The following is a 95280-nucleotide window of genomic DNA, read 5'->3' on the forward strand; positions in this document are numbered from 1 at the left end:
AGGCACAAGTCCACAGGGGCGTGTCATAGCCAAAGGCTTCGGGGGTCGTCTCCAGAACAGATCAATCAACTTGCCCCATCTCCGCCCGCACACAGCGCAGTACCCCATAGTCATACTCGCCGTTCAGGGCATCGAAGGCCGGTTTCAGGGCCGTCGGCGAGTCGAGCGGGGTCTGTTCGAGGGCATCGCGTATGGTTTTCAGCTCATCCTCGGAAAGGAAGACGACATCACGCAGGGCCAGCGCGCCGACCTCGATGCAGCGCGCAAGGTGGGTATAGATCGTGGTCGGCTTGAGCCCGCGCTGGCGGGCGATGTCATTGATGCCGAGACCAGCGCAGGAAAGCGCCAAGGTTTCGCGGACGGTCTCGCTGAGGCCGCCGCTCTGCCAGCTGCGACCGCTGAATGCTGTGGTGGGTGCACCGGTGGGTGCGCCGGTGGTGTCGCGCCCACGCTCACGACCGTGCACACGCTCGCGCTCAAGCTCAGGTTCTGCACGCAGCTTCTCGGGCGGCAGCGGGGGCAACCCCTCGGGACGACCATGCTCGCCCTCATGCGCCTGCAGCTCGGCGAGGAAGGCCTCGCCATAGCGCTCGAGCTTGACGACGCCGACGCCGCTGATGCGCGCCAGCTCATCGTGGCTGCGTGGTCGGTAGCGGACCAGCTCGCGCAGGGTGCTGTCCGGGAAGATCGCGAAGGGGGGCACGCCTTGGGTCTCGGCGAGCGCGCGACGGCGGGTGCGCAGGCGCTCCCAGAGCGCATTGCTCTCTGGATCAGCCGGGGCGGCGGCTGGCGCTCGGCGCTCGGCGCGCGAGCGCTTGCGATCGGGATCGCGGCGTAGGTCGAGCCGCTGCTCCCCACGCAGGATCGGACGACAGGCCTCGCGGTTGAGCCGCAGCCCGCCATGGCCCTCGATATCGACCTGAGCGAGTCCCGCCGCGACCAACTGCCGATAGACCGAGCGCCATTGCTCGGCGTTCAGCTCGGTGCCAATGCCGAAGGTGCTGACGCGATCATGGCCGAAGCGGCGCATGCGCGCATCGGCCTTGCCGAGCAGGACGTTGGTGAGATAGCTGGCGCCAAAACGCTCACCGGTGCGATGGATGCAGGACAGCGCCTTCTGCGCGATGACGGTGCCGTCGTAGCACTCGACCGGGGTCAGGCAGGTATCACAGTTGCCGCAGGCGGGGCTGCCGGTCTCGCCGAAGTAGTCGAGCAGCACCTGGCGCCGGCAGCGGGTGGTTTCGCACAGGCCGAGCAGGGCGTTGAGCTTGTGCAATTCGACCAACTTGAAGCGCTCCTCGGCCTCGGAGCTTTCGATGATGCGCCGCAGCGTGGCGACATCGCTGAGGCCGTAGGTGAGCCAGGCGTCAGCCGGCAGCCCATCACGGCCGGCGCGGCCGGTCTCCTGGTAATAGGCCTCGATACTCTTCGGCAGATCGAGATGAGCGACGAAGCGCACATCGGGCTTGTTGATACCCATCCCGAAGGCGATGGTGGCGCAGATGATCACACCCTCGCGGCGCAGGAATTCGGCCTGATGGATCTGGCGAACACGGGTCTCGAGTCCCGCGTGATAGGGTAGAGCCGTGAAGCCCTGAGCGGCGAGAAAGTCAGCCGTCTCCTCGACCCGCTTGCGCGACAGGCAATAGACGATGCCGGCATCGCGCGGGTGCTCCTCGCGCAGGAAACGCAACAACTGCTGGCGCGGTTGCTGCTTCTCGACGATGCGGTAGCGGATGTTCGGCCGATCGAAGCTGGAGACGAAGCAGCCGGCCTGCTCGAGATTGAGGCGGGCGATGATCTCGTTGCGGGTTGGCGTATCGGCGGTGGCGGTGAGCGCGATGCGTGGAATCGTCGGCCAGCGCTCGTGCAGGATGTTGAGCTGCACATACTCGGGGCGGAAATCATGCCCCCATTGGGAGACGCAGTGCGCCTCGTCGATGGCGAACAGGGCAATGGCAGACTGATCGAGCAGGCTGAGGAAGCGCTCAGTCAGCAGGCGCTCAGGCGCGACATAGAGCAGATCCAGTTCGCCGGCGCGCAGGGCCTGCTCGACGCGGCGTTGCTGGTCGACATCCAACGAGGAGTTGAGGAAGGCCGCGCGCAGGCCGAGCTGGCGCAGGGCATCGACCTGATCCTGCATCAGCGCGATCAGCGGCGAGACGACGATCCCAGTGCCCTCGCGCAATAGCGCTGGGATCTGGTAGCACAGCGACTTACCGCCGCCGGTCGGCATCAGCACCAGCGCATCGCCACCGCCGGCAACATGCGCGATGATCTGCTCCTGCGCGCCAATAAAGTGGGCGTAGCCGAAGGTGCGGCTGAGGATCTCGAGCGCGGCGGGTGGGGTGCCTTGGCCCACATCGCTGTGGCGCCAGCGACTGCAATTGGCCTCATCGCGAGGTTCAGCGCGCACGGGGTTGGATGACATCAAGACCTCGCCGGGGTTTCGTTGACTGACTGCACACCGCATTCTATAGCCTTGGTCGGATCGCCTCGGGCTCGCGATGAGGCTGCCCGCAAGCCCGAGATTGAGCCATGCCGCATGATGCCTTTCGACAGGAGAAGATGTGATGACCCATGCACAGCAAGCCTTCACCCAGCTCGCCCGGCAACCCGATGACAAGATCGATCTGGCCGCCGGGGCGTTGGCGGTCAGTGGCCTGTTCCAACAGGAGTTGGCGAACGACGCGCCCCTGGCCGCGCTCGAACGGTTGGCGAGCGAGGCGGGCAACCGCGTGCTCCCGCACGCTGATGTGTTCGACAAGGTGCGGGCGTTGAACGATTTCCTGTTCGAGGAGCACGGCTTCGCCGGCAATCAGGACGATTTCTACGATCCGCGCAATAGCTTCCTGGATCAGGTGCTGAGCCGTCGGCTCGGGATTCCGATCACGCTTGCGGTGCTCTATGTCGAGATCGCCGGCCGTCTCGGCCTGCCGGCCTACGGGGTTGGCTTTCCGGGGCATTTCCTGGTCCGCATCGGGCGTGGCGACACGGCCTTGATGCTGGATGTCTATGCCGGCGGCGTCGCGCTGCCGGAATCCGAGCTGGATCAGCGTCTGGCCGATCTCTATGGTCAGGGCACCCTGAGGATTCAAAGCCATCCGGCGTTGCTGCGCCCGGCCACCAAGCGCGAGATCCTGGTGCGTATGCTGCGCAATCTCACCGGCATCTATCGCGACTGCGGCGAGCGCATCAATCAGCTTGCGGCCCTGACCGCCTCGTTGACGCTGGCGCCCAACCTGCCCGATGAACTGCGCGAGCGCGGGCTGCTGTATCGCGATCTCGACTACGCGCCGGCGGCACTCAGCGATCTGCGCCGCTTCATCGAGGTCTCCGACGATGCCGAGCAAATCGCCGCCGTGACGCAGATCATCGACGAGCTTGGCGGTCAGCCGATGCGGTTGCACTAAGGCTGGGAGAGGCTGGCGCGGCGGAACGTCCGTCGCGCCCTGACCGAAGCGTCTCAAGCGACTGGAGCAGGACACGAGGTCGATATGCTGCGAACGATTGCCAACATGATGACCAGCGCCCTGGGACGGGGCGACGCTGGCCGCGTCCAGGCCAACCGCAGAAGACGCCATAGCGAGCTGGCTGCCATGCGCCGGGAAAACGAGAAAACAATCGAGCACGCTCGTGATTTGATGCGTTATGTCGTCGAACACAGCAATAGCGAGATCGCGATCTTCGATCGTCATTTGAACTTCATTTACGTCAGCAAGCGCTTTTTGAGCGATTACGGTATCAGAGAGACGAATGTCATCGGCCGCCACCATTATGACATCTTTCCCGAGATTCCGCAGAAGTGGAGGGATGTTCACCAGCGGGCATTAAAAGGCGAGGTGGTGAGAAACGACGAAGATTGCTTTGAAAGGCCGGATGGAAGCATTGACTGGACGAGATGGGAATGTCGGCCCTGGTACAATGAAGAACATGCGATCGGAGGCATGATCATTTATACCGAAGTGATCACTGAACGCAAACGAAAAGAGGACGAATTGCGGGCCTTCCGCAGCATGTCGGATCAAGCCAATGTTGGTATCGCCATTGGAAATCTTGACTGCACGTTGCGGTATGTGAATGAAGAATTCGCGCGCATGCACGGCTGGACGGCCGAAGAGCTTGTTGGCCAACATCTCTCGATCCTGCATAACGAGCAACAACAACCGCGAATGCAGCAGCTATTAGACCTGCTCAATACCCAGGGCGGATGTGTTGCCGAGGAAGTCTGGCATGCTCGCAAGGACGGTTCGGTTTTTCCCTCGGAGATGAATCTCAAGCTGATCGTCGATCACAACGGGCAACCCCAGTTTACCACCGCTTCAGTGGTCGATATTACGCAGCAGAAACAGGCCGAGGAAGCGCTGAGAGCAAGCGAGCGGCGCTTCCATGGGATTCTGAAGAATGTGGCCACGGTGGCGGTGCAGGGCTATCTCAAGGACGGCACCATCACTTACTGGAACCAGGCCTCCGAAGCCTTCTATGGCTATACCGAGGAAGAAGCGCTCGACCGCAATCTGCTTGATCTGATCATCCCGCCCGCCCGGCGCACCCAGGTCCGGGTCGAGATGCGCCAGATGGCCGAAACCGGCGAACCGATCCCCGCTGCCGAAATGGCCATGAGGCGCAAGGACGGCACATCGATGCTGGTGTATTCGTCCCACACCCTGGTGCAGGTTCCGGGAAAGGAACCTGAGATTTTCTGCATCGACACCGACCTCAGCAAGCTCAAACAGATGGAGCAGGCCACTCAGGCCAAGAGCGCCTTCCTAGCCAACATGAGCCACGAGATCCGCACGCCACTGAACGCTATCATCGGCTTGACGCACCTGATGCGCAAGGCGGGCATGACGGCGGAACAGGCCGAGCGTTTGGATAAGATGGAGAGCGCTGGCAGACACCTGTTGTCGTTGATCAACGACATCCTGGATCTGTCGAAGATCGAGGCCGGCCGGGTGCAGCTCGAGGCGATCGACTTCGATCTGTCCAGCCTCATCGACCGCGTCGTCTCGTTCGTGGGCGCCTCGGCCGAGGCCAAGGGGCTTGCCATCGACGTCGATCTGGGGCAAGTGCCGCGCACGCTCTGCGGTGATCCGACCCGGTTGCGCCAGGCCCTGCTCAATTATGCGAGCAATGCTGTCAAGTTCACCGAGGCCGGCCGCATTCGCATTCGCACGCGCTTGCTGGAGGATCGGGGCGAGACGCTGCACATCCGCTTCGAGGTCGAGGACACCGGCATCGGCATCGCCCCCGAGACCTGCGCGCGGTTGTTCCAATCCTTTGAACAGGCGGATGCCTCGACCTCGCGTCGGTATGGCGGCAGCGGTCTTGGCCTCGCGCTGGCCCGGCGTCTGGCGACGCTGATGGGCGGCGAGGCGGGGGTCGAGAGCACGCTTGGAAAGGGGAGTACCTTTTGGTTCACCGCTTGGCTGCAACCTGGCAGTGGTGTCGCGCCGACCTACATGCTGGCGACCGACGCAGGGGCCGCGACGCGGTTGCGGGAGCGTCCGGGCGGCGCACGCTTGCTGCTGGCCGAGGACCATGCCATCAATCGCGAAGTGGCGCAGGAACTGCTGCGGGACGTGGGGGTGACGGTGGACATGGCGCTGAATGGCCGCGAAGCCCTGGCCATGGCGCGGGAGGGGAATTACGATCTGATCCTGATGGATGTGCAGATGCCGGAGATGGATGGTCTCGCGGCCACGCGCGCGATCCATGCCCTACCAAAGAGGGCGCGGGTGCCGATTTTGGCGATGACCGCCAATGTCTTTGACGAGGGACGCCATGCCTGCATCGAGGCCGGCATGGACGATTTCATTCCCAAGCCGGTGGAGCCCGCGCAACTCTATGCGACCTTGCTCAAGTGGCTGCCGACGGCGACCGCCGAGCAGGCTGCGGCGCCCGCACCCACGGCCGATTCCGCGCGAGATTCCGCCCGAGACTCCGCGCTCGCGCCGATGCCGACATGGTTTGCGCGCTTGCAGGCGGTCCCCGATCTCGACGCTGCTGCGGGTCTGGCATGGGTTGACCACGATCTGGCCCTTTATCGGCGCATCCTCGGGATGTTCATCCGCTCCCATGGCGAGGACGCGCAACGCCTCGAAAGCCTGATCCTGAAGGGCCAACTCGATGCCGCCGAGCGCATTGCGCATGCGCTCAAAGGCACCGCCGGCACGATCGGCGCGCAGCCGATCCAGACCCTCGCCAGCGACCTCGACGCCGCGCTCAAGCACCAGGATGGCGAGGCCGCGCGTGTCCCGCTGGCGATGTTGACCACGCGCCTGCCGCGTTTGATCGAGGCCTTGGATGCCGTCTTGGCGGAACCGACGACGGCAGGCACGCCGCAACCGGCCGCAACCGCGCTTACGCCGGAACAGCGGGCGGCGATCGCGACCCTGCGCGCCCTGCTCGAAAGCGACGACAGCCGCGCGCGTCATGCGTTGGCGGCGCACCGCGCCAGTGTTAAGGTGGTCCTTGGTAGCGCTGTCCTGGCCAAGTTGGAATCCTCCGTCAACCGCTTCGATTATGCGCAGGCCTTGCGGCTTCTGAAGGAAAACGCCAGTGATCACTTCAAACACGATCCTCGTCGCCGATGATGAGTCCGCAGACCTAGCCGTTCTGGTCGACCTGCTGGAGCCGGATTATCGCGTCCGCGTCGCCCAATCCGGCCAGCAAGCCCTGCGGGCCGCGACCCGCGAACCCCGCCCAGACTTGATCCTCCTCGACATCCAAATGCCCGACCTGAGCGGCTATCAGGTGCTTGAAGCGCTACACGCGCAGGCCATCACCCGAGACATTCCGGTGATCTTTATCACTGCACGGACGGCAACCGAAGATGAGGAACGCGGTCTGGAACTCGGCGCAGCGGATTTCATCGTCAAGCCGATCCAACCGGGCGTCTTGCGCGCCCGGGTCCGCACCCAGCTCGAAAACAAGGCCGCGCGCGATCTACTCAAGGATCGCAACGACTGGCTCAAGCGCGATCTGCTGCGCGCCCAGCAGGCTGGCCGCATCGGTAGCTGGAAGGTGGATCTGAACACGGACCATCTCGAATGGTCGCCTCAAACCTATCACCTGTTCGGGCTTGAACCCGACGCACCGCTCGGCTTCGCAGCGTGTATCGAAGTCGTCTATGCCGAGGACCGAGAGCGGGTAAAAACCGCCTGGGAGGCGGCGCGCGCCGGCGAACCCTATGACATCGAGTTTCGCACGGCCAACAGCGAGGGCCAAACCTGGCTGCGCTCAATCGCCGAATTTGTCGATGACGACGCAGGCAAGCCGACTATCGCGCTGGGCACGATCCAAGACATTACCGACAAAAAACACCACGAACAGCAACTAGAAGCGCTGGCGTTCAGCGATCCGTTGACCGGGTTGCCCAACCGCTATGCATTCGACCAACGCGCCGATCGGCGATTGCAACAGATGGTCGACGGCCCCTATGAAACCTGCGTTTATCAGATCGATCTCGATGGACTAGGCCAGATCAATGCCAGCCTCGGCGAAACGGCGGGTGATGCAGTGCTGCGCATCATTAGCCAGCGCTTGCAGGCGTTTGCTGGAGACATCGGCCAGGTCGCCCGCCTCAGCGGCGACCATTTTGCGCTCGCAATGTATGAATGCACTGGCGAGGAGTGCGTTGTAGAGCAGGTGGAAGCGATCAAGCAGGTGATCAAACTAGGCAATGACAGCCTGTGGGTGAGTGCCTGCATTGGCGCGGTCCACAATACCGGCAATCTGTTTCGCCAGGTCGGACCTTTGCTGCGCATGGCGGATCAGGCTATGTACCAGGCCAAATTGGCTGGCAAGGGTCAGCATGTGCAGTTCTATCTGTCGCAATACCAGTCCGACTGCGCGTTGCAAACGCGGCTGGACGAGATTCGCCAAGCCCTGCGCGCGCGCGACTTCAGGCTCTACTATCAACCCAAGGTGGATCTGCTCAATGGCGACCTGATCGGGCTGGAGGCGTTGATCCGCTGGCAACATCCCGAACGCGGCGTGCTCGGCCCTGGCGAGTTCATCCCGCACCTCGAAGGTCATCCGCTGATGGTGGATCTGGGCGACTGGGTGATCGATACGGCGCTGGCGCAATTGCTGGCGTGGCAACAGGCGGGGTTGACCACCACCGTGAGCGTCAATGTCGCCTCGAGTCAGCTCCAGCATCCGGCGTTTGTCGACAAGCTGGCCGCCTGTCTCGCCGCCTATCCGTCGTTGGACGCTGGACAATTCGCGATCGATCCCGCGCACTTCGAGCTGGAGGTGCTTGAGAGCGGGCCGATGTTGGATTTGAACCGCTCCATCGAGATCTTCAAGCGGCTTCGGGAGATCGGCGTGACCATCTCGCTCGATGATTTTGGCACCGGTCATTCATCGCTGCAGACGCTCCATGCGCTGAGTCCGACGATCCTCAAAATCGACCGCAGCTTTGTCCTTGGCATGCTCAGCGACGGCAGATGCCAGTCCATCGTCAAGGCCATCCTGGATCTAGGGCGCAGCTTTGGGCTGAAGGTCGTCGCCGAAGGACTGGAGACACCAACCCACGGTGAAGCGCTGATCGATCTCGGCTGTCGCTACGCCCAGGGCTATGGCATCGCCCGCCCGATGCCGGCCGAGCAGGTGACGGACTGGCTGGCGCAGTGGCGCGAGCAGAAGCCGGCGTGGATTGGAATGCGCGACGGAACCGCAAGCGACTAGCACGAGCTGGCGGGCAGCCCTAATGCACGCGCGGCGGTAGTTTGCGATACCGCACCGTCTTCACTGCGGTCTCGTCGGCCTGGATGATCTCCAGCGGATAGCCGCCCAGCTTGAGGCTGGTGCCGGGCTCGGGGATGGTTTCGAGATAATCCAGAATCAGGCCGTTGAGCGTTTTGGGGCCGTGGGTCGGTAGCGACCAGCGCATGGCGCGATTCAGCTCGCGGATAGTGATGGTGCAGTCGATCAGCAGGCTACCATCGTCGCTGCGATGGATGTCCGGGTAGGCATCGGCCGGGTCGGTGGTGAACTCGCCGACGATCTCTTCGAGCAGGTCGGCGAGGGTGATCAGGCCCTGGAAATCACCATACTCATCCACCACCAGCCCGACACGCTGGCGGGCGCGCTGGAAATTGATCAACTGCTGATAGAGATGCGTGCCCTCGGGCACAAAGTAGGGCTCGCGCGCGATCGAGCGCAGATAGTCCTTATCGAGCCGGCCGTGATCAATGCCGTGCTCGAGCAGCGCGTGCATCGCGGTGCGCGAGTGTATCAGGCCGACGACGTTGTCGAAGTTGCCGTCGAACAGCGGCAGCAGGGTGTAATTGGCACGGCGAATATCGGCGATGATCTCGTCGCTCGGGTCTTGCAGGTCGATGCCCTGGACCTCGTTGCGCGGGATCATGATCTCCTCGACCGTGGCGTTCTCCAGATCCAGGATCGCGATCAGCATGTCGCGGCTCTGCTGCGGGATCATGGCCCCGGCCTCGTTGACGACGGTGCGCAGCTCCTCGCGGCTGAGGGCGTGCTCCTGCCCGCCGTGCGGCCGAATGCCCATGAGCCTGAGCAGACTATTGGTGATCAGGTTGACCGCAGCAACCACCGGATACAAGAGCTTCAGCAGCAGCGTATAGACGTAGGCGGCCGGGTAGGCGATGCGCTCCGGATGCAAGGCGGCAAGGGTCTTGGGCGTGACCTCGGAGAAGATCAGGATGATCAGGGTCAGCAGCCCGGCGGCGATCGCGATCGCGCCCTCGCCGCCGATGCGCAGCGCGATCACGGTGGCGAGCGAGGAGGCAAGGATGTTGACGAAATTGTTGCCGAGCAGGATCAGCCCGATCAGCCGATCGGGGCGGTCGAGCAAGCGGCGCGCGAGGATGGCACCGCGTTTGCCTTGATCCGCCTGATGACTCAGGCGGTAGCGGTTCAGCGTCATCAACGCCGTCTCGGAGCCGGAGAAGAAGCCGGACAGCAACAGCAGTACGCCGAGCGAGGCGAACAGCGCGGACAGTGGGATCTCGTTCACGACGGCTTCACGACAGAGGGGTGGATGTCACTCGCTGAAGGAGTCCGTGCGGTAGCGCGCGACCTGGATGCGATCGGACCAATACTCCGGCGCGAGCCCGGCCTTCTGCTTCAGATGGCGCAGGAAGTCCTCGGGGCTTGGCAGTTGCGACCAGACCGAGGGCAGGAAGGTCCCGCAGTGCTGGCCTTCGCTGAGGATGAGGCCATCAATGCCGGGTTCGATCATGTTCAGCAGCTCGGCCTCGCTGCCGAAGATGATCGGTTGCGGTGGCGTCAACACCGAAAGGCTGATCCGCGCGCGGTCCAATTCCTCGGCGCTCAGCGGCGGGAAGCGTGGATCGCGAAAGGCGGCCGCGTAGGCGTTCTCGGCGACATCGCGGGCAAGGGCGGTGACGGCGTCGAGATGGCCGATGCAGCCGCGCAGTTGGCCGTCTTGCTTGAGGGTGACGAAGCTCGCGCGCGGCGCGCGCAAGGCGGGCGCCTCCTGTTCGGGATCGATTGCCAGTGGCGCGCCCTGCTGGAGTCCGTGCGCGATCGAGTCGCGCGCGATCGCGAGCAGGCGCGTGCGCTGGCTCGCGGCGAGCGCTCCATGACGCGCAACAGGCGCATCAGGTGTCTCAGGCGCACCATCAGTCACCTCAGGTGCGGGGGAATCTGGTCTTGAATCAGCTGAAGGCATAGGCGCCATAGCCTACCACGCGGTCGCGTGGTCCGACGGTATCACCCGAGTTGCGCAGATCTAGCAATCGACTCTTGGACTGGTGTGCGCCGGCGAGCCTCAGCAAGCCGGCGATGGCGGTGCGCCCGCAGGCCTGCTCGGGGGTGATCCGTTCGGGATGCAGGGTGCGGATCGCCTCCGAGGTACGCACGTCCAGGGTTTGGGCGGTGGCGTAGTCGAGGTAATGGCTCAGATCCGAGCTGATGACGATGAGACTGTCCTCGGCCTCCCAAAACGGTGCCAAGACCTTGGCCACCTGTTCGGCGTCGACCGCGCCGACTAACAGCGGGACCAGACTGAAGCGTTCCAGCAGCACCTGTAGGAAGGGCAGTTGCACCTCGATGCAATGCTCGCCCGCAAAGGCGGCATCCAGGCGCTGGATGTGCGGATGCGCGGCGATGAGCCGATCGATCGCGGCCTGATCGACCGGGACTTGGCCGAGCGGGGTCCCGAAGGCGGCGGCACTGCTCGTCGCCAGCCCGCGCACCGGCAGGCGATGCGGCGGTCCCAGAAGCGCCACCTGCTCGATGTGCGCAGCGCGCTCGGCGATGGCGGCATAGGCGCTACCGGCGATGGGACCGGAGAAGGCGTAGCCAGCATGGGGCGCGATGATCGCCTTGGGCTGGTTCGTCGTCGCGTTGGCTCGCCTGTGACCAGCAGTGATGAAGCCTTGCACGGTTCGGTCGAGCTGAATCGGGTCTTTGTCGTAGAAGAGGCCAGCAACGGCTGGCGGTTGGATCCTGGGCGGTTGCATGCTGCGGCACCTCATGATGCGGTTGGCCGGCGGTCTGTCGGTTGAAGAGCGGTCCGCCTGTGACGGCCGGCTGTGGTGCCTACAATTGTAGACAAGGAGGGCACCTCATGATCACATCGACCCCGCCGTTGGCCCATGAACGGCCCCATCCAACCCGCTTTTATCATCCGCTCGAGGATGGACGTATTCAATGCGATGTCTGCCCACGCGCCTGCGCCCTGCATGAGGGGCAGCGCGGCCTCTGCTTCGTGCGTGGGCGCGAGCAGGATGCGATTCAGCTCTACAGCTACGGGCGTTCGAGCGGTTTCGCCATCGACCCGATCGAAAAGAAGCCGCTCAACCACTTTTTGCCGGGCAGTTCGGTGCTCTCGTTCGGCACCGCCGGCTGCAACCTGACCTGTCGCTTTTGCCAGAACTGGGATATGAGCAAATCGCGCGCGATGGATCAGCTCGCCGCCAAGGCAACGCCGGAACAGATCGCCGCCACCGCCCTGCGGCACGACTGTCGCAGCGTCGCCTACACCTACAACGACCCGGTGGTCTTCCTCGAGTATGCCTGCGACACCGCGCGGGCCTGTCGCAAGCAGGGCATCCGCAATGTCGCCGTGACCGCCGGCTACATCAGCCCGGGTGCGCGCGAGACCTTTTTCGCTGATATGGATGCTGCCAATGTCGATCTGAAGGGCTTTACCGAGGCCTTCTACAAGCGCCTGTGCAGCGCGCGACTTGGCCCGGTGCTGGAGACGCTCGAGTACCTCCATCAGGAGACCGAGGTCTGGCTGGAGCTGACCACCTTGCTGATCCCGGGCGAGAACGACAGCGATGCCGAGCTGGCGCGGATGGCCGGTTGGGTGGTCGAGCATCTGGGATCCGAGGTGCCGATGCATTTCAGCGCCTTCCACCCGGACTATCGGATGCGGGATATCCCGCCAACACCGCCGTCGACCCTGAGCCGTGCCCGGCGCATCGCCCGCGAACAGGGTGTGCGTTACGCCTATACCGGCAATGTGCGCGACCCCGAGGGCGGCAGCACCTGGTGCCATGCCTGCGGCCATCGGCTGATCGAGCGCGATGGCTATCGGCTCGGGCGTTGGGGGTTGACCGAGGCGGGCACCTGCGCGCGTTGCGGCACCCGCTGTGCTGGGGTGTTCTAGACGCGATCCGGCGCTGTTGGACCGCGCCTGCGGAGCGTCGGCGCGGCTCGACGGCAAAAGCACTTGCGCTCGCGGCGACGGGGTTCATAATTGCCGGCTTTTTGCAGAGGTTCGGCCATGTTCAAGAACGCCAAGGTGTATCGGCTCCAGGTGCCGTTCGCGCTCGATCAGATGGCGCTGCACGCGCAGTTGGGCGAGCGCCGCTTCCGCCCCTGTGGACCGGTCGAGACCGCCACCATGGGTTGGACCGCGCCGCTGGGACCGAAGGCGGAACTGCTGGTGCACACGGTCGGCCAGGTGCATCTGCTCGCGATGCGCCGCCAAGAGCGGCTGCTGCCGGGCTCGGTGGTGACCGAGGCGGTGGCCGAGCGCGTCGCCGAAATCGAGCAGGCCGAGATGCGCGAGGTCGCCCGTCGCGAGCGCACGCAGTTGCGCGAGGAGCTGCTGGCGGAGATGTTGCCGAAGGCCTTCACCCGCTCGCGGCTGGTACGCGCCTACATCGATGCCGCCGACGGCTGGGTGGTGATCGATGCCGGCAGCGACAAGGCTGCCGAGGAGCTGCTGGCGTTGCTGCGCGAGAGTCTCGGCAGCTTCCCGGTCAAGCCGTTGGAGCCGCAGGTGATCGCGGCCGAGCGTCTGAGCAACTGGATTCGCTCCGGCAACGCCGCCGCTGGCATCGAGCTGGAGGATTCCTGTGTGCTGCAGGATGCCGAGGACGCGCGCTCGACGGTGCGTTGCCGGGGTCAGGACCTGAGCACACCGGAGATCCGCAACCATCTGGACACCGGCAAGCGCGCGGTCAGTGTCGGCATCAACTGGAAGGAGCGCCTGTCGCTGCTGCTGGGGGAGGATCTGAGCCTAAAGCGACTGCGCTTTACCGATGAAGTCACCAACGAACTTGATACCGGCGATGCCGATGACGACGGCGCTACGCTGGATGCCGAGCTGGCGCTGCTTTCGCTTGAGCTGCGGGCGTTGTTGAGCAGCCTGTGCGAGGAATTTGAGGTCGTGTCCGAGGTGCCGGCGCCCCAGCCCACGCCCAACCGGCCCACGCCCGACACGGATACACCGCCTTGGGCGTGAGGCTCGGGCCTGCGTCACGCCTGATAGTAATCCCGATACCAGTCGACGAAGCGGCGGATGCCGTCTTCGACGCTGGTCGCCGGGCGATAGCCGAGTTCGTCGACCAGGTCGCTGACATCGGCGTAGGTATCCGGCACATCGCCTGGCTGTAGCGGCAGCAGCTCCTTCTCGGCGGTCTTGCCGAGACACTGCTCGAGGGTCTCGATGTAGTGCATCAGCTCGACCGGGTTGTTGTTGCCGATGTTGTAGAGCCGATAGGGGGCGCGGCTGGTGGCCGAGTCGGGCGCCGCGCCGCTCCAGTTCGGGTTTGGCTCAGGGATGCGATCGAGCACCCGGATCACGCCCTCGACGATGTCGTCGACATAGGTGAAATCGCGCCGGTGCTTGCCGTAGTTGAAGACCTGGATCGGCTCGCCGGCGAGGATAGCGCGGGTGAACAGGAACAGCGCCATGTCCGGTCGACCCCAGGGGCCGTAGACGGTGAAGAAGCGCAGGCCGGTGGTCGGCAGTTGGTAGAGTTCGCTGTAGGTGTGGGCCATCAGCTCATTGGCCTTCTTGCTCGCGGCATAGAGGCTGAGCGGGTGATCGACGTTGTCGTGCACCGAGAATGGCATGTTGGTGTTGGCGCCATAGACCGAGCTGCTGGAGGCATAGACCAGATGCTCGACGCCGTTGTGGCGACAGCCTTCGAGGATGTGGCCGAAGCCGACCAGATTGGTATCGATATAGGCGAGCGGGTTCTCGATCGAGTAGCGCACACCGGCCTGGGCGGCGAGGTTGACCACCCGTTCGGGCTTGTACTCGGCGAAGGCTTGGGCGATGCCGGCGCGATCCTCGAGATCGAGGCGCAGATCGGTGAAGCCGGGCTGGCCTTGCGCGCGCGCGAGGCGCGCTTGCTTGAGCCCGACATCGTAATACTCGTTGAGGTTGTCGATGCCGACGACCTCGTCGCCGCGCTCGAGTAGACGCAGGCAGAGCGCCGAGCCGATAAAGCCCGCGCTACCGGTTACCATCACCTTCATGCTGTCGTGTCTCCAACTCTGTGAGCGATGTCCGCCGGGCCTTGGCGTTGGCTAGGGCGCCGGCTGGAGCCAGGGGGCGCTGGTATCAGCCCTGCTTCTTGCGCCAGGCCTCGGCCTCGTCCTCGCTCAGTGAGCGCGCCTCGTCCTCGAGCATCACCGGGATGCCATCGCGGATCGGGTAGGCCAGGCGGCCCGCGATCGCGATCAGTTCCGCGTTGTCCTTATCGTAGATCAGCGGTCCCTTGGTGACGGGGCAGACGAGGATGTCGAGGAGCTTCTTGTCCAACATGGGGTTCTCCCGGGCAGGATGGTGGGCAGGGTGGTTCTGGATTCAGCACGAATGCTACCGCAGCGCGGTTCGTTGCGCCGAACAAAAAAACGGCCAGGACGAGCATGCACTCGTCCTGGCCGCCTTTTGCCTCACACCCCTCGCGCTCCAATGAGCGCGAGGGGCGAGGGTGCTCAGTGCTTACCAGCGACGACCGCCGCCGGCACCGCCACCACCACCGCCATTGCGTCCACGTTCAGCCCGTGGCTTGGCCTGGTTGACACGAATCGGGCGGCCCTTCATGGGCTGCTCGTTGAGTGCCTTGATCGCTGCGTCAGCCTCACTGTTGTTTGGCATTTCGACGAAGCCGAAGCCCTTCGATTCGCCCGTGAACTTGTCCATGATCAGGTTCGCGCTCTCGACTTCGCCGTAAGCGCCGAACGCCTCACGAAGCTCATCCTGGGTCACGCTGTAGGCCAAATTGCCAACGTAGATATTCATCAGTCTCGTCTCTCTAGGAAATGCACACCGTTGGGAAGTGGACCACCGCCGACCAGTGTGCCAATCAGGCGGCGATAGCGGTGGATGAGCGGGTCATCCCTCGGATTCGATCAAGCGGGGTAAAGCGAAGGGCGGGATTGCGCGGCCCAGACTCCATCGGCTCGCACAGCGCGATAATCGATGGCTGCAGCATACACCGCCCTGCGGGTGGGTGAAAGCGAAATCTTCTTGGTCAATCGCGGCCCTGATCGGCGGCGCTGGCCTCGCAGGTGGCGTCAAGGCCGAGGGCGTGGCGTTCGGCCTGGGCGATATCGACGAACATCTGGATGTCACGCTCGCGCCGGCTTGCCGAGAGGGATTTCTCTTTCGCTGCTTCCCAGGCTGCGTCGATGGCTGGGTACAGCGCCTCGGCGGCGGCGGTGTCGCCGCGATCGCGCAGGATGGCGGCCTTCAGCATCAGTGCGCGCTCGACATTCTCGGCGTTGCCGCGCTCGATGGATTGCTCGACAAGCATCAAGGCTTGCGCATGGTTGCATTGATTGAGGGCCATGAGCGCGAAGCGGTTTTCGGCGCCCATCGGATCATCGGAGCAACTGATCAACAGGAAAACGGAGAGCATCGGCACAAGCCAGCATCGGCGCGGCCGTGGGTGCGAAGTGGTGGCGATCATGATCGGGGGTCCTGAGTTTATTGGCCTGGCGCGGGCTGCTGAAACTTGCCGAGTCGCGTCACCGAGATATCGCTGGTGAAGACCACGCCCATGTGCTTGTTGAAGAACGGGGTGAGCCCTTCAAGGATGGGGCTAGCCAGATCCTCGGGGACGGCGGTGATGATCATCACCAGTACGTCATCGGCGTTGAACATCAGATGGCCTTCGTGGCTGCCATGCGAGCCCTTGCCGGAGAGATTATGCACCAGGGTCCAGCCGCTGACGCCGGCGCGCTCTAGGAGATCGATGACGAACTCTTGGTATTCCCCCTGAACGATAATCTCCAACTTCTTCATAGTGCTCTGCTTGAGCGCTTGCATCTTGGATGATCTCCTGAAAACGGTGAATCTGAACCATCAGGCGGATGCCGGCCGCAGGTTGTTTGGTGCCGCAGGCTCGATCGGTCCGGTCGGCCCGATGCGCTGCCAATCGCCAGCCTCGAAGCCATGGATGCAGCCGCTCTCTGGATCGAGCACCAGCAGCCTGATCCAGCCGTTCCGCACCAGCTCGCGCGGCTTGTAGAGCCGATTCAGCAGACTTTGCACCAGCGGTAGCGGGGCCTCAATGACCGTGACCAGCCGCATCGGCTTGTGATAGGGCCGATCGCCCTTGAGCACGGTCTGCGCTGGGAGTCCGGTGCGCAGATCGCTGAGGTTGCCGCTCATGACGCCAAAGCGACCGGTGATGTTGTGGACCACCTTGCTGCCGCTGCCGAAGCCTTCATTATCGACCACCGAGAAATAATGCTCGAGGTTGATCCATTGAGCGACGATCAACGGGCCGGAGAAGATGCCTTCGAGCAGACGACCGTTTGCATCGAGTCGATAATCATACGAATGAAGGAAGCTGCGGCCGTCCAGATCGAGCCCTTGGGTCAGTGCACGACCCCCGATGATGAAGCTGGCATTCTTCGACAGGCCCCATTCGGGGCGCACCTGGGTCCAATCCAGCGCGTGGCGCTTGACGCGCCGGGCCGCAGCCTCCGGGCTGTTGACAGCCTTCTCGTCGAGTTCTCGGCAGCGCTCCAGGGCGCACAACCGCCCGGCTGCAGTCAGATCCTCTTGGATGCGGGTCATGCGCGTGAGCACGGCGGGCGGTAGCTGATCCAGATCGGCCGGCAGGATCTCGTCGGTGGTGGTGTCGTGCAGCAGGGGGACGAACCAGGTCTCATCCGGGATCAGGATGCCGTCGTCGGCGAGCACTGCGCGCACCTCGCGGCGGTTGGCCATGGCGGCGAAGATGCGGGCGTTGATCAGCCCCTGGTCGCCACCGCAGGCACCGCAATCCAGCGCCGATTCATAGGGATTGTTCTCCGAGGTACTGCCGTGGCCGACCACCAGTACAGTCCGACCAAAGCCGTCGGTGAGGCCGATCGAGCGCAAGGCATTGCCGACCAGCTGCGCCTGGCGCTGGTGACGAAAGCCGATCTTGGCCAGATGCTCGAGCTGGATGCGCGCCTGGTCCGGGTTGACCCGGTACTCGACCTGCAGCGAGTGGATGAAGACCGCCTCGCTGGCCGGCTCGATGTCGAAACGATCGGCGAAGGTGGTACTACTGCCCCGGCGCTGCCTGAGTGCGACCTCGCGCAGTTCGCGAATCATCGGGCTGGTGAGGGCTTCGCGCTTGATGCTGAAATGCCGCTCGGCGGCGCGGATGATCATCTCGTCCTGCAAATGCATGATCAGCTCCTGCGCCTCCTCTTCGCTGATCTTGTCGATCAGCAGCCGCAGCGGCGGCTTTTGGCTCTCCAGACGTTGGCGCCAGGTGTTGTAGGCCTGTGGGGCAAAGGTCTTGCCGACCATATCGAAGCCGAACAGCAGCCCGACCGCCTCGACCGTGACATAGGGCGCGAGCACGGTGTTCTTAAGATCGTGCACCACCTCGTGCGCCAGCTCATAGAGCGAGTACGAGGCCTCGGCGTGGGTGTGCGGCATCTCGACGACGACGTTGTGCGGCTGCACAACGGCCGGACAGAGCGCGGTCTCATGGCCCTTGCCGAACTCGATGAAGCTGAGCGGGATGCCGAAAAAGCCGGCGATGCCATAGGTCTCGTAGTCGCCGAGTGCCTCGAGCTGGCGGCGCAAACGCTCGCAGCGGACATCGATGCAGAACAGCGCTTGGACGACATCGCGAGCACTGGCGCCAGCGCTTGCATCTGAACTTGGGTCTGAACTTGGGGATGGAGTGGGACTCAAGCTTGGGCCTGGGCCGAGCGCGGGGAGCAGTCGGTCGATGTAGGTCTGCTCCAGTGCGCGGGTCCAGGTCATACCTTCGCCGGGCTTGAAGGCATAGATGCCATCGATCAGCTGCAAGAGTGCGTCGTCTGAATAGCCGAGTAATTGCTCGCGAGAGATGCCGGCACGCTCCGCCATCGCCAGGATGCGGCGCGCGCGGGTGCAGGCCTCGCGCCTCAGCTTGGCGCGCTCGTATTCTAGGAAGAGCGCATCAATGCGGGCCGGATCAGCACGCTCGACGGCCACCTCGACCCGGTGCGCGAAGTCCGGCAGCACGGTGCCGGCGTTAAGTTCGTGCCGCAGCAGGCACTCGCGGGGATGGGATTCGACAAAGTGCTTGAGCGCCGGCCAGGTCAGCTCGCGCTTCAGGCGGCGACCGGCGTCCTCGAGCAAGGCGAGGGCGAGTACCAGTCGGATAGCCAGGAAATCGACCAGGTCGGCGGGGTTGCGCTCTTGCCAGTAGTAGTGGCGGGCCTGGGCGCGCCAGCGGACGAAACCAGCCCAACCATGGAGCTTGCTGAGTTCGACGGTGAAGCTGTCCATCCAGAGTGATTCTGGGACGCCGAGGCGGCGCATGACCCGATCGATCATCACCTCGGGCTGGTCGGTCTCGGCGAGGATGGCGCCGACGTCCATGCCGCGCATCTTCAGGCGTCGGTTGCGCCGTGCGATCCGGCTCCAGCCGCGAAACAGACCTTGGCGGCGGCCGGGCATGCGCCAGATCGACTGGCCTTCGTCGAAGAAGTCCATCAGTCCCTTGATCAGCAGCTCGTTCAGGGTCTCGCCGATGCGGGTACCGAAGAGCTGATCAACGGCATCGTAGAGGGTCAGCTCGCGACCGAGCTGAGCGGCGAACTGCGGATCGGCATTGGCTGTCATTGCGCTGACTCCCGGTCGGTGCCCTGGCTGCCCTGGCTGACTTGGTTGACAGGCCGCTTGGCGCTGGTGGCGATCAGGATGTTGGGTTGCGTAGGCAGGCTAGCACCTCTTCGGCGCAGGGCGTGCGATCGCCGGGCGTGGGTTGATCAAGCCCGGTCAGCATCGCCATCAGCAGGCGTTTGAGGAGGACGCTATCGTCAGCATCGGCGCGGGTACTGCCCGTGACTTCAGTGATGTTGTCGGTATCAGTAGCGTGAGCGGCGAGCCAGGCGTCGACCTGGTCGCTGACCAGGGTCTCGAGCACGGCGAGGTCGATGTCGCCCTCGGCGAGCATGCGCTGATAATCGGTGCGGCGCAGCCAGCCGCGGGCATGGAATAGGCGGGTCGCCTCGGCTACGGCCTGCTGGAACGGAAGGTGCTCGAGTCCGTGCAGCGGGTTGTGGTGGATGAAGTTGCGCATCGGCCAGAAGAACGGCAAGACCTCGCCGGCCATGGTGACCATGGAGCGGATCTTGAGGCGCTGGCCGAGGCTTGGCTCGGATTTGGAGCTGCTGGTCATAGGGCGCGCTCTACCAAGAAGAGTCCAAAGAGGGCCAGCGCGAGCATGCCGGCGCTATGAGCGACCGTGCCTTCTGGCTTGAGATCACGATAGCGCAGATCGTCGCGCGGGATGCCGAAGATGATGCCGGTCAGCAGATTGATGCCGGCCCAGGTCCAGAGCAGCCAAGAGAGCCCCAGCGGCAATAAGGTGACGAGTTCGTTCCTACCGACACCGCCGAAGGCAAGGTCGGTGATGGCGAAAAAGCCGGGCGAGAAGGGCACGGCGATGGCCACCAGCACGGCGATGACGAACAGGGTCGAGAAGTGCGGCATGCGCTGCCCGAGACCTGGATAGAGGCCGACGCGAGCGATACCGAAGCGGCGCGCCAGGCTGTCGAACAAGAACAGCAGCGGCACTAGCGGTAGCGCGAGCCCCAATGCGGGTAGCAAGGGCGGTACCTGGTGGGCGATGCCAACCCAGATCAGCGCCAGCGCCGAGGTATAGAGCTGCGCTAGCCAGATCCGCCCATCGCGCGCGCTCAGCATCCGAAAGGCATAGAACAGCGAGGTGGCTCCGCCCCAGAGCGCGAAAGGGATCATCAGGGCCGGGGCCTTGCCGTTGGCGAGTGCAAGCCCAAGCGCGATCAGGCCGACGCCCGCCAGCGGCATCAACAGGATGAGCGCGGCCTGCGTCAGGGGCTGACCGAGCCGGCCCTGACCGGTCGATTGCAGCAGCAGGTTGACGCCGATGCTGAGCGGGAATAGCGGCAGCAGCAGGCCGGCGAGCAGGAAGCAGAGTAGGGTCAAGATCGCATCCCCCGGTCCTTTGGCCTCAGACCCAGCGCAGCAGCGTGTTCAGGCGCTTGGAGGCGGCCAGCATCGCCTCGCCCGTACGGCTGTAGAGGTCGGCGATATAGAACTCGCGCGACATCAGAGCGTAGAGGCTGATATAGAGCCCGCGCCAGCGCCGGTTCAAGGGTTGGCGCTCGGCGGTGGAGCGAAACACCATCAGCCAGCCACCGGCGATCAACGCGATCAACATCAGGAGCACCAGCACGAAGGAGGTGACATTGACCGAGGCGGCCGAATACAGGGCCTCGCGGAACGCCGGGTCGGGGTAGAGCAGCGCATCGAAGGCATGACCGACCAGCACATAGGTCAGGATCACCAAGCCGAACGAGAGGATGACGTAGAACAGCACCGTAAACGGCCGCTCGCCGCCGATCTTGTAGACGAAGAACAGGGTCTGAGCACCAGTGATCCAGCCGAACAACAGCAGGATGAGCGCGCCCTGATGATGCAGGAAGCCTTCATCGACCAGCTGATGGGCACCGAACACGATCAGCAACGGCACGGTGATGGTGATGCCGGCGAAGACGACCCAGGACACCGGCGGATGCGGCACCTTGCGCTCGACCATGAACTTGTAGATCTCGCCCTCGGGGATGTTCGGATCCTTGCGAGCGTTGCCGATGATGGCGCCGGAGCCGAGAAACAGCGTCGCCTTGAAGACACCATGCGCGATCAGGTGGTAGATCGCCAGCGAGAAGGCGCCGAGGCCGCATTCCATCACCATATAGCCCATTTGGCCCATGGTCGAGTAGCCGAGGGCCTTCTTGATGTCGCTCTGCATCAGCATCATCAGCGAGCCCATGATGGTGGTGATCAGCCCCACCGCGAACGCGAGCAGCAGCACGCCTTCGGTGTGCACGAAGATCGGCGCGAAGCGGTTGATCAGGAAGCCGCCAGAGTTGACGATGCCTGCGTGCATCAGCGCCGAGACCGGGGTGGGCCCGTCCATGGTGTAGGGCAGCCAGGTATGCAGCGGGAACTGCGCCGATTTGGCGAAGGCCGCGAGCAGGATCAGCACGCCAAGGGTCTCGGCGAGTGGCAGCCCAAGCAGTGTGGTGGTCTCGGGTGCCGCCGCCATGGCCGCGAACACCTCAGGTAGGTTCAGGGTGCCGAAGGCGTGGTAGATGAGCGCGACGGCGGCCAGCAGCGGCAGGTCGCCGACCCGGTGCGTGAACAGGGTCCAGAACGCGTAGCGGGTCGCCGCTGGGCGGCGGCTATCGTGATTGAGCAGGAAGTACAAAAAGACGCCGACCAGATGCCAGGCCAGCAGCAATGTGAGCAGATCGCCGGCCATGACCATCAGCAGGATCACCGCGACGATCCCGTCGAGCAGCACGAAGAACCGGGTGTAGGCCGGATCATCCTGCATGTAGCGGACCGAGAACACATGCACAACCAGGCTCACGCCGCTGACCAGGAGCGCCATCAGGGTGCTCAGCCAGTCGACGTAGAGCCTGAACAGCCCGAGGTCGAGCCCAAGGCCGATGCCGACCAGGCGACCGCTATCGGCGCTCAGCTGATCGACGAAGAGGACCAAGGCGAGCACGAGCGTGAGCGCGCTGGCGCTCACGCTAATGCGCGCGACTGACTCACCGAGACGCCCGGCACTGAGCCGAACGGCCAGCGCCGAGGTGAGCATCAGCAGGGGCAGGGCATAAGCCAAGGGGGCCATGGGTCAGCGCGGGCTCTGGTCTCTCGATGCGGTGCGCGTGGAGCGACGGGTGAGTGTATCAGGATCGCGGCCAATCGACCCAAAGGGTGCGGCGAAATCGCGCGCACCTCGCGCGTGCTGCTTGTTATCCTTATGAGGAAGCGAGGCTGCGTCTCCCGGCTGGGGCGCAGCCCTTTTTCTTCGTCCGCGCGATCGCGCAGGTCCAAACCGTGTACCTTCAGTATTTCGGGCTCAGTGAAGCCAGCTTCTCGATTACCCCAGACCCACAGTACCTGTTCCTCAGCGAGCAGCACCGCGAGGCGCTGGCGCATCTGCTCTATGGAGCCGGCGAGAACGGTGGCTTCGTCTTGCTGACCGGCGAGGTCGGCACCGGCAAGACCACGGTCTGCCGCGCCTTCTTGGAGCAGACGCCGGAGCAGGTCGACGTCGCGCTGGTTTTGAATCCGGCGATGACGGCGATCGAGCTGATGCATGCGATCTGCCACGAATTCGGGGTGACGACGCCCGACGCACATGACTCGGTGAAGGTGCTGGTCGACCGCCTGAACAGCTTCCTGCTCGACGCCCACGCGCGCGGTCGTCATCCGGTGGTGGTCATCGACGAGGCGCAGAACCTGCGCCCACAGGTGCTCGAACAGGTGCGGTTGCTGACCAACCTCGAGACTTCGAAGCAAAAGTTGCTGCAGATCTTCCTCATCGGCCAGCCCGAACTGCGCGAGATCCTGGCCTCGCGGGAGCTGCGACAGCTCAACCAGCGCATCACCGCGCGCTTCCATCTCAATCCGCTCTCGGCGCGCGAGACCGCAGCCTATGTGGATCACCGCGTCACCGTTGCCGGCGTTCAGCGGCCGTTGTTCAGCGCGGCGGCACTGCGCGAGGTGCATCGGCGCTCGCGTGGCGTGCCGCGGCTGATCAATCTGATCTGCGATCGCGCGCTGCTCGGCGCTGCGGTGAGTCGGCGCCTGCAGGTAACGCCCCCCATCGTGCGCCGCGCAGCGCGGGAATTGCTCGGCGATCAACATCCACAGCAACCGCCACGCCGGCAGTCACGGCTGGCGATGGCCGCAGCCCTGGTCCTAGCGCTTGGGCTGGGCGGCTGGCTGGGCGCCTCCGGGCTGCTGGAGCAAACCCAGCAGCAGCTCGATCGAGCACGGCAGGTCTGGGCCGCACTGCAAGCCGAGGAGGAACAGGAACGCGCCGAGGGCGTCGCGCTGAATGCGACCGCTGATGCCACCGATGTCGCCGCAGCTGCCGATGCCACGGATGCCACCGAGACGACAGCCGCGAGCGACGAGGCCGTGGTTGCCAGCGAGACCGAGGCGAGCGATCGCTCCAACGCGACCACCGCTGGCGAGCTGGCCGACGCCGACAATGCTGACGCCAACAATGCCGACGCCGATCACGCCGGGACGACGGCTGACTCTGCTCCATCCCCGAGCCATGAGCTAGACGATGCCACCTTCCGCCCAGACGAGGTGACCTCCCGCATCGCGCTCGTGCGCATGGCCCCGCTGGTGCCAGAGGCTGAGCTTGGCGAGCTGACCGAGCTGTTGCTGGAGGAGCACGAATCGCTTCCAGCCCTGTTGCAACCCTGGGGCCATGCGCCGGACGCGGCCGCAGACTGTGACGCGGTCACGGACCTGGGGCTCGACTGCGAGCGCTCGAGCGAGCGCTGGAGTGATTTGCGACTGTTCGATCGCCCGGCCGTGTTGGAACTGATGATCGACGGCCAGCAACGCCATGCGCTGATCACCGGCATCGATGACGAGTACGCGGTCTTGGAACGCGGCGCGGTTCGCCGCCGGGTGCCGATCGTAACCCTGGACGAGCGTTGGTCTGGCGACGTGCTCATGCTCTGGCGTCTCCCGCCAACCGGCACACGCCTGATCGGCCCCAGCACGAGCGGCGAGGCGGTGCCCTGGCTGCGGCAGCGGCTCGCAGCATTGCCCGACGCCACGCTGAGCGACCTGAGCAGTCCTCGCTATGACGCGGACCTGCAGGCGGCGGTTCGCGAGTTCCAACGGGGTCGCGGCTTGAGCGTTGACGGTATCGCCGGACCGCGCACCCTGATCCTGTTGAATAACGCCGTCTCCGATCGCGAGATCCCGCGCCTAAGCCAGTCGCGGATGATGCCCTAGGCTGGTTCCGGGTTCCGAGCGCCTTATGTCGTACATCCTGGACGCACTGAAAAAATCGCAGCGTGAGCGCGAGCTGGGACAAGTCCCGCGTCTCCAGGCGCCGGTGTTCGACGAACCGCTCGAACAGACGCGCGCCCAGCGCTGGATCATCGCCACCTTTGCGTTGGCCGCACTCGCGGCGATACTCGCAGTCTATGTCGCATTGCGGCCGCCGATCGCGAACGCGCCGGATGCGAACACGCCTGATGCTGGTATGGCACGCAGCGAAGAGGTGCCGATGAGCCCTCGGGTCGCCAGCGGCGCGCGTGAAGCGCCAGAGGCCGAGGTCGTGCCCGAATCCGAGCCCGAGAGGCCAGAGTCATCCGCCAACACCGAGGAATCTGTCGTTGTTGACAGTGCCGTTGACAGGGCTGTGGATAACGCGCTCGCCGCATTGCCGAGGGCGGATGCGGATCATGTCGGGGAGACCGGGGGCACGACGGATGATCGCGATGCCGAGCCGCAGGTGCTGGTCGTGCCGGCGCCGCCGAAACCTGGCGAGCGGCTACCGCGAGGCGCCGATGAGCTGCGACGCGCGGTGCTTGGCATCGATGCCTCGCCTTCCGATGCCGCGTCTTCGCCCGAGCCGCGCAAGCCGGCGCAACCCAAGGCCCCCGTGCCGGAGCATGCGCCGGTCCCGCCAGAGTTGATCGCCGAGATTGAGGCATTCAAGCGCATCTTTCGCGAGGAGGGCGGCCGTGGGTCCGCCGCCAGCGCGGAGACAGCCTCCAAACGCACCAGGTTGCCAACGCCCGAGTCAGCGCCCAAATCATCAACGTCCCAATCAGCGGAGCGAAGGACGCAACAAGCGACGCAAGCCGCGACGCCCTTGAGCGATCAGCCCGCGCCATTGAGCACGACGCTGCGGCGCGAACTCCCGTCATTCTCAATGACGGTGCATGTCTACGACGATGACCCCTCGCGACGCTTCGTCTATCTGAATGGCAGTAAACTGCGCGAGGGAGAACTGGCTCGCGATGGCTTTTTCCTCGAAGAGGTGCGTGCCGATGGTGCCGTGTTGCGCTACGACGCGCATCGGTTCTTTCTGTCACCCTGACCAGGCGCACTCAGGCAAAGGCGATCAAGCGCAGGGCATCGAGGCGCAAGCGGCTGTTGGCAAGCGTCTCGGCGAGCGCATCACGCTCGGCTTCCAGCGCCGCGATCTCCTCGGCCCGCACTGCTGGATTGCGGCGGGTGAGGTCGCGCAGCCGGTCCAACTCCGCATCGAGCTGCGCACGCATCTGCGCGCCCGCCTGCTCGCGTAATGCTCGCGTCTCGCGCGCGGCCTCCTGCTCGGCCAGGGTCACCATGGCCTCGATCACCTTGCTCTTCGCCTGCAGCAGCGCGCGCGCGAGCGGGCGCCGGGGACGCAGACATTTGCCGCCGAGCGCGTCCGGGTCGATCTCGACGCTGCGCTCCTGGCCCTGCTCATCGATCAGCATGCGCCGCGCGGTCGGCGGCAGGAAGCGCTGCGCATTGAGGGCCGGCGGCGCTGGGCATTCAGCGACATAGACCGCTTCCAGCAGCAAGGCACTGGAGGGGAAGCGCTTGTCCTGGGTCAGGACCAGCGCGCTGGTCCCCAGATGCGAGCCAGTCACCAACTCGAGCGCGGCTCGGGTCAGCGGATGCTCGCGGGTCAGGAACCGCCGCTCCTCGTGGGCGAGCGCGTGCTGGCGGCTGAAGGTTGCGGTCAGGCCCTCGTCTGGCAGCCCCGGGAAGCGCTCTTGCAGCATGTGGGCACCGGGACGCACGACGAGACTGCCGCCGGGCCCGGGCTCGCGCTCGACCCCGAAGGCATCCCAGAGCCCGGTCAGGAAGATCTCGATGGTGGGGTCACGGTCCTCCTCCTCGAGCGCCTGTACCAGGGCGGCGCCGCGCGCCGGGCGATGTGAGCTGAGTTCGAGGAGTCGATCGCGGCCGGCGGCGAGTTCGGTATCCAGGCGTGAGCGCAGCGTCTGGGCCTCGTTGATCAGCGCCTCGATCGCGGCCGGCTCCGGCGCCGGGTCGGCAAGCAATGCGTGCAGCGCCTCGCGCTGTTCCCAGAACACCGCCGGCGCTGCAGGCTGGTGCGCGGAGAAGGCATCCAGCCCCTCGTGATACCAGCGGTACAGCAGCTCATCCGGAGTCCCGGCACGATAGGGGACATGGATGCGGATGGTCTCGGTCTGGCCGATGCGATCGAGCCGGCCGATGCGCTGCTCGAGCAGTTCCGGATCGGCGGGCAGATCGAACAGCACCAGGTGATGGGCGAACTGGAAATTGCGCCCCTCGCTGCCGATCTCGGAGCAGAGCAGGATCTGGGTGCCTTCCTCGGGGTCGGCGAAGAAGGCGGCGGCGCGGTCGCGCTCGACGATCGGCATCTCCTCATGGAAAATCGCAGCCTGGATGCCTGCGCGCTCGAGCAACGCTCGGCGCAGATCCAGCACGGTCTCGGCGGTCGTGGTGATCAGTAACACTTTGGCTGGCGCGAGTTCACGCAGTTGTGCGATCAGCCAATCGAGGCGCGGATCCTGCTCCAGCCCCTCCGGATCATCGATCGCCGCCCAGAGTGCATCGAGCGGATCGACCTGGTTGTCAGCGGCCGCATCGTCTGCGTCAGCGGTCGCCTCGAGCCGCGCCGGATGCAGCACGCGCTCGGGAAAACCGCTGATGGCGGCGCGGGTATTGCGGAACAGCACCCGGCCGGTGCCATGCCGGTCGAGCAATTGGTCGATGAGCGCCTGCCGCTCGCGCGTGGCCGCGTTGGGTGCGTCCGTTGCCCCGGACTGTGCTGTTGCGGGGGGCTTGCCTGCTGCCTCAAGTTCGCCCGCAGCCTCGGGGCGTCCTGTTATCTCGGACTCGCCTATTGCGTTGGGCTTTTCTGCCGCGTCGGGTTCGCCTGCGGCCTCGTCGGTGTCGGCAGCGCGTGCCGGCGCGGCGCTCGATCCGTCTCCATCGAGCAGCACATCCAGTCGTGCCTGTTCGTCCGCGCTCAGCGGCGTCTCGTCCAGCAGTCGAGTCACCAGCTCGGCGACCGGCGCGTACCCTTCCTCTTCGGCGAGAAAGGCCTCGTAGTCACCGAAGCGCTCCGGATCCAGTAGTCGCAAGCGGCCGAAGTGTCCCGCGCGACCCAGTTGCTCCGGGGTGGCGGTCAATAGCAGCACTGCCGGTATCTTGGCGGCGAGGCCGGCGACCAGCTCATAGCCCGGGCTGCTCGCCTCGGGTGACCATTCCAGATGATGCGCCTCGTCGCAGATCAACAGATCCCAGTCGGCGTGCAGCGCGGCATCCGCCAGGCTGACATCCTCGGTGAGCAGATCCAGGCCGCAGAGGATGCGTTGCTCGGACTCGAACGGATTGGCGCCTTGCCGCGCCAGCGCCTGCACCCGTTTGCGATCGAACAGGGCGACGCTCAGATTGAAGCGGCGCAGCAACTCGACCAACCATTGATGCAAGAGCGGCTCGGGCACCAGGATCAGCACCCGATGCACGCGCCCGGCCAGCAACAGTCGATGCAGGATCAAGCCGGCCTCGATGGTCTTGCCAAGCCCAACCTCATCGGCCAGTAGCACGCGCGGATGGTGACGATCGGCGACTTCGGCGGCGATGTGCAATTGATGGGGGATCGGGCTGATGCGGGCGCCGAGCAGCCCGCGCGCGGGGGCCGTGGCCAGCCGCGCGGTCTGCTCCAGCGCCTGCACCCGCAGCCGGAACCAGGTGTCGCTATCCAGGCGTCCGGCGCGCAGGCGTTGCTGCGGGCGGCTCAGGCGCAGCCGTGGATCGATGCGGGTCTCGGGCAGGGGTTGTTCGTTGCCGGCGGTATCGCGCACCAGATAGGTCACGAAGCCATTGTGCTCGAGCTGGTCGACCACGGTCAGGTCACGGCCTTCCAGATCGCGTAGCAGCTCGCCGGCCGCGAGCTGCGCGCGCCATAGCGGTGTATTGTCGGCGGCATAGGTACGGCGCTCGCCCGTGGCTGGAAACAGCAGGGTGACACGGCGATGCTCGACCGCCTCGACCATGCCGAGGCCAAGCTCGGGCTGTGTCTCGGAGAGCCAACGTTGGCCAACGGCAAAGGCGGGGACGGGCTCGGACATAGGGCAGCTCGGTCAACAGTCAAACAGACCTGCCAATTATCCGGACTTTTGCCTCGCTTCGCACGACTACGTTGCTGGAGTCTTTCATCATGCATCCACAAACGCCGCTGACGCTGGTCATCGCGCCCAATGCGCTCAAGGGGAGCTGCGCGGCGAGCGCCGCCGCCGCCGCGCTTGCCGAGGGCGCGCGCCGTGCCGCTCCCGAGGCCGAGATCCGGCAAGTACCGGTCGCCGACGGCGGCGATGGGCTGCTCGAGATTGCCTGCGCGGCGCTCGGCGCCGAGCGCCGCGAGCGGCGCGTTACCGGGCCAGCCTTTACCGCAGTGGACGCTGCCTTCGCCTGGCTATCCCGGGAGCGCACCGCGATCATCGAGATGGCGCTCGCCAGTGGGCTCGCGCTGCTCGATCCCGCAGATCGTGATCCGACCGCGACCACCACCCTCGGCACCGGTGAGCTGATGCGCGAGGCGCTGGCGCTCGGTGCCGAGACCCTGATCATCGGGCTCGGCGGCAGTGCCACCAACGACGGCGGCATCGGCATGGCGAGCGCGCTCGGCTATCGCTTTCTCGATGCACAAGGGCGGGCACTGCGGCCGGTCGGCGCCGCGCTCCCGCGCATCGCGCGGATCGATAGCCTGGGTGTCGATCCTCGGCTGCGGGGGGTGAGGATCGAGGCGATGTGCGATGTCGAGAATCCGCTGACGGGCGCCACCGGTGCCGCTGCGGCCTATGGACCACAGAAAGGTGCCACCGCTGAATCGATCGCTGTCCTGGATGCTGGCCTCCGGCACTTGGCCGAACGCTTGCGCCAAGACCTCGACTGCGACGCTGAATCGGTGCCCGGGGCTGGCGCCGCCGGTGGTCTCGGTGCCGGACTCATGGCCTTCTGCGCGGCTGAGCTTCGTCCCGGTGCCGAGCTGGTGCTTGATCTGGTCGGGCTGGAGCACGCGCTGGAGGGGGCGGATCTGGTCCTGACCGCCGAGGGCCGGATCGATGCGCGGACCGCATGTGGTAAGGCGCCCGCTGCGGTTGCCGCGCGCGCGCGCCGACATGGCATCCCGTGCATCGGGATCGGGGGGAGCATCGGCGAGGGGATCGACGCGCTGCATGGGCTGGGCCTGGATGCCGTCTTCTCGCTCTGCCCGGGGCCCATTGAGCTGGTCGAGGCCGAACGGCGAGTTGAAGTGCTGCTGGCGAAAACCGCCGAGCAGGTGGTGCGCGCCTTCTTGGCTGGGCGCGGCGGGTACGCAGCCCGCTAACACGCTGGCCCCACTAATGCTGACAGGCCGTGCAATAGAAGCTCGAGCGCTGGCCGATGCGGCGCTGACGGATACGCCCGCCGCAGTTCGGGCAGGGCTGCTCGGCGCGCCCGTAGACGCGCAGTGACTGGGCGAAATAGCCCGGCTTGCCATCCTCTTGCACGAAGTCGCGCAGGCTGGTGCCGCCCTGGGCGATGGCGTTGGCGAGCACACTGCGAATGGTGCTTGCTAGTACCTCCATGCGCGCACGGCTGATGCGCCCCGCAGCGCGGTTTGGATGGATGCGGGCCAGATGCAAGGCTTCGTTCGCGTAGATATTGCCGACGCCGACGACCACATGGCTGTCCATGATGAAGGTCTTGATCGGTGCCCGCCGTCCACGCGCGCGCTGGTGAAGGTAGGCGCCGCTGAACGCCGGCCCGAGCGGTTCCGGCCCCAGAGCGCGCAGCAGGGGGTGCGCCTCGGCCGGCGCCGCCGTCCATTGCAGCATCCCGAAGCGGCGCGGATCACGGAAGCGCAGGCACGGCCCATCGTCGAGACACAGATCGACATGGTCATGCGGGCCCGGCGCCGTGCTCGCCGGCACCACCCGCAGGCTGCCGGACATGCCCAGGTGCAGCATCAACACGCCCTGTTCGAGGTCGAGCAGCAGGTATTTGCCGCGCCGGCGTAGCGCGAGGATGCGCTGGCCGGCAACGCGCTCGCTGGTGTCGGGCGGGATCGGCCAGCGCAGGCGGGGCTCGCGGACTTCGAGTCGCTCGATCAGGCGCCCGCGCAGATGCGGCTCGATGCCGCGCAGGCTGGTCTCGACCTCGGGCAGTTCGGGCATGTCGGTGTTGTCTCCAAAATCAATACTCGAGCAGGGGTTTTTTCGCGCGCGATGGGAACACGATGAGCGGCGGGTTGCCTTACTCGTTTAGACAATGCAGAGTCGTGTACCAATGGTGCCGATCGTCACCGCCTTATACTTTCCGAGAATCTCCATGACCCCATACGGACTGCTCGACCTGCCTGCCTGGCAGGTGGCCCTGATTACCCTGGTGCTGACGCATCTCACCATCGTCGCGGTGACCGTCTTCCTGCATCGTGCCCAGGCCCATCGCGCCTTGGACCTGCATCCGGTCCCGGAGCACTTCTTTCGCTTCTGGCTCTGGCTGACCACCGGCATGGGCACCCGTGAGTGGGTCGCCGTGCATCGCAAACATCATGCGCGCTGCGAGACCGCCGATGATCCGCATAGCCCGCAGGTGCTGGGGCTGCGCAAGGTATTCTGGCAGGGTGCGGAACTCTACGGCGCCAGCGCCAAGGATGCCACCATCGTCAAGCGCTTCGGCCAGGGCACGCCGGATGACTGGATCGAGCGTCATCTCTACAGCCGTCTGGCCTGGCAGGGCTGCGGGCTGATGCTGATCATCGATCTCGCCTTGTTTGGTGTCTACGGCATTACCGCCTGGGCAGTGCAGATGCTCTGGATTCCGATCATGGCGGCCGGCGTGATCAACGGTGTCGGCCATTACTGGGGATATCGCAACTACGACACCCCAGACGCATCGGCCAATATCGCCCCCTGGGGCATCCTGATCGGCGGCGAGGAGCTGCACAACAACCATCATGCCTTTCCAGCCTCGGCGCGCCTCTCGATGCGCTGGTGGGAGTTCGATATCGGCTGGCTCTACATTCGGCTGCTATCGCTGCTTGGGTTGGCCCGGGTCAAGAAGCTGCCGCCGCGCGCGACTATCGTCGAGGGCAAGCAGAGCGTTGACATGGATACGCTGAAGGCGCTCCTGGTGGCGCGCATGCATGTGATCCGCCGTTACAGCAAGGAGGTGCTGCAGCCGGTGACGCACGCCGAACTCTGCCGCAGCGAGCCGCATTGCCGGCGCCTAAAGCGACAGGCGCGCAAGCTTTTGGTGCGCGAACAACTGGATGAGTCGAGCCGACGGTGCTTGGAACACCTGTTGGCTAGTAGCCAACAGCTCAAGGTGGTCTACCAGTTCCGCGAGCAATTGCGCCAAATCTGGGAGCGCAACGCCCCCTCGCAGGAGGCGCTGCTGAAGTTGCTCGAGGATTGGTGCCAGCGTGCCGAGGCCACGGGCATTCAGGCCCTGGAGGGGTTCTCGCGGAATCTGCGGGGACTGGCGTTGGTGAGCGCGCAGGGCTGATTCCGTGCTCCGTACTCCGCGTGCAGGGCGGCTCAGGGCTCCGCGCTCAGGTAGCAGATCCAGCCGGCATCGGGCTCTGCCCGCGTGACCGGCTTGAAGATCCCGTCCGGCTCGCCGTGCTCATCCCAGCCCTGCCAGTAGATGCGCGGCTGGCGGAAGCCGGCCTCGATGAGTAGCTCGCGCAGCTCGGGCAGGGTCCAGAGCCGCCAGGAATAGCGGAATGCGTGATCCAGGCGTGAGCCGTCCGGGAAGGCGAAGTGGATCGCGCACTGCATGAGCCCGCTGATCGGGTCGTAGTCGGTCTGGTCCCAGAGATAGGTGAAGGGCGGGCCCGCGTCGTCTTCGATGTCGCGCTCCTCGGTGATGACGCGATAGGCATCGTAGCCCCCATAGCTATCGAGGATGAACAGCCCATCGTCGACCAGTCGCTCGCGCACGCGCTGAAAGTAGCGCCGCAAGGCCGCACGCTCGGTGATCAACCACCAGCTAAAGTTCATCGCCAGCACCAGATCGACCGGCTCGTGGTGCCCCTTGGCCGAGTGTTCTGGGCCAAGGTCCAACACATCCGCTTCGATCAACCGCAGGCGCGCGCGCTGCTCTGGGGGCAGCGCGGGCAGCCGCTCCTCGCGCGTCCATTTCAGCACGGCGGGGTCATTGTCGATCCCGACCGCCCGATGGCTCGCATGCCGTGCGACCCATTCGCGGCACACCGCAGCCGTGCCACAGAAGTCCTCGGCGAGCGAGCGGGCAGGGCGCCCGCGCAGATCGTGAAAGGTTTGCTGGATAAAATCCACCTCCGCCTCCGGGCATTGCACCGCGCGTTCGTAGAGCGCGTGGCGGTCGGCTTGATCGGCTTGGCGCGTGCTGGCGCTGGACGCGACCGAGAAGGGGCGGGGTTGGGTTCTGTGATCTGGGCTCATCGCTCGATGCTGGGTTGGGCCGGGCTACGGATATTTGCAAGGGAGTAGGGGTTTCGCTTAAGCTTGACGGCTTGATGCGCAGGGACGCAACCGTCGAATTCCGCGCATGGTCGCCCTGAATGATCGCGGAATCCGTTGGCGGAACCGAGCATCAAGTGCATTCCGGAGAGGTGTCCGAGTGGCTTAAGGAGCACGCCTGGAAAGTGTGTATAGGTTCATAGCCTATCGTGGGTTCGAATCCCACCCTCTCCGCCACATCGAAAACAGGGCAAGTTGTTTCGCTTAAAAAGGCGCTACCTCGGAGTCATTCGCACGGTCGTGATGAGGCTGTAACCGCGATGAGGGAGGTGATTGCGACCATGACGACCCGCTCTGTGCGCTCCATCGTCTTAGCGCTCTTCCTTTTATCTCTTGTCCCGCTCGCGTGGGTGCATGCCAACCCAACGCTCGACGCTGCGGCGACGGATCAGGCTCCGCTTCAGGATTTATTGGCGCTGCTCGAGCAAGAGACCGAGCTGGCCACGCGCAGCGGCATGAATGCCGACTATGTCCCCGGCATGGCAACGATCCTCTCGGGCGATGATCTGCTGGTGCGCGGCGTGCGCAATGTCGGCGAGGCCTTGACGCTGGTGCCGGGCATCAGCGATGGCATGGAGATGAGCGGCGAGCGGCAGATCCTCAGCCGTGGCATCGGCTTCGGCTACGCCTCGGGCAACATCAAGATCCTGCTCGATGGCGTGTCGATGAACTCGACCCTGTATGCCACCGCGAATCCGGTGCTGAACATCCCGATCGAGCAGGTGAAGCGCATCGAGGTCATTCGCGGACCGGGCGCCTCGGTGCATGGCGAGTATGCCTTTGCCGGGGTTGTCGATGTCATCACCCGTAAGTCGCAACGCAGATTCCATGTGCAAGCCATGGATGGGGGCGGCGATCGTGGCGGCGGTGGCCTCTGGTTTTGGCGCGATCACCAGCGCGATCTCTCCGTGTCCTTCAACGTGTTCGGCTTAGACGGCGACGCCGGCGTCGATGTGGCTGAGGACGCGCTCTATGGGATCAATCTGCCCGAGCTGTCGAACGCACCGGGAAAGAGTAACGAGTCGCATCGCTATCGAGGGTTGTTCGCCGACGTCATCTGGGGCGACTTCTTCGCGGCGGTGAAGATTCTCGACGACGACTATGGCGACGCGTTCGGCATCAACCACTTCCTGCCGCCCGAGGATGATCAACTCGCCTCGCGCCAGGGTTATGAATCGTTGCAGCTCGGCGGCAACCTGCAGCTCAGCGAACAGTTGCGCACACAGCTGCGCCTGGAAGCATTGCGCCACCACCGTGATCGCGATGATCTCTACGTCGCACCGGCCGGCTACTTCCTCGAGCACGAGCCGGTCTACATGAGTCAGGACTACCGCGAGACGCGCTACCTCGCTGCGGCCGACCTGCACTGGCGAGCGCATCCGCGCCATACGCTGTTCGTTGGGCTCGAGGCGCGTCATGTGCAGGTCGACGAGGCGACCTGGGACTGGCCAGCGGCCTTTGCGATCGATGTCCCCTGGTTGGACGAGGATCTCAGCCGCCGCATCCTGAGCCTCGTCGTGCAGGATCAAGCCCGCGTCGGCGAGCAGCTCACCGTGACCGCTGCCTTGCGCTTCGATGAGTACAGCGATGTTGGCACCTACCTGAGCCCGCGCTTGGCTGCGGTCTGGCGGATCAATGATGAGCACATCCTCAAGCTGCAATACGCGCGTGCGTTTCGGCCGCCGACCTTCTACGAGCTGACTTATCCGGGGGAAGGCACGGATGAGGTACGCGCCGGCGAGATCACGACCTATGAACTCGGCTACATCCTGAAGAAACCGCGCTGGGAGGCTCGGCTCATCCTGTTCCAGTCCGATCTCTCGGATTCGATTGTGTTCGGATACGACAAGGAGGGCTATATCAATAGCGCCGATGCGCGCTTGCGTGGCATCGAAGTCGAATACACTCAGCGGCTGCTGCCCACGCTGAAGCTGGACGCCAATCTCTCTTATGTGGAGAGCGTTGATTTAGGACTGGATCAGCGCCCGCTGCCCGGCGGCACCGATCTGCTGGGGAATCTGGCCTTGCTGTGGCAGCCGATCGATGCCTGGACCGCCGCGCTGCAACTGCGCTCTGTCGGAGACCGAGCGCGGCAACCCTCGGATACGCGCTCGTCCGTGGATGCCTACACCTTAGCCGACCTGACCCTGAGCTATGCGACCTCCGATCGTGGCCTCTTTGCGCACCTCGGGGTGAAGAATCTAACCGATGCCGATGTGCGCTTTCCCGAGCAACCCACGGGGTTTGGTGAGATCGACTTGGTCTATCGAGAGGACTATCCGCGCTCGGGACGCCATTGGTGGCTGTCCGTCGGCTACGCGTTTTGACCATGTCGGGCCATGTTGTCGGTCGCTTCCGGCTCCTGTGTGTCGCCCTCGCGTGTCTCGCGCTCTCGGGTTATGGTGCCGAGAGTCTGGCGCGGACCCTGTGGCCGGAAGACCAGCAGCGGCTGCGGGTTGGGCTCAGGATCTTTCCGGCCGTGCTGGGCGCCTTGGAAGGATTGGAGCAGCGTCGATCCGCTGCTGGAGCGCTGCATGTGGTCGTCACCTATCAGGGATCGGATGACGCAGTGCACCAAGTCGTCACGGCCCTCGAGGAGATCGATCAGATTCAAGACATGCCGCTGGATGTCAAGGTGTTGGCACTCGATGACCTCCAGGTGTATCGCGGGCCGCCCTTGGGCGGGATTTTCATCGCCAGCGTCGACATCGAGCCGGCGTTCCTGCAGCGTCTGTCGATCACTCACAAGGTGTTGGTGTTTTCGCCGTTCGCGGGCGATGTCAAGGCTGGCGCGGTCGCGGGCATCCATGTCACCGATCGGATCTTACCGGCGATCAATCGAGTGCAGGCGCAACGTGCCGGTGTGCGCTTCAAGGCCTTTTTCCTGAGGGTCGCGCATCATGCCGAGTGAGCACCGATTTGTCGAAGAGCGTCCGACCTTTGTGTTCGAGCGCAATCTGGCGGCGATCTTTGGCTTACTTGGCCTGCTGTTGACCGGGTTGATCACTGGCTATTGGCTGCTCGTGCTCGAGCCGAGCCTGCAGGCCGACGCCGAGAGCCGGGCACACGCGCTCGCCCAGGCCCAAGCGCGCAGCCTTGAATCGCTATTTGCGATCGATTTGCCGCCGGAGAGCCTCATCACCGCGATTAACACCCGCCTTGACGGTATCCTGCTGCTCAAGGAGCAGGGGACGGAGACAGCGCTCACCGACCGGGTGGTGCTCGAGTTCGATCCGCATGCCACGCCTCTGACGACCGAGCAGTTGACGCTCGCGCGTGGGGAGATGACATGCCCCGACGCCTGCTTCGTGACCGAGGAGCCGCTCTATCATCCGCGCAAGCATCTGCTGATTGGCATTGCCACCTTTTATGCCAATACCGAGTCGCTGAGCGCGTTGATCAGCGATGTTCGCAGCAAGCTGTTCTGGACCGGATGCGCGGTCCTCTTGCTCATCGTGTTGGGATGGTTATCCGCAGGCTGGTTGCTGCGCCGCCTCAGAGAGAGCGAGACGAATCTCCGCAGCCTGCTGGACGTCGCGCCATTCCCGATGTTGTTGCTCGATCACTCGCAGACCCTGATCGTTCGCGCCAACCTGGCGGCCGTTCGTTACCTAGGCTTACACAAAGCCGCCAACGCACAACTCAGCAGTGAGACCTGGAAACGGCTCGGCGAGGACGGGCTGCCGAGCGAGGAGGAGGGGCAACGCGAGATGCAGTGGCGAGATCAAGACGATCAACTGCATTGGGCCGTGGTCTCGGTGATCCAGCTCAGTGTCTCTGGCGCGCCGCACTGCCTGGTCTCGCTGGTGGACATCTCGGAGCTGAAACTCATCCAGCAGCGCTTGCACCAGGCGGCGAACACCGACGCCCTGACGCAGAGCTACAACCGGCGGTATCTGTTCGATCGGCTGCACCAGGAGATGATCCGCTGCGATCGTGAGGCCCATGGCCTGTCGGTGATCCTATTCGACTTGGACGAATTCAAAACGATCAACGACACCTTCGGCCATACCGTGGGCGACACGGTGCTCGCCAGTGCGGCGGAGGTCTTACGGCGGTGCGTGCGAGCCGTGGATGTGTGTGGACGTTACGGCGGCGAAGAATTTCTGGTGATCCTACCGTCCGCGACGGCCACGGCGGCGTTCGAGATCGCCGAGCGCATCCGTGGCGAGATCAGCGCCTTGAGCTGGCCGTCGTCCGAACTCCGGGTCACCATCAGCGGGGGCGTGGCGGAATACAGCAACGGCACCATCGATACGCTGCTCGAAGCTGCGGACCGCAACCTCTATCGGGCCAAGGAGACGGGACGTAACCGGATCGTCTATTGAGACGAGGGCCTTACTTGGCATTGGCAGCTTGGCTGTCTTGGTAGTGCTTTTACCATGACTTTACATAATATACATTATGCGCAATTACATTGTAACTACTTGCACGCTCAAATCGCGTCGATCGCTTCGCGCAGGGTCAAGACGGGCTGGATCTTCAAGCCGTCGACCCCCCCTCTGGGCACGTTGCCCTTGGGCACGATCGCTTGCTTGAAGCCATGCTTGGCGGCCTCGCGCAGCCGATCCGGGCCGTTGGGTACCGGGCGGATCTCGCCGGCGAGGCCGACCTCACCAAAGACCGCCAGATCCACCGGCAAGGCTCGGTCGCGGAAGCTTGAAAGCACCGCGAGCAGTACCGCCAGATCGGCGGCGGTCTCGGTCACCCGCACGCCACCGACGACGTTGGCGAACACGTCCTGGTCGAACATCCCGATGCCGCCATGGCGATGCAACACCGCCAGCAACATCGCCAACCGGTTCTGTTCCAGCCCCACCGCGAGCCGACGCGGATTGGCCAGTGGGCTCTGGTCGACCAGCGCCTGCACCTCGACCAGCATCGGCCGCGTGCCCTCGCGCGTGACCAGTACCACCGAGCCTGGCGCCGGTTCCGCGTGGCGTGAGAGGAAGATCGCCGAGGGGTTCGAGACCTGCCGCAGGCCACGGTCGGTCATCGCGAAGACGCCCAACTCGTTGACGGCGCCGAAGCGATTCTTGACCGCGCGCACCAGCCGATGGGGGCTGCCGGATTCGCCCTCGAAATAGAGCACGGTGTCGACCATGTGTTCGAGCACGCGCGGCCCGGCCAAGGCGCCCTCCTTGGTGACATGGCCGACCAGGAACACGGTGGTCTCGGTGAGCTTGGCATGGCGGACCAACTGGGCCGCCGTTTCGCGCACTTGCGAGACCGAGCCCGGCGCTGAGGTCAGCGCCTCGGTGAACAGGGTTTGGATCGAGTCGATCACCAACACGCGCGGTGCCTCAGCGGCAGCAGTGGCCAGGATCTGCTCGATGCAGGTCTCGGCAAGCAGGTTGAGCCCGCCCGGCGCGAGCCCGAGCCGCTGCGCGCGCAAGCTGACCTGCTGCGGTGATTCCTCGCCGGTCACATAGAGCACCGAACTTTTGCTTGAGGCGAAGGCTGGGTTGGCGTCGATCGCGGCGCTGGCCTGCAGCAGTAGCGTCGATTTGCCGATCCCAGGGTCGCCGCCGATCAGCACCACCGAGCCCTGCACCAGCCCACCACCGAGCACGCGGTCGAGCTCGGCAATGCCGCTTGGGCTGCGCACCTCCTGTTCGGGTGCAATCTCGGCGAGTCGGTGGATGGCGTTGAGGTTCGCGCGCGCGGCTTGTCCAGCAGCCGCGCCGGCGTAGCCGCCACCGCCAGGTCGCGTCGTGGCCTTGGGTGGCAGCGTGACCTGCTCGATGCTGTTCCAAGCGCCGCAATCGGCGCAGCGGCCGCTCCATTTTGGCGACTGGGCGCCGCAGTTGTTGCAAACGTAGGCGCTGCGGCCCTTGGTGGTCGTTGGGCTCAAGAGCGCGGCTCCTGTGTGTGATCTCGTATTTGGGATAGAACAAGCACTGCCGGATTCACAGCCGATCGCAATTCGGAACCCGTGCTGGCTCTGCGTCTGATTCATCTTCGTCATGGACAATTCGCACCCGCGATGAAAGTCGGCACAGCAGCTCGTAGTTGATGGTGCCAACCTGCTCGGCGACCTCCTCCACCGGCAGTCCCTGCCCCCAGAGTGTCACCGGATCACCAACGATCGCGTCCGGTATCTGGCGAAGATCGACGCTGATCATGTCCATGGAGACACGCCCGAGGAGTGCTGCACGCTGGCCTCGAATCAGCACCGGCGTGCCGGTCGGCGCATGGCGTGGATAGCCATCACCGTAGCCGATAGCGACCACGCCGACGCGCATCGGCTCCGGACACTGATAGGTACTGCCATAGCCGATTGTTGCGCCAGCTGGCAGTTCGCGCACTGCGATGAGCTGACTCGTTAGCGTCATCACCGGGCGCAGATCAAGTGCCGCTGCCGCCTGGCACAGCAGCGGCGAGCCGCCGTAAAGCATGATCCCGGGGCGAACCCAATCACTCCGCGCGGCCGGATGAGCGAGGATGCCAGCGGAGTTGCCAATCGACAGCGGCAGACCAAAACGCTCGGCAAGCGCCCTCGCCTGCTCGCATTGCGCGGCGGTCAATGGATGCGAAGGATCATCGGCATTCGCCAGGTGCGTCATGATGCCGGCGAGTTCCAGCGGTGACGTCTGCGTTGAACCCGACGAACCCGGTGCTGACGTTTGCTGGGTTGCGCCCGCCCCCGAGGTCGTTGAACCTGTTGGTGAGCTTAGACGCTCGATCAGCGCGACGGCCTCGGCCTGTTGCAGCCCCAGCCGGCCCATGCCGGTATCGAGCTTGAGCCAGATGCGCTGAGGCCTCGGTTGCGGATTGGCCTGTCGTTGGCTCAGGATCAGATCGAGCTGCCGGCTTGAATGCACCGTCAGCTCGACCTGCATCGACAGCACCGCACCGAGTTCGGTCTCGCTCGCAGCGCCTTCCAGCACCAGCAGCGGCTTGCTGATGCCAATCGCGCGCAGCCCGAGCGCCTCCTGGACGCGCGCCACCGCGAAGCCATCCGCCGCCTCCAGTGCCGCAGCGCACTGCCTCATGCCATGGCCATAGGCATCGGCCTTGATCACGGCCCAGATGCGACTACTCGGCGCCGCCGCGCGACAGACCGCGAGATTATGGCGCAGCGCGCCGAAGTCGATCTGTGCGATGGGTCCAGTGATCATTGGTAGCCCAAATCGCCGTAGAGATCCTCGGCCAGATTCTCGAACTTGGTGAACTGACCCATAAATGTGAGCTTCACCGTGCCTATCGGCCCATTACGCTGTTTACCGATGATAATCTCGGCAACGCCCTTATCCGGGCTATCTTCGTTGTAGACCTCATCGCGATAAATAAAGACGATGAGGTCTGCATCCTGTTCTATGGCACCTGAGTTATGACTGACGACGCCATCAGCCAACCAGGAGGCTGGTCCCGGAACCGTTAGATCGTAGACCTCCTCCTCTCCATCCGGCTCCACCGCAACCACGGTATCCCAAAATAGACTGCTAGTGGCTTCCGCATGCAGCTGCGTATCTGACCACTGCTCGACGGAGACCGGATCTACAAGCTCGCGCGTGATGGCGAGCCGATCGCCTTGTCCGAGCTGATCGACGGTTTGCCAACCGGTACCCGTCAGAAAACGATGCTGTGCCGTGGCGCGCACTTGGCGACCACTGCTGAGCTTGATAGAGAAAACCGGCTTACGGCCGGTGCTCCAGATCTTGTCGGCTTTCGCGGTCACGAGCTGTTGTTTGTCGTCGACCGCAACGACCTCTGGAGCGGTGCCCACCAAGGTTGCAATGGGCACCCAGCGCCCATCAGCGAGTACAACGCGCGTGTCGCCTGTCACGCACTCCCTCAAATCGGACATCACCGGCCGTTTGTTCGGTCGCTGTTCCAGGCTGCGATTGAGCTGCGAGAGGGCCACCACCGGGACATGCAGCTCCTTGGCGAGGGACTTGAGCGCGCGCGAGATCGCGGAAATCTCGGTCGCGCGGTTCTCGCCCTCGCTCGGAGCCTGCATCAACTGCAGGTAATCGACGACGATCATGCCGAGTTCCTTTTCTTCGCGCTTGAGATCGCGCTGCAGTCGGCGTACCCGCGCGCGCAGGTCGGTTGGCGAGAGCGCCGGGGTATCATCGATATACATCGGCGCCTGCGAGAGCATGGTCACCGCCGAGGTCAGCCGTGGCCAGTCTTCTTCGGTGAGCTTGCCGGTGCGTACCCGATGCTGATCGATCTGCCCGAGCGAGGACATCATGCGCATCGCCAACGCATCGCCAGGCATCTCCATGCTGAATACCGCGACGCCTTTTCCGGTCTTGATCGCAACGTTTTCCGCCATGTTCATCGCGAAACTGGTGTTGTGCACGCAGATATCGTTGGCGACAAAGTTGTGCGTCTCCGGGATGGTTAAATCATAGACTTGGCGCAGACCAAGGGGTTCGATTGAGACGATTGGATCCCAAAAAAGATCACTATTGGCAAGCTCGCTGAGATCCACATTCGTCAGTCGGCGTTTCTGATCAAGGGCTTGCAAAATGCGAGTAAGCGCCGCTTCCTTCGATTCGATACCGATCTCGGTGGCGAAGATGCGGATGGAGTCGGTATCGGTCAGATCCAACTGCCAGGCGCTGTAATCGCCCTGCTCTTGCGGCTGCCCGCCCCCATGTTCGTCGAGCTGCTCACCGACCGGCGGGCGGCGAATGCGGCGGTAGCGAAGCTTGGCAATCACGCCGAAGCGCAGCAGCAGATGCTGAACCTGTCGCGCCAGACGTTCACTGGCGGAGGCATAGCCGACCAGAGACTGACCGCTTGCAAGCAGCGTCGCCCAGCCATCGGTCGCGAATAAGCGGTTCAGGAACAGGGCAAGCTGCGCCTTGGGCAGCTCGAAGACCGGCGCCGGGATGAACTTATCATGCGCGTCCCGGCCCCAGAGCCCCAGGTCCATCAGCCAGCGGGTCAATGTATTGGGGCCGCTCTTCACCGCGCGCTCGCGCGCACTCGGCGACCAGGCGACCTGGGCCTCGGTCTGGAGCTGAGGACTGTCGTTGATGAACGTTGGCGTCGCGCCTCTGAGGCAACCGTCGCCGATCAGATAACCAAGCAGCTTAACCTCGCAGTCGCGCATCGGCTTCTGGCCGAAAACTGGTAGGCGTCGCGGTACGGCAATGGCATCACCGACCGCAAGCTTGCTGAGCGCTTGCCAGCCCTCCATGGTCAGGAACGGATGCGTGAGCGTGGTGTCGATAACGCGCCCGAGTCGCGTCGTCACGCGAAACACCGGTTTATGTCCGTCATCGACGAAGGCGCTTGGCTGCGTTGTGCTAAAGCGCAGGCGCTCATCGAGTGTCAGTAACGCCGCCTGGCGCTGGCGCACGATCGCTTCAATCGTCGTCACCTGTCCATCCGCGAGCAGGATCTCACTGCCAGCCTCCAGGCACTTACCCATCGACGGCCTCCCCGCGCAGATGATCAGATCGGCGGGCTGCAGGCCGGAGGTCTTCATGTCGAAGTCGATGAAACCGGTCGGCAGGCCGGTGATCGGCTCGTCGCGATGATAGAGTTCGTCGATCTTGTTGACCGCGATGGTCAACAGCTCTTCAATCGACTTGAAGCCGCCGCCACGGGTGAGCTGCTCGGCGATCTCGAAGACCTTGGCCTCGGCGGCGTCGAGGATCTCGGCCTCGCTGCGGCCCTTGGTGTCGAAGGCCAGATCGGCGATGCCAGTGCCGGCTCGAATCAGTTGCCGAAGCACCGAGTTGAAGCGCACGATGCGCGCATAATGGGCGGCGTTGGCGGCCGAGCCGGTGTTGCGGTCGATCTCGGCCAGGTAGGTCATGCCACCCATATCGTCGAGCAGCTTGCGCTTGGCGAGCGCCTCGGCCAACGTGATGACGTCGAAGGGATGATCCTGCTCGGCCAAGATGTGGATGGCGCGGAAGATCAGCTGATGTTCTTGGCGGTAGAAATCGGTCTCGCGCACCTTGTCCGCGACCTGCTCCCAGACGCTGTTCTCGAGCATCAGGGCGCCGAGCAACGACTGCTCGGCCTGCAGGTTGTGCGGTGGAACGCGCATCCCCGACATCGCTTCGGCCATCTCGGACAGCGCATCGGTGGGCGGCCCCATTGGCTCGATCCCGAAGTCTTCCGGGAGCGCTGGTGGCGGACCTTCGGTGGCCTCCCGAGCAGGGTCTTCAGAGGAAAAGGGGCGGTTGGTCAAAGCGGCAGCCTCGTGCATCGACGGCTCAGCCGTCGTTCTCGCCGCTCATTCTCAGGGCTTGTGTGCCGTCGAGCAATCCGGGATTCTGGGCGGGCGCGACGTTTCGGGCGCAGCGGCGGCGTGCCGTCGAGCTTGAGTCTTCGACATCCCACATCGATGAGGCGGAAACAAAAAGGGCTTGCGTCTTTCGAAGCAAGCCCTTTTTTAGGTTTGGTAGCGGGGGCAGGATTTGAACCTGCGACCTTCGGGTTATGAGCCCGACGAGCTGCCTGACTGCTCCACCCCGCAACTGAGCCGCCTACTATAGACACGAATGTGGGTGAGTGCAAGCGGTTTTTGATCTCATCGCGCGATCACGCCAGTGACAGAGTTCGCGCTCAGAGCGTCTTGAGATACTCGAGCAGCGCGCGACGTTCGTCATCATCGAGCAGGTCTCCGAAGTCATGGCCCTGATTGCCGTAACCCCGGCGGGTCGTATCGTAGACCCACTTCTGCTCCTCCAGGCTGGCGAACTGCTCACGTCCTTGCTCGAGGCGCTGATAGCGCCAGCCTAAGGCGTCTTGGTCATAGTCGGGGCTTGCGCTCTCGAACCTCCAGTACCTTGGACGCTCGCCGCTCTCAAGCAACGCGGCCAGGCTCGGCACCGAGCCATTGTGCAGATAGGGCGCCGTGGCCCAGATGCCATCCAGCGGTGGCGCCACATAACCGAGCCCCGGCTGCGCATCGGCGTTGCGCCCATAAAAGGACGCGTTGAACCAGCGCGCGAAGCGATCCGCATGTTGATAGGCCGCCTCGGCCATCGCCGGATCGGTACCGACCTCATTGAGCGCCACCAGCTCATTGGGATAGCGTTCGTGCTCACCGTAGCGCCCGTGGCACTCCGTACACTCGGTCTTGAACAGGCGCTCGCCTTGGGCCGCCAGTTCGGTATCGATCGGATAGGGATAGGCCGGTGCCTCCAGAGTGGCCAAATAGGCGCGCACATCCTGGAACCAGGCATCGATCTCGCGCGCCTCGGCAACCGAATCTGTACAGGTCGTCGAGGCCAACATCATGTAACCCACATGATCCCCGCGTCCTTCGCCGTTGTAGAACATCGCATGCTTCTTGCCGACGTTCCACCAAGGCGGCACGCTCGCGGGCAAGACCTCGGTCGAGGGCAAGGGTAAGAGCGGCTCGTCGGACCAGGCCAGGGTTTCTGGATCGCGGTGCGCCATCAAGGCCAAGGTGATCGCCTGCGCGGGATTGGCGCCGATGGTGTCGGTCATCGACCAGGGCGCGATCGCGCCGAGCCGATCGGCCCAGCGCTGCCATTCGGCCACCTCGGCCTCACCCTTGACATAGGCGCCGGCGCCTTCGACCGCCATCACCGGATCAGCGGTGAAGTCAAGGAATTCGTTACCGAGGCCGATCACCAACTCGCCGTTCAGCGGCGCCGCGTGGCAGCCCAGGCAATTGCTCGTCACCAGCTCGACACCGCTGGCGGCGGTGAACGCGGTGAGCGCATAGGGCAGCTCGGCATTGCGACCGCGTCGGCCCGCCAGCGCGTACTTGGGCTCCGGCGCGCCGCGACTTGCGGCATAGGCGTCGTAGGGTAAACCGCAGGTCACCACCGCGCCATTGACCAAGGCATCGTAACCTGCCTGGGCGTCACCCGGCCGCTGCGGCGACGCCGGGATCGGCCCCGGCTCGGCCTTGGTCACGGCGACGGGCTGAGCGCCATCGCACGCGACCAACCCCGTGCTCAAGATGAACGACAGGCTGCAGACAACCCCTCGACGCCGAGATCCCATGAACAGGTTCCTAAACACTAGGCTCCCTCCTAAACGCTGCGAATGTACGACACTGACCGTCGATGCCCGATCAGGTTCCAAGTGGCAGAGTTAGGTTCCACGCGGCGAGCCGTCTCCATAGCCGTTGAGGTCCATCTGGCCACTGCCGCTGATCGCCTCCGACTCGCGCCGACCGCTCACGCGCACCGCTCCCCGCCACGCCCAGCTCGCCTCCGCGATCGAGGCCGAAGACAGCGCCCGCGCCGCATCGCCGCCAGACGCAATGCCGCCAGTCGCATCGCCAAACAGGGGCTCGATCTCCAGCTCCAGCCCGTGCGCGGGGATCAGTAGCCGCCAGCCCAGTGGATATTCAACCCCGCCTTCGGTGACCCAACCGGCCTCGGTCGGCGCTACCGTCAGCTCCCGACGCCGTAACGCCCGCGTCTCGCCTTCGGCGCCGATCAAGACACAGCTGGGAATCGGCGTGCCACCACCGCCGCGCCGGCGAAGATGGAGACAAGCCAGCTCCGAGCCATCGTTGAGCTGTAACTGAAACCGATTCGCGACCAATTGCCCGCGCCCACCCGCCAGCGCTTCGGCTAAGGCGCCCCAGCCATGATCGAGCCAGGCCACACCCTGCAGCGCCTGCTCGCCCCCCTTCGCTCGCAGCGTTCCCGAGGCCGCCAAGCGCGATTGACTGTAGAACTGGACCGCCGAGGCGCCCTGCTCCGGCGCACCCGCCAGCGTCTGCTGATCCAACACCACCGGCGGCTTGAGCGATGACAGTGATAGCTCCAGCGCAACCCCGTCGGCCTCGGCGTGCAACACGAGTTCATCCTCGGCCGCGCGTGACAGCGCCCAGCCTTCGATCCAGACGCGCTCGCCGTCGGCCTCATTCGCGCCCGCGCCAGCAAGCCCCAGCGCTGTGCGACTCAGCCGCTGCTCGCGGACCGGTAGCCCCGACAGTGCCATAGCATCCTCGCCGGCCATAACCACCCATTCTCCGGCCAACAGCGCATCGGCCGCGAAGGCTGATGCCCGCCCATCAGCCGCTGCTGCCAGCCTGAGCCGCGCCAGCGACAAACGCACCGCCACCGGCTGCTCCCGCGCATCGCGCAGCACCGCCGTCAGCTCCCACAGCTCCGCCGGCGCACCCGGATGCGCGCCGTGATCGCGGGGAAATTCCAGCGTCAGTGTCTCGCCAAGCTCACCTTCCTCGGCATCAGCACCGGTATCCTTGTCCATCTCGGCCAGCGCGGCCGCCAGGGCCGAGGCATCGAACCCCTCACTGCGAGACGCCGACTCACGCGGCCAGAGCCCGTAAGCCAGCCCCGCCAAGACGATGAGCACCAGGGGCAATGCCAGCCAACGCATGACTCATTCCTCAAGAAGCTGTTTGCAATCCAAATCGCGGCGCTAAGGTTCCAAGCCATTAACGCGCCCGAGCCCGCTCATACTCCGCCACAGCCTGCGGCAGCGAGCGCTCCAGCTCGGCAATGCGCCGCTGATCCAACGGATGCGTACTCAAGAACTCCGGCGGCGCGCCACCGCGCTGGGCGTTGTAGGCCACAAACCGCTGCCAAAACCCGATCGCTGCGCGCGGGTCATAGCCCGCTCGCGCCATGAATAACAGCCCCAGCTCGTCCGCCTCCAACTCCTGGGTGCGTGAATAGGGCAACATCACCCCTAACCGGGAGCCCACGCCGTAGGCCTGCATGATCAGGTCGCGATTCGCTCCGGCCTCCGAACCCAAGGCCGCCGAGAGCCCAGCACCGCCCAACTCGACCAACATCCCGTGCGACATCCGTTCCGCCCCATGGCGTGCGACCGCGTGCGCAATCTCATGCCCGATCACCGTCGCCAGCCCCGCCTCATCCTGGGTGATCGGCAAAATGCCCGTATTCACCCCGACCTTACCGCCTGGAAGTGCAAAGGCATTCGGCGCATCATCCTTGAACAACACGAACTCCCAGCGCGCATTCGGTAACGACACCACCTTGCTGATGCGGTCGCCGACCCGTTGCAGCATCGCCACATCCCGACCCCGCGTCACCACCGGTTGCTGCTGCTTGATCTGTTGGAAGGCCTGAATCCCCAACTCGATCTCATCGCTCGGACTCACCAACAGCAGCTGCCGCCGGCCGGTTTCCGGCGCCGTTGCGCATGACAACAGCGCCGCCGATAGGACAAGCAGAAGACCCGCCAGCGCTGGCAATTTCGGCGGTCTTCTTGCACGGTCGTTCGCGCCGTCTCGCATCACCCTCGTCATCATCATTTGCCTCACTCTGAAATAACGCTCAACATCGGTCTTGATGTTGAGCAGGCGCGCACCGTTGCGCCGATACTCAAGGCTGAATCTCGATGGGCGTCCCGTCCAAGGTGTAGCGCCAGATCTCATCCATCGCCAGGTTGGAGACGGCGACGCAGCCCTGGGTCCAGTCCTCGTAACGAATCAGCTCGCGCAGCGCCCGCTGCCGTTGCCCGCGCGGCTCGCCGTGGATCATGATCGCACCGCCAGGCCGGTCGCCGCGCGCCGCAGCGCGGGCACGATCCGCCGCGTTCGGATAGGAAATGTTGATGGCCTTGGTAAATTGGCTGTTCGCATTGCGCCAATCGAGCACATAGCGTCCCTCGGGCGTGCGCCCGTCGCCCTCACGCTCTTTATGACCCTCGGGAGCAAAACCGAGCGCGACGCGATAGGTGCGAAACGGTTGACCATCGCGCAGCAGATAGAGCCGACGCTGCCCCTTCTTAACCAGCACTTCGTCCGCGAGCAGTGGCCCGGTGCGTTGCACGGTCGCCGGTGCAGCCTCTTGGGCCTGCCGTAACATGCAGCCGGGCAGGAACGACATCGCCGCCACCGAGGCGCTGACCCCCAGCACCCCGATCAGCAGCAGACCGCAACGCGCCAGTCCACCCCCGATCCGCCCGCCCCGTAGCCGGTTCCAGTCGGACATCAGGCCGTTCCTCGCGGGATGACAATGGTTTTGAGCGCTGATATGCGATGCCTAGACCGCCAAGGCAAGGCATCAGCCGCATCGGCAATGGTAATATCCTGGTCATTCGATCAACAGGAGCATCATGTCATGGCATTCGAACAGATCCAGATTCCAGCAAGCGGCGAGCAGATCCGCGTCAATCCCGACCAAAGCCTCGTCGTTCCGGATCATCCCATCATTCCCTACATCGAGGGCGACGGCATCGGCGTCGACATCAGCCCGGTGATGATGAAGGTGCTGGACGCGGCCATCGCCAAGGCCTACGGCGGCCAGCGCCAGATCGCCTGGATGGAGATCTACGCCGGCGAGAAGGCCACCCGCGTCTACGGCGACGATACCTGGCTCCCCGATGAGACGCTCGAGGCGGTGCGCGACTATGTGGTCTCGATCAAAGGACCGCTGACCACCCCGGTCAGCGGCGGTATCCGCTCGCTCAACGTCGCCCTGCGCCAGCGCCTCGATCTCTATGTCTGCCTGCGCCCGGTGCGCTATTTCCAGGGCACGCCGAGTCCGCTGAAAAAGCCCGAAGAGACCGACATGGTGATCTTCCGCGAGAACTCGGAAGACATCTATGCCGGCATCGAATGGCAGGCCGGCTCGCCGGAGGCCGAGAAGCTCGTAACCTTCTTGCGCGGCGAGATGGGCGTGACCAAGATCCGCTTCCCGGACAGCTCGGGCATCGGCATCAAGCCGGTCTCGAGCGAGGGCACCCAGCGCCTGGTGCGCAAGGCCATCCAGTACGCGATCGACAACGAGCGCGACTCGGTGACCCTGGTGCACAAGGGCAATATCATGAAGTTCACCGAAGGCGCCTTCAAGGATTGGGGCTATGCGCTGGCGCGCGAGGAATTCGGCGCCGAACTGCTCGACGGCGGCCCCTGGTGTGCGTTCAAGAGCCCGAAGACCGGCAAGGAGATCATCGTCAAGGATGTGATTGCCGACGCCTTCCTGCAGCAGATCCTACTGCGCCCGAAGGACTACGACGTCATCGCGACCCTCAACCTCAACGGCGACTACATCTCCGATGCCCTCGCCGCGCAGGTCGGCGGGATCGGCATGGCGCCCGGCGCCAACCTTTCGGACAGCGTGGCCATGTTCGAGGCCACGCATGGCACGGCGCCCAAGTACGCCGGCAAGGACCAAGTCAACCCCAGCTCCTTGCTACTCTCGGGCGAGATGCTGTTGCGCCACCTCGGCTGGACCGAGGCCGCAGAGTTGGTGGTCAAGGGAATCGAGGGCTCCATCGCGGCCAAGACCGTGACCTACGATCTCGAGCGTCTGATGGACGGTGCGACCAAGCTGAGTTGCTCGGCATTCGGCGATGCGGTCATCGCCAACATGGGCTGAGCCGAGTCTGGACTCTCAGGGCCTGGACTGGAATTCAGGCCTCACGGTCCCGGCTGGCCAGAGGCGCCCGCCGGGACACCGCAAGCACCACGCAACTATTGCATCGCACGCTGGACCGTCGCCGCATGCAGCCCCTTGGGCCCCTGCGAGACCTCGAACTGCACCTTCTGCCCCTCTTTCAGGGTTTTATAGCCGTCCATATCAATCGACGAGAAATGCACGAAGACATCCTCGTCGCGACCATCGGGCTTGACAAAGCCATAGCCCTTGGCATTGTTAAACCATTTGACGATACCTGTGATCATCTGAGACTCCTCCGCAACTGCAGCACACTTCGGTTGGTTATTCAGCTTGTTGTAGTAGGCAAGACCACCGCTGAACGGTCATGCACTCGACCCACACCTAGCGCCTAGATGAAGCGGTCGTGACAAGAAAGTATAGTTGCCTAGACTGCTTGGTCAATCGCAGGCACCCACGGCGTCGCTGGAAGGCGTAGACGCCAACCCTCGTGGGGCTGTATTTTTCGCCTCATGATCCCTACTCAAGGTGAGATGCGCGACGCCTCTCGAACTCAAACCTTGTGCCGCCCGGGTCATACCCGACGGCCCTGACCTATGCTGACCAGGCCGATGTCCCACCGATTCATGCCAGACCCACTCACCCACGCCACCAGCCGCGCCTGGATTCGCCTGTCGAGTCAAGAAGACGGCAACGGCGACTCCGGGCTGTCGGTCCAAGAAGCCAAGCCCGCCCTCAAGCGGCCGCCGCTGTATAAGGTTCTGCTGGTCAACGACGACTACACGCCGATGGAGTTCGTCGTCCACGTGCTCGAGGCCTTCTTCGGCATGACGCCCGAGAAGGCCACCCAAGTCATGCTGCATGTGCATACGCGCGGAGTCGGCGTCTGTGGCGTCTTCACGCGCGACATTGCCGAGACCAAGGTCTCGCAGGTCAATGATTTCTCACGCCAGAACCATCATCCGCTGCTGTGCACGATGGAGGAGGCCTGAGATGCGTCTCGAACCAACCATCTTCGTTTTTGTCACGCCCCGGGGTCACAGTCCATGCTAAGCAAAGAGCTTGAATTCACGCTAAACCAGGCGTTCAAGGAGGCGCGGGCGAAGCGGCATGAATACATGACGGTCGAGCATCTGCTGCTCTGCCTGATCGATAATCCAGCCGCCGCCAAGGTGCTGCGGGCCTGCGCCGCCGATAACGACAAGCTGCGCGGCGACGTCACCACCTTCATCGAAGAGACCACGCCGCTGATCGCCGAGAACGACGAGCGCGAGACCCAACCCACGCTCGGCTTCCAGCGCGTGCTCCAACGCGCTGTGTTCCACGTGCAGTCGGCCGGCAAGAAGGAGGTCACCGGCGCCAATGTGCTGGTCGCCCTGTTCAGCGAGCAAGACAGCCAGGCCGTCTACCTGCTCAACCAGCAGGATGTCTCGCGGCTCGATGTCGTCAACTACATCTCGCACGGCATCTCCAAGGTGCCGGGCGAGGATCAGGACGACGAGGCCCAGGGCGAGCCGGACGAAGTACGTAGCGATGAGAAGGAAGCGCCCAGCGCACTCGAGAACTTCGCCACCAACCTCAACGAGATGGCGCGCCAAGGCCGCATCGATCCGTTGATCGGGCGCGCCGGCGAGGTCGAGCGCACCGCGCAGATCCTCTGCCGGCGGCGCAAGAACAACCCCCTGCTGGTCGGCGAGGCCGGGGTCGGCAAGACCGCGATCGCCGAAGGGCTGGCGAAGAAGATCGTCGACGGTCAGGTGCCCGAGATCCTCGATGATGCGGTCATCTACGCGCTCGACCTCGGCTCCCTGGTGGCCGGCACCAAGTACCGCGGCGATTTCGAGAAGCGACTCAAGGCGGTGCTCGCCGAACTCAAGCGCAAACCGCACGCGATCCTGTTCATCGACGAGATCCACACCATCATCGGCGCCGGCGCGGCCTCCGGCGGCGTTATGGATGCCTCCAACCTGATCAAGCCGGTGCTCGCCTCGGGCGACCTGCGTTGCATCGGCTCGACCACCTATCAGGAGTTCCGCGGTATCTTCGAGAAGGATCGTGCGCTCGCGCGGCGCTTCCAGAAGATCGATGTCAACGAGCCCTCGGTCGAGGAGACCATCGAGATCCTCAAGGGGCTGAAGACCCGCTTCGAGGAGCATCACCAGGTCAGCTATACCAACCCGGCCCTGCGCGCCGCCGCCGAACTCTCGGCCAAGTACATCAATGACCGCCACCTGCCGGACAAGGCCATCGATGTGATCGACGAGGCCGGCGCCAATGTGCAGCTACGCCCGGCGGGTAAGCGCAAGAAGCGCATCGATGTGAACGATGTCGAGACCATCGTCGCCAAGATCGCGCGTATCCCCACGCGCAAGGTGTCGAGTTCGGATACCGAGTCATTGCGCCATCTCGATCGCGATCTGAAGATGGTGGTCTACGGCCAGGACGAGGCGATCGATGCCCTGACCTCGGCGATCCGCATGAACCGTTCCGGCCTCGGCACCGAGGACAAGCCGATCGGCTCCTTCCTCTTCACCGGTCCCACCGGTGTCGGCAAGACCGAGGTCACCCGGCAGCTCGCGCGCATCATGGGCCTGGAGCTGATCCGCTTCGACATGTCCGAGTACATGGAGCGGCACACGGTCTCGCGCCTCATCGGCGCCCCGCCCGGCTATGTCGGCTTCGACCAAGGCGGCTTGTTGACCGAGGAGGTCACCAAGCACCCACACGCGGTTTTGCTCCTCGACGAGATCGAGAAGGCGCACCCGGATGTGTTCAACCTGCTGCTGCAGGTGATGGATCATGGCAGCCTGACCGACAACAACGGCCGCAAGGCGGACTTCCGCAACATCGTGCTGGTGATGACCACCAACGCCGGGGCCGAGGAGACCAGCCGCCGCTCGATCGGCTTCACCGAGCAGGATCACTCCAGCGACGGCATGGAGGCGTTGAAGAAATACTTCACGCCCGAGTTCCGCAATCGGCTCGATGCGACCGTGCAGTTCGCGTCACTGGACACCAAGACCATCGCCAGCGTGGTGGATAAGTTCCTCTTCGAACTCGAGGCGCAGCTGGCCGAGAAGAAGGTCGCGCTCATGGTCGAGCCCGAGGCCCGGGCCTGGCTCGCGGAGAAGGGTTACGACCCGAAGATGGGCGCGCGACCGATGGCCCGCGTGATCAAGGACCACATCAAGAAACCACTCGCCAGCGAGCTGCTGTTCGGCGAACTCAGCGGTGGCGGGACCGTGATCGTCCGGCTCGGCGAGAACGATGACCTGACATTCAGCTTCGAGACCGAGAAGAGCCTGGCTTGAACCCGCTTGGGTCGCTCGCCTCAGCGCACGCGATAGGTGATGCGGCCCTTGGTCAGGTCATACGGGGTCAGCTCCACGGTCACCTTATCGCCGGTGAGAATGCGGATGTAATGCTTGCGCATCTTGCCGGAGATATGGGCCGTGACCGTGTGACCATTCTCGAGTTCGACGCGGAATACGGTGTTCGGCAGGGTCTCGACGACCACGCCTTCCATTTGAATAACGTCTTCTTTTGCCATGTATGTGAAATCTGTCTCGTGATGTCGCGAACGAGCGCGGCATCGGTTAAGGCGCCGCCCTGGCCAATCGCCGCTGTAGAACCGAAAAAGTATATCATAGGAAGCGGATCGGCTCGCCGCGCTCAAACCATCGCCAGTGCTGGCCGTCCCAGGCCTCGATCGGTCGAAACCGGTCTTTATAGGCCATCTTCGGGCTGTCTTCGATCCAATATCCCAGATACAGAGACCTCAGCCCGAGCCGAGCCGCTTCACGCGCCTGGGTCAGCACCGCATAGGTGCCGGGGGCACGGTCCGAGAGATCCGGGTCGAAGAAGGTATAGAGCGCCGAGAGCCCATCCGGGAACACATCGGTCACCGCCACCGACATCAGCCGTTCACCGAGAAAGGCCTCGATCAGCCAGGTCTGCCCGCCCCAAGGGCTGAGCAGGAAGCGCATATAGGTCTCGATCGAGACATCGTCGGCCATGTCGCCATCGCCATGGCGCGCCAGGATGTAGCGTTCGTAGAGCTGATAATGGATCGGGCGCAGTTGCGCGGGCTTGAAGACGATGCGGACCTCGCTGTCGTTGCGCGCCGCAGTGCGCCGCTGCGAGCGATTCAGACGCAGCGCGGCCACCGGAACCCGCACCGGCACGCAGCGTTGACAACCGCGACAGGCCGGTCGATAGAAGTGCATCCCACTGCGCCGAAAACCGATCTGCTGCAGCCATTGCGCTCGATCCCGATCGATCCGCGCCATCGGGTCGACGAACAAGGTCCGTGCTCGCAGCCCATCGACATAGGAACAGTCGTGCTCGCCGGTCAGGTAGAGCTGCAGATGGCCCGGTAGGTTGCGATTCGCGTTCATCAGGATTCCCCTCCCGGATAATGGACCCGACCATCATCCCAGGTGCCGAGCGTGAGCGGACGATCGCGCAGCGTCTGCAAGCGCGTCATGAACTGCGCGCGCGACATCAGCTGCGCGCCCATGCGCCGTATGTGCGCGGTCAGCACCTGACAATCGATCAGCTCGATGTCCAAGCCGATGGCATGCTCGCACAGATGGACCAGCGCCACCTTCGAGGCATTATCGACTCGGCTGAACATCGATTCGCCAAAGAAGGCACCGCCAATCGCGACGCCATAGAGTCCGCCGACCAACTGCCCGGCCTGCCAGACCTCGACCGAATGCGCGATCCCATGCACATGCAGGGCACAGTAGGCGCTGATCATCTCCGGCAGCAGCCAGGTGCCCTGGCTATCGGCGCGCGGCCCGGCGCAGGCGTGGATCACCGCCGGAAAATCACGATCCATGGTGACCCCGAACGGACGCTGGCGCAGCCGCTTGCGCAGACTGCGCGAGCGATGCAGCTGAGTCGGCAGCAACACCGTGCGCGGATCGGGCGACCACCACAGGATCGGGTCGCCTTCGCCATACCAGGGGAAGATGCCATGCCGATAGGCATTGATCAGGCGTCGGGTGCTCAGATCGCCGCCGACCGCGAGCAGACCATCGGGCTCACGCATGGCCTCGGCCGGATCGGGGAAAGCCCCGGTTGGATCATTCGGCGCCAGCAAATACGGCATCGACATCGGTGCGTTGGGCGGCACGTCGGCCTCTCAGCCGGCATCGCGCCGGTAAGGACTGCGTGCGTTCATCTCGCCGATATAGTCCTCGACCGCCTCGATTTCATGGTCGAGAAAGTGACCGATCGGCTCGCGAAACCCAGGCTCGGCCAACCAATGCGCCGACCAGGTGCGGGTCGGCAGGAAGCCGCGCGCGACCTTGTGCTCACCCTGCGCGCCGGGCTCGAAGGCCGTCAGCCCATGGCGGAGGCAATGCTCGAGGCCCTGGTAATAACAGGCCTCGAAATGCAGACTGTGGAACGCCTGCGAGCAGCCCCAGTGACGCCCATAGAGGGTGCGCGCGCCGACCAAGCAGAAAGCCGCAGCGACGATTTCACCGCCATGCTCGGCCAGGATCAGCAGCGTGTGCTCGCCCATGCGGGCGCCGATCTCGCGAAAGAAGGGCAAGGAGAGGGTCGGGATGCCGCCGCGCTTATCGAAGGTGTCCTCATAGAGCCGATGGAAGATCGTCCACTCCTCGGTACTGGCCTCGCTGCCCGCTAGCCGGCGAATCCGCACCCCCGCCTCGTCCACCCGACGGCGTTCACGCTTGATCTTCTTGCGCTTCTCGGCGCTGAAACCGGCCAGCAATGCATCGAAATCGGCCTCGCCCTGGCGCTGCCAGTGGAACTGACAGCCGAGCCTTGGCATCAGGCCCTCGGCGCGCATCCAGCCCGTCTCCTCCTCGCTGCTGAACAGCCAGTGAACCCCCGAGGCGCCCAGCTCCTTGGCCACCGCGACCGAGCCTCGCACCAAGGCCGTCGCCAGCTCGGCGCGGTTGGCGGCCTCGCCAGTGAGGACGCGCTGGCCGGTCGCCGGCGTGTAGGGTGAGGCGATCACCAGCTTCGGATAATAGGCCAGACCCGCGCGCCGATAGGCATCGGCCCAGGCCCAGTCGAAGACGAACTCCCCGTAGGAATTGAATTTCAGGTAACAGGGCGCGGCCGCCACCAGTTGTTCGGACTGATCATAGAGTCCGAGATGGCGCGGCAGCCAACCGAAGCGCTCGCCCACGCAGCCGTGGCGCTCCATCGCGACCAGGAACTCATGGCGCAGATGCGGCAGATCATCGCCGGCCAACCGATTCCAGTCGGCGGCAGCGAGTTGATCGATGGAAGAATGCACACGCAGTTGATACATCGACGCTTAGAGCGGCCACCATCGGATCAGTTGCAACAGAAAGGCCAAGGCCGCCAGCGCGCAACCCATCGTGATCAGCGCATCACGGCCGGTCCAGCCCTGATGGCGCCCATGCTGAACCCCTAGGAGCGCGCCAACCGCACCCAGGATCAGGCCGAACTCGCTGACGATCAGCAGCGTCAGCCAGGGCAACATGGGCCCGGCCTCGGGAGCCTCCGCGCGAGGTTCGCCACCCACCCAGAGTAGCCCCAACAAGGGCACCGCCAAGGTCAGGGCGATGGTCGGAAAGTGCTGTCGTTTCATCGCTGCCTCGCGGCCCTGTGCATCATCATTCGGCGGATGCTTAGGCGTCCAGCAGCCCGTCGAGATACTTTTCGGCGTCCAAGGCCGCCATGCAACCGCTGCCGGCCGAGGTGATCGCCTGCCGATAGACGTGATCCATCACATCGCCGGCGGCGAACACGCCAGGCACCGAGGTCGCGGTGGCATTGCCATCGGTGCCGGATTTGACCTTGATATAGCCGTTGTTCATCTCGAGCTGGCCTTCGAAAATACCAGTATTCGGCTTGTGGCCGATGGCGATGAACACACCCTGCAGATCGATGTCTTCGGTGCTCCCCTGCTGCACATGCTTGATGCGCATGCCGGTCACACCGGTCTTATCACCGAGTACCTCGTCGAGCACATGGTTCCAGGCGATCTTGACATTGCCGGACTCGGCCTTCTCCAGCAGCCGATCCTGGAGCACCTTCTCGGCCCGCAGCGCATCGCGGCGATGCACGAGGGTGACCTCGGAGGCGATGTTGGCCAGATACAGCGCCTCCTCGACCGCAGTATTGCCGCCGCCGATCACCGCCACCTTTTGATTCTTGTAGAAGAAGCCATCGCAGGTCGCGCAGGCCGAGACGCCGCGGCCGCGAAACTGCTCTTCGGACGCGAGCCCGAGATACATGGCGCTCGCGCCGGTGGCAATGATCAGCGCATCGCAGCTGAAGGTGCCTGAATCCCCAGTCAGGATGAACGGGCGCTGATCCAAGGCGATCTTGTTGATGTGGTCGAACAGGATCTCGGTCCCCACCTGCTCGGCATGGCGGCGCATGCGATCCATCAGGTCCGGGCCCTGAAGACCGTCCGGATCACCCGGCCAATTCTCGACATCCGTGGTGGTCATCAACTGCCCGCCCTGTTCCATGCCGGTCACCAGAACCGGTGCCAGGTTAGCGCGCGCCGCATAGACGGCCGCCGTATAACCAGCCGGCCCCGAGCCAAGGATCAGCAGCCGGCAATGCTTGGTGTCGCTCATGGTCAAAAAACCCCAACAGACCTTGATTCAAATCAGTCATGTTACGCAGGCACCCGAGCCCGGTAAAGCCGTACGCCACTGCCGAGCGCCTGCTTCGAAGACGCCGCGTAAACATCGAAACACGACGAAGTTCTCCGGCTAAGGCTATAATCCGCCAAACGTTAGGAGGATCCCGTGGAACAAGCGACTCGACTCAGACAGCCCCGTCTCGGCGATTATCTGGAGCGTGCCTGGCGCGAAAGCGCGCTCTGGGCCGTCATCATCATCTCGCTGTATCTGGTGCTAGCACTGGCCACCTATTCACCGGATGACCCCGGCTGGTCTTTCGTGGGGGCGGAAGGCGCCGTCAACAACGCCGCAGGGCGGCTTGGCGCCTGGTTCGCGGACCTGGTGCTGTTTCTGGTCGGCGTGCTCGCCTACCTCATCCCCGTCGCGCTCGCCGCCAGCGCCTTCCTCGTCTTTCGCGACCACGAGCCGGAACCCGAGACCAAGCTCTACTGGCTGGTACTGCGCTGGATCGGCCTGCTGCTCACCCTCGGCGCCGGCGCCGGATTGGCGAGCCTGCAGATCGCCGGTCCCTTCGGCGACCTGCCCAATGGCATCGGCGGCGCCCTCGGCCAGTTGATTTCGGACATGGCCAGCACGGGCTTTGGCATCGGCGGCGGCTCGCTCGTGCTCCTCGGCCTCCTGCTGACCGGGCTCTCGCTCTTCACCGGGCTTTCGCCGTTACTCATCGTCGATGGCATCGGTGATCTCACCTTGCTGATGCTGCGTCTCCCGCCGCGCCTTTACCAGCACATCAACGCAGTGCGCGCCGAGCGCCGCCAGCACCAACATCACGGGGATTGGGAGACGGATTGGACAACGGACTGGGGCGAAGACGACGAGGTCGAGATCGAGGTCGAACCGGAATCGGACTTTGCCCCAAAAGCGGACAGGAAGGCGGAACGCGAGGCGGAGTCGAACGACTGGACGGACTGGGCGAATGAACCCTGGACAGACGAACCGGAGGACGCTGAGCGGGATATCGGCCGCAGCCGAGCCAGTCGCGCCGATGCGGTCGCTCCTGCCGAGGCGCGGGTCCAGCGGCAAGCGCCGGCTGAGGCTCCAGCGGAAACCCGGGAGTCGGACGCGCAACATTCCATGCACGCGCCGCAAAATGCCATCCGAACCCTCATCTCGCATCCGAACGCGGCTCCTCTGCTGGGAGCAGAGCAACCTCTCGAGATCGGGATCGGCGCTGGCTTCGAGGCCAGCTCGGTACCAGCTCGAGTTCGCACAGAGGCTGATGCCAGAGGGCGGCCAACAGCCTCGGAACCAGCGCCCGCCCCCCAGATTCAGCAGCCAGCGCCAGAAGCGCTCGCGCCAACGCCAAGCCCGGAACCAACTCTAGAGCCAGAAGCACCCCAAGCATCCATCTCCCCGGTCACCGCATTGACCCCACCGCCCACGGCGGTCGAACCGGTCTGGGCCGACGTCTCGGCGCCATCGACAGCGACTGCCGCGCCCGCTCCAAGCCCGTCGCATCCGCTGCCGAGTCGCACGGCCTCGATGCGCGGCGATTTCAGCGAACGCCCACCGCTCGACCTCCTCGACCCACCCCGGCGCAGCGGCAATGCCGCTACCCCTGAGCAGCTCGAGACCATGTCCCGAGAGCTCGAGGCCCGATTGGCCGAATTCGGCGTTGTCGCCGAGGTGGTCGAGGTGCATCCTGGTCCGGTGGTGGCCCTGTTCGAACTCGATCTCGCGCCGGGCGTGAAGGTCAGCAAAATAACCGGCCTGAGCAAGGACATCGCGCGTGCCCTATCGAAGATCAGCGTGCGCGTAGTTGAGGTCATTCCCGGCAAATCGGTGATCGGCCTCGAGGTGCCGAACAATCAGCGCGAGATGGTCACCCTGAGCGAAATCATCGGCTCGCGCGCCTATCAGGAGGCCAAATCACCGCTCACCATCAGCATGGGCACCAACATCTCCGGCGAGCCGGTGGTTGCCGACCTCGGCCGGATGCCGCATGCGCTGATCGCCGGCACCACCGGCTCCGGCAAATCGGTCGCGATCAACGCGATGATCCTGAGTCTGGTCTACAAGGCCGGCCCGGATGATGTGCGCCTGATCATGGTCGACCCGAAGATGCTCGAACTCTCGGTCTACGAGGGCATCCCGCATCTGCTCACGCCCGTGGTCACCGACATGAAGGAGGCCGCCAACGCGCTGCGCTGGTGCGTCGGCGAGATGGAACGCCGTTACAAGCTGATGGCCGCACTGGGCGTGCGCAACATCGCCGGCTACAACCGCAAGGTGCTCGACGCCATCGCCGCCGGCGAGCCGATCGCGGACCCGACCTATGCGCCGATCGTCAACGCTGCGATCGCCGAGGGACAGGAACCGCCCGAGGTGCCGACACTCGAGAAGCTGCCGAACATCGTCGTCATCATCGACGAACTCGCCGACATGATGATGGTGGTCGGCAAGAAGGTCGAGGAGCTGATCGCCCGCCTCGCGCAGAAGGCGCGTGCCTCGGGCATCCATCTGCTGCTCGCCACCCAGCGCCCCTCGGTCGATGTACTGACCGGTCTGATCAAGGCCAACATCCCGACCCGCATGGCGTTCAAGGTCTCGGCCCGCGTCGACTCGCGCACCGTGCTCGATCAGATGGGCGCCGAGCACCTGCTCGGCCATGGCGATATGCTCTATCTGCCGCCGGGCGGGAGCATCTCGCAGCGCGTGCATGGCGCCTTCGTCGACGACCACGAGGTGCACAAGGTCGTCCACTTCCTGAAACAGCAGGGCGAGCCGGATTACATCGAGAACATCCTGCAGGAACCGTCCGAGCATCTGCCCGGCATCGATCCGGAACCCAAGGGCGGCGGCGATGTCGAGGATCAGGATCCGCTGTTCGACGAGGCCGTGCAGATCGTCATCGAGAGCCGGCGCGCCTCGATCTCGGGCGTGCAGCGGCGCTTGAAGATCGGCTACAACCGTGCCGCACGTATGATCGAGGAGATGGAGCGTATCGGCATCGTTGGAGCCGCCGAAACCAACGGTAACCGCGATGTGCTTGCACCCCCACCACAGGATTGAATCATCCCATGCTCAGCATTCCATTCGGCCCTTTAGGCCCTGTCCGACGCCCGAACGCCCCCTCAGCGCCCAAGCGCGCTCGCCTAGCGCGCATCGACGATCAAAGCCCAAGAGGCAGGCAGTCTGGCAGCATCTCGCATCGATCGCTTGCGACGCTGCTGGCGACGCTTTTACTGATGGTGTTGCTGGCGCTGATGGCACTGATCAGCGCGCCCCAGGCCCGCGCCGATGGCATCGCCGAGTTGAAGGATTACTTGAGTGGCCTCAACAGCCTCAGCGCCGACTTTCGCCAGATCACCCTCAGCGCCGATGGTGGCCAGATGATCGAGTCGACCGGCACCTTCTACCTGCTGCGACCGAATCGCTTCCGCTGGGACTACGAAACGCCCAACGACCAGGAGATTGTTGCCGACGGCTCGCGTATCTACGTTTACGACAAAGAACTCAATCAGGTCACCCACAGCAGCCAGAAGAAGATCCTCGATGGCACTCCAGCCCAGCTCCTGGCGAGCGAACAGCCGGTCGAGGACTACTTTGAGCTGCGTACGCTGGATGAAGGCGACGGCCGCACCTGGATCGAGCTGACCCCGAAGACCGAAGACACCGAGGTCGTCAAGCTGCGCATCGCCTTCATCGACGGCCAGCTCGATACCCTGCTGATGGAAGATCGCTTCGGCCAGCTCACCCGCTTCATCTTCACTAACCTGAAGCGTAACCCGCAGCTCGACTATGCCCTATTCCGCTTCGAGCGCCCCGCCGGTAGTGATTTCTTGCAGGTGGACTGACCCTTATTGCTTGAAGAGACCCTGCGAAAGTTGATTCGCGAAGAATCGCGGGCAAACAGCCGAAGACCAACACCGCTCGCCGTGCGTTGCGCAACGCACGGCGAGCTGGCCGCCGGTTAGGCGAAATCGTGCTTGGCAATCTCGGTCACCCGCCGGCAGATCTCGCGGCCATAATCGGTCCAGAGCCCCTGCCCCCAATAGCGATAACAGCTGGTCTGCGACGCCATCAGATGGAACAGCGCGTTGCGATAGTTCGGATCATCGGTCGGGGTGTTGGGCTTCAACACCTGCTCATGGAAGGCTGAGCTGGCCTCCTCCATCGGCCCGAGCACATTGTCGTAGCCCTTGACCCAGGAGAGATCATTGGTCCAACTGGCGCCGTCCATGTGGAACTGATGGTCTGACTGCTTCAGCTCTTCGATCACCTTCGCCAGTTTCTCTGGACCATCGCCGGGCTGCATCAGCCCCCAGATCTTGCCCTGCTGGGCCGGGCGGATCTCGGTGAAGTCGCTCTCTTTGATGCCCAGCGCGAACAGGTGCTCGAGGTACTCACTGCCATTCATCAGCGGTACGTCCGACCCTGAGGCACCGCGCACCGCCTCAAAAAATTTATCCGGAAACTCATTCATCATCACACCGCCGTTCTCGCCGTCGGCGATCTGCGTCACTAGCGGCGGCACCTGCTTGCCGGCCAGCTCCCAGCGTTGCAGACTCTGCGCTTCGTACCAGGGCTGCATCTGCGCGACCAGCTTGGTGTCCGACCCTTGCGTCTTGACCAGCGCGATGATGCTCGCGGTCTCGCCCTTGGAATTGGTGCAGATCATGCGGTGCGGCAGATGCGGGCGCTCTGGATGCCGGCCATTCTCGGTCTGCTCGACGCTGTGCTCCTGCACCAGCACCCATTGATAGCCGCAGTCGTTGAGGGTCTTGACGAACTCATAGGCGACATCGGGATGATTCGGTAGCGCCATCTCCGACGGCGAGAAGCCGCGCACTCGCTCTAGTGCCTCCAGTCCAAACATGCCAGCGAAATGGTGCTGGAAGGCTTGCACATGCAGCCGATAGTCCTGCACCGGTGTCGAAGGCGCCACAGCGTGGCCCCAAGGCATGCCGAGCCACTCCACCGCCCAGTTGTAATCCGGATTCATGGTGACGCCTTTGAGGGCGTCGAGTGCATGATCCTCGCCCATCTGCCGCAGGCCGTACAGCAGCGTGCCAGAGTACTCCAGCATCACCCGCGGTGACTTACTCTCGTGAATCAGCTGTGGGACGAACTCGCCAATGCGTTTGTAGCACCAGACAAAGGCCGGCGCGTTGTAGTTATCGCCGATGTCCTGGTGGTCCATCATGTACTTGAGATTGCTGATGATGGACGCGGTCTGCAGGTCATCGCCGCCGGCCGGAATCAGCGGCTGATGCTGATGCAGCGCGATGGCGCAGGCGGCGCGGATAGTGCCAAAATCGACTGCGCCCGGTGACTGGGCGAGTGACTTGTCCTTGCCGGCTTGCATGGCCTGTTCGATGGTGGCCTCTTCGCCGCAGATGTTGGGTAGACCGTCGATTTGCTCTGGAAGGCTAGACATTTGAGTGGACTCCGGGGGGTTAGGATTCAATAAGTCAGGCGCTGATCGCTTGGCTGGTCATGGCTCGTCGTGGTTGATCAGGTGTGAGAGCCGAGCCTGTAGAGAGTCATCTGCTTGATGCAGACTGCATCATGGCCAATCGTGCCCCATTGATCCAGCCTGTATCTTCCAAAAATGGCATTACTAGCGATTCGTCTCGGTATCGATTTGGTCAAGGAGCTGTTCCGTCACATCGAGATCAGCAGCGGCGCGATAGCACCAGGCCTCGCCCCAGAAGATGTTGCAGCTGGTCTCTGCGCGCAGCAGATGCCATTGCGCATCATCGAGCCATTGCCGCAGCGACGGCGGGAGAACGTCCAGCGCTTGCGCTGAGCCTGCCGACTGTTGCGCTTGGGTCTGCTCGGTCTGTTCAAAGCGGTCGAGCCAGCCGTGCAGTCGCTGGCTAAGCTCGTCATAACGCGTAATGACGTCACGCTGGATCTGCGAGCCGGTCCACTGGGTAAACCCCTTGCCATGGTGCCAGCCGGTGTTCCAGGCCCCGGTCGCGACGCGCACCTCGCCGTGCGCGCCGTGGGTATTGAGGTAGTCATGGATAAAGCTGGGGCGCAAGTTCGCATCGCCGGCCCGGATCATATTGAGCAAAGGCAGGTAGAAGGCTGACCAGTAATTGGCCCCATCGGTGACGTTGCGAAACCATCCGCCGTTCTCGCCGTCGGTCGCGGTGGTCACCAGCGGCGGGAAATCGCACCAACGGGTGCGCTCGGCGACCTCGTTGACGAACCAGCCCGGGTCCATGCCGGACTCCTGGGCATCGGACAGCTCACGATCGCGCACGACGACGATGATCTCATCATTGCCGTGGCGAGCGATATGCGGGCGATAACGGAGTTCTTGCCAGCTCATCGAATCGACCGGCTCGACATGCTCGCTATCGACCAGCACATAGCGATAGCCGAACTGGCGCAGCAGCGGGATCAACTCCATCGAGAAGCCCATCTCCGGCGGCCAGAAGCCATCGAAGCGCGCGCGCCAGAACAGATGCTGGGCAATGCCCTGCCAGCGACGCAGGTGCTCGGGGCGGTCGGCGGTCGGAATCAGCGGCAGCACCGGGTGGTAATAGCCGGTGCCGAGCAGGTCGAAGATCTGCTGATTCTGCAGGAACCAGAGCAGCTTGCCGCAGTCGACGATGCCGTAGACTCGGGCCTGAAAGTCCGGGCTAGAAAGGGTCTCGAGCAGGGTGCCTGAGAGCGACAGATGCACCCGCGCCAGGTCTTCCTGACCCCAGAGACTGCGCGGCATGCGATCAAGCGCGAACAGGATCTCCTTGGCCTCCCAGGTCTGCTCATCGAGCAAGTGCTCGAGGTTACCGGGCGGTTGATGAAGGTTCAGGACCAAGGCGTGATAGGCATGCATCGAGGCTTGGCTCTCCAATGTGGATTCGATGACGCCCGATGATAGCGAATCAGCGGCATCCGTCAGCGCCGAATGCGGATGACATCCGCCGCGCGTGGCTTGATCTTGAAGGTCAAGGGCGCGACATTGAGTCGAGATCACGAGCCTCAACACTCAAAGCATCAGCATGCCACAGATTATCATCGATGCGGACTCGACCTCGCTCGCCGAGCGCTGCGCCTTGATCAAGGCACCGAGCAAACGCCGCGCTCGTTTCCCGGAGGGCTGCGTGACCGTCGTCGAGAACGAAGACGAGGCCCGCGCCGGACGCGATCAAGCCAGAAAGCTCGAGCCCGCGATCGTCTACGGCCCCTCGTCCTCGTCGGAGGGCCAGCGTCTCTATTACCTCGTGCGTTGGCTCTGACCCCAATGGACCATAACCGCAGCGATGAGCCCCCCATCCTCGCCGTCACCGGCCTCGGCAAATCCTACGCCGAGGGCCGTCAGCGGCGCACGGTATTAGCCGACATCGACTTCGCTGTCGCCCGTGGCGAGTGTGTCGCCTTGGTCGGCCAAAGCGGCTCCGGCAAGTCGACCCTGCTCAACCTGCTCGCCGGCATCGACAAGCCCGATACCGGCGATGTCGAAATCATGGGCCGCAGCGTCGCCGCCATGGGTGAGCCCGAGTTGACCCTGCTGCGGCGCGAGCATATCGGCTTCATCTATCAGTTCTTCAATCTGATCCCGACCTTGACCGTGGCCGAGAACATCGGCCTCCCGCTCGAACTCAACGGTCGTCCCGCGCGCGAGCGGCGGACGCTGGTCGGTGACTGGCTCGTCAAGGTGGGGCTCGATGGGCGCGAGGAGGCCTTCCCCGATGAACTCTCCGGCGGTGAGCAGCAGCGCGTCGCCATCGCGCGTGCGCTGATCCACGATCCGGCGCTGGTGCTGGCCGATGAGCCGACCGGGAACCTCGACGCCCGCACCGGTCAGGTCGTGCTCGAACTCCTCGCCCACCTGTTCCGCGATGAGGGCCGTACCCTCATCCTGGTCACCCACAGCCGCAAGGTCTCCGAGATCACCGATCGCCTCCTCGCGCTCGACAACGGCCGCCTGAGCACCGCGACCGAGGTGCTCTCATGGTGAGACCCCGTCACTCGAGGCGCTACTCGGTTCGCACGCGTTCAGGGCCGTCGTTGCGCCCGCCTCCGTTCGCGCCCATTCAGGCCAGCGCCCTGCTCCGCGCATGCTGACTCCCGCGCTGCTCAAGGCCAGCCGCCGCTATCTGGCGCGCCATCGCTGGCAGACCTGGCTCTCGATCGCCGGCATCGCGCTCGGTGTCGCCGTCGTCATTGCCGTCGATCTCGCCAATGAAAGCGCCAAGCGCGGCTTTCGGCTCTCGCTTGAGCAGGTCACCGGTCCAGCGACCCATCAGATACTCGCCGCCAGCGGCACCATCCCGGAAACGCTCTACGCCGAGCTGCGGCTCGAGCAAGGGCTGACCAAGGCGACGCCGGTGATCGACGCGCCGATGCGCATCGGCGAGCGCAGCCTCAGCCTGCTTGGCATGGACCTGATCGCGGCCGCCGCGATGCGCCCGGAGCTGAGTGCGAGTCTGGGGCAGGCTGGCGAAGCTGACCGCCAAGCCAATCGCCAAGCCGGGGAACGCGCCAGCGCTGGCGGCGGCCAGCCAGCGGCCCCGAACGGCCTCATCGGCTTGCTGCGTCTGCTGCGCGATCCCGCCACCCTGGCGCTGAGCCGCGACGACGCCGAGCGCCTTGATCTGCAGCTTGGCGATCGATTCGAGCTTGATCTCGGCGCCGACAGCGTCGCCATGACCCTCGCCGCCATCCTGCCCGAACAGGCCCGCCTCAGCGGGCTCGCGCTCACCGACATCGCCACCGCGCAAGAGGTGCTCGGGCGCCTCGGCGAGATCGAGCGCATCGATCTGATCCTGACAGATGCCGAGGCCGCGCGCGTCGCCGCCGCGCTGCCGGCCGGTGTCCGTCTCGAGCCCGCCGCGCAACGCAGCAATGCACTGGCCCAGATGACGCGGGCCTTCCATACCAATCTCACCGCGATGAGCCTGCTGGCGATGTTGGTCGGCGCCTTCATCGTCTACAACACCATGACCTTCGCCGTGCTTCAGCGCCGGCCGCTGCTCGGCACCCTGCGCATGCTCGGCACCACGCGCGGCCAGCTCTTCGCGCTGGTGCTCGGCGAGACCCTCATCCTTGCGCTCATCGGCGCCGTGCTCGGCGTGCTGCTCGGCATCGCCGTCGGCGCCGGGCTGGTGCAGCTCGTCACCCGCACCATCAATGACATCTACTTCCAGCTCAGCGTTCGCAGTCTGCACCTCGCGCCGCTGTCGTTGCTCAAGGGTGCCGGCCTTGGTATTGGCGTGACCCTGCTCGCCGCCCTCGGCCCCGCGCTCGAGGCCGCGCGCTCGCAGCCGCGCGACGTCATCCGTCGCACCAGGGTCGAAGGCCAAGCCCGCCGTCTCCTGCCCTGGCTCGCCACCACCGGCATCCTGCTCATCATCAGCGGAATCGCGCTCATCAGCCTCTCCGCGCGCTCCATGGGCATCGGTTTCCTCGCGCTCTTCCTCGTCATCGTTGGCAGCGCCCTGCTCATGCCACTCGTCTTGCACGGCTTCGCCACGCTGACCACACCGCTGTTCGGGCGCCTGTTCGGCACCCAAGGCCGCCTCGCCGCGCGCGGCATCACCACCTCCATCACCCGCTCCGGTCTCGCTGTCGCCGCGCTCGCCGTGGCCGTTTCCGCCACGCTTGGCGTCAGCATCATGATCGGCAGCTTTCGCACCAGCGTTTCCGACTGGCTCGCCAACACCCTGACCAGCGACCTCTATCTTTCCGCCGAGTCCAGCGGCGGCGCCAGTCGTGGTGGCGACCTGCCGCCGGAACTCGCCGAGCAACTGCTCGCGCTGCCCCAGGTCAGCGCCATCAGCCTGGGGCGCAGCGCCCGCATCGAGACCCGCGACGGCCCGGTGCTCATGCTCGCCCTCGAATCCAGTACCGGCCAGCCGCGCGGCTTTAACTTCCAAGGCCCGACTACAGCTGAGCTTTGGCCGCGCTGGCACGCCGGCGAACTGCTGCTGATCTCCCAGCCCCTCGCCTACCGTCGCCAGCTCGAGGTCGGCGACAGCCTCGAACTGTTCACCACCAGCGGTTGGCGGACCTTCGAGATCGGCGCCATCTTCCAGGACTACGGCAGCGATAGCGGTACCTTGATCCTGCCGCGCCCGCGCTATGCCGAACTGTGGGACGACCCGGCCATTTCCTCCTTCGGCCTGGTCCTGAACGCGGAGGCCGATGACGAGGCCGTCAGTCAGGCGGTCGACGCCCTGCTTGCCGAACGCGATCTCGTCACCAGCGTCCAGACCAACCGCGCCATCCGCGCACTCTCACTCGAGATCTTCGACCAGACCTTCACCATCACCAAGGTGCTGCGTCTGCTCGCCATCGGCGTCGCCTTTGTCGGCATCCTCAGCGCGCTCATGGCGCTCGAACTCGAGCGCGCCCGCGACTATGCCGTGTTGCGCGCCACCGGCATGACCCGCAGCCAGTTGCGCGCCCTGATCCTGATCCAGACCTCAGCCATGGGTCTCGCCGCCGGCCTCCTCGCCATCCCGCTCGGTCTGGCGATGGGCGACCTGCTCATCAGTGTGATCAACCTGCGTTCCTTCGGCTGGACCATGCCCATGCAGGTGCAGCCGCAAACCCTGATCTCCGGCCTGCTGCTGGCCTGGCTCGCCGCCGTGCTCGCCGGCCTCTACCCGGCCCAGCGCGCCGCCAAGGCTGTCCCGGCTCGAGCACTGCGCGAAGAATGATGCGGGCCATCGGCAGGCAATGATGCGTGCAATCGATCGCTCGGGCTCGGACTCGCGATCAGCGCCTCGCCAACAGGCTTCGATTGACTAGAAAGGTCGTGTATTCTCTGCCCTAACTGAATACCAAAGCAGTACTCGGAGGCGAGTGAGCGACATGGCTGAAGACAAGAGCGTCGTAACCAAGAAGGCAACCGCGAAGGCCGCTGCGGCCGACAGCAAGCCGGAGAATCAACCGGTCACCAAAAAGACCAGCGGCAAGAAGGCGGCGGCCAAGAAAACGGCATCGACCAAGACCAGCGGCACGCCGACGACTGCCAGCGCACCCAAGAAAAAGGCCACCAAGAAGGCGGGTTCGGGCACCGCTGCCGCAAGCACCCCTTCGCCAGCAGGCAGCCCGGCTACGACCGCCAGTGCTCGCAGTGCGCCCGTGACCAAGAAGACGAGCACGAAGAAGGCCGCTGCTTCCAAGGCCGCGCCTGCCGCAGCCCCAGCTCCGGCTTCCCCCGCGCCGACCTCCCCTACTCCGCCCATTTCAGCGCAGGGTACCCAGGCCCGCAAAGAGCGCCCGGTGACCCTCAAGCCAGTGACCCAGGTCACGCCCGAGGAACGCCTCCGCATGATCGAGGAAGCCGCCTACTACATCGCCGAAAAGCGTGGCGGGGCACCTGGTGATCCCGCAGCCGACTGGGCGGCCGCCGAGGCCGAGATCGACGAGCAACTCCGTCGGGGTAGACACTAAACAACCGCTTGCCTAAGGCCGCCCAAAAGCAACCAAGCCACCGATAATGGATTACCTCGCGACACCAGAGCGAACCCATGCCGATCCCGCCGCCTTCCGTGCCCACGTCATGGAGCGCGGGCTCGACCGCGATGACCTCGATGCCGACCCCATCGTTCAGTTCCAGCGCTGGTATCAAGAGACGCTCTCGGCCCAACTCCCGGAGCCGAACGCAATGTCCCTGGCCACGGTTGACGCGAATGGCCAACCGAGCCTGCGCACCGTGCTGCTCAAGCTCTATGACGCCCAGGGCTTTGTCTTCTTCACCAACTACCAGAGCACCAAGGCCCAGCAGATCGACGGCAACCACCAGGTCGCGCTGCTCTTCCCCTGGGTGGCACTGGCGCGGCAGATCAGCATCCTCGGCAGCACCGAGCGGATACCCACCCACGAGTCCTTGAGTTATTTCATCACGCGCGGGCGCGGTAGTCGCATCGGCGCCTGGGCCTCGCCACAGAGTCAGGTCATCCGCTCGCGCGCGCTGCTCGAACAGAAGGTGGCCCAGATCAAACAGCGCTTCAGCGACGGTGAGATCCCGCTGCCGGACTTCTGGGGCGGCTACCGCGTGATCCCAACCAGCATCGAATTCTGGCAAGGTCGCGACAGCCGTCTGCATGATCGCTTCCGCTACCACCGAACAGCGCCTAATGCACCCTGGCAGATCGAACGACTCGCGCCCTGACCTCTCCGCGCCCCTCTTCCGCGCCGATCAGGTTGTTGGCCTCATCCTCGCCGGCGGCGCCGGACGACGCATGGGGGGCATCGACAAGGGTCTCATCGAACTCGACGGCCGCCCGCTCGTGCAGTGGGTCGCTGAAGCGCTACGGCCTCAGGTCGCAAGCCTGCTGATGAGTGCCAATCGACATCGCGAGCGCTATGCTCAGTTCGGCTGGCCGGTCTTGGCTGATCATGCTATCGGTGTCGCCGCTGGTGCTGATCCGCCGAATCAAGCTCAGATCCAGCCCTTTCAAGGCCCGCTCGCCGGCATTGCGACCGCGCTCGCCGAGATCAGGACATGGCCTCAGCCGCCGCTCCTTGCCCGGTCTTGCGCCCAGTCCCAAGCCGATGGCAATGCTCGAGCCGGCTCCGCATCCGCCCCGGCCTGGCTCCTCGTCTCACCTTGCGATACCCCATTGATCCCGCGCGACCTCGGTCCGCGCCTCGCCGCCGCGCTCCGAGATGGTTCGGCTCGCATCGCGATCGCCGCCGACCAAGCGCGCACTCAGCCGCTGCACGCTTTGATCCCTACCGACATCGGCGCCGACCTGACGGACTACCTTCGCGGCGGTGGACGCAGCGTTTTGGGTTGGCTCGCTCGCCACCGGGTCGCCACCGTCACCTTCGAGCAGATCCCTAGCCCTTTCATGAATCTCAACCGCCCTGAGGATGCCCGATCAATTGATGCCCGATCCATTCAGGCAGATTCTCTTTTCAGCGCGATCGAGGGGCGGCCGTCACCATAGCATCAGGGTCGCCATCCCCAGCAGGTAGAACACGAGCACCGTCGCCAAACAGTGTCAGCGGCAATGAGAGCTGTTCAGGGTTCATCGCCAGCTTCCATAGTAAGCGTTAACGCCGCGCCGGCATGGCTGCCCGGAGCGGCGTTAACGTGGTCGGTTGCTGGGTTAGTCTAGGCTAGCTCACAAGCCCTGGCGGTTGGGGTCGTTCGAGGTCGACCCGATGCCGGCTAAGCTGGCGTCGGGGGTCGCGGCATCCCTGCCCTCAGCATCGTTCGAGTTCGGCCCGTAGCGGTGTGAGGAGCCCTGGCCTTCGCCGCTATTCTTCCAGAAGAAGTAGGCGGCAGCGGCGGCGCTGCCGTAGAAAAGGATCCACACGACCCTGGATGTCTCGCCAGCGCCACCGAAGGCGATGGCACCGGAAAACAAGGCAATTGCGGTAAAGAGCAGTACCAGTTGGTTCATCACAAATCTCCTGAGTTGGTTGTCAATGACGGTCGGCGCATTGGATGCCGTTAAATGCCATGGCATCCAACGCGCGGTCGCCGTCTCATTCACTCGCGTTTTCACGTTTCATGCTGATGTTGGCCAATGAGGCCCGTCATCAGCCCCTTGCTAAAGCGTCGAACTGCGCCCGCGGAAGTAGAATACGGCCGCTAGCACAAGCCCGACGACGAACAGGATCCAGGCAATTTCCGTGGCAGCGCCAGCGATACCCGAAAACCCGAGCAGGCCTGCGATAATCGCGACGACGAGAGCAATGAGTGCCCACTGAATCATGGTTCACCTCCAATTGATTGATCAGTTGTGGCTGAGGGATCAGCCTAGTCCATCGCCGATGGACGGAGCCGCATGGCGTCCGCTTCCAGCAATGTTATCTGCAATGATGCAAAGGGCAGACCAACTCGCATCCAAGCCCGCATTTGCCTGACCCGCTGTCATTTTCCTGGTGACCAGCGTGCCGTTTGCGGTTTCTTTCAACCCCCAGTCGGCTGTGCTCAACCAATGTCATTGAAAGGACGCAGCACCCACCCGCGTGACGCCTGCTGCGCCACTGGAAGCGGCGACTGAATAGGCGACTGAATGCCCTGCCTGGCACGCGATCTGCTTTTTACTACCAAGGCGTGGACGGTACCGCGCCACAAGCCTGATTTCTTGGAGACCTCGATGCAACAGCGCACCGACGAAGCGTCCGCAGCGACGCCTCTCATCGACGACGCCAGCCAGGGTCCGGTGCCGCCGGCCGAAGAGGCCGCTGCGCGGCGCAGGCTGCGCCGTCTCGCTCACACCCTGGATTCGGCTATCGCCCTGCCCGGCGGCTATCGCGTTGGCTGGGATGGCGTCATCGGGCTGATACCGGGCATCGGAGATCTCACGGGTGCTGGCCTCTCCTCCTACATCATCCTCGAGGCTCGCCGCCTCGGGGCGCCTCTGATCGTGCTCATGCGCATGGCGGTCAATGTGCTAATCGAAACCACGGTCGGCATCATCCCTTTGGTAGGAGATCTCTTCGACTTCGTTTGGAAAGCGAATCGACGCAACGTTCAGCTGCTTGAAGACCACCTCGACAACCCCCGGGAAGTCCGACGCCACAGCACACTCGTGGTGGGTGGGCTGATCGCCCTGATGGCAGCTGCGGTCGTCGCGCTGGTTGCCCTGGCGCTTTGGCTGTTGGGGTTGTTGCTTTCGCTGCTGTGACCGTAGGCTCAAATGACGCGATAGCGGTCCAATTCCACCTGTGCCCAGTCTCTTGGCTGGGTTGGATAGGACTCGGCGCGGTCCCGACGCCGCCGAGTCCTTTGAATCACCTCCGAAACCTATAAGGTCTCAGCGCGCGCCTCGATCCACTCACGGTGGCGGCGTTCATCCGCAAGGTTACGCTCAAGCAGTGCCTTCACCTCTGCCGGCGAGTCATCCTGCTCGACAGCACGCTCATAGGCGGTATTGGTATCATCCTCGTTGGTCTTCATTGCCTTGAGCAGTGCCTTATCACCGAAGAGGTCAGCCAGCATCACCTTGCCTTGGGTCAGCATGCTCTTCATACCACCGCCTTCGGTCGGCGGCGTCTCACCCATCGATTGCAGATGGGCGCCGAGTTCCTCGGTATGGCGTTCATGATCGGCCATGAACTTCGCGAGTTCCTGTTTGCTCTCCGCGTCATCAAGGCGTTCAATCGCCTCCCGATAATTTTGGGCAGTTCCGGGGCTTCGCGTTGCCGGTAGGCGTCGATCGGATGCGGCCATCGTGCCGGATGCGGTGCGCAGAAACTCCCGTCTGTCGATTCTGGTCCGCTTGCTCATGCTTTTCTCCCGTGACAGTCAATGTTGTTGCCGATTAGGTGCGTGATCTAACGCAACCGATATGTCGAGGTAAGCGTTAAAGCCGCGTCAGCATGGCGGCTCGGAGCGGCACCTGTCGGGTGCTGCGGCTAGCTCAGTCAGCTAGGTGGGCGACTTGGGCCGTTTCGTTTGGCCTGGAACTCCACTCAGGTCAACCCCGGTGAGACTGGATTCGGCGGTCCCGTTTCCGGTTTTGACAACGCTGAAAGAGCCATCCGTCTCCAGCACCACCGCTTCGGCCTGATCGAGCGTTGCGAGGCCCTCGCTGCGGACTGCCGCGCGCACCTCACCACGGGTGATCCGTGTTCGCTTGAGCGCGTCAGGGAGGAATTGACCCTGATACAGCAGCAGTGAGGGGTCACCCGTGACCAACCGTCGGACCCAGCCGACGCGCACGCTCAGCCAGGTGATGATGAACTGGAGAACAAGCAGCAAGGCGAGCGCGAGTACCCCTTGAGCGAGTGACACGTCCTTGCTCAGCAGGATGCTCGCCAGCACCGACCCCAAGGCGACCGTCACCACCAAATCGAAGGCGTTCATTTTCGATAGGCTTCGCTTACCGCTTATCCGCAGCAGCACGATGAGGCTCGCATAGGAGAGCACGCCGATCACCAAGGTGCTCAGCAGCGCTGAGCCCTGGTCGAAAAAGATTTGCTCCATGGCCATTCTCCAATAGATTGCCGCTAGCGTGGATAACGCCGATGGAATTGCGCCTTTGGCAAGCTGTGATGTCCGTGCTGACTGCGCCCGTGCACGGCCACAATCGGCAGTACCCCCCCAGTCTTTGCATGTGCCATGCCAAGCGTCGCCCTTGCCGACGCGCCCACCATGATTGAGCCGCATTGCGCGGGGTCGTGGCTCAAATTCACCAACAGCGGTTGACTTGAACCGTTCCACACGCGGGTCGCTCCCGTCCGTCGCAACCCAAGGTCCGCCGCATCTCGCCCGGCGGACGCGCGCAGCTCCCAGCTGCCGGAGGGCTCCTGCCCGGGGACGCAGTCGCTGAGCTACGCGAGTGCTGCGGCATATCTTTTGCTTCCCTCAATAGATCAGCATCGCCTTGCAACTGGATGGAGAAGCCATGCCTTCCTGGAAACTGCTCACCTTATATGTCGTCGGTGCGGTGCTGGCCATCCTCGTGATTGCAGCGGTCCTAGCCCTTGCCTTCAATGGCTTTTGGGTCGATCTCTGGTGGTTCGACTCGCTCGGCTATGCAGGCTACTTCTGGTCCCGCCAGCTCTATGCGACGCTGGTGTATGTGCTTGGCGTCAGCTTCTTTTTTGCCCTCTTCTTCATCAATTTCTGGGTCGGCGGGAAATACCTCGGTGCCCGACGCCCAGCCGACGACAACTCAGCGGCGGATGCTCTCTCAGCGAACCGCTCTCCGGATATCCCCCCGCAGCAGCGCAAGCGACCGTCGCGGCAGCTCTATCGCAAGTTCCAGCAGCGCTCCCTGGCGGTCTATCTGCCCCTGACGCTGTTACTGGCCATCGTGGTCGCGCTGCCACTGCTGGTCTACTGGGAGACGGCGCTGATGTACCTGCTAGCGCCGGACATGGGAGCGCAAGCCCCGATGTATGGTTTCGACGTCTCCTTTTACCTCTTCTCCCTGCCGCTGTATGAACTCCTGTTCGCCGAAACGCTGGTCGCATTGCTGATCGTCCTGGCCGGGCTCGCGCTGCTCTACTGGGCCGAGCACAAGGCCATGCCCAGGGATCACGGCATTCTGCGCCGCGGTGTGCGTATCCATCTGAGCCTGATCACCATGCTGGTCTTTGTGATGGGTGCCTTATATTTCGTCGGCGACACTCAGCATTTGTTGTACACCGATGCTCATCTCCCCGTGTTCTATGGCCCCGGCTACGCCGAGATGCAGGTGACGCTGCCATTGATCTGGGCCTCGGGCGTGCTGACCCTGGTGGTGGGCGGCCTGCTCGTCTATCTCCTCAATACCCGCCGCAGGCTGAAAACCCTGGCTGGCACGACGGCGCTGTTGCTGGTCGTGGTTGCCTCCCGCTATACGCCAGCGCTGAGCGCAAGCATCGAGGAGTTCATCGTTCAGCCCAACGAACTGTCCCGTCAGGCCCCGTATATCGAGAACAACATCAATGCCACGCTCGCGGCCTATGCGCTGGATGATGTCGAGACCCGGCACTACGCGATCCGCGAGGACGCATGGGGGCAGGTCACCCCGGAGATGGAGCGGAGCCTGCAGAACGTTCCGGTCTGGGATGAAGACGGGCTGCTCAAGGTCTATCGCGACCTGCAAGAGATTCGTTCCTACTACAGCTTCCATCAGATCGACGTTGGTCGCTATACCATCAACGACAGCTACCAGCAGGTGTTCCTCGGTGCCCGCGAGATCGACATCAACAAGCTCCGCGACCCGCTGCAGACTTGGGTCAACCGTTGGCTCAAGTACACCCATGGCTACGGCGCGGTGATGACCCCGGCGGCGCAGGACGCCGCCGAGCCGACCAACTGGCTCATCCAGGGCATTCCGCCAACCATCAAGGCCGGCCTGTCCGGCCTCTCCCTCGAGCAGCCGGCCCTGTACTACGGCGTGGGCACCTACCTGCCCGTCATCGCCCCGAACGCCAGCCAAGAGCTGGATTACGCCTCCAAGGACGAGGTCAACTATTCCGATTACACCGGCGACGGTGGCGTGCCGATGGGCAGTCTGTTCCACAAGCTCATGTTCGCGATCTATTTCCGCGAACAGAACATCTTTTACACGACCCAGACCACCGACGACAGCAAGCTCCTGTTTCGACGCAACGTCCAGGAACGCATCAAGACCCTGACCCCGTTCCTGACGCTGGTTCCGAGCCCTTATCTGGTGATGGCCGAGGGGCGCCTGTGGTGGATTCAGAATGCCGTGACCCACTCCGACCGGTATCCGAACGCGACCCCCTACGACGGCCGGTTCGGTTACTTCGCAAGGCCGTTCAACTATATCCGCGAGTCGATCAAGATCGTCGTCGACGCCTACAACGGCAGTGTCGACTATTACCTGGCCGACCCCAGCGACCCGATCGCCGTCGCCTATGCGCGAATGTACCCTCAGCTATTCAAGCGCATGGAGGAGATGCCGACGGCCTTGAAGCAGCATGTGCGTTACCCGAAAGCCCTCTTCGATGTGCAAATGGACGTCTACGCCCAGTATCACCAGAACGATGCTCAGACGTTCTACAACCGCGAAGACGTCTGGGAGTTCCCGAGTGTCGAGTGGCGTGACAACATGCATGCGGTCACCTCCTATTACCTGACCTTGAATCTGATCCACCCCGATCGCTTCCAGTACAGCCTCTTCGTGCCGATGACCCCGCGCGGCCAGCGCGGCATGCGGGCGCTCGCCTTGGTCGGAAGCGACGGCGAAGACTACGGCCGCATCGTCGTCTACAACTTCCCGAAGGGCACCCTGGTCTATGGGCCGGCGCAGGTGGACGCCTTCATCAAGCAGGACCCGTACATCACCCAAGAGTTGACGCTCTGGAATCAACAGGGCTCGAATGCCGACCGCGGACGCATGGTCGTGGTCCCGATCGACGGTATCGTCACCTATATCCAGGGCATTTTCCTGGAGGCTGAGGCGGAGTCGCGGATGCCCCAGCTCGCTCGGGTGATCGTCAGCCAAGGCCCCTTGGTGGTCATGGAGGAGACCCTCGAAGAGGGTGTCCGCAGTCTGAATGAACTCATCCTCGAGAAGGCACGGGACGCCAAGACCGAGGCGCGCCAAGCACGCAAAGAGAGGGCGCCGCTGGAGCCGCCCTCGGTGGTGCCGGAGACCGAAGGCGCAAGCAGGAGCACCAGCGATGAGCAGCCACGGCCAACTGCCTCTTGTATGCGAGCGCGTTCTACCTGGTGATCCAGCTGGTCGAGAACAATCTGCTGATGCCGATGATTCAGCGCAGCGCCGTCGATCTGCCGCCCGCCCTGGCGCTAGTCTCCACATTTCTGGCCGCAGCCGCCTTCGGCCCTCTCGGGATCATCGTCGCGACACCGCTGGCTGCGGTGGCGCTGGTCTTGGTCAAAATGCTGTACATCGACGAGGTGCGCGGTCAGCCGGTCGACCTTCCGGGTGATCGCGGCGACGGGGCGCAAGGCTAGGCCGGCGGCGAAAGCCGGGCAACGCTCGCACCAATAGGCAAAGCACAATGAAGACCATCCATAGCACCCCGACGGTATTCAAACCCATTGCCATTGCCCTCACCCTGCACCGGACGCTGGCCCTGGGCGCATTCCTCTTGCTGCCACTGAACGGTGCCGCGGCCGACGGCTGGTCTGACGGTGACACTCTGCTCGGCGACTGGGATGGGCGCCGCGCGGCACTTGAGGACGACGGCATCAGCTTCTGGGGCTACTACAACGCCATCGTCGCCAGCAATGTCAGCGGTGGTCTCGAGCAGGGAACCGCTTACGCCGGCGGCCTGTACATCGGCACCCAATTCGACCTGGAGACGCTCGCCGGCCTCGATGGCTGGACCTTCACCCTGAGCGGCATCGACCGCCATGGCGCCAGCATCGACGACGATATCGGCAACATCTACAGTGTCATGCAGTTGGTCGGCGGCCAGACCTGGTTCCTCTACGGCGCCTTTCTGGAGAAGACCTGGGCCGACGGCGAGCACGCCTTCAAGTTCGGCCGCATCACCGCGACTGACGACTTCGCCGGCTCGCCCTTCTACGGCTTCTATCTCAACAACAGCATCAACGGCCAGATCCGCGCCGTGCTGTTCGACGGCGTCATGACCTCCTACCCGTTCCCGGTCTGGGGGGCGCGCTACAGGTTCCAGCCAACGGATCACTTCAGCGCCAAGGTCGGCGTCTACCAGCTGATCGATCTGATGTGGGACCCGGATAAGCACGGCACCGACTTCGCGTTCCGCGACGATGATGGCGTCTCGGTGATGCTGCAACTCGACTGGGGCTGGGATTGGAACAGCAAGCCGGGCCACTTTGCGCTGGGGCTCAACAACGTCTACTTCGAGATGCCGAACTTCGACTCCGACGACACCACCGACAGCTTCATCCGCTACTACGCGCAGATGGACCAGCAGGTGACGCAGGAAGCCAGCGCCTCCGATCAGGGTCTGTACCTGTTCGGCACCCTGGCCTACACCAACCAGCAGCAGCCCGCCCTGGTGCCCTTCCAGGTCAGCCTGGGCGCCCAGTACCTGGGCTTGTTCGACGGCCGTGCCAACGACCGGCTGATCTTCGGTACCACCTACGGCACATTGAGCAACGACTACGCCAAGGCGCAACAGGCGCTCGGTCAGGGTGACCCGGATTACGAATGGATGTTCGAGCTGGGCTACCGGGTGCAATTGACCACGTTCGCCTATGTCCAGCCGGACATCCAGTATGTGCACCAGCCAGGCGGCACCGGTGACATCCCGGATGCCACAGTGCTCGGCATGCAGTTTGGCGTCACCTTCTAAGCCACGGTCCGTGCAGGCGATAGTCTTTCGAGGAGGATCGCTATGATTGAACTCAGCACCAGCGCCGTGCGCCTCGGCGCCAGCGCGCGGGACAAGACCGACGCCATCCGCCAGGTCGGCGCCCTGCTGGTCGAGGCCGGCTACATCGAGCCCAGCTATGTCGACAGCCTGCTCGCCCGCGAGCAGGTAGCCAACACCTATCTCGGCAACGGCATCGCCATCCCCCATGGCGTGCCCAAGGATCGCGGCCTGATCAAGCAGACTGGCGTCGCGGTGCTTCAACTGCCAGACGGCGTTGAGTGGAACACCGGCGAGCGGGCGCAGCTGGTGGTGGGCATCGCTGCCAAGTCCGACGAGCATCTGCAGATCCTGACCAACCTCACCGACGTGCTCGGCAGCCCGGAGGAGGCCGAGCGGCTGGCGCAGACGAACGACGCCAGCGACATCACCGCGCGGCTCTCGGCCGGTGCGCCCAAGTCCGCGACGACCGAGCCGCTGCCCGAGGACCTGCCCAACCACTTCGACATCGTCATCGATAGCCCCCACGGCCTGCATGCCCGTCCGGCCACCGCGCTGGTGGACATCGCCAAGGGCTTCGAGTCCAGCATCCGGGTGCGCCACGGCGACCGGGCCGGCGACGGCAAGAGCCTGATTGGCCTGTTGAACCTCGGCATCGACTCGGGCGCGACCATCCGCGTCATGGCCGAGGGGCCGGATGCCGATGAGGCCCTGGCCGCGCTGCGCGAGGCCATCGAGCAGGGCCTGGAAGACGAGGAAGAGGCCGCAGCCGGCGCTGCGGACGCGCCGTTCGAGCGCATCGAGTGGCAGGGCCCCACCATCGCTGGTGTCGCCGCCTCCCCCGGCATGGCCACGGGCCCGCTCTGGCAATACCAGCGGGGCAAGATCGTCGTCGCCGCCACCGCCAAGGACCCGGCCGCCGAGCGCACCAAGCTGCACCGCGCCATCGAGACGGCCAAGCGTGAGTTGGCCGCGCTGTTCGAGGAGGTCCGCGCCAAGTCCGGTGCCGGCCGCGCGGGTATCTTCAAGGCCCATGCCGAGTTCCTCGCCGACCAGGGCCTCGTCGATGCCGCCGAGCACCTCATCACAACCGATGCGCGCAGCGCCGGCTACGCCTGGGAAAAGAGTGTCGCGGCCCAGGCCAAGACCCTTGCCGCCCAGTCCGACGCATTGCTCGCTGCCCGCGCGGTGGACCTGCGCGACGTCGGCCGGCGGGTGCTCCGGCAGCTGGCCGAGCGCATCGAGGACGAGCCCCGGCTCCCGGACACGCCCGTGATCCTGGTGGCCGATGATCTGAGCCCGTCCGACACCGCGCGGCTGGACCCGGCATTGGCGCTCGGCATCTGCACCGCTGCCGGTGGGCCCACCTCGCACACCGCCATCATCGCCCGCTCGCTGGACATCCCGGCGGTGGTGGGCGCCGGCGACGGCCTGCTGGACCTGGTCGACGGCACCGAGGTGGTGCTCGACGGCAACGCCGGCATCCTGGTGAGCGCACCCACCGACAGCGACCAGGCCGAGGCCCGGCGCGTGCAGGCGGACCTCGCCACCCGCCGCGAGGAAGAGCGGCGCACCTGCTACCAGCCAGCGCTGATGACTGACGGCGCCCGCATCGAGGTGGTCGCCAACATCGCCGCGCCGGAAGAGGCCGCCAAGGCGGTGGAGGCCGGCGGCGAGGGCGTCGGCCTGCTGCGCACCGAGTTCCTGTTCCTCGGCCGCGACCAGGCGCCCACCGAGGACGAGCAGGCGGCCGCCTACACCCAGATGGTCAAGGCCTTGGCTGGCCTGCCCATCATCATCCGCACGCTGGACATCGGCGGCGACAAGTCCGTGCCCTACATGGACATGCCAGCGGAGGAGAACCCCTTCCTCGGCGAGCGCGGCATCCGGCTGTGCCTGAACCGCCCGGCCCTGTTCCGCACCCAGCTGCGTGCCATTTTTCGTGCCGCCGAGCACGGCCCGGTGCGGATCATGTTCCCGATGATCTCGACGCTGGAGGAACTGACCCGCGCCAAGGCGCTGACCGAAGAGGTCCGCCTGGAGCTGGACGCCGACCCGGTGGAGATCGGCATCATGATCGAGGTGCCCTCTGCGGTGATGATGGCGGACGCCTTCGCCGAGCAGGTGGACTTCTTCTCCGTCGGCTCAAACGACCTGACCCAGTACTGCCTGGCCGTGGACCGCATGCACCCGGTCCTGTCGCGCCAGGCGGATGGGCTGCACCCGGCCGTGCTGCGCATGATCGAGCGCACCGTGCAGGCGGCCGACAAGGCCGGCAAGTGGGTCGGCGTCTGCGGCGGCATTGCCGGCGATCCGGCCGGCGTGGTCATCCTCACCGGGCTCGGCGTCAAGGAGCTGTCCGTCAGCATCCCCAGTATCGCGGCGGTGAAGGCGCAGATCCGAGGGTTGTCCAAGGCCAAGGCGCAAGCCCTCGCCCGCCGGGCGCTGGCCTGCCACACCGCCCCTGCCGTGCGGCGCCTGCGTTGAGGGAGGCCGACATGCGCATTGCCAACCGCATCGTCACGCTGAGCCTGAACCCGGCCATCGACCAGACCGTGCGCGTGCGGGAATTCACCGCCGGGCGCGTCAACCGCGTCGACTGGGAGCAGTCCGACGCCGGCGGCAAGGGCGTCAACGTCGCCTCCTTCCTGGCCGACCTGGGGGAACGGTCTTGCGCGACCGGCCTGCTCGGCAGTGCCAACGACGACCCCTTCGTCGCGCTCTTCGCCCGCAAGGGCATCGAGGACCGCTGTGTGCGCCTGCACGGACGGACTCGGGTCAACGTGAAGATCACCGACCCGGTGCTGGATCAGGTGACGGATCTGAACTTCCCGGGCCTGGCACCGCAGCCCGAGGATCTCGAACGGCTCGGGGAGACCATCGACCTGCTCCGCGCCGAGGGCGATGTGGACTGGTTCGTGCTCTCCGGCAGCGTGCCGGCCGGCGTGCTGGATGGCCTCTACGCGGACTTGATCGCGCGACTGAAGACCGCCGGCAAGCGGGTGCTGCTGGACGCCAGCGGCGCACCCTTCGCCGCCGCGCTGGCCGGCGGCGCCGGCGCCTCCATGCCCGATATCATCAAGCCGAACATCGACGAACTCGCCGAGCTGATGGGCCGGCCGCTGGAGAGCCAGCCCCAGATGCTGGCCGCCGCGCGACAGCTCATCGACGCCGGTGTCGGCCTCGTGGCCCTGTCCATGGGCGCGGACGGCGCCTTGTTCGTGGAGGAAGGCGCCGCTGTGCTGGCAGTGCCGCCAGCCATCACCGTGAAGAGCACGGTCGGCGCCGGCGACGCGATGGTCGCCGGCATCCTGGTGGGCACCCGCCAAGGGCTGGATCTGGCCCGCCGCGCCCGGCTCGCCACCGCCTGCTCCCTGGGCGCCCTCGGCGAGGTCGGCCCGCACCTGCCCAGCCGCGACCGCATCGAGTCTCTCGCTGCGCGCGTGCAGCTGAGCGAGCTGAACAGCCGCTGAGCCCTAGCGACCCAAGCCGCCCCGCAACAGCACCTACTTCCGGAGCACTCGACCATGGCCACACTGATCGCCGTCACCTCCTGCCCCACCGGCATCGCTCACAGCCTGATGGCCGCCGAGGCCATCAAGCACACCGCCGTTCAGATGGGCCACGACATCCAGGTCGAGATCCACGGCGCCGAGGGCACCACCAATCGGCTGTCGGCGGAGACCGTCGCCGCAGCGGATGGGGTGCTCATCGCCGCCGACATCCACGTCGAGCTGGAGCCCTTCGCGGGCAAGCCACTGCTGACCGTCTCCACCAGCCGCGCCATTCGCGACACCCGTGGTGTGCTCGAGGAGCTGCTGGCACGGGTGCCAGGGCTCGCGAGCGAGCCCTCCACTCAGGCGCGCGAGCCAGCGGCCCCGCCCCAGTCCCAAACGCCCAAGCCCGACGTGCCCAAGCCCGACGCGGCTGGGCCCAACGCTGCAGGGCCCGAAGCGGCCAAGCCCGGCGGCCGGCGCATCGTCGCCATCACCGCCTGTCCCACCGGCATCGCCCACACCTTCATGGCCGCCGACGCGCTGAAGAAAGTGGCCGAGGCCGAAGGCGACGAGATCCACGTCGAGACCCAGGGCTCGGTCGGCGCCAAGAACCAGCTCACGCCGGAGCAGATCGCTGCGGCGGACCTGGTGGTCATCGCCGCCGACACCCATGTTGACCCGTCGCGCTTTGCCGGCAAGGCGGTCTACACCACCTCCGTCGGTGCCGCCGTCAAGGGCGCTGCGGACGTGCTGCAACGGGCAGCCAGCGAGGCTGTGGTGAGCGGCGGCAAGGCCGCGACTGCCGAGACCGCCGGGCAATCCAACAAAGGTGGCAAGAAGGTCTTCGACGGCCCCTACAAGCACCTGCTGACCGGCGTCTCCTACATGCTGCCCATCGTCGTCGCCGGGGGACTCTGCATCGCGCTGTCTTTCGTCTTCGGCATCGAGGCGTTCGAGCAGGAGGGCACGCTGGCTGCGGCCCTCATGGCGATCGGCGGCGACGCGGCCTTCACGCTGATGGTGCCCATCCTGTCCGGCTTCATTGCCTACTCCATTGCCGACCGGCCCGGGCTGACACCAGGGCTCATCGGCGGCATGCTGGCGATGAACCTGGACGCCGGCTTCCTCGGCGGCATCGTCTCCGGCTTCCTCGGCGGCTACATCGCGCTGGCGCTGCGCGATTACCTGCCCCTGCCCAAGCACTTCGAGGGCCTGAAACCGGTGCTGGTCATCCCGCTGCTGTCCACGCTGGCCACGGGCCTGCTGATGATCTATGTGGTCGGCGCCCCGGTGAAGGCCATCATGGACGGGCTCACCACCTTCCTGCAGGGCATGGGCTCGACCAACGCCGTCATCCTGGGCCTGATCCTCGGCGGCATGATGGCCGTGGACATGGGCGGGCCGGTGAACAAGGCGGCCTATACCTTCGCCGTCGGCTTGTTGACCAGTGACCAGTTCATGCCCATGGCCGCCGTGATGGCCGCCGGCATGACCCCGCCGCTGGCCATCTCGCTGGCGACCTTGATCGGCGGCAATCGCTTCACCCTGGCCGAGCGCGAGGCCGGCAAGGCCGCCGGTGTGCTGGGGCTGTCGTTCATCACCGAGGGCGCTATCCCCTTTGCCGCCAAGGACCCACTGCGGGTCATCCCCGCCGCCGTCCTCGGCTCCGCCACGGCGGGCGCCCTGTCCATGTACTTCGCGGTGGGCCTGCGCGCGCCCCACGGTGGCATCTTTGTGCTGGCCATCCCGAACGCCGTCACGCACCTGGCCTGGTACGCCGCAGCCATCGCCGCCGGCACGCTGGTGACGCTGATTGCGTTGCTGATCCTCAAACCCTCGCTCGAGGAGCCCAAGCCCGCCATCGCGGCCCACGCCGGCGCCGCGCGGGGCCAAACCGGCGGCTACTAGCCCCGCAGCGCATTCTCCTCGCGCATCACTTGCCCATCGCGTGCCCATCGCGCGCCCGAGTCTGCGGGTTCCGTCGAAGCTCTCGAAAGCAACCCGCAGACAGACAAGGAAAGGCACCGTAAACAGCGCACCGTCGACCCTCGCCGACTCCGGCGTCATCAGTCCACCATTGCGGATGTCGCCTCCCTCATCGCGATCATGCGCCCAAGGCGCAGCATCATCCTGAGGGCGCGATTGCGCCCTGCGGGTCGACGCTGCTCGGGCGGGTCGCCGCGCCGGCCCTGTGGCGCGAGCATCGCCGTTGTCAGCCCAGCGACGAACGCTAAGCTGATTGTCTCGGGGCTGGCGATCCGCTCGTGCAGGCGCTGGCCGAGCTGCACACGCCGACGCGCGGCCTCTTGCTGGCACGCGCGCCAATGCACAAAGGCGGCCGCAACCTGGCGTCGCTGCGCGCGAAGACCTCGCCTCTTGCTGGGGTTCATGCGCATTCGCTCCGGTGGTTGTTTCAGGAAGGGGTCGCGTTATCAGTGGCGGCCGCGTCCCGCCGTCGCATCTCGGCCAGCGCGGTCCGCAACACCGGAAAGCCAAGGTGCGGCCGTAGTCTCACGATCCAGAGCCGGCACAGCAGCGCAAGCAGGAAATGGGCGACCGCCAGTACACCAAGCGCAGCAGGCCAACCAAGCGCAGGCGCGATCAAGGCCGCAAAGGCAAGCGCGGCGAGCAGCCACCCGATGCTGAAGAACAGGGCCAGCAGCAGAGCGACTTTGGCGATCCGAACCAGGCTTGCGATCGCAAGGCCGGCCTCGGCGACGGCAAGATCCGTGGTGGCCGCAGCCGCCTCACGATAGCCACCAATCACAGCGCTGATCGCAGCGCCGATGCCCTCGGGTGCAGGTGCAGCCTGCTCGTCCCCTTCAGCCGCCGTCGCCGCTGGTTCGTCCGGTGACAACGACGGCTGTGCGTTGGCGGCCGACGTCATCAGCGCCGAAGCAATGACGAGATGATGATCCCGGCACCAAAGGCGATCCCTGCGGCGGTCCACGGGTGATCGTCGACGTAGTCTTCGACGAAGTTCGCCGCTTCATTGCCCTTCGCGCGCGCATGGGCGGCACCTCCACGGATGCCCTCGCTCACATCGCCCGCCGTTGAGCGGACATGGCGCTCGGCCGAGCCAGCCTGGTTGGCGAAGCGGTCGAGCGCTTCGTGAAGAATGCTCACCATACGCTCCGTCTCGGTCCCGGACGGGGCGTCCTTACCAGAATGGATCTCCGAGGCCACTTTACCGATCGGGTCGCTCTTTTTGTCGCTCATAGCTCGTCTCGCTGTTGAATTCGGATTGGACTGGATGAGGGATGAGTCATGCAAAAAACAGGCCGTACGCCGCGCCACACCGCAAAACCCCCGTCAGCGGGGCAATTGCCCCAACCTCCCGCGCAGCGGCGTTGCGATGCGCCGACGGCAATTGTGGCGCGACATGTGCATCGGCTCGGTTTGGCGACCACCGAGCAACCGACCGCTCGACTGATATCGAGGACATGACGCATGAACGAAACCGATTCCACCCTGCCATCGACCGCGAGCGAGGCCGACGCAAGCCCCCGCGTCAGCTTCCGCGATGCGTGGCGACACCCGACGCAGTGGGCTCGCAGCCTCGCGACATCGCGCAATGGCTTGTGGATGATCGGTATCGCATCCTTCCTGGAGACGATGATCGTCCCGATCCCGATCGAGATCGTCTTGATCCCGTACATGCTGGTGCGGCGTGATCTGCTCTGGCGGATCGCCGCCGTGACCACGCTCGGCTGCCTGCTGGCGGCCACCGTCGGCTACGGACTCGGCTACTTCTTCTATGACAGCGTTGGGCGCGGGCTGGTCGAGCTGATGGGCTGGCAGGATGACTACTCGGTGTTCCAGGCTTGGTTCGACGCCCAGGGCTTCTGGGCGATCCTCGCGATCGGCATCGCGCCCATCCCGTTCCAGGTCGCGATGCTCGTTGCCGGTGTCGCAGGCTATCCGCTGCTGCTGTTCATCCTCGCGGCAACCATGGCGCGGGGTATCCGTTACTTCGGGCTCGCGTTCCTGGTCTACCGCTATGGGGAGCAAGCGCTCGCGATCTGGGAGGAGCACCGGCTTAAGGCGGGCATCGGCGTGCTCGTGGTGATTGGCGCGATCGTCGCGCTGAACCTCTACGCCTTTCGCTAGCGCCAACGGTCGCGGGGTTGGCAGGGCCTGTGCGTGCCAGTCAGGGGAGGAGCGCGACCGCAGACGGTAGACGCGCTGTTCATGATCCTTGCAAGACGGTGCAGATCAACGCGGTAATCCCAACGCCGAGCGCGATCGCGTGAGTCATCCGGTCTCCCCGTCGGGGGCGACCGGCGCTAGCACCACGAGGGCCGCCGGCAGCACTTCGTAGTGCAGGGGCAGCGTCAGGCGCAGCCGCTCGCCGTCGTTCATGACGGTCAGCCGCGAACGGTGCCGCTCTTGGAGCCTGACCTGCGGCAGTGCGTGGTGGAAGATGCGCGGATCCTCGGACCAGGTGCCGTCGAAGAGTCGCAGCGCCAGGCGCGGCACCTCCCAGAGCGGACCCTTGTGCAAGCCGTAGACGCCGAGCACCCCAAGATCGAGGTGGTCGCGGCGCGGATACAGGCTAGGCTCCGGCGCCAGTGGGTTGTTGGTGATGACGAGCGCACGCGTCCGCAGGACCTGTGTGTGGCCGTTGATGTCCAGCGTGACGCGCCGATACGGGTAGCGCCAGAGCATCCAGAACCCCTTGCGCAGCAGCCGCCCCCAGAGCCGCAGCGGCCCGGCGCCGCGCGCTGCTTCGCGGGTACGCGCCATGGCTGTACTCATCCCGAGCATAGACGCGCAGAGGAAGTGGGCCCCGTTGACGCGCCCGACGTCGATCGCCTTCGCCGGCGCATCGATCAGGGCCTCGATGGCCGCGTCCGGCTCCAGTGGGATGCCGAGATCGCGCGCCAGCAGATTGGCGGTGCCAAGCGGGACGATGCCGAGCGGCACCTGGCGCCCGAGCAACGCCTCGGCGACCGCCAGGACGGTGCCGTCGCCGCCGAGGACGAAGACCTGCTCGGCGCCCTCGGCGAGGCCCGCCTCGAGGCCGGCGCGCCAGGTGCCGGGCTGGTGGCGGCTCATGTCGAACGGGATCGCGGTCGTCGTCCAACCCCGCTCGGCGAGACGTTCGGTGAGCCGCTGCGGCAGGTCGTCGCCCTGCGCGTCAGCGGACCCGGAGCTGGGATTGAAGACGATGATGGTGCACGACATTGAGGTTTGGGCTCCCGATAGGATAGCGGCAGGTGAGTAGCGTTGCGATGTCTCCCTGCCCCGCCGTTTTTGGATAAGCAGATGGCGTGCCGTCTGCTCAGCATCGAGCCTCCTGTCTCCGAGGCTCCTAGACGCCCAGGGACGGTTGGAGTTTTATTCTCCAATGGCGGTTGTTTTGCTCGCCCGCTGGCCCATATCCACCATCCGCCGCCTATATGGTCGAACTGCCAAGGGCCGTCGCGCAAGACGACGTCACAGCACTTCTGTCAATGGCTTCTCCTCGTTCCATGCATCCTCCTGTCTGGTGTCTCCTTGGGTCAGGTGAGCGAAGAAAACGCAAGCGTGCGCATCGAGCAGCAGACGAATCAGGCGCTCAAGCCGGAATCGCCTCCCGACCTAGCCGAAGCGGCGGCGGACATCGTCAAGCGCACCAACGACTTTCGCCGCGACCCTCGCGGTTTTCCGTGAGGGCGATGTCGCTTGATGATCCAACCCGCAGGCAAGCTCGTTCCGGCGGTTCAACACATCCGACCCGAGCGAGAGCAGCGACGCGGTCAAGAAGCAGGCTGGCGATGCGGTCCACGACAAGGTCAATGAGGCCAAGGGTGCGGCAAAGGCCGCCACCGCTGCCGCGCGGGACGAGGCCCATGAGCAAGGGCTGGATCCGGACGGTCTGGTCGACAAGGGTCTGGCGGTCAAAAATCGGGCACGTGACGCAGCCAAGCAGGAGTCCGCTAGCCCTGCCTGAGCAGCACTGAGAGCACAGCAGCACTGGCGCTGGCGGAGGGGGGCCGACGCGCCGAGTCCGGCGCACGGCGTGCTCGAGAGCACCGCGCAACATCGCCGAGAGCGGTTTCTTTGAACCGCGATCGGCTCAAATCAACTAAGATAAACCGGCCGGCAACGGTTCAGCACACTCCACCCCCGTGGTTTTCCGGACTTGTTCTCGGCACGGCGGGCCTGGCCTAAGGCTTGCTATCTCTTCCGCTTGAGGAAATAACGCAACCCTCTTCGCCCAAAGGAGCAGAACCTCATGAAGCAGAACTTCAAAATTAGCCTCGTTGTCATTCTCGTCCTCGTGCTCGGCTTTCTTTATCTTCGCTGGGGGCCGAAATCCTGGGAGGTGCAAATCACCGGCGCGACCGGTGATGGCCGCGAAGTCCAATATCGCATCGAAACGGTCAAACCAGACACGGCGGATACCTTGATCTTCAAGAACGCCGATGCTGGCTTTATGCCACCCTACTTCAAGTTCGACTCGGCCACCCTGCAATCCATTGCCAGGCGTATCTCCGAAAACTGCCCTCAAGAAGCCGTGGACGTCAACGGCTACGGGCTCCGTATCACTTGGCTGGACATGTTCCCGAACGCCACGTCCATCGATGCCCCGGAGCGCTGCCGGATGGCGCGCTCGGACCCGGATAAGGCGAACGACCCCAGGGGCTGATTCGCGCAAGGTCCAGCAGATCGAGCATCAGCATTCGGGAGACGATTCAATCTCCCGATTGCTCCGCCAAGACCAAGTGCCGGCTCGTCAATCGCCGATTGATCAAGCCGCAATTCCCCGCCGGCGCGATGCCGGTGGGGAGCAGATTCACATCAATCCGCGCGGGCCGGTCCGAACAGGTTCACGCGCGGAACCGGAGCCAAACGCAATGCTCGACTTCCTCGGCTATGCGCTAGGGGCAAAACATGCCATCTGCGTTCACGTCTACGAGTTCCACCCGGGGCAGATCGCCGACACACTGCTTCGTATACTGTGCGCCCGTGAACTCCACCCGGCCGATCTGGCGCCGGAGAGCCACCTCGATTGGGCCAAGATCCGGCTGTCACGTCTGGCCACGCCACTGCTGTAGCCTTGGCCCCTCGCTTATTCGGCGTTTTCTCTGCGGAGCGGGGTCTCAAACAGCCGCTTCGGCAGATGCGCGCGCAGGCCCTTGGCATCGTAGCGCGTTAGATCCTTGTCCACCTCGAGCACGACCTGGCGGGCGGTCTCGTCCGGCAGGCTCTTGCGCAGCAGGCCGAGAAGGGCCGGCGGCGCCACCAACCCGAGCATCTCGAAGCGATGTTCGCTCCTGCCTTGATCCAGGGTCTCGGCGAGCGATTTCGCGAAGCGCTGGGCCTCGACCTCACCCGGTTGGGTTTTCGGCTCGAGCGCGTGTCGCCCTTCCCCACCCGAGTCGAATGACCGACCAGGTCGGTCGCTGACCAGATCCTGATCCTGGAATCAGCCGCGTCAGTCGGCCTCAGGCGCGGCCGCCGACAGCGGCTCCCGCGCACCGCTGCTCGCCAAGCCATACTTGTGGATGCGATAGCGCAGCGTCTCGCGGGTGGTGCCAAGCGCACGCGCCGCAGCGGTGACGTTGTGACCGCTGCGCTCGAGCGCGGTGCGGATGATGTAGCTGTCCATCTCGTCGAGCGCCATGCTGCCGTCGAGCGGGATCAGCAGCCGATCGCCCTCAATGCTCGGCCCGCTGGCCGGCGCCTGCGCGACGCCTTGGCCAAGCTGTAGCCACTCGACCGGGAAGAGGCTGTCGCGCGCCAGCAGCACCGCCCGCTCGATCACGTTACGCAGCTCGCGCACGTTGCCCGGCCAGTGGTAGGCGCGCATCTGCTCGTAGACCGTATCCGGCACCTCGCAGACTTGGCGGCCAGAGCGGGCGTTGTATTCGTCGATCAACACCGGCACCAGTTGATCGAGGTCCTCGAGGCGCTCGCGCAGCGGCGGCAGGTCGAGGCGAAACACCGAGAGGCGATGGAACAGGTCGCTGCGAAAATCACCGCTGCGCACGCGCGCCTTGAGGCTCTGATTACTGGCGGCGATGATCTGCACATCGACCTCGATCAGGCGTTCGCCGCCCAGTCGGCGCAGACGCCGATCCTCGAGCACGGTCAAGAGCTTGGTCTGCAGATCGAGATCCATCTCGGCAATCTCGTCGAGGAACAGGGTGCCCTCCTGGGCCTGTTCCAGATAGCCGCGATGACGGCCCTTGGCGCCGGTGAAGGCACCGGCCTCGTGTCCGAAGAGTTCGGATTCGAGCAGTTCGCGTGGCAGCGCGGCGCAGTTGACCTCGACCATGGGACCGTCGGCGCGCGGTCCGCCATGGTGGAGGATACGCGCCACCAGCCCTTTGCCGGTGCCGGTCTCGCCACCGATGATCAGCGCACTGAACGGCACCTCGGCGAGCCGCGCGATCAAGCGGCGCGTCTCCTCGGTGGTCTTGCTGGCGCCAAGATAGGAGCTTGGCGCATAGCGACGGCGGCTGTCGCGGGTCTGTGTCTGCAAGCGCCGCTGGGCCAGGGCGCTGCGGCGGGCGCCGGCGACGACGATCTCCAGCCGTGACAGCGGACAGGGTTTCTCGAGAAAGTCATAGGCACCGAGACGCAGCGCGCGCACCGAGTCCGGGACGCTGCCATGGCCGGTCAGCAGAATCCATTCGCAGGGGATCTTCTGCTCGCGAACGGTCTCCATCAGGTCCAGCACGTTGCCGTCTGGCAGACTCATGTCAGCCAAAATCACCAGGGGCTCGAGCTTTTGGCTGATCAGGATCTCGCGCGCTTTCGACAACCGTCCGGCAATCCCGACGTCCCAGCCCTTACCGGAGAAATGGCGTTCTAGCTCGCGCGCGAGCGCGTCCTCGTCTTCGATGATGAGCAGTGGATCAGCCATCGGTTATGCGTCGCCGCGGATTCGCTGATTCCACTCCAGCTCGGGCCCGGCGCTGGACGTCGACTCGGCGGCGATCAGCAACCCCACTAGGTCGATGACCCCGACCAGACACCGACCGGACTCGGTGACGAAGAGCGTATTCACGCGCTCGCGCATCATCAACTGCCGCGCGTCGTCGACTGTGGTCTCGGGTCCACAGCAGACAGGCTCGCGCCGCATCAGCGTCCGTACGCTCGCGCGTGTTGGGTCAAGCTCGCCACTGACCGCTCGCGCGGCGACATCCAGCGAGTCGAGGGCACCGACCAAGCAGCCCTGATCAAGGACCGGCAGACTGCAGCATCCGGTCTCGCCGAATCGGCTCGCCGCTGCGGACAGGGTGCTGTCCGGATCGACCACCGGAAAATCGGTGCGCATCGCGTTGATCAATGTCATCAAGGAACTCCGGGGCAATTGAGGCGTCTCTGTGCGGCTGCAACTTTGATGCCGTACCCGCCCGTTGACTGACAGCGCTGACTGACGGCGCTTGGCCGACAATCACACTAGCATAAGCGGCTGATATCAACTGAAGCTTAGTTGATAACCCCCATCCGTTCGTGATCCGAGCATCACCGCGACCCTAAAGGTCTATCCCGGTGCCGCGACGCCTCATCGCGCCGGCTCTCGATACCCCTGTGTCATTACCACCAGCGCTGGGGGTAAATCACCCCGCCTCGGGTCGGCCCGTTCCAAACGGCGACGGTGTTTGTGCCGACGGCAAGCCAAGCCTTGTTGGCGTATCAAGGCTTCACGGGCATTGATCGACACTAGCCGGTGAATGGCATGCAACGTGCATCTTGTTACTCGATGCCGGAGCATCTGCGGGAGGTTTCGGCAGTGATCATCACGAGAGACCAGAGACGAGAGAGCAGAACATGAAAACATTTAACGCAGTCACGGCGAGCAGCGTCGTTTTAACCCTGATGCTGGCGAGTTCGGCGGTCATCGCCGAGCAGCAACGCGCCCAGTCGGCCATGGGTTCGCAGACCGGTACGCAGACCTCTGGGATGATGGGCCAGAGTCAGCAGAGTATCGACATCAGCGACCTCAAGGGCAAGCAGCTCGTCAAGGAGGTCGGCAAGATCGATGAGATCGTTCGTGAGAAAAACGGCGACAAGCATTTTGTGGTTGTGACGCTCGATGATGGGGATAAGCAGATCGCTATCCCGCTGGACAAACTCGAGATGCGGGGCGACACATTGACGGCACCGAAGTCCGCCTCCTCCAAGGACGAACTCGCGTCGCAGTCCAAATATAAGAAGGGCGACTACGAGCAGGTGACGGCTGGACAGCGGATCGATCGGTCCGAATTTTCCGCCTTCGAGGCCCAGCGTGGGACAGGCCAGAGTGGTAACGGCATGCAGCAGGATAGCGGCCTGCGACAGGGTGGCAGCATGCAGCGGGAAGGGAGCACCCCGAGCGGCAGCAACTATTAAGTCTTCGGCGTTAGCCGCAGACCGTACTTGAAGCCGAAGGCCGGCCGGGGATTCCCCGGTCGGCCTTTTTGCGCGCTCCTCCCGGAGGCACGCACCACCTGAGAGGCACAGCCCCCGAGGCCGCCATCGCGCATGTGACCCCATCCGCAGTTTGCTCACACGAACCGGCAACATCCTTGAAAGAAGGGCACCCGAAGGCAATTGAGTATTTATACTGAGTTAGAAACTCACATACTCTCTAACCATCCGCGACTCGCGCCAGCGGCAAGATCCGCATGAGGTCTTCGCAGACAGGTGAGTTACACCAGCCTATCGATGGGAGTGCCCTATGCGAGTGATGCCAACGCTCATCTTTTTTTTGGCCCTGACCGTGGGACTAGGCCCGGCTTGGGGAGACGACTTTACGATCCGTGTCGCCATGCAGGAGAAATCTGCGGCGACCTTCTATGTGCCAGGTGAAATTTCCGGCTTCGGGCCGGTGGACCTGATGGTGGATACCGGCTCCGGGTACATGACCATCAACGAAGAGACGCTCGCCGTGCTGATGCAGCGTCGCGCCGCCCGCTACGTCAAACAACTGCAGGGCATTCTCGCCGACGGCAGCGAGATCGAGGTTCCGCTCTACTCCATCAGGCGCATGCGCATCGGTGGCGACTGCTGGCTGACGGATGTCGAGGCGGCGGTGTTCCCGGGCAACTCCCGCCAAATCCTCGGCCTCAGCGCGTTGCGCAAAGTTGCTCCCTTCGTGTTCTCGGTCGATCCTCCCGGCTTGAGCTTGAGCCGTTGCGGCAGCGCCTCGGCCAACGTCTTGCCACAGCCGGCACGCTTGCCCGCGCTCAGAACCGCCGTCAACTAGACCTGGCTCTGCCGCTGCCATCGCTGATTCAGCCGGTACCACAGGCCGAGCGCACAGGCTCGCTCGCGTGGCTGATGCAACCGCACCACGAGCCGTAAAACAGGCGCCGAAAGGATTCACCGTCGAGATGGATCAACAGATTCGGATGGGCGGTCTCGAGGTAGACGCTGGGCAGGCAGACCAGCGACTGCTCCAGGATCACTTCGATCCCGCGCTCGCGCGCGCTAGCGATGGGGATAGGGATGCCGCGCAGGAACAACCGTCCGGTCTCGGGATCGTCGGCGATTTGGAAATGGCGCCCGAACTCCTCGCGCAGCGCTGATGGGTCAATGGCCCAGGTGCGAGGGATAACAGCCAGCGCATAGCCCTCCTCGTCCTTGAGCACCCGCGTGATCGCCACCCGGCCTCGAAGCGAGTCGACCAGCTCGCCCTGCTCTCGATCCGAGCCCTTCAGATAGACCATCTGAAAGGCGAACCCGGTCTCGGCATACAGGTTACCGATCGTAATACGCGCCGTCGTCACTGAACTCATGCGGTGTCCTCCGCGATCCGCTCGACCGACATCAAGCACCGCTGCCGGATGCCCGTGCGTGCAAGAAAGCGCCGAGTCCGCCCCGCGTCGAGGCACGAAGCGGTCGGGCGGGTTATGGTTGTAAACGCAAGGTTTCGAGTACGAAGACCAGTGCCACGGACGCAGCTCCCGACCCCGCCATGAGGATCAAGAGCGGCATTAGCCGCAGTTCGGGTGCGCGCCCCTCGGCTTTGAAGGTGGGTTTGATGTTCATTGGCAGACCCTGAGTGGTTGATCGTTGGATCAGTTGATCAGCGTTTTCGCGATCGAGACTCGGCGATGGCGTTCCACCATCATTTGCCTGGCTAGGCTACTGCAGGAGCTGACTGCGCAATCGACGGCTTCGTGTAAACCGGCTGGGCGCAGATAAGGATAGGGTGTCCCTTGGTACCAGGGAATCCGTATAACTACGCAAGGCCGCGCCGCTTTTCCCCGCTTTCCTCAGGCCAGGCGCCGGCGCCTTCAGCCCGCGCCGGTGCATCATCGCCGGGCGGACACAGCGCAACCATGTTGCAAAGTATCGCAATACTGTCGGCCTCCATCTTCTCCATCATCCGCGCCCGGTGGGTCTCAACAGTGCGCGGGCTGATCTCCAGCTCGCGCGCGATGTCCTTGTTCGACAACCCTTGGGTCGCCAATACCATCACTTGCAGTTCGCGTGGCGTCAGTGTCGCGCAGCGCGCGCGCACCGCCTCCACCGCGCTTGTATCCTGACGCCGTCGCCGCTCGATCTCGAAGGCGCGCTCGATGCGCTCGACCAGCGTGTTCTTGCCCACCGGCTTCTCGAGGAAGTCCACCGCACCCGCCTTCACCGCGCGCACCGTGGTCGGGACATCGCCGAATCCGGACAGAAAGATGATCGGTAGCCCATAGCCGCGCTTGCGCAGCGCCTGCTGCAGTTCCAGGCCGTTCATCTCCGGCATGCGCATGTCCAGCACCAGACAGCCGCAGTCGTCGTCCGAGCAGAACGCGAGAAAGGACTTGGCGTCCGCAAAGACCTGCACGCGATAGCCGAGCATCTCGAGCAGCAGCTTCATCGATTCACGCATTGCTTCGTCGTCATCGACGATGAACACGCGTTGTTCCTCATCCATCCTCTCCTCCTGCCTGACCCAGCGGTAACATGAAATGGAACAAGGCGCCCCCGCCCGAACTCGGCTCGGCCCACAGCTTGCCACCATGACTTTCCACGATGTCGCGGCTGATGGGAAGCCCCAGACCGAACCGCGAGCCGCAGGGCGAGGCTAACAGATTGAATAAGGCGTTCTCCATCTCCCAATCCAGTCCAGGGCCGGTGTCGCTCACCGTCACCCGCACCATCGATCACTGCCTCGCCGTCTCGCTGTCTCGCTGTCTCGGCGTTGTTCTGTATTGAAGCGGATTAAAGTTAAAGCAAATTTGGAGCCAGCTCCGTCGCGCGGGTCGGGCGATGGAGAAGCACGGCGAGCGCAGGGGGTGGATGGGTTATTTGAACCGCGAATGGTTCAAATAACCCGGCAACGGTTTAGCTTTCCGGGCAGCGGGAGGCGGCTACGCCGAAGTCCATAAGGCGATGGCGGCCTCGAAGACAACGCGCTGAATAAGTAAACTGGCCGGTGACGGCAGTCATAATGAGGGAGGGGCGGAATTCGCGGAGGCGAAGAATCGACGAACCATCCCCGGCAAACCGGGGATGGTGACTGAGGTTAGCGAACCATCTCAATTAGATCGCGATATTGGCAGCTGCAGCTCTGTGCCGCACGGTAGCCGGATTGATCACTGGCAATCGCAGATCAAGCCATGCGTCTTGTCGTTCAATTCCTCGGGAAGCCGAGCGGTCGTTTCATGAATCACTTGATGCCCTGTCAGCTTATTGTCCGGTGTCATAAAGAACACCGCCTTGCAATTATTGGAAAGCTGTACAGAAGAGATCTTGTTGTACCAACTCGAGTCCCAATACGTCCTCCTGTCCTTGGCAGGCAGATGCTTATCAGCCGCAGACCCCTTTTCGGTGAACCTCAAGTAATCGTTGTCTTGCAGAGTTCCCGTTTGACCTTGGAAATCCCAGTGTTCTGAAATCGTGCATGCGGCAAACGCTGAACCACTAGTGAGTAACAGGCCTACCCCAAACGCTAGAGAACGAATCATGATGTTATTCTCATTTTGGTTAACGGGAAAATTGCCGAACTAATCGGCAAGGCATATTACGTTGATGGTTGACTAAAAAGCAACCTCACCCGTTGTAGGACTGCTGAGCAGCCCTTTTAAGGTGATGTCAACCTATTGTAATCTATAGTCATCTTCTAGCGACCCTGGAGGTGATGCCCGGATGTTTGACGGTATCCTGCAACGCTTTGCCGAGCGCGCGCCTGCC

83 protein-coding genes and 2 tRNA genes are annotated in these 95280 nt (G+C 64.3%); 37 read left to right on the top strand and 48 right to left on the bottom strand.

What is annotated here, in order from left to right; genetic code table 11:
* Positions 1-61 precede the first annotated feature (61 nt).
* On the bottom strand, positions 62-2431 hold the full coding sequence (gene recQ, locus AC54T3_RS06045; RefSeq protein WP_496623215.1) for a DNA helicase RecQ: 2370 nt from the start codon (positions 2429-2431) through the stop codon (positions 62-64).
* Positions 2432-2573: 142 nt separating this feature from the next.
* Here recQ and AC54T3_RS06050 point away from each other — a divergent pair, with 142 nt between their 5' ends.
* The 3 genes from AC54T3_RS06050 (at position 2574) to AC54T3_RS06060 (ending at position 8694) form a co-directional block, all read left to right on the top strand.
* Positions 2574-3413: a SirB1 family protein gene (locus AC54T3_RS06050; RefSeq protein WP_496623216.1), complete on the top strand. Its 840-nt coding sequence runs from the start codon at positions 2574-2576 to the stop codon at positions 3411-3413.
* Positions 3414-3518: 105 nt separating this feature from the next.
* On the top strand, positions 3519-6596 hold the full coding sequence (locus tag AC54T3_RS06055; RefSeq protein ID WP_496623218.1) for a PAS domain-containing hybrid sensor histidine kinase/response regulator: 3078 nt from the start codon (positions 3519-3521) through the stop codon (positions 6594-6596).
* Entirely contained in the window at positions 6562-8694 is a 2133-nt protein-coding gene (locus tag AC54T3_RS06060; protein WP_496623219.1) for a putative bifunctional diguanylate cyclase/phosphodiesterase, read from the top strand. The genes AC54T3_RS06055 and AC54T3_RS06060 overlap by 35 nt, the downstream gene beginning before the upstream one ends.
* 19 nt (positions 8695-8713) lie before the next feature.
* On the opposite strand, the gene AC54T3_RS06065 is transcribed toward AC54T3_RS06060, so the two are convergent.
* From AC54T3_RS06065 to amrB, 3 genes are read right to left on the bottom strand one after another with little or no spacing between them, the layout of a single operon-like run.
* Positions 8714-9997: an HlyC/CorC family transporter gene (locus AC54T3_RS06065; protein WP_496623220.1), complete on the bottom strand. Its 1284-nt coding sequence runs from the start codon at positions 9995-9997 to the stop codon at positions 8714-8716.
* Positions 9998-10024: 27 nt separating this feature from the next.
* The gene (amrA, locus tag AC54T3_RS06070) at positions 10025-10633 is read right to left on the bottom strand and encodes an AmmeMemoRadiSam system protein A (protein ID WP_496623222.1); all 609 of its coding nucleotides are present in this window, start codon (positions 10631-10633) and stop codon (positions 10025-10027) included.
* Positions 10634-10661: 28 nt separating this feature from the next.
* Positions 10662-11468 (bottom strand): AmmeMemoRadiSam system protein B, encoded by an 807-nt coding sequence (amrB, locus tag AC54T3_RS06075; protein WP_496623224.1) that lies wholly within the window; start codon positions 11466-11468, stop codon positions 10662-10664.
* 107 nt (positions 11469-11575) lie between these two features.
* Between amrB and amrS the strand changes: the two genes are divergently transcribed.
* Positions 11576-12622, top strand: a complete 1047-nt coding sequence (amrS, locus tag AC54T3_RS06080) for an AmmeMemoRadiSam system radical SAM enzyme (RefSeq protein ID WP_496623226.1) — start codon at positions 11576-11578, stop codon at positions 12620-12622.
* Between the two features lie 117 nt (positions 12623-12739).
* Positions 12740-13705 carry a recombination-associated protein RdgC gene (locus AC54T3_RS06085; RefSeq protein ID WP_496623227.1) on the top strand — a complete coding sequence of 322 codons (966 nt, stop codon included), beginning with the start codon at positions 12740-12742 and terminating at the stop codon, positions 13703-13705.
* 14 nt (positions 13706-13719) lie between these two features.
* Here AC54T3_RS06085 and AC54T3_RS06090 read toward each other — a convergent pair whose 3' ends face one another.
* The 9 genes from AC54T3_RS06090 to AC54T3_RS06130 all read right to left on the bottom strand — a co-directional run bounded on the left by AC54T3_RS06090 (position 13720) and on the right by AC54T3_RS06130 (position 22382).
* Positions 13720-14727: an NAD-dependent epimerase gene (locus AC54T3_RS06090; RefSeq protein ID WP_496623228.1), complete on the bottom strand. Its 1008-nt coding sequence runs from the start codon at positions 14725-14727 to the stop codon at positions 13720-13722.
* A gap of 85 nt (positions 14728-14812) precedes the next feature.
* Entirely contained in the window at positions 14813-15013 is a 201-nt protein-coding gene (locus AC54T3_RS06095) for a Trm112 family protein (RefSeq protein WP_201246233.1), read from the bottom strand.
* Positions 15014-15196: 183 nt separating this feature from the next.
* The gene (gene rbp, locus AC54T3_RS06100; RefSeq protein WP_201246185.1) at positions 15197-15496 is read right to left on the bottom strand and encodes an RNA-binding regulator; all 300 of its coding nucleotides are present in this window, start codon (positions 15494-15496) and stop codon (positions 15197-15199) included.
* A gap of 232 nt (positions 15497-15728) precedes the next feature.
* Positions 15729-16115 (bottom strand): hypothetical protein, encoded by a 387-nt coding sequence (locus tag AC54T3_RS06105; RefSeq protein ID WP_496623230.1) that lies wholly within the window; start codon positions 16113-16115, stop codon positions 15729-15731.
* A gap of 68 nt (positions 16116-16183) precedes the next feature.
* Positions 16184-16525 (bottom strand): P-II family nitrogen regulator, encoded by a 342-nt coding sequence (locus tag AC54T3_RS06110; RefSeq protein ID WP_496623231.1) that lies wholly within the window; start codon positions 16523-16525, stop codon positions 16184-16186.
* Positions 16526-16561: 36 nt separating this feature from the next.
* Entirely contained in the window at positions 16562-19318 is a 2757-nt protein-coding gene (locus AC54T3_RS06115) for a DUF2309 domain-containing protein (RefSeq protein WP_496623232.1), read from the bottom strand.
* Between the two features lie 73 nt (positions 19319-19391).
* Positions 19392-19877, bottom strand: a complete 486-nt coding sequence (locus AC54T3_RS06120) for a putative inorganic carbon transporter subunit DabA (protein WP_496623233.1) — start codon at positions 19875-19877, stop codon at positions 19392-19394.
* The gene (locus tag AC54T3_RS06125; RefSeq protein ID WP_496623234.1) at positions 19874-20665 is read right to left on the bottom strand and encodes a hypothetical protein; all 792 of its coding nucleotides are present in this window, start codon (positions 20663-20665) and stop codon (positions 19874-19876) included. Before AC54T3_RS06125 ends, AC54T3_RS06120 begins: the two co-directional genes overlap by 4 nt.
* Before the next feature lie 25 nt (positions 20666-20690).
* Positions 20691-22382, bottom strand: coding sequence for an NADH-quinone oxidoreductase subunit 5 family protein (locus AC54T3_RS06130; RefSeq protein WP_496623236.1), 1692 nt, complete (start codon positions 22380-22382; stop codon positions 20691-20693).
* Positions 22383-22591: 209 nt separating this feature from the next.
* Here AC54T3_RS06130 and AC54T3_RS06135 point away from each other — a divergent pair, with 209 nt between their 5' ends.
* Positions 22592-24520 (top strand): ExeA family protein, encoded by a 1929-nt coding sequence (locus AC54T3_RS06135; protein WP_496623238.1) that lies wholly within the window; start codon positions 22592-22594, stop codon positions 24518-24520.
* Positions 24521-24545: 25 nt separating this feature from the next.
* The gene (locus tag AC54T3_RS06140) at positions 24546-25616 is read left to right on the top strand and encodes a general secretion pathway protein GspB (RefSeq protein WP_496623239.1); all 1071 of its coding nucleotides are present in this window, start codon (positions 24546-24548) and stop codon (positions 25614-25616) included.
* Between the two features lie 10 nt (positions 25617-25626).
* Here AC54T3_RS06140 and rapA read toward each other — a convergent pair whose 3' ends face one another.
* On the bottom strand, positions 25627-28635 hold the full coding sequence (gene rapA, locus AC54T3_RS06145; RefSeq protein WP_496623240.1) for an RNA polymerase-associated protein RapA: 3009 nt from the start codon (positions 28633-28635) through the stop codon (positions 25627-25629).
* 89 nt (positions 28636-28724) lie between these two features.
* On the opposite strand from rapA, the gene AC54T3_RS06150 reads away from it, so the two are divergent.
* Complete coding sequence (locus tag AC54T3_RS06150) at positions 28725-29894, top strand: glycerate kinase (RefSeq protein WP_496623242.1); 1170 nt, start codon at positions 28725-28727, stop codon at positions 29892-29894.
* Positions 29895-29907: 13 nt separating this feature from the next.
* On the opposite strand, the gene mutM is transcribed toward AC54T3_RS06150, so the two are convergent.
* Positions 29908-30723: a bifunctional DNA-formamidopyrimidine glycosylase/DNA-(apurinic or apyrimidinic site) lyase gene (gene mutM / locus AC54T3_RS06155; protein WP_496623244.1), complete on the bottom strand. Its 816-nt coding sequence runs from the start codon at positions 30721-30723 to the stop codon at positions 29908-29910.
* A 154-nt stretch (positions 30724-30877) separates the two neighbouring features.
* Here mutM and AC54T3_RS06160 point away from each other — a divergent pair, with 154 nt between their 5' ends.
* A complete protein-coding gene (locus AC54T3_RS06160) occupies positions 30878-32056 on the top strand; it encodes a DesA family fatty acid desaturase (RefSeq protein WP_496623246.1) in 1179 nt (392 codons plus the stop codon).
* A gap of 32 nt (positions 32057-32088) precedes the next feature.
* Here AC54T3_RS06160 and AC54T3_RS06165 read toward each other — a convergent pair whose 3' ends face one another.
* Positions 32089-32976, bottom strand: a complete 888-nt coding sequence (locus AC54T3_RS06165; RefSeq protein WP_496623247.1) for a class I SAM-dependent methyltransferase — start codon at positions 32974-32976, stop codon at positions 32089-32091.
* Positions 32977-33140: 164 nt separating this feature from the next.
* On the opposite strand from AC54T3_RS06165, the gene AC54T3_RS06170 reads away from it, so the two are divergent.
* From AC54T3_RS06170 to AC54T3_RS06185, 4 genes are all read left to right on the top strand, one after another.
* Positions 33141-33231: transfer RNA gene (locus AC54T3_RS06170), tRNA-Ser, on the top strand.
* Positions 33232-33335: 104 nt separating this feature from the next.
* On the top strand, positions 33336-35381 hold the full coding sequence (locus AC54T3_RS06175) for a TonB-dependent receptor plug domain-containing protein (protein ID WP_496623249.1): 2046 nt from the start codon (positions 33336-33338) through the stop codon (positions 35379-35381).
* A gap of 2 nt (positions 35382-35383) precedes the next feature.
* Positions 35384-35965, top strand: a complete 582-nt coding sequence (locus AC54T3_RS06180; RefSeq protein WP_496623251.1) for a hypothetical protein — start codon at positions 35384-35386, stop codon at positions 35963-35965.
* Entirely contained in the window at positions 35955-37382 is a 1428-nt protein-coding gene (locus AC54T3_RS06185) for a GGDEF domain-containing protein (protein ID WP_496623252.1), read from the top strand. Before AC54T3_RS06180 ends, AC54T3_RS06185 begins: the two co-directional genes overlap by 11 nt.
* Before the next feature lie 107 nt (positions 37383-37489).
* Here AC54T3_RS06185 and radA read toward each other — a convergent pair whose 3' ends face one another.
* From radA to AC54T3_RS06225, 8 genes are all read right to left on the bottom strand, one after another.
* Entirely contained in the window at positions 37490-38908 is a 1419-nt protein-coding gene (gene radA / locus AC54T3_RS06190; RefSeq protein ID WP_496623255.1) for a DNA repair protein RadA, read from the bottom strand.
* Positions 38909-38963: 55 nt separating this feature from the next.
* A complete protein-coding gene (gene alr / locus AC54T3_RS06195; RefSeq protein ID WP_496623257.1) occupies positions 38964-40175 on the bottom strand; it encodes an alanine racemase in 1212 nt (403 codons plus the stop codon).
* A complete protein-coding gene (gene dnaB, locus AC54T3_RS06200; protein WP_496623344.1) occupies positions 40172-43123 on the bottom strand; it encodes a replicative DNA helicase in 2952 nt (983 codons plus the stop codon). Before dnaB ends, alr begins: the two co-directional genes overlap by 4 nt.
* A 304-nt stretch (positions 43124-43427) precedes the next feature.
* Positions 43428-43504 (bottom strand) — tRNA-Met (locus AC54T3_RS06205).
* Positions 43505-43593: 89 nt separating this feature from the next.
* Positions 43594-45009 (bottom strand): c-type cytochrome, encoded by a 1416-nt coding sequence (locus AC54T3_RS06210; protein WP_496623259.1) that lies wholly within the window; start codon positions 45007-45009, stop codon positions 43594-43596.
* Between the two features lie 90 nt (positions 45010-45099).
* On the bottom strand, positions 45100-46362 hold the full coding sequence (locus AC54T3_RS06215; RefSeq protein WP_496623261.1) for a lipocalin-like domain-containing protein: 1263 nt from the start codon (positions 46360-46362) through the stop codon (positions 45100-45102).
* 58 nt (positions 46363-46420) lie between these two features.
* Positions 46421-47110 carry a M48 family metallopeptidase gene (locus AC54T3_RS06220; RefSeq protein WP_496623263.1) on the bottom strand — a complete coding sequence of 230 codons (690 nt, stop codon included), beginning with the start codon at positions 47108-47110 and terminating at the stop codon, positions 46421-46423.
* A 223-nt stretch (positions 47111-47333) separates the two neighbouring features.
* Entirely contained in the window at positions 47334-47945 is a 612-nt protein-coding gene (locus tag AC54T3_RS06225; protein ID WP_496623265.1) for a L,D-transpeptidase family protein, read from the bottom strand.
* 129 nt (positions 47946-48074) lie between these two features.
* Between AC54T3_RS06225 and icd the strand changes: the two genes are divergently transcribed.
* Positions 48075-49334 carry an NADP-dependent isocitrate dehydrogenase gene (gene icd / locus AC54T3_RS06230; protein WP_496623267.1) on the top strand — a complete coding sequence of 420 codons (1260 nt, stop codon included), beginning with the start codon at positions 48075-48077 and terminating at the stop codon, positions 49332-49334.
* Positions 49335-49429: 95 nt separating this feature from the next.
* Here the strand turns inward: icd and cspD are convergent, their stop codons facing one another.
* Positions 49430-49639: a cold shock domain-containing protein CspD gene (cspD, locus tag AC54T3_RS06235; protein ID WP_462322278.1), complete on the bottom strand. Its 210-nt coding sequence runs from the start codon at positions 49637-49639 to the stop codon at positions 49430-49432.
* 339 nt (positions 49640-49978) lie between these two features.
* On the opposite strand from cspD, the gene clpS reads away from it, so the two are divergent.
* Positions 49979-50344, top strand: a complete 366-nt coding sequence (gene clpS, locus AC54T3_RS06240) for an ATP-dependent Clp protease adapter ClpS (RefSeq protein ID WP_496623268.1) — start codon at positions 49979-49981, stop codon at positions 50342-50344.
* Between the two features lie 54 nt (positions 50345-50398).
* Positions 50399-52663 (top strand): ATP-dependent Clp protease ATP-binding subunit ClpA, encoded by a 2265-nt coding sequence (clpA, locus tag AC54T3_RS06245; RefSeq protein ID WP_496623270.1) that lies wholly within the window; start codon positions 50399-50401, stop codon positions 52661-52663.
* A 20-nt stretch (positions 52664-52683) separates the two neighbouring features.
* On the opposite strand, the gene infA is transcribed toward clpA, so the two are convergent.
* From infA to trxB, 6 genes are all read right to left on the bottom strand, one after another.
* Positions 52684-52902, bottom strand: a complete 219-nt coding sequence (gene infA, locus AC54T3_RS06250) for a translation initiation factor IF-1 (RefSeq protein ID WP_200346353.1) — start codon at positions 52900-52902, stop codon at positions 52684-52686.
* A 94-nt stretch (positions 52903-52996) separates the two neighbouring features.
* Positions 52997-53749 carry an arginyltransferase gene (locus tag AC54T3_RS06255; RefSeq protein WP_496623272.1) on the bottom strand — a complete coding sequence of 251 codons (753 nt, stop codon included), beginning with the start codon at positions 53747-53749 and terminating at the stop codon, positions 52997-52999.
* A complete protein-coding gene (gene aat / locus AC54T3_RS06260) occupies positions 53749-54468 on the bottom strand; it encodes a leucyl/phenylalanyl-tRNA--protein transferase (RefSeq protein ID WP_496623346.1) in 720 nt (239 codons plus the stop codon). The genes AC54T3_RS06255 and aat overlap by 1 nt, the downstream gene beginning before the upstream one ends.
* A gap of 33 nt (positions 54469-54501) precedes the next feature.
* Complete coding sequence (locus AC54T3_RS06265) at positions 54502-55647, bottom strand: GNAT family N-acetyltransferase (RefSeq protein WP_496623274.1); 1146 nt, start codon at positions 55645-55647, stop codon at positions 54502-54504.
* Between the two features lie 6 nt (positions 55648-55653).
* Complete coding sequence (locus tag AC54T3_RS06270) at positions 55654-55950, bottom strand: hypothetical protein (RefSeq protein WP_496623276.1); 297 nt, start codon at positions 55948-55950, stop codon at positions 55654-55656.
* A gap of 40 nt (positions 55951-55990) precedes the next feature.
* Positions 55991-56950: a thioredoxin-disulfide reductase gene (trxB, locus tag AC54T3_RS06275; protein WP_496623277.1), complete on the bottom strand. Its 960-nt coding sequence runs from the start codon at positions 56948-56950 to the stop codon at positions 55991-55993.
* A gap of 174 nt (positions 56951-57124) precedes the next feature.
* On the opposite strand from trxB, the gene AC54T3_RS06280 reads away from it, so the two are divergent.
* Both AC54T3_RS06280 and lolA read left to right on the top strand, forming a co-directional pair.
* A complete protein-coding gene (locus AC54T3_RS06280; RefSeq protein WP_496623279.1) occupies positions 57125-60031 on the top strand; it encodes a DNA translocase FtsK in 2907 nt (968 codons plus the stop codon).
* Positions 60032-60225: 194 nt separating this feature from the next.
* A complete protein-coding gene (gene lolA / locus AC54T3_RS06285) occupies positions 60226-60816 on the top strand; it encodes an outer membrane lipoprotein periplasmic chaperone LolA (protein ID WP_496623281.1) in 591 nt (196 codons plus the stop codon).
* 116 nt (positions 60817-60932) lie between these two features.
* Here lolA and AC54T3_RS06290 read toward each other — a convergent pair whose 3' ends face one another.
* Complete coding sequence (locus AC54T3_RS06290) at positions 60933-62399, bottom strand: glycosyl hydrolase family 57 (protein WP_496623282.1); 1467 nt, start codon at positions 62397-62399, stop codon at positions 60933-60935.
* A 183-nt stretch (positions 62400-62582) separates the two neighbouring features.
* Positions 62583-63812: a polysaccharide deacetylase family protein gene (locus tag AC54T3_RS06295; protein ID WP_496623284.1), complete on the bottom strand. Its 1230-nt coding sequence runs from the start codon at positions 63810-63812 to the stop codon at positions 62583-62585.
* Positions 63813-63978: 166 nt separating this feature from the next.
* Between AC54T3_RS06295 and AC54T3_RS06300 the strand changes: the two genes are divergently transcribed.
* The 6 genes from AC54T3_RS06300 to mobA all read left to right on the top strand — a co-directional run bounded on the left by AC54T3_RS06300 (position 63979) and on the right by mobA (position 69882).
* On the top strand, positions 63979-64215 hold the full coding sequence (locus tag AC54T3_RS06300; RefSeq protein WP_496623286.1) for a hypothetical protein: 237 nt from the start codon (positions 63979-63981) through the stop codon (positions 64213-64215).
* Between the two features lie 5 nt (positions 64216-64220).
* Positions 64221-64937: an ABC transporter ATP-binding protein gene (locus tag AC54T3_RS06305; protein WP_496623288.1), complete on the top strand. Its 717-nt coding sequence runs from the start codon at positions 64221-64223 to the stop codon at positions 64935-64937.
* A 100-nt stretch (positions 64938-65037) separates the two neighbouring features.
* Positions 65038-67641: an FtsX-like permease family protein gene (locus AC54T3_RS06310; protein ID WP_496623290.1), complete on the top strand. Its 2604-nt coding sequence runs from the start codon at positions 65038-65040 to the stop codon at positions 67639-67641.
* 154 nt (positions 67642-67795) lie between these two features.
* A complete protein-coding gene (locus tag AC54T3_RS06315) occupies positions 67796-68380 on the top strand; it encodes a DUF2934 domain-containing protein (RefSeq protein WP_496623291.1) in 585 nt (194 codons plus the stop codon).
* Between the two features lie 109 nt (positions 68381-68489).
* The gene (gene pdxH / locus AC54T3_RS06320) at positions 68490-69101 is read left to right on the top strand and encodes a pyridoxamine 5'-phosphate oxidase (protein WP_496623348.1); all 612 of its coding nucleotides are present in this window, start codon (positions 68490-68492) and stop codon (positions 69099-69101) included.
* Complete coding sequence (gene mobA / locus AC54T3_RS06325) at positions 69067-69882, top strand: molybdenum cofactor guanylyltransferase MobA (protein WP_496623293.1); 816 nt, start codon at positions 69067-69069, stop codon at positions 69880-69882. Before pdxH ends, mobA begins: the two co-directional genes overlap by 35 nt.
* Positions 69883-70059: 177 nt before the next feature.
* On the opposite strand, the gene AC54T3_RS06330 is transcribed toward mobA, so the two are convergent.
* Together AC54T3_RS06330 and AC54T3_RS06335 are read right to left on the bottom strand one after the other, a co-directional pair.
* Positions 70060-70341 carry a hypothetical protein gene (locus AC54T3_RS06330; RefSeq protein WP_496623295.1) on the bottom strand — a complete coding sequence of 94 codons (282 nt, stop codon included), beginning with the start codon at positions 70339-70341 and terminating at the stop codon, positions 70060-70062.
* A gap of 150 nt (positions 70342-70491) precedes the next feature.
* Positions 70492-70656: a DUF1328 domain-containing protein gene (locus AC54T3_RS06335; RefSeq protein ID WP_496623297.1), complete on the bottom strand. Its 165-nt coding sequence runs from the start codon at positions 70654-70656 to the stop codon at positions 70492-70494.
* A gap of 387 nt (positions 70657-71043) precedes the next feature.
* On the opposite strand from AC54T3_RS06335, the gene AC54T3_RS06340 reads away from it, so the two are divergent.
* Positions 71044-71574 (top strand): DUF4112 domain-containing protein, encoded by a 531-nt coding sequence (locus AC54T3_RS06340; RefSeq protein ID WP_496623299.1) that lies wholly within the window; start codon positions 71044-71046, stop codon positions 71572-71574.
* 119 nt (positions 71575-71693) lie between these two features.
* Here the strand turns inward: AC54T3_RS06340 and AC54T3_RS06345 are convergent, their stop codons facing one another.
* Both AC54T3_RS06345 and AC54T3_RS06350 read right to left on the bottom strand, forming a co-directional pair.
* Positions 71694-72176 (bottom strand): DUF2383 domain-containing protein, encoded by a 483-nt coding sequence (locus AC54T3_RS06345; RefSeq protein WP_496623301.1) that lies wholly within the window; start codon positions 72174-72176, stop codon positions 71694-71696.
* Between the two features lie 141 nt (positions 72177-72317).
* Positions 72318-72875: a DUF421 domain-containing protein gene (locus tag AC54T3_RS06350; RefSeq protein ID WP_496623303.1), complete on the bottom strand. Its 558-nt coding sequence runs from the start codon at positions 72873-72875 to the stop codon at positions 72318-72320.
* A gap of 421 nt (positions 72876-73296) precedes the next feature.
* Here AC54T3_RS06350 and AC54T3_RS06355 point away from each other — a divergent pair, with 421 nt between their 5' ends.
* Genes AC54T3_RS06355 through AC54T3_RS06380 form a run of 6 tightly spaced genes read left to right on the top strand, consistent with a single transcriptional unit; the run spans position 73297 to position 83079 of the window.
* Positions 73297-76083 (top strand): UPF0182 family protein, encoded by a 2787-nt coding sequence (locus tag AC54T3_RS06355; RefSeq protein ID WP_496623305.1) that lies wholly within the window; start codon positions 73297-73299, stop codon positions 76081-76083.
* A complete protein-coding gene (locus tag AC54T3_RS06360; RefSeq protein ID WP_496623307.1) occupies positions 76080-76325 on the top strand; it encodes an AI-2E family transporter in 246 nt (81 codons plus the stop codon). Before AC54T3_RS06355 ends, AC54T3_RS06360 begins: the two co-directional genes overlap by 4 nt.
* Positions 76326-76372: 47 nt before the next feature.
* Positions 76373-77656 carry a carbohydrate porin gene (locus AC54T3_RS06365; RefSeq protein ID WP_496623308.1) on the top strand — a complete coding sequence of 428 codons (1284 nt, stop codon included), beginning with the start codon at positions 76373-76375 and terminating at the stop codon, positions 77654-77656.
* 42 nt (positions 77657-77698) lie between these two features.
* Positions 77699-80161, top strand: a complete 2463-nt coding sequence (ptsP, locus tag AC54T3_RS06370) for a phosphoenolpyruvate--protein phosphotransferase (protein ID WP_496623310.1) — start codon at positions 77699-77701, stop codon at positions 80159-80161.
* 11 nt (positions 80162-80172) lie between these two features.
* Complete coding sequence (pfkB, locus tag AC54T3_RS06375) at positions 80173-81147, top strand: 1-phosphofructokinase (protein ID WP_496623311.1); 975 nt, start codon at positions 80173-80175, stop codon at positions 81145-81147.
* 54 nt (positions 81148-81201) lie between these two features.
* Positions 81202-83079 carry a PTS fructose-like transporter subunit IIB gene (locus tag AC54T3_RS06380; RefSeq protein ID WP_496623313.1) on the top strand — a complete coding sequence of 626 codons (1878 nt, stop codon included), beginning with the start codon at positions 81202-81204 and terminating at the stop codon, positions 83077-83079.
* 158 nt (positions 83080-83237) lie between these two features.
* Here AC54T3_RS06380 and AC54T3_RS06385 read toward each other — a convergent pair whose 3' ends face one another.
* From AC54T3_RS06385 to AC54T3_RS06395, 3 genes are read right to left on the bottom strand one after another with little or no spacing between them, the layout of a single operon-like run.
* On the bottom strand, positions 83238-83561 hold the full coding sequence (locus AC54T3_RS06385) for a hypothetical protein (RefSeq protein ID WP_496623315.1): 324 nt from the start codon (positions 83559-83561) through the stop codon (positions 83238-83240).
* A gap of 23 nt (positions 83562-83584) precedes the next feature.
* Complete coding sequence (locus tag AC54T3_RS06390) at positions 83585-84058, bottom strand: hypothetical protein (protein WP_496623316.1); 474 nt, start codon at positions 84056-84058, stop codon at positions 83585-83587.
* Positions 84058-84390, bottom strand: a complete 333-nt coding sequence (locus AC54T3_RS06395; protein ID WP_496623318.1) for an ElaB/YgaM/YqjD family protein — start codon at positions 84388-84390, stop codon at positions 84058-84060. The genes AC54T3_RS06390 and AC54T3_RS06395 overlap by 1 nt, the downstream gene beginning before the upstream one ends.
* A 231-nt stretch (positions 84391-84621) precedes the next feature.
* Here AC54T3_RS06395 and AC54T3_RS06400 point away from each other — a divergent pair, with 231 nt between their 5' ends.
* Positions 84622-85281: a YqaA family protein gene (locus AC54T3_RS06400; RefSeq protein WP_496623320.1), complete on the top strand. Its 660-nt coding sequence runs from the start codon at positions 84622-84624 to the stop codon at positions 85279-85281.
* 144 nt (positions 85282-85425) lie between these two features.
* Here AC54T3_RS06400 and AC54T3_RS06405 read toward each other — a convergent pair whose 3' ends face one another.
* Entirely contained in the window at positions 85426-86358 is a 933-nt protein-coding gene (locus AC54T3_RS06405; RefSeq protein WP_496623322.1) for a diacylglycerol/lipid kinase family protein, read from the bottom strand.
* A 321-nt stretch (positions 86359-86679) separates the two neighbouring features.
* Here AC54T3_RS06405 and AC54T3_RS06410 point away from each other — a divergent pair, with 321 nt between their 5' ends.
* From AC54T3_RS06410 to AC54T3_RS06420, 3 genes are all read left to right on the top strand, one after another.
* Entirely contained in the window at positions 86680-86826 is a 147-nt protein-coding gene (locus AC54T3_RS06410; protein ID WP_496623323.1) for a hypothetical protein, read from the top strand.
* 565 nt (positions 86827-87391) lie between these two features.
* The gene (locus AC54T3_RS06415; protein ID WP_496623325.1) at positions 87392-87805 is read left to right on the top strand and encodes a DUF1523 family protein; all 414 of its coding nucleotides are present in this window, start codon (positions 87392-87394) and stop codon (positions 87803-87805) included.
* A 208-nt stretch (positions 87806-88013) separates the two neighbouring features.
* Positions 88014-88214, top strand: coding sequence for a hypothetical protein (locus tag AC54T3_RS06420; RefSeq protein ID WP_496623327.1), 201 nt, complete (start codon positions 88014-88016; stop codon positions 88212-88214).
* 14 nt (positions 88215-88228) lie between these two features.
* Here AC54T3_RS06420 and AC54T3_RS06425 read toward each other — a convergent pair whose 3' ends face one another.
* From AC54T3_RS06425 to AC54T3_RS06435, 3 genes are read right to left on the bottom strand one after another with little or no spacing between them, the layout of a single operon-like run.
* Positions 88229-88570: a host attachment protein gene (locus AC54T3_RS06425; RefSeq protein ID WP_496623349.1), complete on the bottom strand. Its 342-nt coding sequence runs from the start codon at positions 88568-88570 to the stop codon at positions 88229-88231.
* Between the two features lie 24 nt (positions 88571-88594).
* On the bottom strand, positions 88595-90028 hold the full coding sequence (locus AC54T3_RS06430; RefSeq protein ID WP_496623329.1) for a sigma-54-dependent transcriptional regulator: 1434 nt from the start codon (positions 90026-90028) through the stop codon (positions 88595-88597).
* Positions 90029-90031: 3 nt separating this feature from the next.
* Positions 90032-90460 carry a CBS domain-containing protein gene (locus AC54T3_RS06435; RefSeq protein WP_496623330.1) on the bottom strand — a complete coding sequence of 143 codons (429 nt, stop codon included), beginning with the start codon at positions 90458-90460 and terminating at the stop codon, positions 90032-90034.
* A 401-nt stretch (positions 90461-90861) separates the two neighbouring features.
* Here AC54T3_RS06435 and AC54T3_RS06440 point away from each other — a divergent pair, with 401 nt between their 5' ends.
* Positions 90862-91500, top strand: coding sequence for a hypothetical protein (locus tag AC54T3_RS06440; RefSeq protein WP_496623332.1), 639 nt, complete (start codon positions 90862-90864; stop codon positions 91498-91500).
* A gap of 337 nt (positions 91501-91837) precedes the next feature.
* Positions 91838-92356, top strand: a complete 519-nt coding sequence (locus AC54T3_RS06445; RefSeq protein WP_496623334.1) for a retroviral-like aspartic protease family protein — start codon at positions 91838-91840, stop codon at positions 92354-92356.
* Between the two features lie 28 nt (positions 92357-92384).
* Here AC54T3_RS06445 and AC54T3_RS06450 read toward each other — a convergent pair whose 3' ends face one another.
* From AC54T3_RS06450 to AC54T3_RS06465, 4 genes are all read right to left on the bottom strand, one after another.
* Positions 92385-92888, bottom strand: coding sequence for a hypothetical protein (locus AC54T3_RS06450; RefSeq protein ID WP_496623336.1), 504 nt, complete (start codon positions 92886-92888; stop codon positions 92385-92387).
* 446 nt (positions 92889-93334) lie between these two features.
* Entirely contained in the window at positions 93335-94021 is a 687-nt protein-coding gene (locus tag AC54T3_RS06455; RefSeq protein ID WP_496623338.1) for a response regulator transcription factor, read from the bottom strand.
* Complete coding sequence (locus tag AC54T3_RS06460) at positions 94014-94247, bottom strand: sensor histidine kinase (RefSeq protein ID WP_496623340.1); 234 nt, start codon at positions 94245-94247, stop codon at positions 94014-94016. Before AC54T3_RS06460 ends, AC54T3_RS06455 begins: the two co-directional genes overlap by 8 nt.
* A gap of 435 nt (positions 94248-94682) precedes the next feature.
* Entirely contained in the window at positions 94683-95054 is a 372-nt protein-coding gene (locus AC54T3_RS06465) for a hypothetical protein (protein WP_496623342.1), read from the bottom strand.
* Between the last annotated feature and the right edge of the window lie 226 nt (positions 95055-95280).

This window comes from Halochromatium sp. NSM3, assembly GCF_059621085.1.

Coding starts and splice junctions, on each gene's coding strand:
- AC54T3_RS06295 (WP_496623284.1), bottom strand. CDS start 63,812: ATGCATGCCTATCACGCCTTGGTCCTGAACCTTCATCAACCGCCCGGT.
- AC54T3_RS06215 (WP_496623261.1), bottom strand. CDS start 46,362: ATGCGTTGGCTGGCATTGCCCCTGGTGCTCATCGTCTTGGCGGGGCTG.
- AC54T3_RS06050 (WP_496623216.1), top strand. CDS start 2,574: ATGACCCATGCACAGCAAGCCTTCACCCAGCTCGCCCGGCAACCCGAT.
- AC54T3_RS06430 (WP_496623329.1), bottom strand. CDS start 90,028: ATGGCTGATCCACTGCTCATCATCGAAGACGAGGACGCGCTCGCGCGC.
- AC54T3_RS06110 (WP_496623231.1), bottom strand. CDS start 16,525: ATGCAAGCGCTCAAGCAGAGCACTATGAAGAAGTTGGAGATTATCGTT.
- AC54T3_RS06210 (WP_496623259.1), bottom strand. CDS start 45,009: ATGGGATCTCGGCGTCGAGGGGTTGTCTGCAGCCTGTCGTTCATCTTG.
- AC54T3_RS06385 (WP_496623315.1), bottom strand. CDS start 83,561: ATGAACCCCAGCAAGAGGCGAGGTCTTCGCGCGCAGCGACGCCAGGTT.
- AC54T3_RS06315 (WP_496623291.1), top strand. CDS start 67,796: ATGGCTGAAGACAAGAGCGTCGTAACCAAGAAGGCAACCGCGAAGGCC.
- AC54T3_RS06390 (WP_496623316.1), bottom strand. CDS start 84,058: ATGACGTCGGCCGCCAACGCACAGCCGTCGTTGTCACCGGACGAACCA.
- AC54T3_RS06090 (WP_496623228.1), bottom strand. CDS start 14,727: ATGAAGGTGATGGTAACCGGTAGCGCGGGCTTTATCGGCTCGGCGCTC.
- AC54T3_RS06150 (WP_496623242.1), top strand. CDS start 28,725: ATGCATCCACAAACGCCGCTGACGCTGGTCATCGCGCCCAATGCGCTC.
- AC54T3_RS06460 (WP_496623340.1), bottom strand. CDS start 94,247: ATGGTGCGGGTGACGGTGAGCGACACCGGCCCTGGACTGGATTGGGAG.
- clpA (WP_496623270.1), top strand. CDS start 50,399: ATGCTAAGCAAAGAGCTTGAATTCACGCTAAACCAGGCGTTCAAGGAG.
- AC54T3_RS06465 (WP_496623342.1), bottom strand. CDS start 95,054: ATGATTCGTTCTCTAGCGTTTGGGGTAGGCCTGTTACTCACTAGTGGT.
- infA (WP_200346353.1), bottom strand. CDS start 52,902: ATGGCAAAAGAAGACGTTATTCAAATGGAAGGCGTGGTCGTCGAGACC.
- AC54T3_RS06405 (WP_496623322.1), bottom strand. CDS start 86,358: ATGTCGTGCACCATCATCGTCTTCAATCCCAGCTCCGGGTCCGCTGAC.
- AC54T3_RS06130 (WP_496623236.1), bottom strand. CDS start 22,382: ATGGCCCCCTTGGCTTATGCCCTGCCCCTGCTGATGCTCACCTCGGCG.
- AC54T3_RS06270 (WP_496623276.1), bottom strand. CDS start 55,950: ATGAAACGACAGCACTTTCCGACCATCGCCCTGACCTTGGCGGTGCCC.
- AC54T3_RS06105 (WP_496623230.1), bottom strand. CDS start 16,115: ATGCTCTCCGTTTTCCTGTTGATCAGTTGCTCCGATGATCCGATGGGC.
- AC54T3_RS06305 (WP_496623288.1), top strand. CDS start 64,221: ATGGACCATAACCGCAGCGATGAGCCCCCCATCCTCGCCGTCACCGGC.
- amrB (WP_496623224.1), bottom strand. CDS start 11,468: ATGCAACCGCCCAGGATCCAACCGCCAGCCGTTGCTGGCCTCTTCTAC.
- rapA (WP_496623240.1), bottom strand. CDS start 28,635: ATGTCCGAGCCCGTCCCCGCCTTTGCCGTTGGCCAACGTTGGCTCTCC.
- AC54T3_RS06415 (WP_496623325.1), top strand. CDS start 87,392: ATGAAGCAGAACTTCAAAATTAGCCTCGTTGTCATTCTCGTCCTCGTG.
- rbp (WP_201246185.1), bottom strand. CDS start 15,496: ATGAATATCTACGTTGGCAATTTGGCCTACAGCGTGACCCAGGATGAG.
- mobA (WP_496623293.1), top strand. CDS start 69,067: ATGCACCCTGGCAGATCGAACGACTCGCGCCCTGACCTCTCCGCGCCC.
- AC54T3_RS06085 (WP_496623227.1), top strand. CDS start 12,740: ATGTTCAAGAACGCCAAGGTGTATCGGCTCCAGGTGCCGTTCGCGCTC.
- AC54T3_RS06365 (WP_496623308.1), top strand. CDS start 76,373: ATGAAGACCATCCATAGCACCCCGACGGTATTCAAACCCATTGCCATT.
- mutM (WP_496623244.1), bottom strand. CDS start 30,723: ATGCCCGAACTGCCCGAGGTCGAGACCAGCCTGCGCGGCATCGAGCCG.
- AC54T3_RS06450 (WP_496623336.1), bottom strand. CDS start 92,888: ATGAGTTCAGTGACGACGGCGCGTATTACGATCGGTAACCTGTATGCC.
- ptsP (WP_496623310.1), top strand. CDS start 77,699: ATGATTGAACTCAGCACCAGCGCCGTGCGCCTCGGCGCCAGCGCGCGG.
- AC54T3_RS06160 (WP_496623246.1), top strand. CDS start 30,878: ATGACCCCATACGGACTGCTCGACCTGCCTGCCTGGCAGGTGGCCCTG.
- AC54T3_RS06290 (WP_496623282.1), bottom strand. CDS start 62,399: ATGTCTAGCCTTCCAGAGCAAATCGACGGTCTACCCAACATCTGCGGC.
- AC54T3_RS06435 (WP_496623330.1), bottom strand. CDS start 90,460: ATGACATTGATCAACGCGATGCGCACCGATTTTCCGGTGGTCGATCCG.
- AC54T3_RS06400 (WP_496623320.1), top strand. CDS start 84,622: ATGAACGAAACCGATTCCACCCTGCCATCGACCGCGAGCGAGGCCGAC.
- lolA (WP_496623281.1), top strand. CDS start 60,226: ATGGCACTGATCAGCGCGCCCCAGGCCCGCGCCGATGGCATCGCCGAG.
- AC54T3_RS06255 (WP_496623272.1), bottom strand. CDS start 53,749: ATGAACGCGAATCGCAACCTACCGGGCCATCTGCAGCTCTACCTGACC.
- AC54T3_RS06265 (WP_496623274.1), bottom strand. CDS start 55,647: ATGTATCAACTGCGTGTGCATTCTTCCATCGATCAACTCGCTGCCGCC.
- AC54T3_RS06345 (WP_496623301.1), bottom strand. CDS start 72,176: ATGAGCAAGCGGACCAGAATCGACAGACGGGAGTTTCTGCGCACCGCA.
- recQ (WP_496623215.1), bottom strand. CDS start 2,431: ATGTCATCCAACCCCGTGCGCGCTGAACCTCGCGATGAGGCCAATTGC.
- trxB (WP_496623277.1), bottom strand. CDS start 56,950: ATGAGCGACACCAAGCATTGCCGGCTGCTGATCCTTGGCTCGGGGCCG.
- AC54T3_RS06310 (WP_496623290.1), top strand. CDS start 65,038: ATGCTGACTCCCGCGCTGCTCAAGGCCAGCCGCCGCTATCTGGCGCGC.
- AC54T3_RS06185 (WP_496623252.1), top strand. CDS start 35,955: ATGCCGAGTGAGCACCGATTTGTCGAAGAGCGTCCGACCTTTGTGTTC.
- AC54T3_RS06055 (WP_496623218.1), top strand. CDS start 3,519: ATGATGACCAGCGCCCTGGGACGGGGCGACGCTGGCCGCGTCCAGGCC.
- AC54T3_RS06445 (WP_496623334.1), top strand. CDS start 91,838: ATGCCAACGCTCATCTTTTTTTTGGCCCTGACCGTGGGACTAGGCCCG.
- AC54T3_RS06420 (WP_496623327.1), top strand. CDS start 88,014: ATGCTCGACTTCCTCGGCTATGCGCTAGGGGCAAAACATGCCATCTGC.
- AC54T3_RS06180 (WP_496623251.1), top strand. CDS start 35,384: ATGTCGGGCCATGTTGTCGGTCGCTTCCGGCTCCTGTGTGTCGCCCTC.
- pdxH (WP_496623348.1), top strand. CDS start 68,490: ATGGAGCGCGGGCTCGACCGCGATGACCTCGATGCCGACCCCATCGTT.
- AC54T3_RS06300 (WP_496623286.1), top strand. CDS start 63,979: ATGCCACAGATTATCATCGATGCGGACTCGACCTCGCTCGCCGAGCGC.
- AC54T3_RS06335 (WP_496623297.1), bottom strand. CDS start 70,656: ATGATTCAGTGGGCACTCATTGCTCTCGTCGTCGCGATTATCGCAGGC.
- AC54T3_RS06225 (WP_496623265.1), bottom strand. CDS start 47,945: ATGTCCGACTGGAACCGGCTACGGGGCGGGCGGATCGGGGGTGGACTG.
- AC54T3_RS06140 (WP_496623239.1), top strand. CDS start 24,546: ATGTCGTACATCCTGGACGCACTGAAAAAATCGCAGCGTGAGCGCGAG.
- pfkB (WP_496623311.1), top strand. CDS start 80,173: ATGCGCATTGCCAACCGCATCGTCACGCTGAGCCTGAACCCGGCCATC.
- aat (WP_496623346.1), bottom strand. CDS start 54,468: ATGCCGTATTTGCTGGCGCCGAATGATCCAACCGGGGCTTTCCCCGAT.
- AC54T3_RS06340 (WP_496623299.1), top strand. CDS start 71,044: ATGCAACAGCGCACCGACGAAGCGTCCGCAGCGACGCCTCTCATCGAC.
- icd (WP_496623267.1), top strand. CDS start 48,075: ATGGCATTCGAACAGATCCAGATTCCAGCAAGCGGCGAGCAGATCCGC.
- AC54T3_RS06330 (WP_496623295.1), bottom strand. CDS start 70,341: ATGAACCAACTGGTACTGCTCTTTACCGCAATTGCCTTGTTTTCCGGT.
- AC54T3_RS06455 (WP_496623338.1), bottom strand. CDS start 94,021: ATGGATGAGGAACAACGCGTGTTCATCGTCGATGACGACGAAGCAATG.
- AC54T3_RS06350 (WP_496623303.1), bottom strand. CDS start 72,875: ATGGAGCAAATCTTTTTCGACCAGGGCTCAGCGCTGCTGAGCACCTTG.
- AC54T3_RS06395 (WP_496623318.1), bottom strand. CDS start 84,390: ATGAGCGACAAAAAGAGCGACCCGATCGGTAAAGTGGCCTCGGAGATC.
- alr (WP_496623257.1), bottom strand. CDS start 40,175: ATGATCACTGGACCCATCGCACAGATCGACTTCGGCGCGCTGCGCCAT.
- AC54T3_RS06175 (WP_496623249.1), top strand. CDS start 33,336: ATGACGACCCGCTCTGTGCGCTCCATCGTCTTAGCGCTCTTCCTTTTA.
- AC54T3_RS06115 (WP_496623232.1), bottom strand. CDS start 19,318: ATGACAGCCAATGCCGATCCGCAGTTCGCCGCTCAGCTCGGTCGCGAG.
- clpS (WP_496623268.1), top strand. CDS start 49,979: ATGCCAGACCCACTCACCCACGCCACCAGCCGCGCCTGGATTCGCCTG.
- AC54T3_RS06165 (WP_496623247.1), bottom strand. CDS start 32,976: ATGAGCCCAGATCACAGAACCCAACCCCGCCCCTTCTCGGTCGCGTCC.
- AC54T3_RS06380 (WP_496623313.1), top strand. CDS start 81,202: ATGGCCACACTGATCGCCGTCACCTCCTGCCCCACCGGCATCGCTCAC.
- AC54T3_RS06120 (WP_496623233.1), bottom strand. CDS start 19,877: ATGACCAGCAGCTCCAAATCCGAGCCAAGCCTCGGCCAGCGCCTCAAG.
- cspD (WP_462322278.1), bottom strand. CDS start 49,639: ATGATCACAGGTATCGTCAAATGGTTTAACAATGCCAAGGGCTATGGC.
- dnaB (WP_496623344.1), bottom strand. CDS start 43,123: ATGGGGCCGCCCACCGATGCGCTGTCCGAGATGGCCGAAGCGATGTCG.
- amrS (WP_496623226.1), top strand. CDS start 11,576: ATGATCACATCGACCCCGCCGTTGGCCCATGAACGGCCCCATCCAACC.
- AC54T3_RS06355 (WP_496623305.1), top strand. CDS start 73,297: ATGCCTTCCTGGAAACTGCTCACCTTATATGTCGTCGGTGCGGTGCTG.